At 39.4% G+C, this 107,868-nt stretch carries 94 protein-coding genes, 2 pseudogenes and 1 riboswitch; of the genes and pseudogenes, 22 read left to right on the top strand and 74 right to left on the bottom strand.

The annotated features are described in order from the left end of the window. Positions 1–136: 136 nt before the first annotated feature. Positions 137–622, bottom strand: coding sequence for a nitroreductase family protein (locus tag IE222_RS12715; RefSeq protein WP_191273330.1), 486 nt, complete (start codon positions 620–622; stop codon positions 137–139). A gap of 124 nt (positions 623–746) precedes the next feature. After that, the gene (locus IE222_RS12710) at positions 747–1,139 is read right to left on the bottom strand and encodes a hypothetical protein (protein ID WP_191273328.1); all 393 of its coding nucleotides are present in this window, start codon (positions 1,137–1,139) and stop codon (positions 747–749) included. A 178-nt stretch (positions 1,140–1,317) separates the two neighbouring features. Here IE222_RS12710 and IE222_RS12705 point away from each other — a divergent pair, with 178 nt between their 5' ends. Then, positions 1,318–2,904 carry an acetolactate synthase large subunit gene (locus tag IE222_RS12705; protein ID WP_191273326.1) on the top strand — a complete coding sequence of 529 codons (1,587 nt, stop codon included), beginning with the start codon at positions 1,318–1,320 and terminating at the stop codon, positions 2,902–2,904. 84 nt (positions 2,905–2,988) lie between these two features. Here the strand turns inward: IE222_RS12705 and IE222_RS12700 are convergent, their stop codons facing one another. Continuing rightward, complete coding sequence (locus IE222_RS12700; RefSeq protein ID WP_191273324.1) at positions 2,989–3,555, bottom strand: hypothetical protein; 567 nt, start codon at positions 3,553–3,555, stop codon at positions 2,989–2,991. Between the two features lie 121 nt (positions 3,556–3,676). On the opposite strand from IE222_RS12700, the gene IE222_RS12695 reads away from it, so the two are divergent. Together IE222_RS12695 and pabB are read left to right on the top strand one after the other, a co-directional pair. Next, the gene (locus IE222_RS12695; RefSeq protein WP_191273351.1) at positions 3,677–4,252 is read left to right on the top strand and encodes an anthranilate synthase component II; all 576 of its coding nucleotides are present in this window, start codon (positions 3,677–3,679) and stop codon (positions 4,250–4,252) included. Position 4,253: 1 nt separating this feature from the next. Beyond that, complete coding sequence (gene pabB, locus IE222_RS12690) at positions 4,254–5,999, top strand: aminodeoxychorismate synthase component I (RefSeq protein ID WP_223282683.1); 1,746 nt, start codon at positions 4,254–4,256, stop codon at positions 5,997–5,999. A 60-nt stretch (positions 6,000–6,059) separates the two neighbouring features. On the opposite strand, the gene IE222_RS12685 is transcribed toward pabB, so the two are convergent. The 4 genes from IE222_RS12685 to IE222_RS12665 form a co-directional block, all read right to left on the bottom strand. Continuing rightward, positions 6,060–7,277 carry a metallophosphoesterase family protein gene (locus tag IE222_RS12685; RefSeq protein WP_191273320.1) on the bottom strand — a complete coding sequence of 406 codons (1,218 nt, stop codon included), beginning with the start codon at positions 7,275–7,277 and terminating at the stop codon, positions 6,060–6,062. Positions 7,278–7,568: 291 nt separating this feature from the next. Then, positions 7,569–7,751: a hypothetical protein gene (locus IE222_RS12680; RefSeq protein WP_191273319.1), complete on the bottom strand. Its 183-nt coding sequence runs from the start codon at positions 7,749–7,751 to the stop codon at positions 7,569–7,571. 17 nt (positions 7,752–7,768) lie between these two features. After that, positions 7,769–8,539 (bottom strand): SDR family NAD(P)-dependent oxidoreductase, encoded by a 771-nt coding sequence (locus IE222_RS12675; RefSeq protein WP_191273317.1) that lies wholly within the window; start codon positions 8,537–8,539, stop codon positions 7,769–7,771. 312 nt (positions 8,540–8,851) lie between these two features. Next, the gene (locus IE222_RS12665; protein WP_191273313.1) at positions 8,852–9,757 is read right to left on the bottom strand and encodes a TIGR01777 family oxidoreductase; all 906 of its coding nucleotides are present in this window, start codon (positions 9,755–9,757) and stop codon (positions 8,852–8,854) included. Between the two features lie 248 nt (positions 9,758–10,005). After that, positions 10,006–10,117, top strand: a riboswitch (TPP riboswitch). Between the two features lie 134 nt (positions 10,118–10,251). Between IE222_RS12665 and thiC the strand changes: the two genes are divergently transcribed. After that, complete coding sequence (gene thiC, locus IE222_RS12660; protein WP_191273311.1) at positions 10,252–12,024, top strand: phosphomethylpyrimidine synthase ThiC; 1,773 nt, start codon at positions 10,252–10,254, stop codon at positions 12,022–12,024. 231 nt (positions 12,025–12,255) lie between these two features. Here the strand turns inward: thiC and IE222_RS12655 are convergent, their stop codons facing one another. Then, entirely contained in the window at positions 12,256–13,209 is a 954-nt protein-coding gene (locus tag IE222_RS12655; RefSeq protein WP_191273309.1) for a carbohydrate kinase family protein, read from the bottom strand. A 182-nt stretch (positions 13,210–13,391) separates the two neighbouring features. Here IE222_RS12655 and IE222_RS12650 point away from each other — a divergent pair, with 182 nt between their 5' ends. From IE222_RS12650 to IE222_RS12640, 3 genes are all read left to right on the top strand, one after another. Next, positions 13,392–14,753, top strand: a complete 1,362-nt coding sequence (locus IE222_RS12650; protein WP_191273307.1) for an NAD(P)/FAD-dependent oxidoreductase — start codon at positions 13,392–13,394, stop codon at positions 14,751–14,753. Positions 14,754–14,940: 187 nt separating this feature from the next. Further along, complete coding sequence (locus IE222_RS12645) at positions 14,941–15,159, top strand: hypothetical protein (RefSeq protein ID WP_191273305.1); 219 nt, start codon at positions 14,941–14,943, stop codon at positions 15,157–15,159. Positions 15,160–15,209: 50 nt separating this feature from the next. Next, the gene (locus IE222_RS12640; protein WP_370465041.1) at positions 15,210–16,328 is read left to right on the top strand and encodes a TDT family transporter; all 1,119 of its coding nucleotides are present in this window, start codon (positions 15,210–15,212) and stop codon (positions 16,326–16,328) included. A 24-nt stretch (positions 16,329–16,352) separates the two neighbouring features. Here IE222_RS12640 and IE222_RS12635 read toward each other — a convergent pair whose 3' ends face one another. Next, positions 16,353–17,780 carry an amidohydrolase family protein gene (locus IE222_RS12635; protein ID WP_191273301.1) on the bottom strand — a complete coding sequence of 476 codons (1,428 nt, stop codon included), beginning with the start codon at positions 17,778–17,780 and terminating at the stop codon, positions 16,353–16,355. Between the two features lie 150 nt (positions 17,781–17,930). Here IE222_RS12635 and IE222_RS12630 point away from each other — a divergent pair, with 150 nt between their 5' ends. The 5 genes from IE222_RS12630 to IE222_RS12610 are packed head-to-tail and all read left to right on the top strand — an operon-like array spanning position 17,931 to position 22,145. Then, positions 17,931–18,875 carry a dimethylarginine dimethylaminohydrolase family protein gene (locus tag IE222_RS12630; protein WP_191273299.1) on the top strand — a complete coding sequence of 315 codons (945 nt, stop codon included), beginning with the start codon at positions 17,931–17,933 and terminating at the stop codon, positions 18,873–18,875. Positions 18,876–18,906: 31 nt separating this feature from the next. Then, positions 18,907–19,728 (top strand): transporter substrate-binding domain-containing protein, encoded by an 822-nt coding sequence (locus IE222_RS12625; protein ID WP_223282681.1) that lies wholly within the window; start codon positions 18,907–18,909, stop codon positions 19,726–19,728. Between the two features lie 25 nt (positions 19,729–19,753). Next, complete coding sequence (locus tag IE222_RS12620; RefSeq protein ID WP_191273297.1) at positions 19,754–20,413, top strand: amino acid ABC transporter permease; 660 nt, start codon at positions 19,754–19,756, stop codon at positions 20,411–20,413. A 40-nt stretch (positions 20,414–20,453) separates the two neighbouring features. Continuing rightward, the gene (locus tag IE222_RS12615; RefSeq protein ID WP_191273295.1) at positions 20,454–21,182 is read left to right on the top strand and encodes an amino acid ABC transporter ATP-binding protein; all 729 of its coding nucleotides are present in this window, start codon (positions 20,454–20,456) and stop codon (positions 21,180–21,182) included. 21 nt (positions 21,183–21,203) lie between these two features. Continuing rightward, on the top strand, positions 21,204–22,145 hold the full coding sequence (locus tag IE222_RS12610; RefSeq protein WP_223282680.1) for a dimethylarginine dimethylaminohydrolase family protein: 942 nt from the start codon (positions 21,204–21,206) through the stop codon (positions 22,143–22,145). A 45-nt stretch (positions 22,146–22,190) separates the two neighbouring features. Here IE222_RS12610 and IE222_RS12605 read toward each other — a convergent pair whose 3' ends face one another. The 6 genes from IE222_RS12605 to IE222_RS12580 form a co-directional block, all read right to left on the bottom strand. After that, positions 22,191–24,371 carry a malate synthase G gene (locus IE222_RS12605; protein ID WP_191273293.1) on the bottom strand — a complete coding sequence of 727 codons (2,181 nt, stop codon included), beginning with the start codon at positions 24,369–24,371 and terminating at the stop codon, positions 22,191–22,193. A gap of 296 nt (positions 24,372–24,667) precedes the next feature. After that, complete coding sequence (locus IE222_RS12600; RefSeq protein ID WP_191273291.1) at positions 24,668–25,408, bottom strand: maleate cis-trans isomerase family protein; 741 nt, start codon at positions 25,406–25,408, stop codon at positions 24,668–24,670. 15 nt (positions 25,409–25,423) lie between these two features. After that, positions 25,424–26,755, bottom strand: a complete 1,332-nt coding sequence (locus tag IE222_RS12595) for an MFS transporter (protein WP_191273289.1) — start codon at positions 26,753–26,755, stop codon at positions 25,424–25,426. 125 nt (positions 26,756–26,880) lie between these two features. After that, entirely contained in the window at positions 26,881–28,284 is a 1,404-nt protein-coding gene (gene hydA / locus IE222_RS12590; protein WP_191273287.1) for a dihydropyrimidinase, read from the bottom strand. A 105-nt stretch (positions 28,285–28,389) separates the two neighbouring features. Beyond that, positions 28,390–29,061 (bottom strand): GntR family transcriptional regulator, encoded by a 672-nt coding sequence (locus tag IE222_RS12585; protein ID WP_191273286.1) that lies wholly within the window; start codon positions 29,059–29,061, stop codon positions 28,390–28,392. Between the two features lie 242 nt (positions 29,062–29,303). Continuing rightward, positions 29,304–29,786, bottom strand: a complete 483-nt coding sequence (locus IE222_RS12580) for a hypothetical protein (protein ID WP_191273284.1) — start codon at positions 29,784–29,786, stop codon at positions 29,304–29,306. A gap of 368 nt (positions 29,787–30,154) precedes the next feature. Here IE222_RS12580 and IE222_RS12575 point away from each other — a divergent pair, with 368 nt between their 5' ends. After that, a complete protein-coding gene (locus IE222_RS12575; protein ID WP_191273282.1) occupies positions 30,155–30,409 on the top strand; it encodes a DUF2533 family protein in 255 nt (84 codons plus the stop codon). Positions 30,410–30,471: 62 nt separating this feature from the next. Here IE222_RS12575 and IE222_RS12570 read toward each other — a convergent pair whose 3' ends face one another. Further along, a complete protein-coding gene (locus IE222_RS12570) occupies positions 30,472–30,753 on the bottom strand; it encodes a hypothetical protein (protein WP_191273280.1) in 282 nt (93 codons plus the stop codon). Positions 30,754–30,810: 57 nt separating this feature from the next. Further along, positions 30,811–31,032 (bottom strand): class I SAM-dependent methyltransferase, encoded by a 222-nt coding sequence (locus IE222_RS12565; protein WP_191273278.1) that lies wholly within the window; start codon positions 31,030–31,032, stop codon positions 30,811–30,813. Positions 31,033–31,280: 248 nt separating this feature from the next. Here IE222_RS12565 and IE222_RS12560 point away from each other — a divergent pair, with 248 nt between their 5' ends. Then, positions 31,281–31,709 (top strand): VOC family protein, encoded by a 429-nt coding sequence (locus IE222_RS12560; RefSeq protein ID WP_191273276.1) that lies wholly within the window; start codon positions 31,281–31,283, stop codon positions 31,707–31,709. Between the two features lie 74 nt (positions 31,710–31,783). Here IE222_RS12560 and IE222_RS12555 read toward each other — a convergent pair whose 3' ends face one another. After that, positions 31,784–32,560, bottom strand: coding sequence for a 3-hydroxybutyrate dehydrogenase (locus IE222_RS12555; protein ID WP_191273274.1), 777 nt, complete (start codon positions 32,558–32,560; stop codon positions 31,784–31,786). 21 nt (positions 32,561–32,581) lie between these two features. Further along, the gene (locus tag IE222_RS12550) at positions 32,582–33,868 is read right to left on the bottom strand and encodes a GntP family permease (RefSeq protein WP_191273272.1); all 1,287 of its coding nucleotides are present in this window, start codon (positions 33,866–33,868) and stop codon (positions 32,582–32,584) included. Between the two features lie 251 nt (positions 33,869–34,119). Here IE222_RS12550 and IE222_RS12545 point away from each other — a divergent pair, with 251 nt between their 5' ends. After that, the gene (locus IE222_RS12545; RefSeq protein WP_191273345.1) at positions 34,120–34,995 is read left to right on the top strand and encodes a LysR family transcriptional regulator; all 876 of its coding nucleotides are present in this window, start codon (positions 34,120–34,122) and stop codon (positions 34,993–34,995) included. Positions 34,996–35,054: 59 nt separating this feature from the next. Here IE222_RS12545 and IE222_RS12540 read toward each other — a convergent pair. From IE222_RS12540 to IE222_RS12375, 35 genes and pseudogenes are all read right to left on the bottom strand, one after another. Next, positions 35,055–36,326: pseudogene (locus tag IE222_RS12540) on the bottom strand (DHA2 family efflux MFS transporter permease subunit); the annotation flags it as partial. A gap of 56 nt (positions 36,327–36,382) precedes the next feature. Then, positions 36,383–37,867: an aldehyde dehydrogenase family protein gene (locus IE222_RS12535; RefSeq protein ID WP_191273268.1), complete on the bottom strand. Its 1,485-nt coding sequence runs from the start codon at positions 37,865–37,867 to the stop codon at positions 36,383–36,385. A gap of 250 nt (positions 37,868–38,117) precedes the next feature. Beyond that, positions 38,118–39,320 (bottom strand): dicarboxylate/amino acid:cation symporter, encoded by a 1,203-nt coding sequence (locus IE222_RS12530; protein ID WP_191273266.1) that lies wholly within the window; start codon positions 39,318–39,320, stop codon positions 38,118–38,120. 33 nt (positions 39,321–39,353) lie between these two features. Further along, positions 39,354–40,574, bottom strand: a complete 1,221-nt coding sequence (locus IE222_RS12525) for a threonine synthase (protein WP_191273264.1) — start codon at positions 40,572–40,574, stop codon at positions 39,354–39,356. A 167-nt stretch (positions 40,575–40,741) separates the two neighbouring features. Next, positions 40,742–40,927: a DUF3896 family protein gene (locus tag IE222_RS12520; RefSeq protein ID WP_191273263.1), complete on the bottom strand. Its 186-nt coding sequence runs from the start codon at positions 40,925–40,927 to the stop codon at positions 40,742–40,744. Between the two features lie 210 nt (positions 40,928–41,137). Further along, the gene (locus IE222_RS12515) at positions 41,138–42,595 is read right to left on the bottom strand and encodes a CoA-acylating methylmalonate-semialdehyde dehydrogenase (protein WP_191273261.1); all 1,458 of its coding nucleotides are present in this window, start codon (positions 42,593–42,595) and stop codon (positions 41,138–41,140) included. 210 nt (positions 42,596–42,805) lie between these two features. Further along, positions 42,806–43,999, bottom strand: a complete 1,194-nt coding sequence (locus IE222_RS12510; protein ID WP_191273259.1) for an iron-containing alcohol dehydrogenase — start codon at positions 43,997–43,999, stop codon at positions 42,806–42,808. A gap of 170 nt (positions 44,000–44,169) precedes the next feature. Next, positions 44,170–45,987 (bottom strand): sigma 54-interacting transcriptional regulator, encoded by a 1,818-nt coding sequence (locus IE222_RS12505; protein ID WP_191273257.1) that lies wholly within the window; start codon positions 45,985–45,987, stop codon positions 44,170–44,172. A gap of 52 nt (positions 45,988–46,039) precedes the next feature. Beyond that, positions 46,040–47,806, bottom strand: a complete 1,767-nt coding sequence (gene ggt, locus IE222_RS12500; RefSeq protein ID WP_191273255.1) for a gamma-glutamyltransferase — start codon at positions 47,804–47,806, stop codon at positions 46,040–46,042. A gap of 198 nt (positions 47,807–48,004) precedes the next feature. Then, positions 48,005–49,273, bottom strand: a complete 1,269-nt coding sequence (locus IE222_RS12495; protein WP_191273253.1) for a S8 family peptidase — start codon at positions 49,271–49,273, stop codon at positions 48,005–48,007. A gap of 222 nt (positions 49,274–49,495) precedes the next feature. Then, positions 49,496–50,089 (bottom strand): class I SAM-dependent methyltransferase, encoded by a 594-nt coding sequence (locus IE222_RS12490; RefSeq protein WP_191273251.1) that lies wholly within the window; start codon positions 50,087–50,089, stop codon positions 49,496–49,498. 60 nt (positions 50,090–50,149) lie between these two features. Beyond that, a complete protein-coding gene (locus tag IE222_RS12485; RefSeq protein WP_191273249.1) occupies positions 50,150–50,506 on the bottom strand; it encodes a hypothetical protein in 357 nt (118 codons plus the stop codon). A 200-nt stretch (positions 50,507–50,706) separates the two neighbouring features. Next, positions 50,707–51,426, bottom strand: a complete 720-nt coding sequence (locus IE222_RS12480; protein ID WP_191273247.1) for an MOSC domain-containing protein — start codon at positions 51,424–51,426, stop codon at positions 50,707–50,709. Positions 51,427–51,574: 148 nt separating this feature from the next. Next, positions 51,575–52,525, bottom strand: coding sequence for a ribose-phosphate diphosphokinase (locus tag IE222_RS12475; RefSeq protein WP_275671464.1), 951 nt, complete (start codon positions 52,523–52,525; stop codon positions 51,575–51,577). Positions 52,526–52,653: 128 nt separating this feature from the next. After that, positions 52,654–53,187, bottom strand: a complete 534-nt coding sequence (locus IE222_RS12470) for an RNA polymerase sigma factor (protein ID WP_223282678.1) — start codon at positions 53,185–53,187, stop codon at positions 52,654–52,656. A 13-nt stretch (positions 53,188–53,200) separates the two neighbouring features. After that, positions 53,201–55,429, bottom strand: a complete 2,229-nt coding sequence (locus tag IE222_RS12465) for a sensor histidine kinase (RefSeq protein ID WP_191273245.1) — start codon at positions 55,427–55,429, stop codon at positions 53,201–53,203. Further along, complete coding sequence (locus IE222_RS12460; protein ID WP_191273243.1) at positions 55,407–56,099, bottom strand: response regulator transcription factor; 693 nt, start codon at positions 56,097–56,099, stop codon at positions 55,407–55,409. The genes IE222_RS12465 and IE222_RS12460 overlap by 23 nt, the downstream gene beginning before the upstream one ends. 243 nt (positions 56,100–56,342) lie before the next feature. After that, positions 56,343–56,936, bottom strand: coding sequence for an RQC domain-containing protein (locus IE222_RS12455; protein WP_191273241.1), 594 nt, complete (start codon positions 56,934–56,936; stop codon positions 56,343–56,345). 60 nt (positions 56,937–56,996) lie between these two features. Continuing rightward, positions 56,997–57,488 (bottom strand): hypothetical protein, encoded by a 492-nt coding sequence (locus IE222_RS12450; protein ID WP_191273239.1) that lies wholly within the window; start codon positions 57,486–57,488, stop codon positions 56,997–56,999. Between the two features lie 214 nt (positions 57,489–57,702). Next, complete coding sequence (locus tag IE222_RS12445; protein ID WP_191273237.1) at positions 57,703–58,473, bottom strand: NAD-dependent protein deacylase; 771 nt, start codon at positions 58,471–58,473, stop codon at positions 57,703–57,705. Between the two features lie 26 nt (positions 58,474–58,499). Then, positions 58,500–58,898, bottom strand: coding sequence for a YkvA family protein (locus IE222_RS12440; protein WP_191273235.1), 399 nt, complete (start codon positions 58,896–58,898; stop codon positions 58,500–58,502). 177 nt (positions 58,899–59,075) lie between these two features. After that, positions 59,076–59,429, bottom strand: a complete 354-nt coding sequence (locus IE222_RS12435) for a truncated hemoglobin (protein ID WP_191273233.1) — start codon at positions 59,427–59,429, stop codon at positions 59,076–59,078. A gap of 156 nt (positions 59,430–59,585) precedes the next feature. Then, on the bottom strand, positions 59,586–60,236 hold the full coding sequence (locus tag IE222_RS12430; RefSeq protein WP_191273231.1) for a vWA domain-containing protein: 651 nt from the start codon (positions 60,234–60,236) through the stop codon (positions 59,586–59,588). 70 nt (positions 60,237–60,306) lie between these two features. Beyond that, positions 60,307–61,293 carry a macro domain-containing protein gene (locus IE222_RS12425; RefSeq protein WP_191273229.1) on the bottom strand — a complete coding sequence of 329 codons (987 nt, stop codon included), beginning with the start codon at positions 61,291–61,293 and terminating at the stop codon, positions 60,307–60,309. Between the two features lie 298 nt (positions 61,294–61,591). Then, complete coding sequence (locus IE222_RS26920) at positions 61,592–61,678, bottom strand: putative holin-like toxin (RefSeq protein ID WP_223282685.1); 87 nt, start codon at positions 61,676–61,678, stop codon at positions 61,592–61,594. A gap of 133 nt (positions 61,679–61,811) precedes the next feature. Beyond that, a complete protein-coding gene (locus IE222_RS12420) occupies positions 61,812–63,032 on the bottom strand; it encodes an SEC-C metal-binding domain-containing protein (protein ID WP_191273227.1) in 1,221 nt (406 codons plus the stop codon). Positions 63,033–63,138: 106 nt separating this feature from the next. Continuing rightward, positions 63,139–64,989, bottom strand: coding sequence for an asparagine synthase (glutamine-hydrolyzing) (gene asnB / locus IE222_RS12415; protein ID WP_191273225.1), 1,851 nt, complete (start codon positions 64,987–64,989; stop codon positions 63,139–63,141). Between the two features lie 47 nt (positions 64,990–65,036). After that, positions 65,037–66,374, bottom strand: coding sequence for a type I glutamate--ammonia ligase (gene glnA / locus IE222_RS12410; protein ID WP_191273223.1), 1,338 nt, complete (start codon positions 66,372–66,374; stop codon positions 65,037–65,039). A 124-nt stretch (positions 66,375–66,498) separates the two neighbouring features. Continuing rightward, positions 66,499–70,998, bottom strand: coding sequence for a glutamate synthase large subunit (gene gltB, locus IE222_RS12405; RefSeq protein WP_191273221.1), 4,500 nt, complete (start codon positions 70,996–70,998; stop codon positions 66,499–66,501). Positions 70,999–71,500: 502 nt separating this feature from the next. Further along, positions 71,501–72,922, bottom strand: coding sequence for an aldehyde dehydrogenase family protein (locus tag IE222_RS12400; RefSeq protein ID WP_191273219.1), 1,422 nt, complete (start codon positions 72,920–72,922; stop codon positions 71,501–71,503). 29 nt (positions 72,923–72,951) lie between these two features. Continuing rightward, a complete protein-coding gene (locus IE222_RS12395; protein WP_191273217.1) occupies positions 72,952–73,704 on the bottom strand; it encodes an SDR family NAD(P)-dependent oxidoreductase in 753 nt (250 codons plus the stop codon). A 21-nt stretch (positions 73,705–73,725) separates the two neighbouring features. Further along, the gene (lpdA, locus tag IE222_RS12390; protein WP_191273215.1) at positions 73,726–75,108 is read right to left on the bottom strand and encodes a dihydrolipoyl dehydrogenase; all 1,383 of its coding nucleotides are present in this window, start codon (positions 75,106–75,108) and stop codon (positions 73,726–73,728) included. A 12-nt stretch (positions 75,109–75,120) separates the two neighbouring features. Continuing rightward, on the bottom strand, positions 75,121–76,437 hold the full coding sequence (locus IE222_RS12385) for a dihydrolipoamide acetyltransferase family protein (RefSeq protein WP_191273213.1): 1,317 nt from the start codon (positions 76,435–76,437) through the stop codon (positions 75,121–75,123). A 12-nt stretch (positions 76,438–76,449) separates the two neighbouring features. Further along, positions 76,450–77,430 carry an alpha-ketoacid dehydrogenase subunit beta gene (locus tag IE222_RS12380; protein ID WP_191273211.1) on the bottom strand — a complete coding sequence of 327 codons (981 nt, stop codon included), beginning with the start codon at positions 77,428–77,430 and terminating at the stop codon, positions 76,450–76,452. 19 nt (positions 77,431–77,449) lie between these two features. Continuing rightward, entirely contained in the window at positions 77,450–78,439 is a 990-nt protein-coding gene (locus IE222_RS12375; protein WP_191273209.1) for a thiamine pyrophosphate-dependent dehydrogenase E1 component subunit alpha, read from the bottom strand. Positions 78,440–78,620: 181 nt separating this feature from the next. On the opposite strand from IE222_RS12375, the gene IE222_RS12370 reads away from it, so the two are divergent. Further along, positions 78,621–80,282 carry a sigma-54 interaction domain-containing protein gene (locus IE222_RS12370; RefSeq protein ID WP_191273207.1) on the top strand — a complete coding sequence of 554 codons (1,662 nt, stop codon included), beginning with the start codon at positions 78,621–78,623 and terminating at the stop codon, positions 80,280–80,282. Positions 80,283–80,325: 43 nt separating this feature from the next. Here IE222_RS12370 and IE222_RS12365 read toward each other — a convergent pair whose 3' ends face one another. From IE222_RS12365 to IE222_RS12335, 7 genes are all read right to left on the bottom strand, one after another. Beyond that, positions 80,326–81,648 carry a TRAP transporter large permease gene (locus tag IE222_RS12365; RefSeq protein WP_191273205.1) on the bottom strand — a complete coding sequence of 441 codons (1,323 nt, stop codon included), beginning with the start codon at positions 81,646–81,648 and terminating at the stop codon, positions 80,326–80,328. Positions 81,649–81,664: 16 nt separating this feature from the next. Then, positions 81,665–82,153, bottom strand: coding sequence for a TRAP transporter small permease (locus tag IE222_RS12360; protein WP_223282677.1), 489 nt, complete (start codon positions 82,151–82,153; stop codon positions 81,665–81,667). A gap of 42 nt (positions 82,154–82,195) precedes the next feature. Further along, the gene (locus tag IE222_RS12355; protein WP_191273201.1) at positions 82,196–83,242 is read right to left on the bottom strand and encodes a TRAP transporter substrate-binding protein; all 1,047 of its coding nucleotides are present in this window, start codon (positions 83,240–83,242) and stop codon (positions 82,196–82,198) included. A 156-nt stretch (positions 83,243–83,398) separates the two neighbouring features. Then, on the bottom strand, positions 83,399–84,151 hold the full coding sequence (locus IE222_RS12350) for an SDR family NAD(P)-dependent oxidoreductase (RefSeq protein ID WP_191273200.1): 753 nt from the start codon (positions 84,149–84,151) through the stop codon (positions 83,399–83,401). 30 nt (positions 84,152–84,181) lie between these two features. Further along, positions 84,182–84,643, bottom strand: a complete 462-nt coding sequence (locus IE222_RS12345; RefSeq protein ID WP_191273198.1) for a VOC family protein — start codon at positions 84,641–84,643, stop codon at positions 84,182–84,184. Between the two features lie 419 nt (positions 84,644–85,062). Next, positions 85,063–86,289, bottom strand: a complete 1,227-nt coding sequence (locus tag IE222_RS12340; RefSeq protein WP_191273196.1) for an NAD(P)/FAD-dependent oxidoreductase — start codon at positions 86,287–86,289, stop codon at positions 85,063–85,065. A 280-nt stretch (positions 86,290–86,569) separates the two neighbouring features. Further along, a complete protein-coding gene (locus IE222_RS12335; protein WP_191273194.1) occupies positions 86,570–87,424 on the bottom strand; it encodes an endonuclease/exonuclease/phosphatase family protein in 855 nt (284 codons plus the stop codon). A gap of 362 nt (positions 87,425–87,786) precedes the next feature. Here IE222_RS12335 and IE222_RS12330 point away from each other — a divergent pair, with 362 nt between their 5' ends. Both IE222_RS12330 and IE222_RS12325 read left to right on the top strand, forming a co-directional pair. Beyond that, a complete protein-coding gene (locus IE222_RS12330) occupies positions 87,787–87,987 on the top strand; it encodes a hypothetical protein (RefSeq protein ID WP_191273192.1) in 201 nt (66 codons plus the stop codon). Positions 87,988–88,259: 272 nt separating this feature from the next. Continuing rightward, the gene (locus IE222_RS12325; protein WP_191273190.1) at positions 88,260–89,276 is read left to right on the top strand and encodes a phosphotransferase enzyme family protein; all 1,017 of its coding nucleotides are present in this window, start codon (positions 88,260–88,262) and stop codon (positions 89,274–89,276) included. 40 nt (positions 89,277–89,316) lie between these two features. Here IE222_RS12325 and IE222_RS12320 read toward each other — a convergent pair whose 3' ends face one another. From IE222_RS12320 to IE222_RS12300, 5 genes are all read right to left on the bottom strand, one after another. After that, positions 89,317–90,606 carry an MFS transporter gene (locus IE222_RS12320; RefSeq protein ID WP_191273188.1) on the bottom strand — a complete coding sequence of 430 codons (1,290 nt, stop codon included), beginning with the start codon at positions 90,604–90,606 and terminating at the stop codon, positions 89,317–89,319. 135 nt (positions 90,607–90,741) lie between these two features. Next, complete coding sequence (gene sucD, locus IE222_RS12315; RefSeq protein WP_191273186.1) at positions 90,742–91,632, bottom strand: succinate--CoA ligase subunit alpha; 891 nt, start codon at positions 91,630–91,632, stop codon at positions 90,742–90,744. Then, positions 91,629–92,756 (bottom strand): succinate--CoA ligase subunit beta, encoded by a 1,128-nt coding sequence (locus IE222_RS12310; protein WP_223282676.1) that lies wholly within the window; start codon positions 92,754–92,756, stop codon positions 91,629–91,631. The genes sucD and IE222_RS12310 overlap by 4 nt, the downstream gene beginning before the upstream one ends. An 11-nt stretch (positions 92,757–92,767) precedes the next feature. Then, positions 92,768–94,192, bottom strand: a complete 1,425-nt coding sequence (gene sauS, locus IE222_RS12305; RefSeq protein WP_191273182.1) for an acylating sulfoacetaldehyde dehydrogenase — start codon at positions 94,190–94,192, stop codon at positions 92,768–92,770. A 216-nt stretch (positions 94,193–94,408) separates the two neighbouring features. Beyond that, a complete protein-coding gene (locus tag IE222_RS12300) occupies positions 94,409–95,308 on the bottom strand; it encodes a selenium metabolism-associated LysR family transcriptional regulator (protein WP_191273180.1) in 900 nt (299 codons plus the stop codon). Between the two features lie 279 nt (positions 95,309–95,587). Here IE222_RS12300 and IE222_RS12295 point away from each other — a divergent pair, with 279 nt between their 5' ends. After that, the gene (locus IE222_RS12295; protein WP_191273178.1) at positions 95,588–96,721 is read left to right on the top strand and encodes a histidine kinase N-terminal domain-containing protein; all 1,134 of its coding nucleotides are present in this window, start codon (positions 95,588–95,590) and stop codon (positions 96,719–96,721) included. Positions 96,722–96,841: 120 nt separating this feature from the next. Here IE222_RS12295 and IE222_RS12290 read toward each other — a convergent pair whose 3' ends face one another. The 4 genes from IE222_RS12290 to IE222_RS12275 all read right to left on the bottom strand — a co-directional run bounded on the left by IE222_RS12290 (position 96,842) and on the right by IE222_RS12275 (position 100,998). After that, positions 96,842–97,177 carry a DUF1904 family protein gene (locus IE222_RS12290; protein ID WP_191273175.1) on the bottom strand — a complete coding sequence of 112 codons (336 nt, stop codon included), beginning with the start codon at positions 97,175–97,177 and terminating at the stop codon, positions 96,842–96,844. 67 nt (positions 97,178–97,244) lie between these two features. Next, on the bottom strand, positions 97,245–98,402 hold the full coding sequence (locus tag IE222_RS12285) for a DUF4317 domain-containing protein (RefSeq protein ID WP_191273174.1): 1,158 nt from the start codon (positions 98,400–98,402) through the stop codon (positions 97,245–97,247). 138 nt (positions 98,403–98,540) lie between these two features. Further along, positions 98,541–99,944 carry a threonine synthase gene (gene thrC, locus IE222_RS12280; RefSeq protein WP_191273172.1) on the bottom strand — a complete coding sequence of 468 codons (1,404 nt, stop codon included), beginning with the start codon at positions 99,942–99,944 and terminating at the stop codon, positions 98,541–98,543. Positions 99,945–100,119: 175 nt separating this feature from the next. Further along, positions 100,120–100,998: a LysR family transcriptional regulator gene (locus IE222_RS12275; RefSeq protein ID WP_191273170.1), complete on the bottom strand. Its 879-nt coding sequence runs from the start codon at positions 100,996–100,998 to the stop codon at positions 100,120–100,122. A gap of 155 nt (positions 100,999–101,153) precedes the next feature. Between IE222_RS12275 and IE222_RS12270 the strand changes: the two genes are divergently transcribed. Further along, a complete protein-coding gene (locus IE222_RS12270; protein WP_191273168.1) occupies positions 101,154–101,312 on the top strand; it encodes a HEPN domain-containing protein in 159 nt (52 codons plus the stop codon). 71 nt (positions 101,313–101,383) lie between these two features. Here the strand turns inward: IE222_RS12270 and IE222_RS12265 are convergent, their stop codons facing one another. From IE222_RS12265 to IE222_RS12250, 4 genes are all read right to left on the bottom strand, one after another. Beyond that, positions 101,384–102,829, bottom strand: a complete 1,446-nt coding sequence (locus tag IE222_RS12265) for a DHA2 family efflux MFS transporter permease subunit (protein WP_191273166.1) — start codon at positions 102,827–102,829, stop codon at positions 101,384–101,386. A 214-nt stretch (positions 102,830–103,043) separates the two neighbouring features. After that, complete coding sequence (locus IE222_RS12260) at positions 103,044–103,547, bottom strand: DinB family protein (protein ID WP_191273164.1); 504 nt, start codon at positions 103,545–103,547, stop codon at positions 103,044–103,046. Positions 103,548–103,638: 91 nt separating this feature from the next. Further along, positions 103,639–105,066: a degradosome RNA helicase CshA gene (gene cshA, locus IE222_RS12255; RefSeq protein WP_191273162.1), complete on the bottom strand. Its 1,428-nt coding sequence runs from the start codon at positions 105,064–105,066 to the stop codon at positions 103,639–103,641. Positions 105,067–105,437: 371 nt separating this feature from the next. Beyond that, positions 105,438–105,707 (bottom strand): HU family DNA-binding protein, encoded by a 270-nt coding sequence (locus tag IE222_RS12250; RefSeq protein WP_191273339.1) that lies wholly within the window; start codon positions 105,705–105,707, stop codon positions 105,438–105,440. A 924-nt stretch (positions 105,708–106,631) separates the two neighbouring features. On the opposite strand from IE222_RS12250, the gene IE222_RS12245 reads away from it, so the two are divergent. Beyond that, positions 106,632–106,925 (top strand): hypothetical protein, encoded by a 294-nt coding sequence (locus IE222_RS12245; RefSeq protein ID WP_191273160.1) that lies wholly within the window; start codon positions 106,632–106,634, stop codon positions 106,923–106,925. Positions 106,926–107,347: 422 nt separating this feature from the next. Then, positions 107,348–107,868, top strand: a pseudogene (locus IE222_RS26375) (transposase); the annotation flags it as partial.

Raw genomic sequence — 107,868 nt, 5'->3', positions numbered from 1 at the left:
TGTTAAGGTCAGTTCTGTCTCATAGGCCCCTTCTATGGGACAGATTTGTAAGTTTAAGGTCAGTTCTATCCCATAGGCCCCTTCTATGAGACAGTTTTTTGCTTACAAAAGAGAAATTTGTCCCATAGAAGTTAAATTACGGCAAATACTTAGTTTTTTCGTTCATCGGCTTACGTCGCTTAACCTCCGGAACTTCTTCGGGGTAACCTACAGCAATTACACCGAGCAGATCATAATTTTCCGGTATCTGCAGCAGCTCGCGGTTGTTTCCGGAGATGCCGATGGAAGACCAAAATGTCCCTACTCCCTCCGACCATGCGGCTATATTAAAGTTCTGAATAAAGCAGGCGGTGGCAGTGGCGTTTTCATCAGTTTCAACCTTTGTTGCGCCATGCCTTGATAATACTGCCATGACCATTGGCGCATTCCCAAAATTCGTTTTATGATTTAACTTTTTTCTTGTTTCCGGTCCAATCACGTATATTTCCCAGGGTTCTGTCATCCTGTGATTAGGTGCCATAGCGGCAGCCTCAAGCCAAAGTTGGATGAAACTTGGATCAACCGCATCGGGTTTAAATATTTTTATATTACGGCGTGATTTAATCAAATCAATTACATTCAACTGCTATTCCTCCCTATTCATATAATGTCCATTGTAATATCATATGGCACGTAAGCCAAATAAGGTGCATCAAAGGCAAAAATAACAAAAAACCGGCACCCTTCAGAATACCGATTTTTATAAATTATTTACTTAATGGCCGCTGCAAAAAAGCGAGCAAACAGAAGAATAAGAAACTAAGAAGTAAGATGGCTCCTCCGCAGATATATAGGGCTGTTTCTAATGCTTGCGGAAGAAATCCCGGACGGAAATTATATAAGGCCATACCCCCTGTTAAGCCGATAGAGCCGATAACCGCTGAGTACACATGAAGCCTCGCCAAAATGCGGTTTGCCGGCTGAAACACCCTATAATAAACAGCCCAAGAAAATAAGGTCAGCCACCCTACCACTAAAATATGTGCGTGAATTGGCCGGACCGCATAAGAACCGGAGCCGGCCATATGCCCTCCTAAAACTGCTCCAATTAAACCAAATATAGCTGATAACTTTAATAAAAGATTACTATAATTCTTCATCAAATATCTTCCCTTTCATTACAATGTTCGTCCTATAAGGCTTATTCCATCTTCTCTTAAAATAATACTAGCCGAATATGAACAAAAGATGAACAACAAGTTACATTTAGAAAGAATGGTACCTACAGCAATAGCTTAAACTAACTGTAAATGGTATCCATTCCTGAAAGGAGAACATATGAAGGTAACTGATGTAATAGTGAAATGTTTGGAGAATGAAGGTGTAGATTATATTTTTGGAATCATTGGCTCGGAGATGCTTGATCTTGCGGATTCTTTATCTAAATCAAGGCAAATTCAGTTTATCAATGTAAGACACGAACAAGGTGCTGCGTTTATGGCTGATGTATACGGTAGGATAGCGAAAAAGCCCGGCGTATGCTTATCAACGCTTGGGCCGGGTGCGTCTAACCTTTTAACAGGCATTGCCAGCGCCCAGCTGGACCATTCCCCGGTGGTTGCCTTTGTCGGTCAAGCTGGAATTGAACGGCAGCATAATGAATCGCATCAATATGTGAACTTGGTAAAATTATTGGAACCAGTAACAAAATGGTGTACGCAAATTAAAGCATCACCAACCGTACCGGCCGTTGTTCGCAATGCCTTTCGGACGGCAAACATGGAGAAACCAGGTGCAACTGCAATTGTATTGCCGGAGAATTTTTCCGCACAAATGATTCCAAATGAGCCTTTAAAAGTAAGCCCGGTGTCGGTCACCGTTCCGGCAATGGAATCTATTAACTCGGCGAAAAGGGTAATTGAAAAATATATGAAACCTTTTTTTATCATTGGCAATGGGGTGATCAGGCAAGAGGCTGCACCAGAGCTTCGAATGCTGGTTGACAATCTTCAATCCCCTGCCATTCACAGTTTTATGGCAAAAGGGGTGCTGCCTGAAGACCACCCTCAAAACTTCTATACCTTTGGGTTTAACGAGAACGACCTGGTTCTTCCTGGTCTTCAAGAAGCGGACCTATTGATTGTCATCGGCTTTGATTTTGTTGAAAAACTTCCGAAGGATTGGAATAAAAAGAAAATCCCAGTTTTACATATTGATTCACTGCCGGCAGAAACAAATGAATATTATCCAGTAGAGGTCGAACTGGTTGGAAACATAAAGCAGACATTGCAGCTGCTTAACCAAACATCACTGCCGCAGAAACCATGGGAACCCTCGGGGAACCTTAAGGAAGAAATAAAAACTGTCTATCAATTAAATTCCGAATCTGGAAACATGACTTTTACAATTGACAATATGCTGCACAGTATCGAAATGCATACAAATGGCGATACGATTGTCATTTCCGATGTCGGGGCTCACAAGGTTTCCATTGCGAGAACCTATCAGCCGAAAAAGCCAAACGGATTGATTATTTCAAATGGTCTTGCCTCCATGGGAATCGCCATTCCAGGCGCAATTGGCGCTAAGTTAGCAGCACCTGAAGCTCCAGTCATTTGTATCACCGGTGACGGCGGCGCCATGATGAATATGGCAGAAATCGAGACAGCTAAGCGGCTCGGGCTTTCTTTCATTATCATTGTATTAAATGATTCCATGTTAAAACTTGAAGTCCAGCAAATGGACAAAAAGTTCGGTGAAAGTTACGGGGCAGCCTTCTTGAATCCGGACTATGTGAAATTAGCGGAAAGCTTTGGCATCCAAGGTCGTAGAGCACAAACACTCGTTGATTTTGATGCTGTTTTAAAAGAAGCACTGGAAAGCAGCAATGAAATTTTTTTAATTGACACTGCCCTTGAAGAATGAGCGTTTACGTTCCCTGGAATAAGGCTGTATAAGCGGAAAATGCAGATGAAAAGTCTTATTCTAGGGGGACAATTGCAGTGTAATTTACGACCGAATTATAAACCTTTTTAACCTGTTAAAAATAAATAATCCAAGTTCTACCCAAATCCATGCATAAATGAAGGAAAATAACAAAATGCCGCCGCTGGCGAGAACTGAAAAGGAACTTGAAACTGCAGGTCCTAAAACTGGAAATTTTATCCCATATAATAAAATTAATATTCCAGCTGCAAGGGAAATCGTGCCACACCCTATGACCGTCATTCTTTTTTTAAAGAAATAAAACCCGGCGCCGATTCCTAGTCCTAACAATCCAGTAGTAAAAGGAAAGACGATGAGTTCACTTGGCACCAGAATCAATAATAATAAAATCGTAAGGAGATAGGTTACTCCCCCGAGTGGTACTGAAAGCATCGAGCAGAAGAGAATCGGCGCTGTTGAGAAAGGACTGATGAAATACCCTATTCCCGGCAAAAATCCTCCCGCGGATTGAAGAACCTCGGCAATACTAGCGAACAAAGCGGCTATTACCAGCCGTTTTGTTTTGGACTTTTTTTGAAATTGCAGCTGTGCAGGCTTAACATTTTCTGAAATTGATTTTAAAAAATGCATTTATTACTCTCCTCCCTAGTTTTCTAACCTCCATTTAGTCATTGACATGAAACGGTTTTAATTTTATTGTAAATTGAGGTTTAATCGTAAAATTATGCATAGAAATGGAGCCGTTATAAAAGTGATTTTAGTAATTGACAACTATGACTCTTTTACATTTAATCTAGTCCAATACATTCGTACGATTGGCGAAGAAGTGTTGGTTCGGCGAAACGACCAATTGACGATAAAGAATATTGAAGAAATACACCCGGGTTATATTTTGATCTCCCCAGGACCCGGGAATCCAGATACAGCCGGACTTTGTCTAGAAATTCTCAAAAGGTTTTATCAGGAAATCCCCATATTAGGTGTATGCCTGGGACAGCAAATTATTGCCCAAGTATTTGGGGGTACCGTAATGAAGGCGCAGAAACCGATGCATGGAAAAATTTCAATGATTACCCATGACCAAAAAGGCGTCTTTCAAGGGATTCCAACCCCATTACAAGTTACAAGGTACCATTCGTTGATTGCTGATGAAGCCTCTCTTCCCTCCTGCCTTGAAATTAGTGCAAGAAGTGAGGACGGGGAAATTATGGCCCTTCGTCATAAGCAATTCAAAGTTGAAGGCGTCCAGTTCCATCCAGAGTCCATCATGACCAATCATGGCATACAAATGCTTAAGAATTTTTTCAAAAAGGATGAAAACCAATAAAATGCAAAAACAACAACCACTCTTATCTTTTGAATTTGCAGAGGCAAACGGAAAAATAAGACCGTTTACATTTCAAAAGCCAATAAAGGTCATTACGGCTCATACAATTAACGAAGTGCTGCCCTCTTTTCAGCTTGTTCAGGAAGCTATCGATCAGGGCTATTATGCTGCAGGCTTTTTATCCTACGAAAGCGCTCCTGCCTTTGATCCAGCTTTTCGGGTTAAGGATGGTACGGATATACCGCTTCTATGGTTTGGAATTTTTTCAGAACCTTTGGAGCAGCCTCTCAGCAGTAAAGGCACGTATAAGCTAACTGAGTGGAAACCATCCATTCCAATGGGCGAATACAACCGGGCCATTGCCTTTATTAAAGAGGCGATCGAAAGTGGAGATACGTATCAGACCAATTATACGATTCGTTTACATTCCCACTTTCAAGGCGATGATATTGCTTTTTTTGAAAAATTAAAACGAGCCCAGTCTTCCAATTATTGTGCCTATATCAACACGGGTGATCATAGTATTTTATCGGCCTCTCCGGAACTATTTTTCCGTCTGGAAGGTGAGAAAATTACCACAAGACCGATGAAAGGAACAGTAGCGAGAGGCAAATCATTTACAGAAGATGTAGAAAATGCTGAATGGCTTTATCATTCGGAGAAAAATCGTGCCGAGAATTTAATGATTGTTGATTTGCTGCGAAATGATTTAGGGATGATTGCAGAGCCAGGAACGGTTACCGTCCCTAAATTATTCGAAGTTGAACAATACCCTACTGTTCACCAAATGACGTCGACTATTACTGCAAAAATTTCTGAAAACGCGAAGTTGGTAGATATCTTTAAGGCCCTTTTTCCATGCGGTTCTATAACCGGGGCTCCGAAGATTAGTACAATGAGCATTATTTCAGACCTGGAGTCTGCACCACGCGAGGCTTATTGCGGTGCAATTGGCTTTATTACTCCTGAGAGGGAAGCGGTTTTTAACGTCCCGATTCGAACGGTGATAATTAAACAACAATCTGGCCGCGCAACTTATGGAGTTGGCGGTGGCATTACTTGGGATTCCACATCTGAGGGTGAATATGAAGAAATTTTGACGAAAGCTAAATTACTGGAAGAAGATAGACCGGAATTTCAACTGCTGGAAAGCTTGTTATTGGAAAATGGTGAGTATTTTGTATTGGAAGAGCACCTCGTCCGTCTGAATGATTCTGCTCATTATTTTGGCTTTAAGTGTGACCTGGACGCAGTTAAAAAGACTTTAATGGAGTTTGCTATGAAGCATTCCACAGGTATGTTTAAAGTTCGGGTTTTAGTTACTCTGACTGGAGAAATTATGGCGGAGGGATCCCCCATTTCCCAAATGGAGAGACCATTAAAGGTTATTTTAGCAGAGCAGCCGCTTGAAAAAAATAATCCATTCATCTATCATAAAACGACAAATCGAGAGGTTTATTCGCAGTTTCAAAGGAAAAAGCCAGCAGATGTATTTGATGTCCTCCTTTGGAATGAGGACGGTGAGTTGACGGAATTTACGAATGGAAATGTTGTTCTGGAGATCGACGGGGAGTATTGGACACCTCCAATAAACAGTGGATTGTTAGCGGGAACTTTCCGTGAAGTGTTACTGAAAAATGGAGAAATTCAGGAAAAAACCTTAAACCTAATAGACCTTCAAACATGCACAAGAATTTGGTTTATTAATAGTGTGAGGAAATGGGTCGAGGTTCAATTAATAAACTAACATGCTAGCAGGGTCAGAATGGAATTTTCTGACCCTGTCTATTATTTTTATTAAACTAGTCTAGTTTTTTACCTTCTCTTCTTTCTTTTTGTTCTCATCTAATGGTACAGGTGGAATGCTTTGGTCATTGGCTGTCAAATCAATTCCATAGTCCTTGGCAAATACCATATGGGTTTCTACAAGTACATCATTAGTGTTTTCATCTAAATTGAACACCCTCGCGCCACGCAAACGATTTTTTTCCGCACCTGGTAAACCGTATGTACCAAAACCTGCGCTGCCAGCATAACCAAGCAAAATTCCATAATAATTTCCCACATAGGTGTTTATATGATCATGTCCGCAAAAAACTCCCTTTACATCTCCTCTCTCCAGCATCGCCGAAAACATTCCGCTATTGACAGGGCCTGGACATTCATTTTCGTTTCGTTCTCCCACAATATTGTGTTTTTTAAGCGCTTTAGCATGATGGTCATCTGTTCTTCCATCAACGCTTCCAAACCACATAAATCTATGTTCCCAGAGTGGAATATGTATAAAAACAAGTGATGGAACCTTATGCCCCCATTGCTTCTCCAATTTTTTAGAAGTTTCAGAATACCAGTTTACTTGATTAAAACGGAGCCAATCCCATGTTGGGTAACCAGCAAAATCTTGACCGGCAATGGTTTTCGGTGCATATCTTCCACTATCGAGCAGCCAAAGGTTGAAAGCCGCATCAGTACCCTTTGAATTTTTAATCAGCATGTTCATATTTCCAGTTCCTGTAATACCCTTAATACTAGGTTCGTTCATATTATATTTATAGCTCTTATAAATTTCGAGCATATCCTCTTCATTTAGACCGTTATTCGGCGTGGAATCCTCATCGTGATTTCCAAATGTTACTGCCCATTTAATCCCGCGTTGCTCCATCGGCTGAGCGACATTATTGATGGCTTGTTTCACTTCAGTCGGCGTGTCACATCCGCCAGAGATATTATCTCCGTTAAGAACAACAAAGTCTGGTTTTTCTGAGTCTAGCACTTTTTCCATCAGTTGAACGGTTCGTCGATCAATGTTCTCATCGTCTTGTGTATCGTTAAACTGCACGATTTTGAACTTTCCATCCCGATTAAATTGGAGCGAATTGCTTTCAGGTGCCTCGGCGTTTACTATTCCGGTGAACAAGTCACTAGGAATACCAGCTGATCCAAGTGTAAGGGCAAGCGTACTCATTCCGCCTATTTTGATAAACTTTCTTCTATCCAGGCCCTTTTGTAAATCGTCATAACTCATAAAAAATGCCTCCCCATCGATTTATCGATTATTATTAATAATGAATCTATTAATAGAATAGCAAGGCATTTTTAATTCTTTATGAACCTAATGTAAAAAATTGATGTGGAAATGGTAAATTGGATTATAAGATTTCATTATTGGTTTACCAATATAGATTGATCCTAAGAAAAATAAGATCATACTGTAATCAGCAGACCCTGTGATCTATTTTCTAAGCAAAAATCAATTGACCGGCCATATGAATTAAAGGGAGGGATAAATCACCATTTAGGAATTGGTTGAAATCGATTAAGCCCGCGGGTCACCATAAATATAACCGGCATAGGGTTGGTTCACATCGGTTAAGGTAATCCCTGCATCTTCGAGATCATTTTTAATCGCTTTTGATGCCAAAATGTCATAAGGGTCATTTCTGCCAGGCTTCTCGAACATTACCATGTTAACGCCAATTACATTTGCTTGCTTTATCATTTATTATCCACCTCCTATTATCTTGGTGACATCCTGATTCCGCCATCTAAACGAATAACTTCCCCGTTTATATATTCATGTTCCATAATAAATGCTGCCAGGTCAGCAAATTCAGATGGACGTCCTAATCGCTTTGGAAACTCAACACTTTCTGATAGTTTCTTGATGACCTTTTCAGATAAAGCATCTGCCATTGGGGTCATAAATAAGCCTGGTGCAATTGTATTCACGCGGATACCGAACTCTGATAAATCCCGGGAAACAGGGAGCGTCATACCAGCCACTCCGGCTTTACTTGCACCATATGCCGCCTGCCCCATTTGGCCGTCAAATGCGGCAACCGAAGCGGTATTGATAATGACTCCTCTTTCACCAGATTTTGTGAGAGGTTCATTATTTTTCATTTCATTCGCTGCTAATCTTAAAACATTAAATGTTCCGATTAGGTTAATTCCAATTACTTTATTAAAGTCTTCCAGCGGCAATACACCCTTCCTCCCAATTGTTTTCCCAGGGGTACCAACACCCGCACAGTTTACACAAATATGAATCGCTCCATAGCTCTCAATTGCTTGATTAATGCCTTTTTGAACTGATACATCATCCGCAACATTCACAAGTGCATATTGTACTTGCTCACCTAATTGCAGCGCGGCCTCTTTTGCCTTAGATTCATTTAGATCAAAAATAACCACCTTGGCCCCCTTTTCAACAAGCTTTGTGACAGTTGCTAAACCTAAACCTGAAGCGCCTCCCGTTACTACCGCTACTTTATCTTTTAAATTCATATTCTATCATCTCCTCAACCTTTTACTTGATTTCCTAAAATTCCCTTATCCGCTATTACTTGTATGGTTTCTTTGTTGAAGCCAACCAGTTCCTTTAATATTTCCTCGGAGTGTTCCCCCGTTTGGACACCTGCGAAACGATACTCAGCAGACATTATTCAAGCCGTTGTTAACCATTTAAATCAAAATGGCTTTTACATCAAAAGGTTAAACATTAAGCGCTAACAAATGCTTTTTTCCTTGCATCCTCTAAATAGAGTATCCGAGGTCTATTAAATATTTTTCCCAAAATTACTGATGATTCCCCTGTTATTACTTACTTGTTAATAGATCCTCCAAGGCTTTATGAAGTGATGGGAACTTAAACTCAAAACCTTGATCCAAAAGAACTTTTGGGATAACGTGCTGTCCTTCAAGTACAAGCGCACTTTTTTGCCCAAGTGCCAGTTTCATAGCAAATGCGGGTACAGGCAGCCAGTGCGGACGATGTAAAACAGAACCAATGGTTTTTCCAAAGTCCTTCATTCGGCTAGGCGATGGTGCTGTGACATTGACAGGTCCGTTTATTTTATCATTTTCAATGGCGAATGCGATGCTACGCACAACATCAGTAACATGGACCCACGACACCCATTGTTCCCCTGAACCAACCGTTCCGCCAGCAAACAATTTATATGGAAGTACCATCAAAGGAAGCGCTCCTCCTTCATTTCCTAATACTACGCCAAACCTCATCATAGCCGTACGAATGGATAGTGATTTAACCTGTTCAGCTTTGTTTTCCCAGTCTGATACCGTTTTCCCAAGAAAATCATTTGCCTTTTCCAGTGATTTTTCTGTGTATATTTTTTTAACGGATGCCGGATAAATACCGATTGCACTAGCATTAATCAAGACTGACGGTTTTTCGGACAGTGCTTTAATCATTCTAATCAACTCATCCGTTGCCTTCATCCGACTCTCATAAATTTGCTTTTGGTGTTTTTGTGTCCATCTACCATCGTTAATCGAGACACCTGCTAGATTAATAAAAACATCGGCAGATTTTATTTCCTGTTCAGGAGAAGCTCCTTCCACAAGCCACTTAATAAACGTTATCTTTTCTGAAGGGTGCTTATCCTTCCTTGTTAAAATTACTATTTCGTGTCCTTTATTTATTAGAAATTGAGTCAATTTCTGCCCGATAAATCCCGAACCACCAGCAATAACAATTCTCATTTTCTCTCCCCTTTTATTAAAACTTCCTTTTATTCCTTATTTTACTAATAGTATAATTCAAACAATCTCTAATTCAAATCCATTTAAGTTATATATTAATTTAGGAAAGCTTAGTTTGATTTTTTAAGCCATTTAGTTATTAAGACATAGGTAAAAAAGAATATTTTCATTTTATTCTGAAAAATAACTTCCTCTTTGGTAAATAGTATGTTATCTTTATAGCAGTAATTCACAAATGAATATTTTAACAGCTCTACTAGGGGAGTCTGATAGCTCGGACTGAGAGAAGAACGCATAATTCTTTGACCCTTTGAACCTGATCTGGATCATACCAGCGTAGGGAAGTAGTTATAATAGGCGGTAAACAAATTCTTGCGCCACTACTTTTTTGACGAACAATCAGGTTCTGTGTTTAGACACAGGACCTTTTTTTAATGTCCCCCTATGCTGCCACCTCCGGATCAAAACCAAATTTTAAAAGGAGGAAAACACAAATGCAGCAAAAAGAAATGAGTATTGAGTTGAAGTCACAATTTACTGGGAGCAAGAAAGTTTATATCGAGGGATCACGATCAGATATCCAGGTTCCAATGAGAGAGATCCAATTAAACCGGACAGTTACATCCTTTGGCGAGGAAGAAAACGCACCAGTTCGAGTATATGATACAAGCGGCCCTTACACGGATTCTGATTACAAAGTTAACATACGAATGGGTCTACCCCCATTACGAAAAAAGTGGATTCTCGAACGAGAAGATGTTGAGGCGTATCTAGGAAGAGAAATTAAGCCTAGAGATAACGGCTTTGCTGACGGCGATCAACGTGCAAATTTAGAGTGGTTCCCACATACCAACAAAACGCCTTTGCGTGCGAAAAAAGGGAGCAATGTGACGCAGATGCATTATGCGAAAAATGGAATCATCACACCCGAAATGGAATACATCGCCATCCGTGAAAATCTTGATCCTGAATTTGTCCGCAGCGAGGTGGCTTTGGGACGAGCAATCATCCCTGCTAACATCAATCATCCTGAAAACGAACCAATGATTATCGGAAGAAACTTTCATGTGAAAATTAACGCGAATATTGGTAACTCTGCAGTAACCTCATCAATTGAGCAGGAAGTTGAAAAAATGACGTGGGCGACACGCTGGGGTGCGGATACCATCATGGACTTATCGACCGGAAAAAATATTCATACTACTAGAGAATGGATCATTCGCAACTCCCCTGTTCCTGTTGGGACCGTGCCGATTTATCAAGCACTGGAAAAAGTCAATGGCATTGCCGAAAACTTAACATGGGAAGTATACCGGGATACGCTCATTGAACAGGCAGAGCAAGGAGTCGATTATTTTACCATCCATGCAGGTGTTCTGCTGCGTTATATCCCATTAACGATTAAGCGCACAACCGGGATTGTATCTCGCGGCGGTTCGATTCTAGCGCAGTGGTGTTTGGCACATCATCAAGAAAACTTCTTATATACTCATTTTGAAGAAATTTGTGAAATTCTAAAACAATACGATATCTCGGTGTCACTTGGTGATGGCTTACGGCCGGGAAGTATTGCCGATGCCAATGATGAAGCCCAGTTTGCTGAGCTTGAAACATTGGGGGAATTAACGGAAATTGCTTGGAAGCATGATGTTCAAGTAATGATTGAAGGTCCAGGACATGTTCCAATACATATGATCAAGGAAAATGTCGACAAGCAAATGGATATTTGTAAAGAAGCTCCTTTTTATACATTAGGACCGTTAACGACTGACATTGCTCCGGGCTATGATCATATTACCTCGGCAATTGGCGCGGCTATGATCGGCTGGTTCGGGACAGCTATGCTTTGCTATGTTACACCTAAAGAACATCTCGGCTTGCCGAACAAAGACGATGTCCGTGAAGGCGTTATTGCGTATAAAATTGCTGCACATGCTGCTGATTTAGCAAAGGGTCATCCAGGTGCACAAATTAGGGACAACGCTTTATCCAAGGCGCGTTTTGAATTCCGATGGGAGGACCAATTTAATTTATCGTTGGATCCAGAGCGGGCACGGGACTACCATGACGAAACCCTGCCGGCGGAAGGGGCAAAAACAGCCCACTTCTGTTCAATGTGCGGGCCTAAGTTTTGCTCTATGAGGATTTCACATGATATTCGTGGAATGGCAAATGAGGATGGTTCTGGTGAAGAATGGTCCATTAAAGAAGGCATGAGGAAAAAAGCGGAGGAATTCGTTCATGATGGTTCAAAAATATATAGCTAACAATAATGCTCATGACATCAAGAAGTTAACAGCTGAAATTGTTTTCCTCCAGGAACAGATTCATCAATTGAAAAATAGAATTGATTCCATCCAACAGCACTGCAAACATATTTTTTTAGAAACATCAGTAATGAGGAAATGTCAAAAGTGTGGTTATACAGAAAGTACGTATTATTAAGTTTTCAGTTACATTATTTACAAATAAATCCCCAATTTGGGGATTTATTTGTTTTATTGTTTTTGTTTCTTTTGAAACTGTTCCTTAAGTTCTTCTATATCAATAGTAGATGTCAATGCTCCAATTTCTGTTGTCACTGCTGCTCCAACAAGATTTGCAAATTCCAAGTATTCTACTATTTGTGATTTATTAACTGGCAATCCATAATCATGAAAACAATATAAAACAGCAGCCATAAATGCATCCCCTGCCCCTGTCGTATCGATGGCCTTTACTGGAGACGCTGGAACAAACACTTTGTTCCCATTCATTACGGCGCATCCACCTTCACTTCCCAATGTAACGAAAAGATAGGGAATGTTTTCTCTTGCTAATTTCTCTAGTCCTGTATCAAGTGAATCTGTTTCTGTTAAAAAATGCAGTTCATCTTCGGCAAGTTTTACAATATCGGCCTTTTTCATGAATGAAAGGACAGTTTGACGACAGTGATCTTCACTCTCCCACCGTTTTAGTCGAATATTGGCGTCAAAGGCTACTATATGATTAGCGTCCTTCGCATAGTTTAATGCCCGTTCAGTGGTCTCTTTTTCTTTTTCATGGAAAAGGGTTCCCGAAGCAAAATAGAACATTTTGGCATATTGGAATACTTCCGGTTTTAATTCGTCCGCTGTTAGTACCTCATCTGCTGTGGGGTTTAAATAAGAATGAAAATAACGATCACCCTCTTCATTCAAATGAACATACACGCCGCAGATTTTTTTCGATGTAGATTGAACAGAATATTCCAGACTAACCTTTTCTTTCTTTAATTCCTGTTCCGCAAATTCGCTGAGTTTATCGGTACCTAATTTACATAAATAATAGACTGGGACCCCAAGTCTCCTCGCACCAACAGCAAGGTTAATCGTAGCTCCACCTAAATATTGATTATATTTTGTATTTGAACGATCAATGGAGATAAAATCGACAAATGCTTCTCCTAATGAAATGATTCCTTGTTGTACCACAATGGTCCTCCTTAAATTTGATACTTTACTATTATATACAAGCTACAAATAAGGATAAAGTCCTTTTTAATGATGTGAAGGAACGGTTCGTCTGCTTCGTTTGTAGGAATTTCTTCATATAAATTTTGCAAAATTGTATAATAAATTATGTTTTTAAACTGTAAGATGGAGGTTGTTGATTCTTGACCAACTACCAAAAAGCAATTATCATCGGCGGCGGAATCGCTGGTAAACTGGCAGCTCGGGTGCTGTCTGATCTTTTTCAAGAAGTTATTATTCTAGAACGTGACTTGAAAACAGAGGAGCCAATTCCAAGAAAAGGAGCTCCCCAAGGGGCACATTTACATGCCCTTCTCCTCGCTGGCCAATCCGGACTCGAAGAATTGTTCCCTGGGATCACCGAGAAATTTCATTCCAGCGGAGCTGTTAAAATTAATTCAACCAGAGATTTGGCTTGGTTTCATCATGGAGTTTGGAAGCTCCGCTTTGACGGCGGCTACACTACCACGCTGCAAACCCGACCGAATTTGGAATGGCTTGTGGAACAATATATTTATAGAATACCGAACGTTACTGTAATGTATGGCCAAACCGTACAAAACTATCATTTTGATGAGAAACAAAATCGCGTTCTTGGTGTTGTGGTCCAAGACGGAAGCGGATCCCTACAAACATTAGGGGCTGATTTGTTTGTGGATGCCAGTGGTGCAAGCAGTTTTTCACAAAGCTGGTTAAATAAACGAGGGGTCCATATTCCACAAGAAAAGGTAAAAATCGGATTAAGTTATATTACTAGAATGTTTGAATTAAATGAGAACTGTGATCGGGATTGGGCAATTAAACTGCTCTACCCTAACCCGCCTCATGAAAAAATTGGTGGTACGATCTCGAAAGTAGAAGGAAATCGCCATATTGTGACCATCATCGGCTACCATAATGAAATCGACGAAAAATCTGTATTGAAAAATGATCAAGGCTTTATTGACATAGCGAAGAAACTTCCAAAACTTGATATCTATCAAGAAATTAAAGATGCAAAGCCCCTATCGAAAACTACGATTTACCGTGTTCCCCATATTACATGGAGACGGTTTGATAAGGTTAAGAACTTACCTGAGGGGCTTTTATTGATTGGTGATGCCATTTGCCGGATTGATCCCGTCTTTGGCCAAGGCATGAGCATTTCCGTGTTAGAAGTATTAGCACTACAAAAACTGTTGAGGAGTACTAATCAATCGAGGCAATTGCCTGTCTCGTTTCAAAAGCAGGCTGCAAAAATAATTGCCCCGATTTGGAATATGGTGATCACAGAAGACTACCGATACCCCGAAACAATCGGGAAAAAACCATTAGGATTACCTTTCCTGCAATGGTACGCCAAAAAAATCTTTCTCCTCTCCACAAAGGACAAAGAAATATACAACACATTCATCAAAGTCATGAACCTGTTAAAACCCATGACCATACTAATGCACCCCAAACTCATCGGAAAAGTAATGATGCATAGGGACGGATCTTCTGTTTCATCACGAAAAAACAGTTAAAAAAATTACGGAATCAAACGAATAAGAATAATACAAGCCTAGCACCATTCAATAAAAGAATGGTGCTGTTTCATGGTCTAAATCTGCCAATTATTCAATATTTTAGACATATAGGATGAGTTCTTTAAAAGAAACGCCTCATCCTTCAGGAATAATTAATATTTGAATAATAAGGGGAGAATCAAAGATGTTGGTCATTCACTTTCTCGAAAATAAAACAGTTGTTTTAAGCCAGCTGGTTAAACAAATTCCATCCGTCGATGAAAATATCAAAATTAAAGGTCGCAAAGGAAAAGTGACAAATATTGAGGAAGTGAAGGAAAATGTCTACCATGCATCTGTCATTTTTGAACAGGTCAAAAAGGTGCAGCCAGCCGCAAAAGATAACAAAAGCAAAAAAAGATAAGAAACAAACCTGAAACGGTGTCTGGGACCATGATATAATATTTTCAGGTGATGATTGTGTTATATATTTGGATTATGACGGTCTTGTTTATTGGGGTAGGTTTGTTGATTTTTTGTAAAAAAATCTATTTTCAAACATCGACAATGGCTGCTGTGATGGCTTTCGGTATTTTTACGGAGGGTGTTTTGTTAAACCACTTTGGGACTCGTTTTTTCCATAGCAATGTCGGAAAAATTCTTAGTATATGTAATTTATCCTTTTGGTTTGCCTGTATTTCATCTTTCTTCATTGCTTTGTTTCATGGGAAATTTAAGAAGCTTCATTATACAAACCAGATCAATCGTTTCGGTATTGGAACATGGGTTGCGAGTACATCGATATGCGGGATTATTATGTACAATCAATTTACGGAATGGAGAATGGTTTCAGAAATAATCAGTTTTCTAAATATCATTTTATGGTCTATTTATATTGGATTTTGTTTAAAAACGATAATTGAAATTCGTCGGTCCAAATTATACGGGAAGGTGCATGGTATAATCCTTTTAACGACCGTCAGCACCCAATCGATTGTCCTTTTAATGAACACCGTTTTCAAAGACTTACCTGTTGGCGTATCCCTTCCATTTCTTTTAATCGGATTAAGTTTTTATGGTATATCTGCATTTTTGCTTTTTTATCGATATGGAACTACTTCCTGGTCAATTGAAGCCGACTGGAACAACACAAATTGTATTGTGCACGGAGCATTATCCATTTCAGGGATCGCCTGTTTAGTTTCAGGGATAGTTCCTTTTGGGATGATACGCTTGATTTGGTGGCTGGCCGCGATAATGTTCTTAGCAGTGGAATCTATGGAAATTTACAGAATTATTAGGCGTATTCAATTGTTTGGTGTTAAAAAAGGACTATTTGTTTACAATGTAACCCAATGGAGCAGAATATTTACGTTTGCCATGTTTTATACCTTTACATCCTTTTTCCATCCACAATTTCTTATTATCCAAAATGTTAAGAACGCTGTCTTAACTGAAGGGGTATGGATTATCATTCTTTTATTAACAATTGAATTAATCTTATCTGCTGGTTACATCCTAAAATTATTCAAAAAATCATCAATAGACCTCAGCAGCGACCAAAACATTGGAAAGGTGTCAGGCACCATGTGAAATTTTCACATAGTGCCTGACACCCTATAAAAGTCCCTCCTCCATCATTTGCAGCATTTCACTTTTGGCATGGAGAATATCTTTCTTTGCTCGTATACTGACTTCTTTTGCTGCCTGCTGTGCTTCTAAAATAACATTTCTTGTATTAATTGTGGTTATTTGGCGGTTTTCCATAATAATTTCCCCATCTATTATACTTGTTTCAACTTCATGACCTCTAGCAGAATATACTAGATTCGGAATAATGTTACGAATTGGATCGATGAAAAGTGGTGAAAGCGTTGGTTCAAGCATGTTAATAATAATGATGTCTGCTTTCTTTCCCTTTCTTAAAGACCCTACTTCATGATCAATCCCCATTACCTTTGCGGCATCAATGGTTGCTAACCGAAGGGATAGAGCTGCCGGAAAGACAGTCGGGTTTGACCGCTTTATCTTATTCAAAATAGCAGCAAATTTCATTTCATTAAACATATTGTTGCAATTATTTCCCGGTGCTTGGTCTGAACCTAACCCTGCAATTCCCCCGCTTTCAATAAATTTTAATACAGGCGGAACTAATCCATCTATGATGCCGATGCTTCCTGAACAATAAACCATTCCTGCACCGCTCTTGGCTACAATCTCCGTTTCCTTATCGGTTGCCTCCGTTAAATGGACTGCTATTAAGCGATCATTTAAGTAGCCCATTTCTTCTAAAAATGCTATACTTCTTTTTCCGTAACGTTTTACCATTTGATCGATTTCCCGGTCTCCTTGGGCAACATGCATATGGAGCTTAGTATCGTATTTTTCCGCTAATGCTTTCATCTCTTTAAGCAATTCTACACTCAACATATCCGGACCATGCGGACCAAGAATACAGGTAATTCTCCCATCTGCACTTTCATGATACTTTTCAATCAGCGTAAGATTATTCGCCAGCTTCTGTTCACCTATTTCTGGGTAAAAAGGATATAATTCTCCTACTGGAACATCGCCAATATTATCAGGAATTTCATTCACAAGTTCGGCAACACGCGCACGAGCCCCAATCTTTATAAAATTATCTACTAAATTAATCATCGATCGATCGTAATCACAAAATGTGGTAGTCCCTGCTTGGATCCCTTCAATGATATTCACCATCGATCCTTTTTTACTATCATCTGTTGTCACATGCTTCATAAACGGCCAAAGCCCTTTTTGCATCCAATGAGAAATATCTTGAGCAACACCGCGGAGCAGAGCCAAACCAGTATGGATATGAGCATCTATTAATCCAGGCATAACTAGCTTATCTTTTGCGTCAATTTCCCTCTCCGTTTTATAATCTCTAGTAATTTCGAATGTCGAGCCCACTGCCTGTATCGTATTACCCTTGATGGCAATAGCTCCGTCCTCAATTAAGCCAACCCCTTTCCCTTCCATTGTCATCACAAGCCCATTTTTAATAATTAAATCAACTTTCATACTAGCAATACCTCCTGATTTTTTGGAACAATTTCCAATTTCTAACTGTAAACCTCTGAAAACAAATATTTTTGCAACGATAATAATTGAAACTATTTAAAATATTTAGAATTTTGTGCTAATATATTTATAATACAAGGAGGTGGGTCAATGAGTCTAGTAAAAATACAAGGAGAACGTTGGTTTCCATTAGAAAATTCTTTTCAGTCAGAAATGCCTTCCCTCTGGGGAGATTGGTACTGTGACTCAGAAATCGGAAAATTACGAGCCGTTCTATTAAGAAGGCCCGGAAAAGAAGTTGAAGTTGTAACGCATGCGAACTTCTCTCAGTATCGGTGGAAAGCACCAATGAATGTGGAAAAAGCAAGAGAAGAACATGACAAATTAGCTGATGTCTACCGTTCATATGGTGTGGATGTTCATTATGTGGAGGATGTGCACCCAGAGCGTCCGAACTCTCTATTTATGAGAGATCAAGTGTTTATGACTCCAGAAGGGGCGATTGTTTGCCGACTGGGTATTTCGGCTCGCCGTGGTGAAGAGCGATATGCAGCCAAAGCATTAGGGGAAATTGGTGTTCCAATCATTAAAACCATTAACGGTGATGGCATTTTTGATGGTGCCTGTGGAATGTGGGTCGACCGGGAAACAGTTCTAATTGGTACAGGATCTCGGGCTAATAAGAGTGGCATCGAACAGGTCGAGGCGGAATTGCGCAATATTGGTGTCAAGTACATAGTTCCGTTTGAAATTCCATATGGACATGCCCACTTAGATGGCTTGATCAATATTGCTGACCGAAAGATTGCAGCACTATTCCCTTGGCAGGTTCCTTACGATGTAGTCAAAGTTTTCCTTGAAAGAGATTTTACGATTATCGAAGCTACTAACACCGATGAAATCAAGACAAACGCCTGCGTCAACTTTGTAGCATTAGAACCTGGTAAGGTTGTGATGCCTGCAAATTGTCCAGATATGAAGGCGAAATTAGAGGACGCTGGAATCACTGTTCTTGAAGTTGATGTAACAGAAATTCTAAAGGGCTGGGGAGCCATTCATTGCATGACAGCCTTCCTGAATCGGGATCCAATATAAACCAGCAAACACTTGAAGGGTGGAATGGCAGTTGAAAAAAATATTAACGATACTTTTAGTTTTAATCATGGTCATCATTACTGGATGTACACAATCGACCTCAGGCGGTGAAAAGCAACCGTCCACCATTGATAAAGTCTTAAAAGCCAAAAAGCTTGTTGTCGGGACTGCACCTGGATATTTCCCGTTTGAAATGAAAAACACAAAAGGTGAATTTATTGGTTACGACATTGATACTGCTAAAGCAATCGGTGAATCGTTAGGTGTGAAGGTTGAATTTAAACAATTTGGATTTGACGGTTTGATCCCTGCCCTTAAAACGGGAGAAATCGATATGATAATTGCAGGTATGACTATCCGCGGTGACCGTGCATTATCGGTTAGCTTTGCTGACCCTTACTTTGCTACAGGACAAGTATTAATGCTTCCTAAGAAAGATACAACAACAAAATCATGGGAAGAACTTGATAAGCCAGGTAAGAAAATTGCTGTTTCTTTGGGTACAACTGGTGCTTTGTTAGCAAAACAAATTTTCAAAAATGCTGAAGTTGCGGATTTTGAGGACTTCCCTGCTGCTTCCATGGCACTCGTTCAGGGACAAGCTGATGGTGTAATTTATGATGAACCAGGAATCCGTTCATACGAAGGAATGAATCCTGGGAGCGTTCGCGGCGTCTATGACCTTATTTCGAAAGAAAATTTAGGAATTGCCGTGCGTAAAGATGATTTAGAAACTGTTCAATGGTTAAATTCATTCGTAGCTTCATATAAAGGCGGACCTAAAGAATTAGAATCTTTTGCAAAATGGTTTGAAAATATTGATTGGATGAAAGAAGTGGAACAAAAGAAATAAGAAAACATCTTAGGGGGCCTATTCAATGCTATATTCAACAGATTGGAGTGTTATTCCAAATAACATGGGGCTTTTCCTAAAGGGAGTATTGCTAACGCTTGAAATATCAGTGTTAGCTCTACTTTTCAGTATCCCTATAGGAATAATAGTAGGTTTATTAAGAATTTCTCGGAATAAAATTGTATCATTTGTAGCCACAGCCTATGTTGAGGTTATGAGGGGAATACCGCTGCTGGTTCTATTGTTTTGGATTTTTTTCGTAATGGGTCAATTTTTACGCCTCGGGCCATATTGGTCCGCTGTATTAGGTCTGGCTACGTTTTCAGGTGCTTTCGTGGCTGAAATTGTCAGGGCTGGTATTCAATCGGTTCCGAAAGGGCAAATGGAAGCAGCACGCTCCTCAGGCATGACATACACGCAAGCTATGAGATTGATCATTCTGCCTCAGGCGTTCCGTAAAGTATTACCGCCTTTAGCTTCGCAATTTATTATTTTAATTAAAGACTCATCACTTGTATCCGTAATCTCAGTAGTAGATTTAACACTTATTGCGAAAAACTTAGTAGCTACCTCCTTCCGCTCTCTTGAAGTATGGACTTTTGTTGCCTTGCTCTATTTTTTAATAACTTTTACATTATCGCAAATCATTCGCTATTTCGAAAAGAAATATCAAGTTTCAGAATAAAACACTCTCCCCTTCATGAGATGTAAAAGGAGTGACATGTATGATATCAATAAAAAACGTACAAAAGACTTTTGGAAACCATAAAGTTTTAGAAGATATTAATCTTGAAGTTTCTCAATCACAAATTTTCGCACTCATCGGGCCGAGCGGAGCAGGTAAAAGTACTCTAATCCGAACGATTAATGCATTAGAGCCAATTGATGAAGGAGACATTATCGTCGACGGTATTTCGATTCATGATAAAAAGACTAATATTAATGCCGCTCGTACTGAAATTGGCTTTGTATTCCAATCGTTTAACCTCTACCCTTTCCTGACAGCTTTGGAGAATGTTACGATTGCCCCTATTAATGTTAAAAAAATGAATAACTCAGAGGCTGAAGAAAAGGGAAAGAAATTGCTTTCAATGCTTGGGCTTGAATCTAAGTTTCAATCATACCCTTCACAGCTATCCGGCGGTCAGCAGCAAAGGGTGGCGATTGCCCGTGCACTTGCAATGGACCCAAAGGTCATGCTTTTTGATGAGCCAACATCTGCACTTGACCCGGAAATGATCAATGAAGTTCTAGACTCTATTCGCAGCCTTGCCAAAACGGGGATGACAATGATTGTTGTTACTCATGAAATGGGATTTGCAAAAGAGATTTGTGACCAAATTGTCTTTATGGCAGATGGGAAAATCGTTGAAGTTGCACCACCAGAGAAGTTCTTCTCAAATCCATCAACAGAACGTGCTAAAGGATTTCTTTCAAAAGTACTTAATCATTAAAAATTTGGGAGGTACATAATAATGGAAGTTAAAGTACAAGGTGAACGATGGTTCCCTGCTGAAACGAACTTTTCTGAGGAATTAAAGGATTTATGGGGAAATTGGTATTGTGATTCCGAAGTAGGGACCCTAAGATCCGTCCTTTTACACCGTCCCGGATTAGAAATTGAAGGCATTAATGAGGAGAATTTCGCTGATTTTCGCTTTCGTGCACCAATGAATCCAGTTCGAGCACGAAGGCAGCAAGATGCCTTAGCTGATCTTTTCCGTTCGCATGGTGTTGAAGTTCATTATGTCGAACGACAGCGGACAGATCGGCCAAATGCTCTATATATGAGAGATTTAATGTTCATGACACCAGAAGGAGCAATTATTTGCCGCCCAGCCATTCCAGCTAGACGCGGAGAAGAAAAAGCTGTAGCCAGAACTCTTACATCCTTAGGTGTTCCTATTATCAAAACGATTAATGGTGATGGCTACTTTGAAGGTGCTTGTGTCATGTGGGTGAATCGCGAAACAGTAATCATTGGGACTGGCAGCCGCTCAAACGAGTCTGGTGCTTTACAGGTTCAACGGGAGCTTAGAAACATTGGTGTAAAAAATATCATTAGGACACAAATCCCTTATGGTTCCATCCATTTAGATGGTTATATGAATATGATCGATGTTAATAAACTTGTCATTTTCCCTTGGCATACAACCTATGATTGTATGAAACAATTACTGGATCTTGGTATCGAATTAATTGAACTGCCATATATTGATGAGCTAAAACATGGAATGAGTCTGAATTTTATTGCTTTAGCCCCCGGAAAGATTGTCATGCCATCAGGTAACGAGAAATCAAAGCAATTATTTAAGGAACATGGTATTGAAGTGATTGAGCTTGAGATGGACGAAATTATTAATGGATGGGGTGCTATCCACTGTATGACAGCCTTCTTGAATAGGGATCCAGTATAAAAGGACCGGGCTTTTGCCCGATCCTTTTTTTGCTTATCCTACTCGTTATATTATATTCTCCGCTAATCTCGCTTTTGCTTCCAGACGGCGTTTATGCAAGATTGGTTCTGTGTAGCCGTTAGGCTGGTCATATCCTAAAAATACTAGATCGCAGGCAGCTTGAAAGGCAACTGACTGTTCATACCTGTCCGCCATAGGCTGATAATCAGGGTCTCCTGCATTTTGCTCGTCTACCACTTTGGCCATCCTTTTTAACGTTTCCAGCACTTGTGATTTTGTACAAACACCATGGTGCAGCCAGTTAGCAATATGCTGACTGGAAATGCGCAACGTAGCGCGGTCTTCCATGAGACCGATGTTATTAATGTCAGGCACCTTGGAGCATCCAATCCCCTGATCCACCCAGCGAACGACATAACCGAGTATTCCTTGAGCATTATTATCAAGTTCCTGCTGAACCTCCTCCGGTGTCCAAGCAGGTGTAACAGCTGCCGGTATATCTAAAATGTCATCACATAAATCTTTTATTTCCTTCAATAATTGAGACTGTCTTTCGGCAACATCTACTTGATGGTAATGAAGTGCATGCAGAACTGCTGCGGTTGGTGACGGAACCCATGCAGTATTAGCTCCTGCTTGCGGGTGGCCGATCTTCTGTTTCAGCATTTCAGCCATTAAATCGGGCATTGCCCACATCCCTTTGCCAATTTGAGCACGGCCTTGCAGACCAGCAGCCAGTCCATTAAAAACATTGGATTTTTCATAGCTTTGCAGCCAGCGGGATGCTTTCATCTCATTTTTACGAATCATTGGCCCGATTTCCATCGAGGTATGAATTTCGTCGCCGGTTCTGTCTAAGAAACCGGTATTGATAAAGACGATCCGCTCTTTTACTTCACGAATACACGCCTTCAGGTTCAATGAAGTACGCCGTTCTTCATCCATTACTCCGATTTTTAATGTATTTCTTTCAAGCCCAAGCATGTCTTCCACACGGTCAAATAATTCATTGGCAAATGCAACTTCTTTTGAACCATGCATTTTTGGTTTAACAATATATACGGAACCTTTATCGGAATTTTGGTAGGTTCCATTCCCTAATAGAGAATGTTTGGCAATCATACTTGTAAGAACCGCATCCAAAATGCCTTCAGGAATCTCTTCGCCATCCTTGTCTAAAATCGCATTGCTAGTCATTAGATGCCCTACATTTCGGACGAACATCAGCGAACGGCCTTTAAGGGAGAACTCATCACCAAGCGGAGATGTATAAACACGGTCAGGATTTAATTTCCGTTCCACGGTCTTTTGCCCCTTTTTAAAACTTACGGTTAAATCTCCTTTCATTAAGCCAAGCCAATTCCGGTACACATTAACTTTATCCTGAGCATCAACAGCAGCAACAGAATCTTCACAATCCATAATTGTCGAAAGAGCGGCTTCTAAAAGAATATCTTTGATCCCAGCTTGATCTGCTTGCCCAATTGGATGAGTACGATCCACTTGAATTTCAAAATAAAGACCATTATTTTTCAGTAAAATTTCGGATGGATCTGTTGGATTACCTTGATATCCTACAAATTTCGAAGTATCTTTTAAACCAACTGCTTCTCCAGTTGCTAATGAAACCGAAAGTTCACCATTTACAATTGCATATTGAACCGCATCCTTATGCGAGCCTAGTCTTAATGGTGCAGTCTGGTCAAGAAAGTCCTTTGCAAAAGCAATGACTTTATTACCTCGAATAGGATTGTAACCACCAGTATGCTCGGCACCATCTTCTTCACTGATGGCATCAGTTCCATACAACGCATCGTATAGGCTACCCCATCTTGCATTAGCAGCATTAAGGGCATACCGTGCATTATCTACCGGGACTACTAGCTGTGGTCCCGCTTTAATGGCCACTTCCTCATCCACATTTTCTGTCATAATTTGAAAATCTTCTACTTCTGGCTCTATGTAGCCAATCTCTTGTAAAAATTGCTTATAGTCGGCAGCATTAAACTGTGTATTCTCTCTATGCCAACTATTAATCTTGTTTTGCATTTCATCACGTTGGGCTAACAGGTGTTTATTTTTTGATGCAAGTTCCTCTACCACTTTTTCAAAATCATACCAAAATTTCTCCTGATTAAGCTCGGTCCCCGGAAGAGCCTCATTGTTAATAAATTGATAAAGGACTTCAGCTACTTGGAGATTTCCTGCCTTAACATAATTTGACATGGTCGCAACTCCTTTAATTAAAAAATTTATATCATAGTTTATTTTCGGTATCATATATAGGAATTCCTGCAAGAAATTTTCTTAGGACTTATATTATGCTATAATTAAACTGGTACTCCAGATGGAAATTCGCTTACATTTCGGGGGTTTTAGCAGTGAATCTTCTGCTCTATAAAATGTAGGGAGTCGTCAGATAAGACGCAAAAACCACCATCTAGATACCTTTCCTTTTCAAAACGGAAATGAAAGAGCATTGCAACCCCGCCAGGTTGAATGCTCCATAATGGGTTACTCCATTAGTTGTTTACGGTTACTCTAGAAAATAAATTCCCCCAGCCTTTTACTTTACGCGGGTCTACATCGACCATTTTTAAGCACTCCCAAATAAGGACATTAATCGTGTCATACATAGGAATGTTAAATTTGTCTTCATAATACTCCACTCGGCCTACTGCAGGAAAGTTCGTACAGACAACACTTAAAGCGTCTGCAGGTGAAGCGGTTACAGCTTTAATCTGTTCTTCAATTCTTTCTTGAGATACTTGACTAAATGAACGGTTTACTGTTTGAGCTAAGCCGGAAATATTGACTGTATCTACATTACAATGTATTTTGTACTGCTCGGCAATAAGTTTATTAATTTCTGGGATGTATGGTGTAACTAGGTGCACCGATTGAATATTGTGCTCTTTAAATGCTCTAACTTGCGACAGCATAGACGTCGTTGCAGGGATCCCGGTTCTATTCGTAATTGCCTCGCATAATTCATGATCTACGTCAAAGCCGAGCCATCCCCCAGATGTTCCATTCCAAGCAATGACATCCACTTCTGCATGTGCCAGCAGCTCTGCAGCCTGAAGCATCGGTTCAAAATTAAATTGGCTTAAAGCATCCTGATCAAGTGAGATTTTTGTTACTTCAAAACGGCCGTAGTGACAAGTTACTTCTGGTACATCATGTAACATTCTAGAGCAAATTGGTTCTAATACAGTATTAGAGGACGGTGTAAGCATCCCGATTTTCTTTGGTTCAGACATTTAAATACCTCCAAATTAATTAATGGCACTGCCAATTTTTTTATTGTAATTAATTAAACTTGAAACGGTTGCCAACAGTAATCCAGCTACAACAAACACCATAAGTGCTAAGAAATAGGAGCCAGTGACAGAGACAATAATTCCGATGTAAATAGGTGTTATTACACCGGCAATATTTCCGGCAAAGTTCATACACCCGCCAACAGTTCCTACATGCTCCCGTTGTGAAATTGCTGCAGGAACACTCCAGTACAGCCCTCCCCAGCGCAGGAAGAACAGTGCAAAGGAAAGTGTTGTGATCGCCATCGTGACAGAAGTTGACTTTGATAATAAGAAGATAGAAATTGCAGTCATGATGCCTGCGATGGATAACATCGTTCTCATAACCGTGTTATCATTTCCGCCTTTTTCACGCCACTTATCCGTAATTAACCCCCCAATGATTTCACCAACAAATCCAGCACCAAAGATAATCAATACGGAGCTTCCAATGGCCTTAATATCAAGGTTTTGAGTTTGCGCAAGATAGGAAGGTCCCCATGTCATTAACCCATAAAACACAGTATTAAACGAAAACCAGCCTAAGCACATACACCAGAAATTACGTGCTTTCAAGTAATCCTTGGCACCGATTTTAATGCCAGTTGAATTGCGTTTATGCTCCTCGTATTCTTCTTCCAGCGCTTGACGAATGTATTCACGCTCTGCTTCGTTAACCTTTGGGTTTCCGTTTGGTCCGCCCTTAATGACTCTCCAAGCCAAGTAAGCAACTACAATCGTGAGAATGCCCGCCCCGATTAACGCTCCGCGCCAGCCGCCGAACCAGGCCATAAACGCAATGATAATCGGCCCGCCAACGGCAGTTCCAAGCGGTGCACCGCTGTCGATGATGGTTGCCCCGCGGCCTCTCTCTTTTTTACTCAGCCAAACCGCTTGTAATTTCGAACAGCCTGGCATGACTGGTGCTTCTGTAATACCAAGTAAAACACGCAGAAACATCAATGACTTGGCACCAATGATAAAGCCAGTCATCGTTTGGACAATCCCCCAGCCTAGGGCAGCGCCGTAAACTACTTTGTCAGGACGAAATTTGTCCGCCAGCCACCCTGAAGGAATTTGCATTAGTGCATAACCCCAAAAGAAGGAACTAAGGATGAGACCAACAATTGCGGGATCTAGGGATAAATCCTTTTGAATTGCCGGCATGGCAATCGATAGAACAGCACGATCAACGTAATTGATAGTGACGAGCATAAGAAGCATGATGAACACGCGCCAACGTACATTTGTTGGCTTTGCAGCCAGAGCCGCGCTTTGGTCAGCTTTCAAACCCGGAATATTTTGCATAAAAATCCCCCTTTTTTAATCATTAAGATGTGTTTCAAACTTCATGGACTGCCCTAATTGGATTCATCACCTCCTTAAATAGCAATGCAAACACATCTTTCGGGGATTATACTTAATGGGTCTTACTAACAAGAAACACTTGATTGACCAGCCGGTATTTTCTTTCTAAAAAGATACTGCCCGCGTCCTTCGTGGCCAACAACATATCCATCTTGAACAATCACTTCTCCGCGTGAAAGAACTTGAGTGATGGCACCTTGAACTTCAATACCTTCATAAAGGTTATAATCAACATTTTGATACTGTTTTTTATGCGTGATAACTCTTGAAGTATTTGGATTGAAAATGACAAGGTCAGCATCAAATCCTATGGCTATACTGCCTTTTTTCGGATAAAGTCCAAAGGTTTTCGCTGGACCAGTGGATATGACGTCAACAAATTTTTGCAAAGAAATCCTTCCTTCATGAACGCCAAAGTGATAAACAATGGAGAAAATATCTTCTAGACCCGGAACACCATTAGGAATCTTTGCAAAATTATCTCTTCCTAATGTCTTCTGTCCATTAAATAAAAATGGGCAATGATCCGACCCAACCGTTGTAATCAACCCAGAGGAAATCCCTTTCCAAAGATATTCTTGGTTCCACTTTTCGCGCAGCGGCGGGGAACAAATGTATTTACCACTTTCAAAATCAGGTAAAGATAAATAACTTTCATCCAGAACAAGATAATGTGGGCATGTTTCAGCAACAACCTGAACATCGCGTTTTTTAGCTTGTTCTATCTTTTCCAGTGCATCTGCGCAGCTGACATGAACAATGTAAATCGGGGCATTGGCTGCTTCTGCTATCGCCAGCGCTCTTGCTGTTGCCTCCGCTTCCGTTAATGGCGGGCGGGTGTATGCGTGATGGATTGGATCAGTATTTCCCTTGGATATGGCTTCTGCAATCAATTCATCGATGATGTCGCCGTTCTCGGCATGAACATTTGTTATAATGCCAGCTTCGCCAGCCTTTTTCATAATTTTATACATTTCACGATCATTGACCATTAATTCTCCCTTGTAAGCCATAAATAGTTTTATAGAAGTAACACCTTCTTGTTCTGCAAGCAAGGGAAGTTCTTCTAAGACGTGGTCATTATACTCACTAATGATGGAATGAAAGCCGTAATCTATTAAAGAGGGTTCTCCTTTTTTCTTCCATTCTTGTAAATTATCAAGAAGCGTCTGTCCTCTTTTCGGATTTGTAAAGTTGATTATACTAGTAATTCCTCCTGCAGCGGCTGCTCTGGTACCGCTTACAAAGTCATCAGCAGTTCCAGTGCTTTGAAATGGCCACGCAAGATGCGTATGTACATCTATCCCGCCCGGGAAAATATATTGACCGCTGGCATCAATAACCTTTTCATCTGTTTCGGGAAGAATCTGATCTGAAATACGTTTAATGATTCCCTTCTCAATTAATAGGTCAGCCTTATACGTATCAGTAGAAGTCACAACAATGCCATTTTTAATAATTGTCTTCAATTTAAGGTCCATCCTTTCATAAGGTTTTTAATTTGCGTCGTCTGTCGACAGCATAATGGTTAAATGTTAAAACTGCATACTAATGACAACTTAGAGGGGGCTTGCTTACATTTCCGCAAAAATTTCTTTTAAATGGTTTAAGTCAGTTTCAAGGTGTTTTTTCATCATAAATGCAGCCTTATCCTCATCTCTTCGCTTCATTTGTTCTAAAATTTCTTGATGTTCAGTATAAACAACCCATTCTCTGTTCTCCCCTTTAAAGTTTAGAACACGATAATAATGACTTAGAGAATGTAAATCTCTTAACTGTTTCTTTAACCTTCTATTTTGACTGTATTTTATAATTAGCTCGTGAAAACGGCTGTTTTCAGTAATAAGTGCCTGCCGGTTATGTTCCCCTTCTTTGACTAGATATTGCTTTGAAATGTGTACAGTGTTTTCAATGTTTTGTAATTCTTGAGTCGTAGCGAGTCTAGTTGTCAGCCTCGCTGCTAATGATTCAAGTGCCATCCGGCATTCATAAATATCTACAATGTCCTTCATGGTTGGTTTATAGACAGTGATTCTGGATTTATCATCAATAACCAACAGACCTTCTTTTTCTAATGCACGGACTGCCTCCCTGACAGGACTGCGGCTGATATTTAGCTGCCTTGCAATTCGCGCTTCAAAAATACTGTCTCCGGGTTTTAATATTCCTTCTACAATCATTTCTCTTATAGAATTATAAACTTGATCATAATATCTAATTGGTTTTTCTATCGAAAAAGAATCCATCCTACTCTCCATCCTTGTCGCCTGTCGACACTTTGTTTTGAAGACTTTTAAAATCATAGTAGTCTTTCATCTGTTATAGCACACGTATTTTTACTAATCAAAGAGTAACACAGACTTATGGCAAATTCAATATATTTAATTAAATTTTCCCATAATTCAATAAATAATAAATATATATGCCTATTTGTCAAAAAAAATTAGCCTGCTATTCATTAGCAGGCCAATTTTTTTAATATAATCATTTATGCTCTTCTAAATCCCTCATCCACTAAAAACATTTCCGCTTCTTCACGGGTGTCAAAGGTTTCTTCGAGATTTAGTCCAAAATAAATATTCCATATCTCCAATTCACACACTAAAAGAAGAACTTCATTGTTTTCATTTACCCAGCGTTCTTCTTGATTGTCTCCTACAATAGCTGCCTCAATGGTTGAGTTTATAGTTTCTGCAGCCGACAAACTGTTAATGGACTCTCTTAGGATTTTTTTTAACTCGTCAGCTGAATAATCCCGGATATTGACCATTCCTTTTTGATCGGTCTGATAATTTGTCAAACGTCCACCATAGACGAAGCCATTTCCGTTTGGATGCAGGTGATAAACGACATTTTTTTTATCAAAAACACTTTCATTAAACTGGAAATTGACCCTTCCAAGTGATACATTCACTCTTTCCAATTCAGGGAATTGTTCAATAATAGCAAGTTTTTCTTCAAAAGTTAACATATTTTCCTCCAAATAATTTACCAAGTACCTAGAAATTTTTTATGAATAAAATAAACAGCAATCCAAATGCTTAAAACCATTGACTTTCCAGGAATGAACACGAATTCACTAAATATCAGACAAACGATAATGGCTAGAGCGTTAGAACCTATGCCAGCATATACAAGCGATCGAATAAAGACAGGGCTAAATATCTTTATTCACTCCTTTCAACCATATGGTTAAAACAATTTGTTTGAAAAATTATAACATATACTCATTCATTATTTCCTATTTAACTAAAAAATGCCCTGCTCCACAATTTTTTCACAGTCCTTTTTAATTTCATGATATGATTACGTTATATTCATATTCTTAGGAGTGATATCATGAGCGTACATAAAGAGTTAATCCAGCATGCAGCCAATCAAAATAAAGAATATCAATTTTTTCTACAACTGGACCAACAGCGGGAAAGCTATATTGAAGAAGCAATAAATTTATGTAAAGAAGGCAAACCCTTTACAACAGATAAAATAAATGCAGTTACCAAACAAATAAATAACATTAACCTCCGCTTTATACCAGAACGAAAAATTGTCACCATTGACATGGTTCGTGAATATGTATCAAGAAAAGCTTAGCACTTATGGGGAAGGTTCTTCTGTTTCATCAAATCGGATGAAACCAAGGGAACTTCCCCATTTCATTTTTTCTGGCATAGGATTGTTTGACGGCCCTCTCTTTCGTTTTCTTCGAAGTAATGAATTGTCCAATCGGCGAATTCGTTTAATAATTCTTTTGGCTGAAGTTTGAACTGCTTAGAAATCTCCTGTTCTTTAGTATTAGGTGAATCGTAGAAGGTTTCCATAAAAAAATAACCTTTTTCTTTTACGATTTTTTTTACTATTGGAAAAAGCATTCGATCTAAATAATAGGTTACATTCACCAAATCGAAAGTACCATCTTCCCATATTAGGTTATTCAATTTTGTTACATCATAAATCCTTGCATCGATTTTGAGCTGTTTCTTTGCCGCTTGTTCTTAAACAAATTTGATGGCAACGTCCGATATATCGATCGCTTGGACAAGATAGTTATGTTCTGCTAAAAGGATACTGTTACCACCAAGACCGCAAGCGATATCAAGTGCCGTTCCCCCGCTGAAATATGTGGTCAAGCTCTTTAATCTACTGTTTGGTTTCGGTTCCTCCGGTTCATTCAATCGTTCTTTATATTTCGCATTCCATTTAGTTTTATCATCCATCCACAAGCTCTCCAGTCAAAATCTTTTCTTCTAATTATTTTAAGCGTAAACAAATCCCTCTTCCAATTCAACTTTTCTGGTATTAATGCGCAAAATTAATCAACTTCTATATTGCGAACAAATGTTCTTTGGTTTATAATTAAAATAGCGGTAATAATAGGAAATGCTGTTGTTTTTAGTAATATCGAGCGATTAACATGATTATCGCATTAATTAGAAATATAATTTATACATAAGGAGCGATTTTAATGACTGTACGTTTGATCCCCTATTTTGTAATGGATGGAAATGCTAATGAGGCAATTGAATTTTATGAAAAAGCTTTAGACGCTCAAGTTCTCTTCAAACAATCCTTCGGAGAAATGCCAGAAAACCCAGAATTCCCGCTTCCTGAGAATACAAAAAACTTGATCAGCCATGCAACAATAAAAGTTGGTGAATCAGATATAATGTTTTCTGATGCTTTCCCTGGCCAGGCTCATCAAATGGGTACAAACGTAACGATCTGTATTTCTACAAACGACGAAGAAAAGGCTCGAAAATATTTCAATGCATTAAAAGACGGTGGTAAAGTAGAGATGCCGCTCCAAGAAACCTTCTTCAGCCCTGCCTATGGCAGTGTAATTGATAAATTTGGTGTGTTTTTTCAGATTTTCACGGAAGGAAATTCACACTAAAAAAAGGCTCTAGCCGATTCATTAACGGCGGAGCCTTCTTTAACTTTATTATAATTTAGAAACATAGAACAAAATTATTGCGCTGTGTACCCGCCATCAATTACAACGGCCTGCCCTGTTACGCTTTTTGCTTTATCACTTGCTAGGAAAAGAGCATAATCTGCAATTTCACTAACATCCAGTAATCTTTTTTGTGGAACTAATGGAAGCAGAACTTCTGCTAAGACATCTTCAACAGGAACGTTGCGAGTCTTCGCTAAATCTGCCATTTGTCCGCGGACAAGCGGTGTATCTACATAGCCTGGACATAAGGCATTAACGGTAATACCATGTTCTGCCCCTTCTAAGGCTGCCACTTTTGTTAAGCCAATGACACCATGTTTGGCGCTATTGTAGGCTGCTTTGCCAGCAAAGCCGATTAATCCATTAATCGAAGCAATATTAATAATTCGACCATACCCTTGTTCCTTCATAATTGGGAAAACAGCCTTCGTTAGAATAAAAGGAGCGACCAGCATAATTTTGTGCATTAATACAAACTTTTCTGTTGGAAAATCTTCAATCGGTGATACATATTGTAAACCTGCATTATTTATCACAATATCGACGGTACCGTAAGTTTCTTTCGCCACTTTTACTAGGTTTTGAAGATCTTCTTCTGAAGTTACATCGGCTTTAATCCCGATTGACTCAAACCCTAATTTTTTCAAGGATTCAGCAGATTCTTTTACCATTTCTTCGTTGATATCGGAAAGAACTACTTTTGCTCCATTTTCAGCAAAATGCTTTCCAATTTCAAACCCAATACCCCGACCAGAACCAGTAATAATGACAACTTTGTTTTCAACCATGATAAATTTCCTCCCTCAAAATTATACTAAACCTATTGCACCTAAGATAACACCGATAATCAATGCGATAGTTGGAATAAGAAATGCAACGACAAATACGTCTTTGTACGTTTCTTTATGACTTAAACCAGTTACCGCTAAAAGCGTTAATAATGCACCGTTATTTGGAAATATTGAAGCGCCTGAAGCAACGGCAGCAATTCTATGAAGTACATCAGGACTTAATCCTGTAACCTGTGCTATATGGTAAAAAGTTTTACCAAGGGTAGTGAGTGCAATCCCCATCCCTCCGGATGCTGATCCTGTAATGATAGCCATGATTTGTACCGAAAGAGCTTCAGCAACTAACGGATTGCTAGAAACATGAAGCAGCCATGAAGTAATATGATCAAATGCAGGTACTGCAGCAATAACCGCGCCGAATCCAACAGCGGCACTGGTATTTAAGATTGCCATGACGGAACCTTTTCCACCTTCGTTAATAGAAGAAATGAATTTCTTGTAATACTTGAAGTGGATGACCATGATACTAATTATACCCAGCAATAATGCATAGATGGCTTGCAATTTTACAATATTCAACAATACTACAACAACCAAAAGAGGAATTAAGGAAAGCAGCCAATTTGGCGATTTTTCCTCTCCTTTTTTATTTGTAATAGCTGCATGAGTTGGTTCTGTATAGACTTCATTTCTTTCGGCAAACTTCTTTGCTCTTAATGCCAGCCATAAATATCCGCCGACAGCCATGATAATGGTAGTTATAATACCAACGATTACTCCCGATGTCGGTGATGTGTGAAAATATTGCATTGGAATCAAGTTCTGAATTTGCGGTGTTCCTGGCATGGACGTCATGGTAAACGTAAAGGCACCAAGTGCAAAGGTTGGCACAAGCAGCTTTCTAGTGACATTTGCTTCTCTGAATAATTCAAGTGCAATTGGATAGATGGCAAACACAACGACAAATAAGCTGACACCGCCATAAGTTAATAAAGCAGAAGCAATTAATACTCCTAAAATAGCACGTTTTTTTCCAATTAATTGTGTGACCTTTTTCGCAACGGACCGAGCTGATCCGGTATCTTCCATCAGTTTACCAAAAACAGCGCCTAATAAGAAAATAGGGAACCAGTTCTTAACAAATCCTACTAAACCATCCATATAGGTCCCGGTATACGTGTCAAAAACATTCAAACCACTTAATATGGCAACAATTCCAGCAGCAAGAGGCGCCACCCATATGATCGACCAGCCCAGATAAGCTAACCCCATTAATAATACTAAACCTACAATTATACTAAACACTATCATTCACCTCTTTTCATATGTAAAAGTTTTAATCTTCTTTGAACGCCTTGATAAATTATTTTTGTAAAATACTTAAAATAACATCAATCATAGAATCGAACAAAAAAACGTAATGATTTTCGCCGCTCCTTGATTAGTTATTAGCGCCTCAATTGTTTTCCTATAATAGTTTACATCGCGTTAATTTATATGTAAAATGAATAAAAATAATCAATAATATGCCCAGAAGGAATAAATAGGTGATCAAGATGGAATTAAGGGACTTAAAATCATTTATGGAAGTAGCAGATTTTAAAAGCTTTACTAATGCTGCTGCACATTCATTTTTAACACAGCCTTCATTAAGTAAAGCCGTTAAAAAGTTAGAGGAAGAGCTTGATGTTGAACTATTTGATCGTTCGACAAGACACCTGCGATTAACTGATGCCGGCAGAATCGTATATCAGCAGAGTCAAAAAGCATTCGCTGCATTATCGGAGTTAAATATTTTACTGGATGAACTGAGGGACATTGCTGCGGGAGAAATAAAATTTGGCATTCCACCGCTTATAGGAACTTTATTTTTCCCGATGATTGCCCAACAATTTAATGAAAGATATCCGAAAGTCACACTAGAGTTGGTTGAATTAGGAGCGAAGGTAATCGGCCGGCTTATTGATGAGGCGAAGATTGATGTTGGGATAGTGGTCTTACCTGCTGATGAGGCAATGTTTCATACTTTTCCATTTTTTCAAGACGAATTCGTATTATTTATTCATGAGCACCACGAACTGGCTCAAAAAACGACGGTCACTTTAAAAGATTTACAACATGAAAGCTTTATTTTATTCTCAGAAGACTTTGCCCTGCATGATTATATTATCGATGCTTGTAAGAGCGAAGGATTCACTCCCCAGGTCTCTTACCAAAGTTCGCAATGGGACCTAATCCTAGAACTTGTCTCGGCAAAGCTTGGCATCGCTCTCCTGCCCAAATTAATTTACCAAAAACAAACCAACAAAAACGTCAAAATCGTGCCATTACAAAACCCAACCCTATACTGGAATCTGGGTATCATCACAAAAAAAGACGCCTACCATTCCTTCGCCTTAAGAGAATTATTAAAAATGCTGAATAATCAATGAAGTAAAGGGACGGTCCTTCTGTTTCCTAAAAAGGAAACATGAGAGCCGTCCCCATGTTTTTATTCAGCTGTTGGTTTTGCTCTTTTGATAAAAAAGGCAAGAATTAAGGCAACTGTGGCGATGCCTGTAGCTACCACGAAGGCGTCGTTGATGCCGCTGATGGTTGCCTCTTTTACAGCTTGGCCATAAATTGTTGTTGTGGCAAGCATTTGGCCTTTTTGGACAGGAATTCCTGCCATTGCCGCAATTCCGTGACCAAGTTCAGCTAGTTTGTTTGCCAAATACGGATTGGCACTTGTGATGACATTAGAAAAATTAGCCGAATGATAATCACTTCTTGTTGTCATAACGGTAACAAGAAAGGCTGTTCCAAGACTCCCAGCAACAGTTCTCGCCGTATTCGAAGCAGATGTCCCGTGGCCGGCCAGACGTAATGGCAGCTGGTTCATCCCTTCTGTTTGTACCGTCATGGATAAAAACGACATACCAAACATCCGCATCACATATAGCAGCATGATATACCCATAGGATGTTGACGTTGTCAGTTTTGTAAATTGCCATGTTGTGATTACAGTAATAATTAGGCCAATAACAGCAAGCCATCGTGCCCCCATCCTGTCGAACAGCCTTCCGGAAATCGGCATCATAATGGCCATGACAATTGCTCCTGGCAGCATTAATAGTCCTGAATCTAGGGCGGGGAAGCCGCGAATATTTTGCAGGTAGATTGGCAGTAAGATCATGGCAGCAAACATAGCCATGTTTATAATCATCCCAATGACAGTAGTTAAGGCAAAAATATCATATTTAAACACACGCAATTCCAGCATCGGCTGGTCTGTTGTTAATTCACGCCAGATGAAGGCTATTAATCCAATGGCACCTACAATAAGTGAAACCAGCACTTCTGTACTATCCCAGCCATTATTACCTGCTTCACTAAAGCCGTATAGTAAAAATCCTAATCCAACGGTTGAAAAAATAAACCCAGGTGTATCAAATTTTGGTTTAGTGATTTCTGTAACATCAATCATCCAAGCAAATGACATGAGGATGGACAATATTCCAAACGGGATGACAATATCAAATAATATCCGCCAAGAATAATGTCCAATAATCCAGCCTGAAAGAGTCGGACCTATGGCAGGTGCAAAAAGAATGGCGACACCCATAAGCCCCATTGCTGCTCCCCGTTTTTCAGGAGGAAAGATGGTTAAAAATACGGTCATTAACAGCGGCATGATTACCCCTGCGCCGGCCGCCTGAACAACCCTTCCCAACATTAAAAGCGAGAAGGTAGTCGAAATGGAACAGATTACGGAGCCCACTGTAAAAGAAAAAACCTAAAAAAGCTCCTCTCATGTGAGAAGAGCTTTTTTGCAGAACTTTATTTCATTGAAATCCAGACACTCTTGACTTCTGTATAGTTATTTAATGCGTAGGAGCCCATTTCACGGCCGATACCGGATTGTTTATATCCACCAAACGGCGAAGCGGCATCAAAGGCATTGTAGCAGTTGACCCAAACCGTTCCAGCACGAAGGCGGCTTGAAATATAATGTGCTTTCGCTACATCTTGAGTCCATACGCCAGCTGCTAAGCCGTATTCACTATTGTTGGCACGATTAATCAGCTCGTCAAGGTCTTCATATGGCAGCGCAGAAATAACCGGTCCAAATATTTCCTCTTTCGCAATAGTCATTTCATCACGAACATCGGCAAAAATAGTTGGTGAGACAAAATATCCCTGTTCAAATGGCTTGTCTCCGCCAACCAACAATTCGGCACCTTCGTTAATTCCTTTTTCAATATAGCCAAGAACGCGGTTTTGCTGTTCAATTGAAACTAGTGGACCAATTTGGGTATCAGCGTTCAATCCAGAACCTTGCTTGATTTTTTGCGCGTGGCTGACCATATCAGATACCACGTTGTCAAATTGCTTTTTCTGGATAAACACTCTTGAACCAGCACAGCAAACTTGTCCTTGGTTAAACATAACACCATTTAAAGCACCAGGAATCGCCCGAGTCAGATCAGCATCAGGAAGAATGATGTTCGGTGATTTACCGCCAAGCTCAAGAGTTACACGCTTTAATGTTTTAGCTGCTCTTTCCATGATCATCTTTCCGACTTCAGTTGAGCCGGTGAAAGCAATTTTATCTACTAGCGGATGGTCCACCAGCGGCTGTCCAGCTGTTTCGCCGAAACCAGGGACAATATTGACGACCCCAGGGGGGAATCCTGCTTCTTCAATTAATTCAGCTAAGTATAAGGCAGACAACGGTGTTTGTTCTGCCGGCTTCAATACTACCGTACAGCCTGTCGCCAATGCAGCACCTAACTTCCACATCGCCATTAATAACGGGAAGTTCCACGGAATAATCTGGCCGACAACCCCTACCGCTTCATGCCGAGTAAAGTTAAAGAATGGCCCATTAACAGGTATCGTTTGTCCAACAATTTTTGTAGACCAACCGGCATAGTAGCGCATATGTTCAATTGCGAGAGGTACATCCGCAGCGGTTGTTTCGCGAATCGGCTTTCCGTTATCCAGCGTTTCTAATTGGGCCAGCTCCGCTTGGTGCTCCTCCATTAAATCGGCTAATTTATACATGAGACGGCTGCGTTTGGCAGATCCCATTTTTGACCAAGGCCCCTCATCAAATGCCTTTCGAGCTGCCTTTACAGCACGGTCAATGTCCTCAGGTCCGGCTTCATACACAGCTGACAGCACTTCACCGGTTGCCGGGTTATACGTATCAAATGTTTTTTGAGAGAGACTTTCAACAAATTGACCATCAATGTACAGTTTCTTTTTTCCTAGTAAAAACTTTTCTACCTTCTCTTTTAAACCGACTGTTACTTGACTCAAATGTTATTCCTCCCTTAACAAATATCTCTTTAAGGAATTGATAGCGCTTTCAATTCCAAATCCAATTCTACCATTGTTAAAAACTAGCAATCAAGCAATAGCTGTAAAAATTTGAAAAAAACTTACGACAGCATTTTTAGACAAATTCTTCTTTTTTGGTGTCTGGCACTACTCTAAGAAAAAGTCAGTCCTTTGGTAAAGTAAATCTTTCACAGATACCATAGGGCTGACTTTATAGTTAGAATCTAATCTATGAAACAGCAGAACTGTCCCCATTCTTTCTTGGTTCTACGACGACACAGCAGGATGTGTCACCAATGACGTTGACGGAGGTGCGGAACATATCAAGAATCCGGTCGATTCCAGCTACTAAGGCGATGCCTTCGAGCGGCAGGTTAACGGCAGCAAGTGTCATTGTCAGCATAACTAGCCCTGCTCCAGGTACACCTGCTGCTCCTATCGATGCCAAAGTACCAACTAAAACAACCATAAGAATTTGTGAGAAGGTTAGATCGATACCAAAATATTGGGCAACAAACATTACAGCAATCCCTTGATATATAGCGGTGCCATCCATATTAACAGTGGCACCTAAAGGTAATACAAAGCTGCTCGTTTTATTGGAAATCCCAAGATTTTCTTGAACGTTTTTCATTGTAATTGGCAAGGTTCCGGAACTGCTGCAAGTAGAAAAAGCAACCGAGGCGGCAGGGAAAATCCCTTTGAAGAACTTAATCGGGCTCATTTTACCTAACGTCTTAACAGCTATTGTGTAAGTAACCCCAACATGCACGATACAAGCGACAACCATGGCAATGATGACCTTCATCAGCGGCAGCAGGACAGATGCCCCATAATTTCCAACAACTGGCGCTAATAATCCAAAAACCCCGATTGGTACTAATACCATGACCATTGCGGTGATTTTATACATAACTTCTGCAAATCCTTCGAAAAATTGCTGAACAGGCTTTGCTTTATCACCGACAACTGTGATTCCAATACCAAGGAAAATAGCAAAGAAGATAATTTGCAGTACAGCCCCATTCGTCATCGCTTCGACTGGATTGGTAGGAATAATATTTAATAATGTAGCAATAACGCCCTCTGTTTCTTTCGCTTCAACCTTCGCACCATCAAGGGTTAGCCCTGTTCCAGTTCCGGGTTGAAAAATATATCCCGCAAGTAAACCAATGATAATAGCGATTAAAGTAGTAACCAGGTAATAGGAAATTGTTTTTCCGCCTAAACGACCAAGCTGATTGATATCACCGGCACTTGTTACGCCAACCACAAGCGATGAGAGAATCAATGGCACGATGATGAATTTAATCAGTCTTAAAAATAGATCTCCGAGCGGCTGGACAACTGAGGCTTTTTCGCCAAAAATAACTCCCACGATAACGGCAAGGATAAAGGCTGCAATAATTTGAACCACCAAATTTTTCTTCACTCGATATCCCCCTTTTTTAAATCGTACATACGATTATCCGGGTCTATGAATCTTTTCTCCTCGGTTTAAAATAGGTACGTTTACTTGGATAGTATCCGGATATTTAATTCCAGCTCCCGTATTTAAAACGACAACCCGCTCATTTGTACTGATCCAGCCCTTCTCATGCAGATGTCTGGCGGCTGCAAAGGCCGCAGCACCCTCTGGACAAATGAAAGCCCCTTCCATACATGCTGCTGTTTTTAATTCTTGTAAAATCATTTCATCACTTACTGCAACAGCACAGCCATTTGTTTGTTTAATGGCATCCAAAATTAGAAAATCTCCTAAGGCTTTTGCAACATTAATCCCGAACGCAATGGTTGAAGCATCTTCCCACGCTTCGGCATTTGATTTGCCCTCTTCCCAAGCTTTCACAATTGGTGCACAGCCCTCTGACTGGACAGCTACTAATCTAGGCATTTTTTCTGCATCAATCCAGCCAAGTGTCTGCAGTTCCCGTAAAGCTTTATAAATTCCGATTAACCCAACTCCTCCGCCCGTTGGGTAGAGAATGACATCTGGAACCTCCCAATCGAATTGTTCGGCAATTTCCAGACCCATTGTTTTCTTGCCTTCAATGCGGTAAGGTTCTTTTAAAGTCGAAGCATCAAAAAAACCATGCTCTGCTACTGCCTGGCCAACAATTTTTCCAGCGTCGCCAATTAATCCATCAACAAGATACAAATCAGCACCCGCTGCGATAACTTCTTTTCTGGTTATTTCTGGAGCATCAACAGGCATGACAATTGTGGAATGAATTCCTGCCCTGGCACAATATAACGACCATGCCGCTCCGGCATTGCCATTTGTAGGCATGGCAATTCGCTCAATCCCCAGCTCCTTTGCTTTTGAAACGCCAACAGCAGCCCCGCGCGATTTAAAGGATCCCGATGGAATCATGCCTTCATCTTTCATATAGAGCTGCTGAATGCCCATGTTCTCCCCTAGAGCGTTTAATTTGAGCATCGGGGTCATTCCTTCTCCCAGGGACACAACGTTTTTCTCATCAAAGACAGGAAGCAGCTCATGGTAGCGCCACAAATCCGGCTTTCTTTCCCTTAATTGATTACGATGAAATACATTCTTTAATTCTCCCAGGTTATAAGCAACCAGCAGTGGTGAACCGCACGAACATAATTGATGCCTTTCTTGAACACCATAGGTTTGGTCACATTTTGGGCAGTACAAGTGCGATAGATAACTATACTTCACGTCTACACCTCCTTGCCAAAAAATAAAACACGGGGACGATTCACGTATTGGATTGACAATACATAGACCGCCCCTGTGTTTGATTATATGAATCTATCTTGTATTTTAGAACGATTTGAAAAAGCCAGGCACCTCCATGATGGAAGGATTCCCTGGCCCCAATTTATCTATTTATCATAATCAAAACCGCGTTCATAATGATTCATATCCGTTAATTCAATGATATATTCAAAATTAATAATGGAATGTTGAATGTTCTCTTTCTCTTCTAATGATAGTTTGGGATTCTCTGCTTTTTTCATTAATTTAAGTTTCGTTTCCTCCAATTGGTTCTTTACTTCTCGGTAGTCCATGTCAAAATCCCCTTTCTATTTTGAAGTTTTTAACTAAATACCAAGGCTTTGTGTAAGGATTGAAATCGTTTTCCTTTATACTTTTATTATAATAAAAAAACGACAACATTCCCGAGGAATATGTGATAATATTATGAATTTAACTTCCAGTTTATAAAAATGAGGCCGGTACTTATGCAATAAGCATAAATACCGGCCTCGCGCCTCATTTTACCAGCGTGCCGTAAGCATTTTTCGTCTTGTGTAAAATTCTACTCCGTCTGGGCCGTTTGCGTGGAGGTCGCCGTAGAAGGAGTTTTTCCAGCCTGAGAATGGGAAGAAGGCCATTGGGGCTGGGACACCGATGTTGACGCCTAGCATGCCGACTTCTATGTTTTCTCTGAAATAGCGGACAGCACTGCCGCTTTGTGTAAATAAGCAGGAACCATTACCGAAGTCAGATTGGTTTGTCAGCTCAACTGCCTCTTCAAGACTGTCAACACGAACGATGGAAAGAACTGGTGCAAAAATCTCTTCCTTCCAAATTCTCATTGACGGCTGAACATGGTCAAAGATTGTTGGTCCGATAAAATAGCCGTTTTCATGATAGGCTTGGTCTTTTCGGCCGTCGCGGATCAATGTCGCTCCCTCTTGTTCACCAATTTCAATATAATTGGCTGTTCTTTTTTTATTTTCCTCGCGAATAACCGGACCTAAAAAGACATTCTCATCCAAGCCATTACCGATAATAATTTCATCTGCTTTGGCATTTAATTTTTGAATCAGCGGTTCTGCCACATCACCAACAGCCACAACCACAGAGCAAGCCATGCATCTTTCACCAGCAGAACCGTAAGCTGCACCGATGATTTCTTTCACAGCTGTTTCTAAATCGGCATCCGGCATTACAATCGTATGATTTTTGGCACCGGCTAAAGCCTGAACCCTCTTACCGTTTGCGGCAGCTGTTTTATAAATATATTCCGCGACCGGCTGGGAACCAACAAAAGAAATCGCTTGCACATCTTTATGTTCTAATAAACCGTTTACAACATCGTGAGCACCATGAACAACATTTAGGACGCCGTCTGGGAGACCGGCTTCTTTAAACAATTCTGCCAATCGGTTGGCAAGAATCGGTGTTCTTTCAGATGGTTTTAAAATAAACGTGTTTCCACAGGCAATGGCCAGCGGGAACATCCAGCATGGCACCATCATTGGGAAGTTAAATGGCGTGATCCCGCCGACAACACCTACTGGATAGCGGTACATCCCTGACTCCATATCTGTCGCAATATCGGGAAGCTGACGACCCATCATTAACGATGGCGCCCCAGCGGCAAACTCTACACATTCAATCCCGCGTTGAACTTCACCATAGGCCTCTTTAAAGCTCTTCCCATTTTCTTGTGTGATCAGCTTTGCCAGTTCATCCCAGTGTTCTACTAATAATTGCTGATATTTAAAGAGAATTCGCGACCGCTTTGGCACCGGCGTTTTGCTCCAGGTTTTATAGGCTTCCTTGGCCACTCGAACTGCGCTAACAAGGTCTTCGCGGGTGGACAATGGAACACGGGCAAGCGCTTCCCCTGTAGCCGGATTCGGAACGGTTTCAAATTTTTCCGTCTTTGCCTCCACCCACGCCCCTTTAATAAAATTTTTTAATACTGTAGTAGTTGTTGCTGTCATGAAAATTCCCCTTTCTACTAGTTTTATAAAATAGAATATTATTATCGCTAAAAATCATCTGTTGAAAGTCTACACTAAACATTACTGACCGAGAAGCTCGTTTATGCTTCTGACCGCAAATTGCTTACAATATAATTGTTTAATAGCCCAATATAATTCGTTGGAACCTAACACAGACTTCATTGTATTGGCAGTTCTAAGTTTACAAATTTACACTTTTGTTTGAGTTGAAAACTGATAATGATAGCAAGTATGATATAACTCTACCAATTCACTATGGGTCGGAATGCGTGGATTGTTGCCAGGACTGCCGCTGTCAATAGCATCAACTGCCATTTTTTCTAGAACACTTTCAAATACCTTTTGGTCAATCCCCCAACCTTTCAGATTAGGAATGTTCAATTTTCGGCATAGTTCTTTAACCGAGATAACCGCCATTTCAGCTGCTTCTTCATTGGAAAGGGTTTTATGTTTCTGGTCAAAAATCCTTCCGATGTCGGCCAATCGATCGATACAGGCATCTTTGCTAAACTCTAACACTGCCGGCAGCAGCATTGCATTGGAAATGCCGTGCGGAACATGAAACAGGGCGCCAATTGGCCGGGACATCCCATGAACCAGGCAGACAGAAGCATTGGAAAAAGCCATTCCCGCCTGCAGCGAGCCTAACGACATCGCTTCACGGGCATCGATATTTTCCCCATCATTGTAAGCTGTAAGTAAATTATTGACAATTAGTTTCATTGCAGACAATGCCAATGTATCACTCATAGGATGTGCTTTTCTCGAAAGATATGCCTCAATCGCATGACTTAAGGCATCCACTCCGGTAGCTGATGTCACACTTTTTGGCGAAGAGATTGTTAATAATGGGTCGACAATCGCGACATCCGGCATAAATGCGGGCTGCTTGATCATCATTTTAACATCATTTGATGTATTCGTAATTACGGTCGCATCGGTTGCTTCCGAACCAGTGCCAGCAGTTGTTGGAATCGATATATGAGGGATTGGCGGGATATGTGCAATTTTCTTTTCTCCCATATAATCTCCTACATAACCTCCATTAGTGGCAACAACGGCAATGGATTTTGCTGTATCGATACAACTGCCACCTCCCAACGAAATGACGAGATCACAATTTTCTGCTTTAAAAAGATTAAGGGCTTCAGCGACATAAATGTCAGTTGGCTCCGATTTAACTCCGAGATAAACTGCAGATTCCACTCCCCTATTTTGCAAAAGATTCCGGCAATTCTCGACGTAACCAAGGCTGTCCATGATTTTGTCACTTACAATAAGAGCTTTCTTTCCTCGTGATGCCGCTTCCTTGCCTACATTTTCAAACGCGTTTCTTCCGTAAAATATCGATTTTGGCATTCGAAACACAGCGAAATTTTCCACTATCAGCTACACCCCTTTTTCATACCTCTTACGTATTTGTTTGCAAGAAGCGTGCCAAATGGAATTACTTTAAGATGAACCTATCATCATAAAAAAAATGTAGGTAACTCACTACAAGTGTAGAAAATATGTAGTGAAACAACTACACTATGCGCAGACTGATGGTCATTCTACTGAATTTCATGTTTTTTAAGTTTCTGATATAATGTCGTTCGATGAATTCCAAGGATTTCTGCAGCCTTCGATTTGTTCCCGCCAGCATTTTTTAGCGCCTTTAGAATCATTTCAAGTTCTTTCTTATTTCCTTCCAGTTTAGCTTCTTCAATTAAAGTAGTTGTTGAATTCCGCGGTATTTGCTGGTTTAATTTTTCCTCGGCAGCATTCTTCAATGATATGGATAGGTGCTTTAAATCTATGACAGGTCCATCGACAAGAGTTACTAATCTTTCAATCGAATTGACCAGCTCCCTTATATTCCCCCGCCAAGGGTAGTCAATAAATGCTGTAACTGCCTCTTGTGTTAACCTTTTGGCAGGCATCTGATAGCGCCTGCAAATATCCTTCATATAATAAGCGATTAAATCAGGGATATCCTTTTTACGTTCTCTTAATGGCGGCAGTATTAGCTGAATAATATTTAAACGGTAATATAAATCTTCACGAAATTGGCCTTTACCAACCATCTCCTTCAGGTCCCGGTTCGTGGCCCCAATGATTCTGACATTGATGGGAAATTTCTTTACTCCTCCGAGACGCTCGACCTCTTTTTCCTGCAGGACGCGCAACAGCTTTGTTTGCATAATGAGCGGCAAATCTCCAATTTCATCTAAAAACAAGGTACCGTTATTGGCTAATTCAAACTTACCTGGTTTTCCGCCTTTTTTAGCACCGGTAAACGCTCCATCATCATAACCAAAAAGCTCTGATTCAAATAAATTATCCGGGATTGCACCGCAATTTACGCTTATAAACGGCCCTCTGGAAAAAGGACTTAAGTTGTGAATGCTTTTGGCAAACATCTCTTTACCTGTTCCGCTTTCGCCCGTGATTAAAACGGTAGCAGCCGTCCTTGCTGCTTTTCTGGCCATTCGTTTGACGTGTAAAATCTCTTCGCTCGTCCCAATAATTTGATCGAGAGTTACCAGGCTGTCCCTTTCTTGTTTAACGGAAAAAGGTTCTTTTTCTGAGTGTTTCTTCTGGTTATTTTCCAACAATTTTTCATAAATTTTATAAACCTCGGTAACGCCTTCAAAAATAAGCATGCCAATCGCCCCTACCACCCTGTCATCCCGCCAAATAGGTATCCGGTGCACGACCATATCTTCACCGTGTATGGTTTGCAGAACCCCCCGCGCTGGAATGCCGGTTTTTACGGTCACGTGGAGCTGAGTATTTTCAATTACCTCTGTTACATGCCTGCCGATTGCATCCTCCCTTTTAATTCCGATAAAACGGCAATAGGCTTCATTAAATTCCTGAAGAATTCCATTTTCATCGACAACGGCAATGCCTTCATAGGCACTCTCAAGGATTGCTTCAAGGGCTTCAGCAGAGTTTTGCGTTTGCTCCAATTGGTGAATATATTTTGAAAACCCATCAAGAATATCACGTCTTGTTAAAACTCCCACAAGTCTGCCATTATCGTCAATAACGGGCAAATGGTCAAACGGCAGTGAATAAACATCTAAAATAGAATCAGTTGGACGAACCCTTACACTGTCCTGAAGCAAAATACTGCTCGCCAATTCATCCTCCTTCATACCGTACAGAAAACCGCGGAGTAATTTACGTGACGTTATCATCCCTATAAACCTGCTGTTCCGATCAATCATCGGCAAACAATCCACACGCAGCTTTTCCAATTTCTCGACTGTTTCCCTAATTGTCTCCCCCTCCAAAACACAAAAAGGACTAGGAGTCATCCAAGTCTTTACCTGCAGTAAATCACTATAACACGCTCCCAATTTAATCCTCCTTTCTTGAAGCATAAGGACGGTTCCTCCTTTTCTTATCATGATACAGAAGAACCGTCCTTACGTATTATCGACTCCCTTTAAAATTAACCCCAATGGCAGCACCGTTACGGCTGGAGTCGGCTACTCCTTTAAAGATGCCATTGTCGTGATCAATTAAGATGCTTTGTACGTTTCCGATTGTTGTCGGGCTAGTACCAAATTTGTGCCCTAAGTCATTTAGCTTTTTGATCACTTCAGCTGGTATACCTGATTCATATCGATAAGAGCTTAGATTATTTGTATAAATTCTTGGCTCTTCAACCGCTGCCTTTAGCTCCATATCGTATTCAATCGCATATAGAATTGTTTGTAATACTGAAGTGATTATTGTTGGTCCGCCTGGTGAGCCAACCGTTAATACTGGTTTGTCATCTTTGAAGACAATTGTCGGTGTCATACTGCTTAATGGACGTTTATTTGGCTGAACCTCGTTAGCACCGCCGGGAACAGCATCAAAGTCGGTTAATTCGTTATTCAACATAAAACCATATCCTGGAACCATAATGCCTGTTCCAAATAATTGTTCAATTGTTGTTGTATTGGAAACCACATTTCCCCAGCGATCCGTCACGGTGAAGTGCGTCGTTTCGCCGTATTTGCGATCACTTGGCTGCTTCGTAATCTGGTAATTTGCTGTGTCTGTTTCATATTTCCAAGGATCGCCCGCTGTTGGATTCGGGTTTACACGATCTAAACTAATAAGCTTTTGACGTTCCTTAATATAATCTGGGTGTAACAGACCTTTTAACGGCACATTAACAAATTCTGGGTCCCCTGCATAAGCAGCACGGTCTGCGTAAGCTAGATGCATCGTCTCTGCTAAAAGGTGATATTTTTCCCATGATTTAACATCATATTGTGATAGATTGTAATCATCCAAAATCTTTAACATTTGTAAAAGGAACACGCCGCCTGAGCTTGGCGGTGGCATACTCGCAATCTGGTAACCTTGATAATCGCCCCAGATTGGCTCGTCAATTGTCACCTCATACTTGTTTAAATCAGCAGTTGTCATTGAACCGCCAAATTCCTGAACCGTATTTGCAAGGGCTTTGGCAATTGGCCCTTTATAAAATGCATCCGTACCGTTTGAGCGAATCAATTTAAATGTGTTAGCTAAATCCTTTTGTACAAGAATATCCCCATCCTCAAGTGGCTTTCCATTAGGCAGAAAGACGTCCTTTGCTGCTGTTCTTGACAGCATCTCCTGGTTATCAGCAATCGCATCTGCCAGTACTGATTCAATCGGGAAGCCTTTGTCAGCAAGCTCAATGGCGGGACTAATCAGCTGCTGCATCGGGCGGGTGCCCCATTTTTCCAGCGCTGTTTCCAATCCTTTTAATGTTCCCGGAACGCCGACCGCTGTACCTCCTGTTGATCTTTCCGCAAATGGAATGGGTTTGCCATCCTTATCTAAGAACATATTGGGTGTTGCACCCTCTGGAGCTCGCTCCCTGCTGTTAATAATGGTCGTTTCCTTTGTTTTTCCATCATAAACCATCATAAATCCGCCGCCGCCAATTCCTGACATCATTGGCTCGACAACGTTCAGAGCGAATTGAATCGCCACTGCCGCGTCAATCGCATTTCCGCCGGTTCGTAAGACCTCAGCGCCAATTTCAGAAGCTAAAGGATGAGCCGTCGCAACCATTCCATCTTTTCCAACCGCAACTTGGCTGTACTTTCCGTAATCGACTTCTTTCCCTTTAGCCTGCGCGCTAAAAGGAAGTGTTCCTACAATTAGGAGAACACTAAACAAAACCGCAAAACAAGCTTTCCATGAACCTCTCAACCTTTTCTCCTCCTCACATATACTAGTACAATTCTATTCTACCAAAGAGACGGAAAACTTAGAAAATTATTACTCTAATTCCTAATTTTTGGTTCAAAATGACTATTTTGGGAATCTGAAGAAAGGTTTTTCGCTTCTTTTTTCCTATAAATAGGGAGGGACAGTTCTCGTAAAACCAAGAACCGTCCCATTGTTTTCCTATTTTACTCTCGCAAAGCCGAATCCTGAGGCATAGTCGTCTCCGGTTGCTGCACCGTATCCGCCTTTGATGTCATATAGTTTCGCTCTTCTTTGTAGTTCAGTACGAAGCTGGGTATTGGTCCAAGATAGGTTGGATGACCAGATTTTAGCGGCTAGGCCTGACACATGTGGAGTCGCCATTGATGTCCCGCTGATAGTGTTATAGTTACCATCATACCATGTGGATTGGATATTGCTGCCTGGTGCAGAAATCTCTATATCTCTTTCTTGAATAATATAATCACCATCTGTTGCAGAGTTACCGCGGGAAGAGTAATTAGCCACTCGATAGGTTCCGTTTTGTTGAACATTTTCTAACGCAGCAACGGCAACGGCATTTTTCAGGGCACCTGGATATCCGATCGTATTGTTAGCATAGCCGCTATTGCCAGCAGCAGCGACGATAAGGGTTCCTTTACTATAGGCATAATCTACGGCACTAGCAATCAAACTGTCTTTTGCACTTGATCCAAGTGACATCGAAATAATTACTTTAGATCCTGTTCTTACAGCTTCATCTGCAGCATGACGAATTGCCCCAGCAATATCATCAGAATATCCTGATCCGCTGTCAGTTAGAACCTTATACGCCCAAAGCTTTGCTTGTGGTGCGACTCCATAAATCCCTAACCCATCAGATGCACCATGAGCAAGTGCGGTCCCTGCGACATGTGTACCATGTCCGTTACGATCAGTACATGTACCATTTACCATAGAGGAAGAAGATTGAGTGAAGTCTTTACATTGTTCACCACTTCCAACTAAATCATAATGATTGATATAAACCCCAGTATCTAAAACAGCAATTTTAATTCCTGCGCCTCCAGATGTACTTGAAATGTATGGGTCATTGTAGATGGCTTGAATTCCCCATGGAGTACGGTCATCAGGAAGAGAGGTAATGGCAGCATTTCCGATTTTTTGTTTCGTTCTCGTTTCAATTTTATCCAACTGAACTTCTGGAACTCTTTCAATCTTTAAATTTTTGTTTTTCAATAATGCTTGATATTGTTTAGAATTAACAGTGGTTGTAAACCCTTCATTCCCGAAATCCCAGCGCATCCCAAAGGTTTGTTTGGCTTTTGCCCTTTCTCCACTTGGCCCTTTAATAATGACACGAAAGGTTTCCTTTGAATCTATTCCTTGCGCGAAGGCCCCGGTCGCAAACAAAGACACGACCATTAAAACTCCAAGTAAAGCTGAACCTAATCTTTTAACCTTTTTCATACCTCTTCCCCTCTCTGTAATATGTAGCAGCTCATTTGACTGCACTTATGAAGTTATTTAGGGAATGACGTAGTTATGAATCCGTTTTCATAAACGGGGGTTGGGAAAATTTTAGAAAAGGTTTGGGAAATAACTGTACAAAAAAAGAGACAAATAGGACTGCGCCCTGTTCTGTCTCTTTTATTTTTGGACATCTTCCCTGATGAGACAAAGGATCCGTCCCTATGATTGATTTTGACATTCCACATAAACAAATAAATCACCATAGTATTTTTGCACTTTGGTTATCTTTAATTGATGGGATTCTAATAGTTCCAATGTTTTTCGATTTAAACAGCAGCCATCGCAGATTTTTTTCCAAATTGGGGTTAATAGATCCTGGAGTGATGCTAGAATCCGATTTTCCATTTTCACATGTTCAAAAAGGAGAATTTTTCCTCCTGGCTTACATACTCGTTTCATTTCCATCACCGCTTTTTCCGGATTGGGAATGGTACAAAAAACAAGTGTTGCGACCACTGTATCAAAGCTGCTGTCTTCATATGGGAGCTCTTCGGCGCTTGCTTGAACAACTTCTATTGGAACGAATGCTTGTTTTATTTTAGATAAAGAATGCTTAATCATATGCTCGCTCGGTTCTACAGCTGTTACTTTTTCTGCAGCCTTATAAAAAGGAAAATTCACCCCCGTCCCCGATCCCAATTCTAGGACATTACCTGTTGCATTAGCTAAAAGTTCCTTTCGTATCATGTTAAATTTTCTTTTTTCCAACGGATTCATTAAAAAATCATACCAATTCGAAAAATTCCGCCCCATCTTCATTCCATCCCCTAGCCTTTTATGGACTAATTTTACCATAAAGACATAGAAATGGTTCTACTGTGTCATCCGTTTAAATGGATGACATAGCTCATCTAGGGTGTAAATCCTTCCTATAAATATGAATAAATCACTATAATTATTTTTTACGAACTCTTCAATAATACGAAAGCCTTCAAGAAACTGGTCTACTAAATAATGAGTATACTTTGGATCCCAATCAAACTGATTGATTCTGCGGAGCTCATCGGCAATAATTTGAAATTTAAAATCTTCCATTATTAATTTTATTTGATATACCTTATCCGGATTGGAGCAAAGGCTGTTTTTATTTTCATGCCTTTTATGGACGAACTTTATAAAAGCATCAATATTTTCCGCAAGCAAATTTGCTTTTTGCATCTCAAAATTCATGTTTCTCTCTCCCTTTGTAAAGAATGCGAAGGTATCCTTATGGAGAGTGTATGTGTTAAAACAATCTGGTAAAACCCTCAGCAATGATACAATTGACGAAAAAACAATGAACGGCGAAGTGATTACATTATTATGGGATGCAGGACAAGCGCTGCTCAAAAAATATCTGTGTCCTTATCTTTTAATAGTTGCCGACAAAATCATGTATCTAATAAAATTACTTTATTACCGACTCGTACATCCCCAGTTTTTGTAACAGAAGCATAAACACCAAAGTGCAAATTCATTTCATCGTATACTTTTTTTAACAAGGATGGCTCACGGACAAGTGTGTCAGGATCAATAGTAATCATTGAACAACGTTCGCAGTATTGATCTACTTGAAGTTCAGCGCTTCCAATTGATAGCCGCCTTCCCATCCAGTCGCTTTCATTCATAGCTTCTCCATCTATGGATACGATGAAATTTGCTCTAAAACGGCGTGGATCTAATTTTTCACCACAAAGCGCTTCAAGTTTTCTTAAGGTAACGTCTGTTGCAATCAGGATACTAGCCGAGTCAACGGACAAAAGCTCAGGATTTACTGGGTTTGGTGCTTGGAACTTCGTCATTGATACTTTTTGAGGAGAATATTTTTGAATTTCCGCTAATAATTCTTCATTCCAGCCAAAAACCTGACCATTCGGTGCTACTACTTTTAATTCTTTGCCGTAAAGGCTAGTCTTAAAGGCTAGCATAGTCGGAATCTGTCGGGCTGTTATAAAACTTTCCCATCCTTCTTTCGACGCATCATAAAAAGCATAAACACGGTCTCCATCCAATCCGTATTTCTCAATTTTACACGTTTCCAATTGCTCTCCAGCGAACGATTTCACCGGATATCGTGTTATGCTGCTAATTTTCCCAACTTGTTGTACCAAAAGTCCTCTCCTCCAAAAAAATAAAACACAACACGCGTCCTTGTGTTTTACTTTGAATTTTATCTCTATTTTAACACATACTTCCAAAATAAAAGCCAGTTCCAAGGGAAGATTGGTTGTTTTACTTCCCATGAACTGGCCTAAATGTTTATTCAAATAATGGACTTACTGCTTTTTCATTATGAATTCGTTCAATTGCTTCTGATAATAACGGTGCAACGGATAAAAGCGAAATTTTATCAATCAGCTTTTCTTCCGGCAGTTTAATGGTGTTTGTTACTACAAGTTCTTTAATGGATGATGATTGTATTCTCTCAATTGCAGGCCCGGAGAATACGGAATGTGTGCAGCAAGCATATACCGCTTTTGCCCCTTCTTCCACTAAAGCATTGGCTCCAGAGGTAATCGTACGGGCTGTATCAATTAAATCATCGATAATTATGGCATTTTTTCCTTGAATATTTCCGATGATATGCATGATTTCAGACACATCATGTGTAGGCTGCCGACGGTCAATTAAGGCAATTGGCGCATTTAATAGACTAGCCAGCTTTCTTGCTCGCACCACTCCGCCGTTATGCGGAGCAACAATCACGATGTCTTCCAAAGCTTTTTCCTTAAAATAATCAGCAAGGATTGGAATCCCTGTAAGATGATCCACGGGGATATCGAAAAACCCTTGTGCTTGCGGCGCATGGAAGTCTACTGTCAGGATCCTGGTTACCCCTGCTGTTTCTAAAAGATTAGCAATCAGCTTTGCTGTAATTGGCTCCCGAGATCTGGCTTTACGGTCTTGGCGTGCATAGCTATAATATGGCATAACAACGGTTATTTCTTTTGCTGAAGCTCTTTTCAAAGCATCAACCATAATTAAAAGCTCCATAATATGTTCATTCGCAGGGTCGGAAGTGGATTGCACGACAAATACTTCGCTTCCTCGTACGCTTTCTTCAATATTAATTTGAATTTCCCCGTCGCTAAATTGTGTCACAGAGCACTTTCCCAGGTCGCAGCCCAAAAGCTCTGCCATTTCTGTGGCCAGTTCACTATTTGAGTTTAATGTAAACATTTTAAAGTTCTTTTTTAATTTGTAAGACACCGTATTTCCTCCATGCTAATTTTTTATCTATTATTTATTTTACATGAATTGAAGGAAATTCGACATCTTTTAACATAAAATTTTAAAAATGTTTCAATCAAACGTGTGCTATGAATAAAAATTCAACATCAAATGGTCCAGGTGCTTGGCTGTTCCTGTAATAATTGCTTTAATTTCCTCCTTGCCCGGAAAAGTCTAGTTTTTACAGTGCTTGGTTTAAGGCTTAGAAAATAGGCTATTTCATTTTCCTTTAAACCGTTTCCCGCCTTTAGTTTTATCACATTTTGATACTCCTGCTTCATCTTACCAATCGCACGGTTCACTTGTTCCGTCAGCAATCCTGTTGTTACTTCTCCCTCAACGTTATGCTTCATTTCCTGCCCCAAATATTCAAGCATTGCCTGCTCCATCGGAATCGCTTTCTTATATTTATCCCTCCGGACAAAATCAATCGCGGTCCTGGTGGTAATCACTGATAGCCAGGATGCCACCTTGCTTTTCTCCTCTATTGTTTCAACCTTGCTCATTGCCTTAATAAACGTTTCATGCACAATATCTTCTGCCAAATGCATGTCTCTTGTAATGGAATTAGCAATATGAAATAGTCTATTATAATGCATTTTATATACTTCTGAAAAATCAATACTGTTGTTAACCACCACCGTCCACTCCCCTTCACTCCTCCAGCCTCAAAGAAATTGTCACCTTAAACAAGTCGCCATCGGTTTCGATATCCAAAATGCCCTCATGTAGCTCCACAATGGATTTTGCAATTGCTAGTCCTAAGCCCGACCCATCTGTATGCCTTGAAGTATCTCCGCGTTTGAAACGTTCAACCAATTCCTCACTGTATTGGTTTAGCTCGTACTTTGAGACATTTTTAAATGAAATGACAGCTCGGCCATTTTCCTTTGATACATGAATATATACCCGTGAGTTCTCAAGCGAATATTTAAGAATATTGCCAATCAGGTTGTCAAACACACGCCATAACTTTTGTCCGTCGACATAGGAAAAAATAGGCTTCTCGGTATTAGTGACCCGAAATTGCAGGTTCGATTCCGTAATCGTGTCATCGTGCTCGGCAAGAGCCTGTTGCAGCAGCTGAACAAGATCTACTTTTTCCTTGTTCAGCTTAATATTGCCGCTAGCCATTTTCGACACCTCGAATAAATCTTCAATTAATACTTTTAGCCGCTGTGATTTCCGGTCGATAATAGCCAAGTATGCTGCTCTGTCTTCCAGTGATAAATCCTCTGTTGTTTTTAACAGCTCCGTATACGTAATAATGGAGGTTAGCGGCGTCCTTAAATCATGACTGACGTTGGTAATCAGTTCAGTTTTCAGCCGTTCACTTTTTGCCTGTTCGTTTTGTGAAGTTTTTACCCCCTGTTTTAGTACATTGATGTTACCAGCAAGGTCTGCCAAAATAGTATTTCCTGACACCTCGAGATCCTGCCCTAGGTTCCCTGCTGCCAGCTCGCTTGTCTTTTCAACGATTTTGTTGAAATATCCAATTTTTTTAACTAAAAGCATAATAATTGGGATCCCTACCACCCCTAGAATTAGCACGTACAAAAATAAAAAGATAGGATGAATGGCAATCAGGATGACAGCTAGCCCAAGACTAAATATGACTCCCAGCAGGATAAAAATCTGCGTCCCTATGCTTTGATCCAAAAATGCTTCATTTACCCCTTTTGCCGTTTTCTTACCAAGCATCAGAGTTCTCTGCCATACTTTAATAAACAGGCACTTGGCCCACTCATTTTTCACAGTTTGCCAATCTTTCATTGCTGGAAAAAGGATTTTCCACTGGACATATGTAAGTCCTACCAAAAATGATGAAACTACTAAAAAGATGGATAACTCAAAGCCATAAATATATGGATTTTCATATAGATATGGGAATTGGTTATTGGTGGCTACCATTAAAGAAAAAATGACCCCATAACCCGTTACGATGAAACACACTGCCCTTATATCAATCGGAAGTTTGTTATAATAAGGTGCCCAACCGGCAATTTCTGCCGGAATCGCCTTTGATTTTTTAATATAAATTACACTTATTAGTAATGAAACTAATGCAGACAGAACATAAATCAAGGTGATTAACTGCGAACGTTTGTATGTTTCGTTTTGGTGAATGAACAAATTGGATGAAGCTAAGGTTTTTGGGACGGCGATTACGCCTGAAAATGTTTCATTTGCGAGAGGGAAATTATCATCAGCGTCTAGAATTCCATAAAAACCCATAATATAATCTCGAGTAATTGTCATATTTTTTATAAATAACGTATTGTTTTTGTTCAATTCTTTGCTATCGGTATTGGTATTGGTATACACCTTACCTGTACGATCATTTTTAAAATAATATTGTAATGATTTCTTGTATCGTAAATAATTCGAACGAGAATTTTCAATTTCCTTATAATATTTCTCTAGCTTCTGTTCTTTTTCTTTTATTACCTTAGGTTTGACATACTCTTCACTTTCAAAATTCTTGGTTATATCCTCAATTTTTCTATCCCGTTCAGACGTTAGGGACTTTTCAACTACATCATTGCCGGCATCAGCTGCTTCACGAATCTTTTGCTCATATTGGCCCTTTATGTTGTCAATCTGCTCTGGTAAAGTTCCATAGCGGTAGCGATGTTCATCGATTTCCTCCTTGGATACGGTAATTGATTTCTTTGCTTCCTCCAATGGAACTCTATTAAGCTCAAATAAATTTAAATAGCTTGCAAATTCACCCAGCTCATCCTGAAATTGAGTAGTGTGGAAATAGTCGCGGTGAACATATTGGAGGCCGTAATTAAAAAAAAATAAGATGCCGCTAATGCCAAACGTGAAAAGAAAGCTCCACACCACGATTTTTATTCTATTTTTCCATTTTATAGCCAATCCCCCACACCACTTTCAAATATCTTGGATTTTTTGCATCAATTTCAATTTTTTCGCGAATTTTACGGACATGGACTGCCACTGTATTTTCTGCGTTAAAACCTGGTTCCTTCCACACCCGTTCATAGATTTCGTCAATTGAAAACACTCGTCCGGCGTTTGTCATCAGCAGCTCGACTATTTTATATTCAATTGGCGTTAGCTTTACAGGTTCACCATTCACTGCCACTGTTTTTGCCGATGGGTCCAAGGTAAGCCCATTTAGGTCAATGACCCTTTGAATGCCTTCAAATGTACCTAATGTCACATAACGTCTTAACTGTGATTTCACCCTGGCCACCAGCTCCATTGGGTTGAACGGCTTTGTGACATAATCATCCGCCCCTACCTGCAGCCCTAGGATTTTATCGGTATCTTCACTTTTCGCGCTTAAAATGATAATCGGAATATTTTTCTTTTCCCGAATTTTATATGTAGCGGAAATCCCGTCGAGTTTAGGCATCATAACATCTAAGATAATGAGATGAACTTGGTGTTCATTCAGGATTTCCAACGCTTCCACCCCATCCTTTGCCTTTAACACGGTAATCCCTTCGTTTTTCAAATAGATTTCAATCGCGTCGCGGATTTCCTTTTCATCATCGACAACGAGCACATAATATTGGTTCATTTACGTCCCTACCTTCTCAGCACCTTTTCACTATCACTATAATAACCGGCAAATCTTAACATTTATTTAGGAAAATTATGAAGAAATTCTTAATATTTAGTATAAAGGATTTATAGAGTTGATTTCCAAGGTTGTTTTTATGTGGGGGTGCAGTAGTCAAAAGCTCGGGATGAGATGTATGATGGAATGAATAGGAAAAGGCTAAATCGTTTTTACAGATTTAGCCCTTGTGAATGAAGTATGTTAGTCAATAACCCTTGCAACTTCATGTCCGCATTTTTTACAAGTACCATGAAGCACGATTCCATGCTTTGATTCATCAACAGTATAATTTTGAATTTGGACGACATCTACACAGTTGGAACACCAAACATTCCGCTCAAGTTGTCTCCGGAATTCTTCAGGAATGGACATCCATTGTTTATATGCGGAAAAAGAAATTGTCTCGTGATTGGTTTTTTTATTGGAATCTTCTTCTTGTTTTTCGGCAAAGGTTTCATGTAAAATTTCCATGCCTTTATCAGTTATTTCAAGCAAAGGGATTCCAAAACCCTTATTAATCGATAAAAAATCATTAATAATCATCCAGTCAACCATCGCAAGAACCTCTTTTTGGGAGGTGCCCTTAAATGCCCCATATACAGGACACTGATCCCATCCATCTTCCAACAATTTTTTATCTTTTGATCCTGTAAGAATTTTTACCAGCATCGTACGGCCGCCGTACATTTCCAAATCAGCCGCGCCCTCAAGAATGGTTATAATTTCAATATCCGACAATTGTTCAATTCCCATTGAATCAAGTTCAAGACCGGCCTTCTCCACTTTTTTACTCAAATTTGCACCTTCTTAGAAACTTTTCTGTCTTAATTAATAGTCAGTATGGACTTAAAGGATTTATTTCTTCCAATAATCATAAATAAATTCTTTAAACAATTCATTTAATGCAGCCTTTTTTTGTTTCATAAGCCATTCTGCCTGATCAATCGGCAGCTTAAGTTTTAATTTTACTTCTACATCCGGCATCTCGACTTTCCTAATCTCCTCAAGCGTAATGCCTTCTTCAATGTTTGGAAACGATGCATCATTTTCATTAACAATAGGAAACTCTCCATATTCCAGCATGTCCTCCAGCTCAACGTATAAATTCAGCTGCGGCAAGCCCCCTGACAGACTGTTTACATGCATGATCGAGTTGACCAATCTCCCATCCTCTAATTCTATTTCAACAATCAGATTATCCAATCCCCTATATCTATTCACTGTCACTTCACTTACTACAACATCTAATTGTAAAGAAATACTTTCGATCGTTTCATAAATATAAATTGCACTATTAAAAATGCGTATACTTTCTCCATCTATTTTCACCGATTTAACTTCAACCATAAAACCGTCCCCATGTTTCATTCTAACTACCATAATACTATAATTATACTAATTTTTCTAAAATGAAAGGAGACCTCCTTTAAATGGTTTTTATGATCCATTAAGAGATCTGCTAATTTGTTTTTATAAAAAGAATACACCAAAGTCAAATCTGGTTCTGCTGCTTTTTGTAGTAGGAAATAGAAAGAAGCATGAGAAACCTCCCCATGCATCTTCAACGTCTTAAATTTCTATCGATTTGTTCTAAAATTTTTCCGATGGATTCTTGAATGACATATGTTCCAGCTTGATGGTCGTAAGGAGTATCTCCCTTATTAATAATAATCAGCGGGACATCCCGCTTTCTGTATCGAGGAAAACTTGAAAATGGTGTCACCTTAAGACTTGTTCCTAACACTAATATACAATCGGCTTGATCGATGTATTGAAGAATGGTATGAAATCCCTGTGCAGTGAACCACTCACCAGCATCTCCAAACAAAACAACATCCGGCTTTATATAGCGGTCTTTTTCCCGTTTGGATTGACAATGATTGCAAATATAAAAATCCTCCATCGTTTGCATTCGTGAAACCATTTCCTCCGTCGGATAGATTTTTCTACAATTTAAACATGAGGCGGTTTTCATCGTTCCGTGGAACTCGATGACCTGTTGACTTCCTGCTTTTTGATGAAGGCCATCAATGTTTTGGGTAATAATATGCCGAACTTTACCCTGACCCTCCCATTTTGCTAGAATTTCATGTCCTTTATTCGAAATGGCATCGGGATGGTAAAGATGCTCTACGGCAAACTGATAAAAGTCTACCGGATTGTAATAAAAATAATCCAATGAAAGAATGTACTCCGGCGCGTGCTGATATACTCCTGTTTTCGACCGAAAATCCTTGATCCCCGACTCCGTGCTGATTCCGGCGCCCGTCAGTACAACGATGTTCTCCGCGTCTCTAATCAGATTGGTACATGTTTCGATAGTGCTAATCATTATAAAAACACCCCAAGTTCTTCCTTCTATTCCTGATGGTTCATCTTCCAAGCCTTAAATTTATCAAGGTCACTGACAACCTGTTTGATGGCGAAACCAATTACAGCTGCGTCATCAAAAAGTCCTAATCCTACAATAAAATCGGGGATTAAATCCACAGGTGAAACAAAATAAATGATGGTAGCAATGATTGTAATGATTGATTTTGCGGGGATTTCCCGATAATCTCCTTTAATCCATGCTTTAAATGCTTCAAATAAAAGCTGCAGTTTTTCCCAAACCTCTGTCAGCCTGCCTTTTCTGTCATTCGCTTTGTTTATTGCTTTATATAAAAGGTTCTCAGCTTTTTCTTTATCGTGCATGTATTCTTTCGCTTTTGATTCATATTTTTGATAGCCATTTTCATAATCCTTCTTGTTTGGCATAGCTCGTACCTCCTTGGTTTCTATTGGCTGCCGCACTAACTCTTAGCCTAGGCTTTTTGTTCCCAATTACTGAATTAACTTTTTTTTCCGGACTTGCAGTCGCCAATCTAATTACAATTTATCATTAAAATACCACAAAAGCGCAGGAAACAATCGTTTCAGCTGCGCTTTTATAAATTAAACTATTTTTTTTAACAAAAACTCAACTTTCTCTTTAAGACGTTCTTTTACACTTGGGTCCATTTCCATTTCGTCCATCGTTTCTTTCAATTTGCCAAACCATATGGCTGCTCTCTCGGGTGAAATTTGGAATGGATGTCGTTCTTTTACTTGATTTGCTTGCTTGCCTTGCTCCTGAGCAGAATCCTCTGAAACGAGACGACTAATAAAAACTCTTTGCCGTTCTTTTAGTATTTCAACATCGACGTTTCTTTCTTTAAACATGGATACATAGTAGGAGTCTTGTAAAAGCTTGTCATAAAAGCGCTCTACCATTTCATTTACTTTTTCTTGTTCTAATAATACTGGCATATTTACCCTCTTTATCTATAATGGAATAATTTCTACTATCATTATAGTGTAAACTGAATTCAAAAAAAGTGACTTACATCACGATCATGTCTTTGACGAAAAAAAGAACCCTTTCTTTCCTTTTTAACAGGGTTCCCAACGCTTGATTTCAAGTTATTAATTTCTCGATCGTCGATTAAAGTCGCGCTCAATACCTTTTTTCCAACTTGAATCAATCCTATTTCCGCTTCGAAGGTTTGTCACAGCCTCGCTAACTGCCTCATAATTCAGCTGAGTTCCAATTTCATCCGCATGATAATCAACGGCGAAGTCCTCTTCAATTCCAAATTGGGCAGCGGTAGAGATAGCATCAATATTCGCGCCAAGGAATAAGAATTCCCAGCCAAACTTCTCTTTTTGGAACTGAACCATCTTTTTGATTTTCATCTGTGTGAATTCTCGGCTGGCATTTTCCATTCCATCCGTAGTTATAACAAATAAAACCTTTTCTGCTCGTTCTTCCGTGCTCGTTTTCTTTTGTACATTTATGATTTTTTGAATGGTAAACCCAATCGCATCTAATAATGCCGTTGTTCCTCCTACTTGATAGTCCTCTTCAGTAATAGAAGAAATGCCTCTCACATTAATGCGGTCGTGCAATAATTCGTATCCGTGATCGAATAATACAGTTGTCACGACGGCCTCTCCTTCTGCTTTCTTCTGCTTTTCAAGCATGGCATTATATCCGCCGATCGTATCCGACTCAAGGCCTGCCATCGAGCCGCTTTTATCTAAAATAAATACTAATTCCGTTTTCATACTAATCATCCTCCGTTTAGTTGATAAACAAAGGATAACAATAATTCAAAAAGAATTGGTCGCTTCGAAAGCGACATTTTTAAGCACCAAGGAGCGGCTGGTCAAATGTAAATAACACCTGATTGATTTCATGTATATCGTATTGCCCATGTTGAATAAAGAATTCAATGATGACATCAAATTTACTGCTGCGTGATAATGTATAGCCTGCTGATGTCAGCAGGTCAATCGTTTCGTCCATATTTAATCGTAAGGCAATGGCAAAAGCGACGGCAGTTTTCTTTTTTGGAGTATAATCCACCCCATTCCGAATTTTTGAGAATAGCCGCCTGTCAATATTCGCCCTTTTATATGTCTCCACATCGGTCATACCTTTTTCATCGATAATCCGAAGGAGTCTTTCGGAAAACGATTCATCGAGCTGGTCTAATAGGTCAACCAATGAATATTCCGCTTCATGATAAACATCTTGCTGAAGAATTTCAACTTCCCGTATTTCCTCAATTCTATTACGTTGAAAGAACGTTTCTACTTCATTAACATAATGATCATCAATATATTGATGAATGGATGTAAATAACTTCTGGCTGAATCCGAAAGCTTTCTTGTCAAAAACAACAAGATAAACCTGCATATCATGCTTCATTAAAAATGAACTGATAGTGGATATGGCAATTTGTAAAGCTTCCTCTTTTGGATAGCCATAAATACCAGTTGAAATTAATGGAAAAGCAATTGATTCGCATTGATAATTTTTTGCCAGTTCCAATGAACTCCAATAAGAAGACCTAAGCATTGCCGCTTCTTGATAGGAACCTCCTTGCCAAATCGGTCCCGGGGTATGGATGATATATTTAGCATCCAAATTAAATCCGTCCGTTATAATAGCTTCACCCGTCTTACATTCCCCAATTTGATCACATGCCTCTTGCAGCTGGCCGGCTCCCGCTGATTGAAAAATCGCACCGCAAACACCGCCGCCCATTTTCAATTTGGTATTGGCAGCATTAACAATTGCGTCCACCTTCATCTTCGTAAGATCATGACGAACAATTTCTAACGGCATAAGCTCTTCCCTTCCCTATAAACGTTCTTTTTTCTTATTTTACCAATCAGTTTAGATGAAGGAAATCAAAAAGGCGAGTTGAACCTTGGTTATAGGTCTTTCGTATGAGAAATAACAACAAAATTTTTTTAAAAAATAGTCTTTGTGAAGAACATCAGTTATAATGGAAGTAAGATATTCATACATTAAAAAAAGACCGAACATGGCTGGAAACATGTCCGGTCCAGCAATAGGCGGTTCCCTCTAAGGGGGCGGCTAAGGACAGAATAATCCACCAGAGCGCTAACTCAAGGGTGGATTATTTTTTATGGTTATGAAATGACAGAATCGCCATGACTAAGCTGGCAAATGATAGTGCTAGCATCAAAGCTTCGAAAACTGTCAAGCGGCATCACCCCCTTTCTAATTGGGAGCGGGCCGACCACCCTTGAGAAATCCAATTCTATTGCTTTTTTATTTTAGCACATTATTCATAAAAATAGAACATATGTTTTGTGTTCGTCGAACGATTTATTCTATTATTTGCCACAGCACTTCTTAAACTTCTTCCCGCTTCCACACGGACATGGGTCATTTCTGCCAATTTTCTTCTTGGCTGCGAAATCATAGACTTTGCTCTCGTGTTCTGGAAGGTGCAGCAAGGACTTCCTCTCCTGTGCTAATAACTCTTCAGGTGTATAGCCTTTAAGGAACCATTGTCTCGTGCCATTTATAAGATTAACGACTTTTTCCATGCATGCCTGAACTGTTTCCATATTTGGGAATTCAAGCCGCGTTTCCAACAACTCAAAAATTAAAGCCGGTTTCTCCCCGAATTGAGTCGCATATATGCATTCCTCTACAATCTCTTCCGCTTCTTTCTTACTAATTTGATAGTTTAGGGTTAGAAAGTGGACAAACTGAAGGTAGCTTTCATTACGGTCGTTGAATTCTGGTTCACCAGCTTTCAGCAAATCTTCTTTCGAGAATGGGAAAAACGGGAGATCTTTGCGGATTTGATGTTCCTGTTTTACTCTTTTAGGATCTAATACTCTGAAATAGGAATAGCCGGATTGATCCTTTTTAATTTGTTTATAGTAGGATTTAGCTTCCTCTATCACACGCAGATAATCTACGAGTCTGATCCCTTCATTCGAATATTTTTCTAGCAAATCGCTAATTTCACTAAGATTCAAAGTTCCGTAATAATAGAGAAATCCTTGCGTAAGCTTAATCCATTCCGTATTCCGACGGCAAATGGACATGATTTGCTCATTATTGTCTTGGAAAAAAAGACTTTGGATAACCTCCTGCGGTATGACAGCAACCTTTATCCCATTTAACGTACCGGTAAAAAGAATACCGCTGTCACGAAAAAAGCCATACTGATGTGGTTCTAATGATGGATTTTCAATGACTCCGCCTTTGCGAATGATTTTTTGAATCAGCTTATAGCGCTCTTGATCTAGGTACTGGCAAGTTCTATTTAACGAAAGCGGAATCTCTTTACTTAATAATTCGATGAGATCCGCTTTTTTTAATTGGCTTGCGCCACTGATTTCCAAACGTTTTCTAATATTACTCAATTCATCTTTTGTAAGCCTTTCGAGCGCATCCTTCATTGTCAGAGGAACAGAAATCTCGCTCCACCTCTTCATTTCTTGTTTCTCTTCCATTTTCCGAGACATTTCCTTCATTCTCCCTAATGCATTAAGTAATTGTTTAGAAACTGCCTCATCTATGTTGTTATTATTACTCAAAATTATCACCTCGGAAAAATTTCATAGTGTCTATTATAACAGAAAAACAAGACATGGGGACGTACTTGTTTTTCCAAGGTAAAACACAAGTACCGTCCCCATATTATTAGCTGTCAAGAATATTAATTTGATAGTGTTCCAGCCAAGTATTGATTTGAATAAAATAAGCCAGAAGCTGCGGGCCGGTCATCAACTGCCCGAACCAAGGAGTTTTGAAGGAGTTCCCATCAGTGTCGATAATCTCTTTCATCTTTTGCTTTGAAACTATTTCGAGTAATGGAGAGGTTTTGTTATCTAGGATAGAGGAAAGCTGTTTTTTGACGAGTTTCATATATTCTGGGTGATGGGTTTTTGGGTAAGGGCTTTTTTTCCGGTAAAGAACATCATGAGGGAGATCCCCTTCCAACGCTTTACGTAAAATGCCTTTCTCCCTCCCATCTAACATTTTCATTTCCCACGGAACGTTCCAAACATATTCCACAAGACGATGATCCGCAAATGGGACCCGCACTTCCAAGCTGGCACCCATGCTCATGCGATCCTTTCTTTCTAACAAGGTCGTCATAAACCAGACCATATTCACGTAAAACATTTCCCGGCGCCGTGCTTCTAATGGACTTTCCCCTTCAAGCGTCGGCACCTCCAGAATGGTCTCTTGGTAACGCTCATACGCATATTCTTTTAGATGAAGTTTCTTCTGCCAATGCGGATTCAGAAGCTGCTGCCGCTCATCCAGCGATTTCATCCAAGGGAACCCGCCTTCAAGCAGCAATTCATCCCGGTAAAACCATGGATAGCCTCCAAAAATTTCGTCGGCGCATTCGCCAGATAAGGCAACCGTATAATGCTGCTTAATCCGTTCGCAAAACCACAACAACGAAGAATCCACGTCAGCCATCCCAGGTAAATCCCGCACTATAACTGCATTTGTTAACTGTTTCGCAAGCTCTCCATTATCAATAATTTCCGAATGATGGACGGACCCTAAATACTGCTGCATTTTTTGAATCCATGGTGTATCTTGATCAGGCTGAAAAGAATTTGCTTTAAAAAATTCATGATTTCGATCATAATCAATCGAATACGTATGAAGCGCTCCCCTGCCTTCCTTTTTAAAATAAGCGCTGGCATATGCACTGATCGCACTGGAATCAACCCCTCCTGATAAAAATGTACAAACAGGAACATCTGCCACCAATTGCCGTTCAACCGCATCTTTTAAAAGGTATCTTACCTGTTCAACCGTTTCTGCTAATGAATGGGGATGCTGATTGCTTTTTACATTCCAATATCTACTTATCTTTAAGCCGTTTTGATCATAACGTAAGACGTGTGCAGGCCTAAGTTCTTTGATGCCGCGAAAGACGCCACACCCTGGAGTACGGGAGGGGCCGAGTCCTAACACCTCAAGGAGCCCTTCCCGATCAACCTCACATTTCACATCTGGGTGTGCGAGGATTGCCTTCAATTCAGAAGCGAATAGCAATCTTCCATTCTCTTCTTTGTAAAATAGAGGTTTGACACCAAGGCGATCCCTTGCCATAAATAACTTTTTCGCTCGATGATCCCAAATCGCAAATGCGAAAATTCCATTTAAATGATCGACGCATTGCTCTCCCCATTCTATATAGGCTGTTAATAATACTTCCGTATCAGAATGAGATCCAAATTGGTGTCCTGCTTTCAGCAATTCCTGCCTAATTTCTTCGGTATTATACAATTCTCCGTTATACACCATTGTAAAGGTACGCCCGTTCCCCGCCTTGGTCATCGGCTGTGCTCCCCCAGAAGGATCCACGACAATTAGCCGTGTATGACCTAGTAATGCTTGCGGTGCGCTCCAGACATTGGAGGTATCGGGACCGCGCTTGTTCAATGTTTCCGCCATTTTTTTCACGATGAATACCTGCTTCGTTAAGTCTTGATGCCAATCAACCCATCCTGTAATTCCACACATGATTCATCACTCTTTTCTATGAAATAATTTTCCGAAAAACAGTCAGCTTAAAATTGTTTCATATATTGCTCACGTTCCCACGGATGGACAACAGTACGGAAAATATCCCATTCAATTTCTTTTGCTTCCAAAAAGTGCTGAAATAAATGGTGGCCTAAAGCGGCGGTGATTACTTCATCACCTTTAAGATTTTCCAGGGCATTTGATAAGTTTGCTGGTAAATCAATGATGCCATGTTCTACTCGTTCTTCTTTAGACATCTCATAAATGTTCAAGTCTACAGGAGCTGGCGGAGTTAACTTCCTCTTAATTCCATCCAATCCTGCAGCAAGCAGAACAGCCATGGCTAAATAGGGATTGGCAGCTGGATCGACACTGCGAACTTCTACGCGAGTACTTAGACCGCGTGAAGCTGGGATGCGAATTAACGGGCTTCTGTTTCTGGCAGACCATGCTACATAGCAAGGAGCCTCATATCCTGGCACTAATCGTTTGTAAGAATTCACCGTCGGGTTCGTGATTGCCGTGAAATTAGGGGCATGTGCCAAAATCCCGGCAATAAAATGTCTGGCGGTTTCACTAAGCTCAAGGTCGCCATTCTTTTCAAAAAACACATTTTCCCCATTTTTGAATAAAGACAGGTTACAATGCATTCCCGAACCATTGATTCCAAACAATGGCTTTGGCATAAAGGTGGCATGAAGCCCATGCTTTCTGGCAATCGTTTTGACAATCAATTTAAATGTTTGAATATCATCACAAGATTTCACGGCATTTTGATATTTAAAATCTATTTCATGCTGTCCCGGAGCGACTTCGTGGTGTGATGCCTCAATTTCAAAGCCCATTTCTTCAAGCTCCAGCACAATATCACGTCGGCAATTCTCCCCGAGATCGGTTGGTGCCAAATCAAAGTAACCGCCATGATCATTCAATTCCATCGTTGGTTCATTTTTATCATTTAATTTAAATAAGAAGAATTCAGGCTCTGGTCCTACATTAAACTCGGAAAAGCCCAGTTCATTCATTTCTTTTAACAGTCGTTTTAAATTACTGCGCGGATCTCCTTCAAACGGTGTTCCATCTGGATGGTAAATATCACAAATGAAGCGGGCAACTTTTCCTTTTTCCGCTGTCCATGGAAATATCACGAAGGTGTCAAGATCGGGGTATAAATACATATCCGATTCTTCAATGCGGACAAACCCCTCTATGGAGGAACCGTCAAACATCATTTTATTATCCAGTGCTTTTGGCAGCTGACTTATCGGAATTTCCACATTTTTAATCGTTCCAAATAAGTCCGTAAATTGTAAGCGTATGAATCGAACGTTTTGTTCTCTAGTAATCTCTAATATTTGTTCTTTTGAATTAGAATTTGTCATTTGTGAATCCTCCTTTATTTATCGGCGAATTTTAATCATTTATCGGCGATTTTAGATAACTTTTCGGCGAATCGAAGTGATATAACGGCGAATTTATCGTTTTATCGGCGAATTACTTTTTTCATTAATGACTCATTCCTCCTGCCTGCATGATTCGTTTGTATTCTTTTGGTATGATTTTCACGCAGTTACTGATCGTATGATCCCATTGCCGAAGTATTTTCAATGCTTTTAGGCTCCCTGTATGTTGGAAGTGTTTCATTAGCAGTTGTTTTACTTCGTTTCTTTCATGGGAATCATCTACAATCTCAAAGTCGATAAATTCCTGATTACACTGTGTTTTCAATGTTTTTTCATCCTCTGTAAATACGTAAGCCGTTCCACCGGACATTCCAGCTGCAAAATTTTTGCCTACAGGACCAAGTACGACAACACGACCGCCCGTCATATATTCACAGCCGTGGTCGCCAATTCCCTCTACAACCGCATGAATGCCGCTATTCCTGACACAAAACCGTTCTCCGGCCTGCCCTCTAATATAAGCCTCACCTGAAGTTGCCCCATAAAAAGCAACGTTACCGATGTAACTATTTTCTACAAATCCAAAAGTATACTTATCAGATGGACTTACTATGATTTTTCCGCCGGATAAACCCTTACCAACATAATCGTTGGCGTCGCCTTTCAGCATGAGTGTAATTCCTTTTGGAAGAAAAGAACCGAAGCTTTGGCCCGCTGTTCCAGTGAATTCCAATTGAATGGTATCTTCCGGAAGACCTTCACGACCATATCGTTTAGTGACCTCACTGCCTAATATCGTGCCGACAGTCCGGTGAATGTTTTGAATTGAAAAACTAGCTTTTACCGGTTTTTTCTTAGTTAGAGCAGGCTGACAAACCTCTAAAAGCTTCTTGCAATCAAGTGATTTTTCAAGTCCATGGTCCTGTGTACGCTGGTTAAACATTTGACCTTTTATTGCATTCTCAGGCTGATAAAGAAGCGGCGATAGATCTAGGTCCTTTGCTTTCCAATGGCTGAGTGCTTGCTTACTTTGCTTTAACAAGTCTGATCTGCCGACCATTTCATCAATTGTTCTAAAGCCAAGTTCCGCCATTAATTCACGAACATCTTGGGCAATAAATCGCATAAAATTCACGACATGCTCAGGATCGCCAAGGAACTTTTTACGAAGTTCCGGATCTTGAGTTGCTATACCGACTGGACATGTGTTAAGGTGACAGGCACGGATAAGCACACATCCTAAAACCACAAGTGCCGCTGTTGCAAAGCCGTATTCTTCAGCCCCTAACAGTGAGGCCAATACCACATCACGGCCAGTCATCAATTTTCCATCGGCCTCCAAAACCACTCGGTCACGCAAACCGTTTAGCATTAATGTTTGATGTGTTTCTGCTAACCCCAACTCCCATGGCAGGCCGGCATGCTTGATACTTGTTCTTGGTGCAGCACCTGTTCCGCCATCTGCACCACTAATTAAAATGACATCTGCCAGCCCTTTGGCTACCCCGGCTGCTATGGTGCCAACACCTGATTTCGCAACAAGTTTGACACTAATTCTGGCTTTTGGATTAGCATTTTTTAAATCATAAATAAGCTGGGCTAAATCCTCGATAGAATAAATATCATGATGCGGCGGCGGTGAGATTAAACTAACTCCAGGCGTTGAGCCGCGTACCTCAGCAATCCACGGATATACCTTACTGCCCGGTATTTGCCCGCCTTCACCGGGTTTCGCACCTTGGGCCATTTTGATTTGAATTTCATCGGCATTTACTAAATAATGACTGGATACACCGAAGCGTCCGGAAGCAACCTGCTTGATGGCACTACGGCGCAGATCGCCATTCTCATCAGGGATATATCGGTCAGGATGTTCTCCGCCTTCACCACTATTGCTTTTTCCACCAATTCGGTTCATCGCGATTGCTAACGTTTCATGTGCTTCTTGACTAAGAGATCCGTACGACATCGCCCCTGTTTTAAAACGGCGGCAAATGGATTCGACTGATTCTACTTCCTCAAGCGGTATAGGTGTAGTTTCCCTAAAATCGAACATGTTGCGAATAAAAATGAGCTGTTCCTTATTTGCTTTTTCAGCATATTTCTTATACATTTGATAATCATTTTTCCTGCAGGCTTGCTTCAACAAATGGATCGTCTGTGGTTGAAATGCATGCACTTCCCCGCCCTTACGCCATTGGAACTCACTTCCTGCTTCAAGACCTTCCTCCGTTTGAAACGCTTGTTGGTGACGCAGCAGCGTTTCATCGGCAATCGTATCTAGGCGGATCCCTTCTAATTGGGATGTTGTCCCTGTGAAGTATTGATCAATAACAGTAGAATGGATACCGACTGCTTCGAAAATTTGTGCTCCCCGGTAACTTTGTACAGTGGAGATCCCCATTTTGGAGAGAACTTTCACAACACCGCCAGTTACAGCTTGAATATAAGTTTGAATGGCTTCTGGAGAAGTCATTTCTTTTATTTGACCATCCATTACAAGTTCTTCAATTGTCGAAAAAGCGAGATAGGGATTAATCGCATCCGCACCGTATCCAAGGAGGGTACAAATTTGGTGAACATCCCGTGCTTCCCCCGTTTCTACAATAATACTGACCTGCGTTCTTGTGCCATTGCGGACAAGAGAATGGTGAAGACCGCTTATGGCAAGTAAGACTGGGATTGGCGCAAATTCCTTGTTCACCTGCTGATCAGATAAAATAATGATGGAAACACCATTGGCAATCGCTGCTTCCACTTTTTGAAACAATTCCTGCATCGCGTCCTCAAGATTTCCTTTTTCTTTGTCGGCTGGAAAAACAATAGGAAATGTTTTGGACTGGAAGAATTTCATATTAGAGTTTCGTATTTTTGCAAGTTCTTGATTTGTCAAAATTGGAGTCTCTAGTCTGATTCGCCGGCAGCTTTCAGCATCAGGGTGTAGGAAGTTCCCTTCTGCGCCAAGGTAGCTGAAAGTTGAGGTAACAAATGGTTCTCTGATCGCATCGATAGGCGGATTGGTAACCTGGGCAAATAATTGTTTGAAATAGTTGTATAAGAGCTGCGGCCGGTTAGAGAGCACGGCTAATGGGGTATCACTTCCCATGGACCCAATTGGATCCTTACCATCCACAGCCATGGGCATAATTTGGTTCATTACTTCTTCTGTTGTGTAACCAAATGCCCGCTGGAATTGGGATAATGAAATATCATTAATATCTTCAATGTTTGTAACGTCTGGTAAATCATGAATTGAAATACTTTGTTCATTTAACCATTTGCGATATGGAAGACGACTTGCCAATTGTTGTTTTACTTCTTTATCTTTAATGATTCGGCCTTTCTGTAAATCAACAAGAAGAATGGTCCCTGGACTTAATCGTCCTTTTTCAATAATTGTTTCAGAATCAATATCCAAAACACCCGCTTCAGACGATAAAATAATCGTATCATCATCGGTGATATAATAACGTGCTGGGCGAAGTCCGTTTCGATCGAGCATGGCGCCAATCTGTTTTCCATCTGTGAAGGCCAATGCTGCTGGACCATCCCATGGCTCCATAAGATGACTATGGAATTCATAAAACGCTTTTACGTCATCAGCCATTGTTTCGTCATGTTCCCACGCTGCTGGTACCATCATCATCGCTGTGTGTGCTAACGGCCTGCCAGTTAAAGTTAAAAATTCTAGAACATTATCAAAAGAGGCAGAATCACTTCCCGTCTTTTCAATTATCGGTAAAAGTTCTGCGGAACCTGCGCCCAAATCTGAATATTCAATCATTTTTTCGCGTGCAGACATCCAGTTTACATTGCCTTGTAGCGTATTGATTTCTCCGTTATGGACTAGATAGCGATTAGGATGTGCTCTTTCCCAGCTTGGAAACGTATTGGTGCTATAGCGAGAGTGAACCATCGCGAAAGCAGACTCGGCTGTTTCATCTTGCAGGTCAAGATAATACTCCCCTAATTGTTTTGGAGTTAACAATCCTTTGTACACAATGGTTTTGGAGGATAAACTTACGACATAAAAGGTTTCGTTTTGTGCAAGCTGTTGTTCTCGAATGACCTTTTCTGCCCGTTTCCGGATTCGAAACAGCTTCCGCTCAAATTCAAGTCCATCTGCTTCGTTTTTTGATTTGGCAATAAAAACCTGTCGGATGAATGGCTGGGTCTGTTTTGCTGCTGCACCAATCGTGGTATCATCAGTCGGAACGGTCCGCCAACCGAGTATTGTTTGCCCTTCTTCCTCGATAAATTGCTGTAATACTTCTTCACAGCACGAGCGAAGTTCTGAGTTTTGAGGAAGAAAAATCATGCCTACAGCATAGGTCCCCTCTTTAAGTTTGTTCAACTGTGAACATTCTCGCTGGAAAAATTTATGTGGAATCTGAATCATAACCCCTGCACCATCGCCAGTATCAGGGTCACTGCCATTTCCCCCCCGATGTTCTAGGCGACAAAGCATCGATAAGCCTTGTTGGATCATTTGATGTGATATTTCCCCTCTAAAATTGGCAATAAATCCAATCCCACATGCATCATGTTCATGTTTCGGGTCGTATAACCCTTGTTTTATTGGCAGATTAAATGATGGTTTCATCTGTTTTCACCCTTTCTTATGGATTATTGAGAACATGTAACTCATCCAAATTGAGTTTGTTTTTTGGAGTATTGTTCTTGGTTTTTATAATATGCGAAAAATTCCATCTGAACAATATACGTTTTATATAGATTCAATCTAATTTTGAGATTAATTAAAGGTTTACGCTAAATAATGATAAGTTCATATTGTCTGCGGATTTAGAATGTAGTTAGGGCAACTAGGAGGGCCAACGTGGCTGCTGTTAGCAGGAAAATTGTATTACCGTCACGTAGAAGCGGCCTACGCGACCGAAATGGGAAAAAAACCTGTGTTACGGTCACATAGAAATGGTCTACGTGACCGTACATAGCGAGAAAACAGGTTTAGCTTCCCGAAGAGGAAGTCTGCATGCGTAAGCTTAGGATACAAACAATCTACATGCGCTTATTAATAGTTTCCCAGATTCCCCTTTTCTTTAAACAACAAAGGGACGAGGTTTAACCCCCTGTCCCCTTGATACTTAATCTTGATTCCAAACAACTAGTTTCATTTCAGTCATTTCTTCAATTGTATATTTTAAACCTTCACGGGCATTGCCGCTTTCTTTTACACCGCCATATGGCATTTGATCTACCCGATACGTCGGGATATCATTAATCATCACGCCGCCCACATGTAATCGCTTAGAAGCTTTGAATGCAGTGTTAATATTATTTGTAAAAATACCTGCCTGTAATCCATATCTCGAATCATTTACATGATCAATACCTTCATCTACATCTTTAATTGAATTTATCGTTACGATTGGGGCAAATACCTCTTGGCAAGAAACTTTTAAATGGGCTGCGGCATTAACGATAATGGTTGGCAATAATACATTATTTTCAATCCGGCCGCCTGTAATAAGATTGCCGCCTTCATTAACTGCCTCATCAATCCATGCCTTAGCTCTTTCAAGATCTTTCAGAGAGATGAGCGATGATAGATCGGTGTTTGCATCCATTGGATCACCTATTACTAGCTTTTCAGTTGCCTCTTTGAATTTCGCTACAAAAGCATCCAAAATATTTTCATGAACATAAATTCTTTGTAGGGAAATACATACTTGACCTTGGTTTGAAAAAGCCCCAATGACACACTTTGGAATAATTTTATCTAAATTTACCTTGTCATCTAAGATGAGGCCTGCATTAGAACCGAGTTCTAATGCTACTTTCTTCAAACCCGCTTTGTTTCTAATCCCAATTCCTACTTCCGGGCTGCCGGTAAAAGTGACCATACTGACTTTATCACTATTGACAAGTCTGTCACCGACAATCCGACCGCTTCCCGTCACCACATTGAAAGCACCCTTTGGTACACCAGATTCCTCCAAAAGTTCCGCTAAGAAAAAGGCAGACAACGGTGTTTGTGACGCAGGCTTTAAAACGATTGTATTACCCGCCGCAATCGCGGGTCCTACTTTATGCGCCACCAGATTCATCGGAAAATTAAATGGAGTAATAGCAGCAACAACACCAATTGGCTCTCTTAAAGTGTAGCCCAATCTATTGGCTCCGTTTTTCGCCGCATCCATGGGAATCATTTCACCATGAATCCGTTTCGCTTCTTCTGCTGCAAACTTATACGTTTCAATGGTTCGATCTACTTCTGCCATAGAGAATTTTAACGGCTTAGAAGATTCCAAAGAAATAATTTGAGCCGCTTGTATTCTTTTTTCATGGAATAAACGAACTAATTTTTCAAGAATTTCAGCTCTCTCATAAGAAGTTAACTGAGCCATTGCTTCTCGTGCATTGTAAGCAGCATTAATTGCTTCATCCACTTGATTTTCTGAAGCTTGAGGTATTTCTGCAATCTTTTCCTCGCTATAAGGTGAAAATAGATTTGCATATTGTTCAGCCGCTATCCATTCCCCATTAATATATAATTTCTTTTTCATGCCAGTCTTCACTCCCTTTTATACAATTTCTATCTTGCTAGTACACCGCCATCTACCGGAATTAACGTGCCTGTTACATAGTCGGATGCCGGAGATGCTAAAAATAATGCAACACCTGCTACATCTTCGGCCGTTCCCCATCTTTTCGCCGGAATTCTAGCCTCAACTTGCGGTGCTCTCACTGGATCGTTCATGAGGTCATCATTCATCGTTGTTAACATATACCCCGGTGCAATCGCATTCACTTGAATTCCAAACTCAGCCCATTCATTCGATAAAGACTTCGTTAATTGTAAAATGGCGCCCTTGCTCGTTGAATAAGCAGCCGCATTATAGCCGCCTAATACAGAAAGAATGGAACCCATATTAATGATTTTTCCTGAGCCTTGTTTTTTCATTTCAACAGCCGCTAATCTAGATAATTCAAAAACAGAAGTCACATTCAATCCAAGGATTCGATTCCAAGTCTCAATTGAAAATTCAAGGGCAGGTTTTCTTTGTATCATTCCTGCATTATTGATTAAAATATCAACTTTGCCTCCTAGCTTTTCTAAAGCCTCACTAAAGGAATCTTTTAATTGATCTAGGTCTAGTAAATTCCCTTTAACAGCGTGTACCAAAACGTTAGTTTCATTTAATTTAGCAGGGACATTATAGACCTCATCTGAAATATCAATAACCGCAACTTCAGCACCCATTTTCTGAAAGGTCTCCGCCATGGTAAGCCCTAATCCTTGGGCACCGCCTGTAATAATTGCTTTTTTACCAGTAATATCAAACATCTTTACACCTTCTTATAAAATTTAAGAATGTATCCCTTTGCCAATAAGCGAATTGGCAGATTCCATAATTACTTCCGAGAGTGATGGATGCGGCTGGACCATGCTGGCAAGTTCATCGACTGTACCTTCCAAAACCATATAAGCAGCCGATTGACTAATCATTTCCGTAACGTGGGCACCGACCATTACCACACCAAGTATTTCTCCATAATTTTCATCAATTATCACTTTTGAAAATCCATCAGTTTCGCCTGCTGTTAAAGCCTTGCCATTTCCTGAAAAAGAGAATTTGTTCACCTTAAATTTAACCCCTTTTTCCTTCAACTCTGGTTCACTCATCCCTACACTAGCAACCTGCGGATTTGTGTAAATACAGCGCGGCATTACCTTGTAATTCATTTTTTCCTTTTTACCATCTAAATTTTCGACAGCTGTTAATCCTTCTGCACTGGCGACATGGGCCAGCTGTAATCCTCCAATAACATCACCAATCGCGAAATAATCTTTTTTGCTTGTTTCTAAATACTCATCTACCGCAATATGTCTGCCGTTCATATTTAAATCTAGTTCTGTAACAGCAGAGAGATTCGGTTTACGGCCAACCGCTAATAGTATTTCTTCAGCAGCAATACTATCTGTTTGCCCTCTCTCAGATGTAATATGGACCGTCTTCTTCTGTTTGCTTTCTTCAATTGATGTTACTTGACAATTTGTTAAAACCTTTACGCCTTTTTTCTTCAGACTTTTTAGTAAGGCTTTCGAGGCGTCCTCATCTTCAGTTGGAATGATTCTGTTACCAAGTTCAACAATAGTTACCTCGGTTTTTAAACTTGAAAAAATATTGGCAAACTCTACGCCAATAACCCCTCCACCAACAATAACGATCGATTGAGGAATCTCAGTGATGTTAAAAATGGTGTCAGTCGTGTGAAACTGAACCGAATCTAATCCATTTATGGGCGGCACAGCAGGTTGACTGCCTGTTGCAATAATAATTTTTTCACCACGAATGGAATAGCTCTCATTCCCATTTACCACCGTAATAGATTTATCATTGTGAATTGTGCCGAAACCGTTATGGACATCAATTTTTCCGGCATTCAATAAATGTTCGATACCGCTTCTCAAGGTAGCAATCACCTGGTCTTTTCGGGCAAACATCTCTTTTAATGAAAAGCTCAAGTTTTCGGTTTTTATTCCCCAGCTTTTTGCTTTCTCGATACTTTCGATAATTTCCGAATGTTTTAAGAGAGTTTTAGAAGGGATACATCCTCTATTTAGACATGTCCCACCTAAATAATCCACTTCTACAATCGCTGTTTTTTTACCATTCTTTGCTGCTCTTAAGGCGGCAACATATCCGCCGGGTCCGCCGCCGACAACTACTACATCATAAGACGTCATTCTGTTACCACCTTATACTATTAATTTAAATGGATTTTCTAAAGTCTCTTTTAAGTCCGTTATGAAAGCAGCTGCAGGAGCACCATCAATAATACGGTGATCAAATGATAGACTTAATACCATCATCGATCGAATGGAGATTTCTCCATTGATCACAACTGGTTTTTCTTTAATGGTTCCAACACCAAGAATAGCTGATTCGGGTTGATTAATAATTGGGGTGAATCCATCCACCGCATACATACCCAGGTTACTGATGGTGAAAGTGCCATTTTGCATCTGTTCAGGCAATAATTTTCCTTCTCTTGCACGTTTGCCCAAGGCCTTACACTCTTCGGTCAAGGCCGCAAGCCCCATTTGATTAGCATTTTTAACTACTGGAACAACTAAACCATTCGGTACCGCTACTGCCATCCCAACATTGACATTTGTATGATAAACTATTTCATTTTTATCCAATGAAACATTGATATCAGGATGACGCTGCAATGTGTGAGCTGTTGCTTTAAAAATGATTTCGTTGAACGAAAGTCGACAGCCACTGATTTTTTCAATAACCGGCAGCAGTTCTTTACGCAGACGGACACAATTTGTCATATCCACTTCACTCGTTAATGTCACGTGTGGAGCTGTGTTGGCGCTTTGCACCATACGATCCGCAATAACTTTGCGAATTCCTTTAAACGGCACCCGTTTCTCGCCCTGCTGAATGGCTGGTTGAACATGTGATTCATTTGTAGGATTCGACGTAAGAAGATCCGCTTTCACGATTTTCCCATTTGAACCTGTTCCCGTTACATTCTTATAATCAATGCCTAGATCAACAGCAATTTTCTCGGCTAATGGCGTAATTTTCTTTGTATTCTCCACTAAGTAGTTTTCCACATCGTTTTTTTGAATACGCCCTTTTGGTCCGGAACCTGATATCCTACGTAAGTCAATATGATTAGCTTCAGCCAATTTTCTGGCCGCCGGTGTTCTTCTCTTTTTGTTTGGGTTTTCAAAAGGTCTCTCTTGTATAGCACTATCTTCAGCTGCTGCTGCCTGAGAAGCACTAAATGATTTATGGTCAATGCCATCTACACTTTCGCCTTCCTCACCAAGGTAAGCGATCACTTCCTGTACCTTTACAGTCGAACCTTCATCATATAACGTTTTTAATAATACACCTGTCGTTTCTGCTTCAACCTCTAAGACAATCTTATCTGTCTGAACTTCTGCAATCGCGTCGCCTTCTTCAACTACTTCGCCCACTTGGGCTAACCAAGAAACGATCGTTCCTTCTTCCATTGTGGCGCCAAGTTTAGGCATAACTACTTCTGTTGCCATGATGCCACCTCCTTACTTGTTCATTAACTTTCGGCATTCTTTGATAATATCATTTACTTGCGGGACGGCAGCTTTCTCTAATTCCGGATTATACGGAATAGGGGCAGCGACACCACCTAAACGTCTAATCGGAGCATCTAAGTAATCAAAGGCATCACTTTCTGCAATCATACTAGCAATTTCTGCACCATATCCGCCTCTTTTAACAGCTTCATAAACTACTAATACACGGCTGGTTTTCTTAACCGATTCTAAAATCGTTTCTGTATCTAATGGCACTAATGTACGTGGGTCAATGACTTCCACGTTTATTCCTTCGTTTTCAAGTTCTGCTGCTGCTTCCATGGCTCTATTCACCATGATTCCAGTTGCAACAATACTGATATCTGTTCCTGATTTTTTGATATCTGCTTTTCCAAGAGGAATTTCATACTCCTCTTCAGGTACTTCACCTTTCACAGGGTAAAGCATCTTATGCTCATAAAATAAAACCGGGTTATCATCTTTAATGGCTGCTTTCATTAAGCCTTTGGCATCATATGCATTTGAAGGCTGCACCACTTTCAAGCCAGGAACATGTGTCATCCAAGCTTCTAAACTTTGCGAATGCTGTGCGGCAAATCCGGCACCGGAACCGCCCGGGAGTCTCACAACAACTGGAACTTTCGCCTTACCGCCAAACATATAGCGGTTCTTTGCTGCTTGGTTGACAATGTTATCCATCGCAATCATAATGAAATCCGAAAACTGAATTTCTAAAATAGGCCGCATTCCTGTCATTGCCGCACCAACTGCACAACCACTAATTGCCGCTTCAGAAATTGGAGTGATTCTTACCCGCTCCGGTCCGAATTCTTCTATCATCCCGTTTGTTAAGCCGAATGCTCCTCCATAAACGCCAATATCTTCACCCATAATAAAAACATCTTGATTATTACGCATCTCTTGACTCATTGCTTCTCTAATTGCTTCTGAATATGTTATCTCTCTCATTTTAGTCATCACCTTTCGCTTAAGCATAAATATCTGTCATTAAAGTGTCTAAATCTGGAGCTTTGCTATTTACGGCAAATTCAACTGCATTATCCATCAAGGTCTGGACTTTTTTCTCCATTTCGCCATATTCTTCTTCTGTAAGAATGTTCTCTTCGATTAATTTTTGCTTAAATAACGCAATTGGATCTCTATGTTTCTTCCAATCTTTTTCTTCTTCTCTCGTTCTATATTTTCTGGCGTCACTGCGAGAATGACCTTCCCATCTGTAAGTATGTGCCTCAATAAGTGTTGGACCTTCACCATTTCTAGCTCTTTCCACCGCTCTTTCAACAGCTTCAACAACGGTTAAAATATCATTTCCACTAATTGTTTCACTTGGAATACCGTATGCTGCCCCCCGTTCTGCAATATTTTCAATATTGGTCATTTCTTTAATTGAACCTGACATTCCGTATAAATTATTTTCACAGAAGAAAATGACAGGTAACTTCCAAACTGATGCTAGGTTAAGTGATTCGTGGAAAGCCCCCTCATTGGTAGCACCGTCACCGAAGAAACATAAGACAACATACCCTAAGTTCTTCATTTTCGATGTTAGTGCTGCCCCTGTTCCTAAAGGAAGACCTGCACATACGATACCGTTTGCACCAAGATTACCAACATCAAGGTCAGCAATATGCATGGAGCCCCCTTTACCCTTACAAGTACCAGTCTCTTTTCCAAGTAATTCGGCCATCATTTTCATGACATCGGTTCCTTTGGCAATACTGTGACCATGTCCCCGGTGAGTACTGGTAATTTTATCTTCCTTCGTTAATGGTACACATGCTCCAACTGCAGTTGCCTCTTGCCCAATACATAAATGCATGGTCCCGTGAATTTTTCCTTGTTGATATAACTTTTTCAAAGTTTCTTCAAAATTTCTAATCACCATCATGTCGTATAACATGGATTTTAATTTTTCAGGTGTTATTGATGAGCTTTTCAAAGTTGCTGCATTTGACATATATTTACCTCCTAGATTGTTTTGGTAGTATTTACAAGAATAATTATGCAATTTTTGTGCCAACTGCAAAAACACACAATCTCCAATGAATTCATACTTTTATACAAACAAAATGATGTACAATTGATTAGTTTGATGTAAAATATCATCATTAAAGGAATAATGATGCAAGGAGGTACCAATGGAAAACCTGTTGTCTAAAATTAACATCATAGGTGTTCTTATTTTAAATAAACAAGGAGATATCCTATATACCAATTCAATTGCAAAAAAATATAGTTATTATTTTGATGAAATGATGGAGGCGGTCATGAATCATGCGGGGTGCTTCTGCACAATAAAATATCCCGCAGAAATCAGCGCTTTTTCGCAAGATGACCAAATTATCGTTTTAATCAATCCTACAAACGAATTAGTACGATTAAAAAAAGAAAAAGAATCACTGCAAAATTTACAAAATGAATTAAACGGTGTTATTAATTCTTCATTTGACGGCATTGTTATTTCCGATCATGAAGGGATCATCATTCACCAAAACCCGGCTTACGAACAAATTACCGGTTTATCTGCAAAAGATTGTATTGGACGAAGTTTAAAAGAACTGGAAGAAGAAGGTATAATTGATGCTTCGGCTACATTAAAAGCCTTGGAAGAAAAGAAAGCCGTCACGATTATCCAAAAAATAAACACGGGATCAACCGTTCTTGTTTCAGCTGTACCTATACGAAATAAAAATGGAGAAATTGTAAAGGTTGTAAATAATGTCAGAGATTTAACCCAGCTGAACACCCTTGAAGGAGAAATACAGCAGCTCGAAAAACAAAACAAACAGATACATGATGAATTAGAGCTGTTAAAAGAACAAAACGATCCAAAGCTTTCTTTTATCGCTAATTCCGACATCATGAAGGATGTTTTAGACCGGGCTTTACGTGTATCACAAATTGATTCGGGAGTTCTAATTCAAGGACCATCTGGAGTAGGTAAAGAAATGATTGTAGAATTAGTGCATCGTCACAGTTTCAGAAAAGATCATCCTTTAATTAAGATTAACTGTGGTGCCCTTCCAGAGTCATTATTAGAATCGGAGCTATTCGGTTATGAATCCGGCTCCTTTACGGGTGCAAATCAGAAAGGAAAAGCGGGTTTATTTGAAGCGGCTAATCGCGGAACCATTTTCTTAGATGAAATTGGTGAAATGCCGCTGCCATTACAGGTAAAATTGTTGCGGGTCCTGCAAGAACGTGAAATTACTCGTGTTGGCGGCACGCGGCCAATCCCCGTTGATATTCGAATAATAGCTGCAACTCATCGTGATTTAGCAGAAATGATAAAAAGCGGGAAGTTTAGGGAAGACCTGTATTATCGTTTAAATGTAATCCCAATCAGAATACCTTCTTTGAAGGACCGAAAAGATGACATAATACCGCTCATCTATCATTTCCTAAACCGTATTAATCATAAATATGGGATTAATCGAAAATTTTCAAATGATGCTTTACAAGCCTTTTTATATTATGATTGGCCAGGGAATGTACGTGAATTGCAAAATATCGTCGAAAGAGTTGCCTTAATGAGTATGAATCCTGAAATTGATATACACGAATTACAAAAGGAATTACAATTCACTGATGACATAAAATTTAACGATAAAATACCACAAACGGATATAGCCATGGATTCTAATATGGAACCATTAAAAGATCAACTCGAATCCTTTGAAGCCGAACTGATCCGCGAAGCGATTAACCACTTCCCTAGCATTAGAAAAGCGGCAACTGCATTAAAAGTTGATCAGTCAACTTTAGTGCGGAAAATGCAAAAATATAAAATTGAAAAATAACAAAAGAACATCGTCTATCATAAGACGATGTTCTTTTGCATCATTAGCCACCTATTAAATTTGGAAGAAATAATGTAATCGATGGTACATACGTAATAATCAATAATACAACCAACAATGCACCAAAGATTGGCGCAACATATCTAAAGGTCTTTTCAAATGGAATATTCGCAATATTACTTCCTATGAATAAATTGATACCTAACGGAGGCGTAATTAGTCCCAAACTTAAATTTAAGCAGATAATCATTCCAAAATGAACCGGATCAATCCCTAATGGAAGAACAATTGGGAGCAATAATGGCACGAAAATTAATACTGCTGCTACCGTTTCCATAAACATACCAACAATTAATAGGAATAAATTGATGATTAACAAGATAATAATTGGATTCGTTGTAATGCTTTGGATTGTTTCGGCTAAGAATTGCGGAATTCTTTCAATTGATAATACTTGTCCGAAAAATGTCGCCGCACTAACAAAGATTAAAACAGAACCGGTTGTACGGGCCGATTGTAAAAAGGTTTCCAATAATTCTTTCATGGTTATTTCGCGATAAATAAAAAGACAAATAATTAAGCTATACACCACGGCAACAACAGCTGCTTCTGTAGGTGTTACCACTCCGCCATAAATTCCACCAAGAATTAAAATTGGCGCTAACAATGCCCATTTTGCTTCATTTAAGGCTTTCCAAAAGCTGGCCTTATTTTTTTCAGCTGCCGCCGCGGCTGTTTCTAAAACAGTTCTTTTGTCTAGCAAGCCGAAGCCTTCTTTTTTAGAAATGAAATAATTGACGATTAATAACGCTACAGCAACTAAAACTCCTGGAAAAATCCCGGCTATAAACAAATCACTAATAGATGAATTAGACATTACCCCATATAGGATAAATACAATACTAGGGGGCACAATTGGTCCCAATGCCCCGGCACTAGCAGATATCGATGCTGCATAACCCGGAGCATAGCCGTTCTTTAGCATGTATGGAATCAGAATAGCCCCAATACTAGCAACCGTCGCCGCACCAGACCCTGAAATCGCTGCAAAAATAAAACTAGCAATAATAGTAATAATACCTAAACTCCCTGTTAACGAACCAACAAAGCTTTGAATAAATTCAACTAATCGTCTAGCCATACCGCCCCTGCTCATAATGTCACCCGCCAAGATGAAAAACGGGATTGCCACTAACGGGAATGAATCCATTGAACTAAACGATGTTTGAATAAACAATGTTAATGGAACGGTTCCTTCAATTAATACAACCAATAGACTTGCAGTTGCTAAGGCAATGGCGATTGGAACCTGCAGAATAACCAAAATAGCTAAAAAACCAAATAGCATTAAAGTGACTGTACCCATGAATCCTTCCCTCCCCTTACAACATGATCTCTTGATTTGATGTATTTGTAACTTTTTTGAACATCTGAAAAATTAAACGGACCGACATAGCTAGATAGCCTAGTGGAATACCGAGATAAATGATTCCTTTTGCTAATCCTAATCCTGGTGAATCCCCACCGTATTGAATCATGGTGAAAGAATAGTTAAATCCTATAAAAGTTATAACGATTGAAAAAACTAACCAAATAACTAAGCCGATTTTCAAAATTACTGGTTGTATTTTTTTCGGAAATATTGCAATTGCTGCATCTACCTTGATGTGTGAATGTGTTGCCGTTACGTATGCGGCACTGATAAATGTTAGCCAAATAAATAAATATCTAGTTAACTCCTCAATCCAAATAAAGGAAGTACCAAAAATATATCTAGCAACAACTTCCGTAAACATAAGAACCGTCATAATCAGCATTAATAGAACACAAAATAAACCTTCGATTCTGATATTTGTCTTCTCCTCTTTCAAATTGCTCACCTCTAATATCTAGTATGAATATGAATTCCTGCCTTACTCGGTTTTCCCAAGGAGCTTTAAAGCTATTTCATAATTTTTCTTACCTACTCTATCAATGTTTTTATCAATTGCTGGCTGTACAGATTTTTTAAATAATTCTAACTCTTCAGCAGTTGGCTCAACTACCTTAACACCTTTCTTTTCCATGCCTTCTATAGCTTCCTTTTCTGCTTTAACAGCTAGTTCCCTGGCATATTTAATTTGTTCATTTGCTGCTTTATCTACGACTTGTTTCAGTTCATCGGTTAAGCCGTCATAAAAATCTTTATTGACCATCAAAATATGAGGGAGCGGAAAATGTCGTGTAAGCGTCAAATTATCCGCCACTTCATAAAATCTGTCTGCATGTATTAGTGGCGTCGTAGTTTGGACCCCGTCGATTGTCCCTTGCTGTAGTGAGGTGAAAATTTCCCCATATGAAATTGGCGTCGGATTTGCTCCCATTGCAGCAATGGTCCCTGCTTGAAGCGGTGTAGTTGTACTTCTGATTTTTAAACCTTTTAAATCAGATGGTTCTCGTACTTCGTGTTTATTGTTAGCGATTGCAAATGAGCCAATACTAAACGTTCCTAAAAAATAGGCATTCGATTTTTCTTCTAAATCCTTCTTAAGGATTTCTCCGTATTCCCCATCTGTTAATTTGTACATTTCCTCTTCATTTGAAAATAAGAAAGGAACATCAAAAATGCTATAGGAAGGGGCATGTGCGTTACTTGCTACAACAAACCCTGCATTTGTTACAACATCTAAAACACCAGTTTGAAGCATTTCATATTCCATATCTTCAGAAGGAGTTAGAGTTCCGTTGTTATAAATTTGCACTTCAATTTGACCATTACTCTCTTTTTCAGCTACTTCCTTAAATTTTTTATAACCAGTATGGAGAAAGTTGTTGTCAGAAACTAAATTAGCCATTCTAATGACAACTTTCTTACCATCTGCCCCAACTGTTCCAGCTTCCTTTCCAGCCCTGCACCCTGAAAGGATTAAAACGATAGAAGCGATTGTGAATAAGATGACCGAAAGCCTTAATTTCCCCAAAGTAAGTCCCCCTTTAATGTTTACTATTTTTATTTCTTGCAAGCTTTGTGCCAATTTATTTTGTTGAGAAAACACTTATAATTACCATAATAGTCTGTAATTTCGATGCATTTTTACATTTCGTGATGCAATACTACAATCATTGACGATAAATTACTATCTGCCTAGAAATCCACCATCAACTGGAATGATTGCTCCGTTAATATAATCTGACTTAGTAGAAGATAAAAATTCTACGGTCCCTGATAGTTCTTCCGGATTGCCTAAGCGGCCTGCAGGTATTCGAGAAACTAATGACTCCAATCTTTCTTGATCGTTTAGAATGTGCTGATTTAATTCCGTAATATAATAACCCGGAGCAATCGCATTGACATTAATCCCTTCACTTGCCCATTCATTCGATAATGATTTCGTTAATTGTGCAACAGCACCTTTACTAGCAGAATAAGCCGCGGCATTAAATCCACCCATAAAACTTAAGACGGATGCAATATTAATAATTTTTCCCTTCCCTTTCTTTTTCATTTCCTCTGCTGCGAGTCTGCATAATTGGAAAACCGTCGTTACATTTATATCCAAAATTCTTTGAAAATCTTTGACAGGCAGTTCTAAAGCCGGCATTGGTTTATGGATACCAGCATTGTTAATTAAAATATCTAGCTCGCAGCCTAGCAATTCAACAGCTGTATGAAATAAATTAGGAAGCTGTTCTTGATTCGATAAATCTGCATGTAGTCCAACAACATCAAAATCTTTTTTTCTTAACTCCTCTACTACTTGGTCCAAATTTGGTGAAATGTCTAAAATACAAACTTTGACACCATTAGAACAGAGCCCTTCAGCCATTGCTAAGCCTAGACCCTGCGCAGCACCTGTTACAATTGCTTTTTTACCTTTTAAATCGTTCATTTATTTACACCTCTCAATGTTTCCGATACTTTAAGACAATTTCTTTTCCATTAACTCGATAATATAGCCATCAGGATCAAGCATATAAACAGCTTTGGATCCTTTATTTGCACCAGCTGAAATATTCGCTACTTTTTTCGACTTAAATTGAACCCCTTTGGCTTTTAATTCCTTAAACATTTCTTCCAAATTTTCAACCATTAAACAAATATGACCAGTACCGTAATCGCACGAACGTGAACTTGCTGAATACGTATCAATACCGACATATTCTAATAATTCAAGCACATGACCGCCAGGAATTTGAACAAAAGCAATTTTTATTTCTTTTAAACCAGGAATTTCTACAATGTCAAAAATATAGTCACTATTTGCTACTTGTGTAGATAAAAGTTCAAAACCTAGAATATTTACATAAAAATCAAGTGCACTTTCTAAATTTTTTACAGTTATACCACTATGAATAAATCCAACAACCCTACCTTCAGCCATGTTAATCCTCCTCATTTATTTTTCTATTTAAATCATTATGCAATAATCATGCCAGAATTTTAACTTATTTCATACTTGTTGTGACGATTTTTCTACAAAATTTGATGCAATTCTACAATACTGATGCAAAATTAATGCAAAAGGTGTATAAGGCTGATTATTCACTCTTCGAAAACATCATAAAGAATAGAGTTCTTTTTTCTCTTTATAAGAATTTTGAACAAATAAAAAATAGCTGATGGATATCCATCAGCTATTTTTTATTTGGCATTAACCCTTTAGGAGTCCTATTACTTTTTTCACTTATTAATGAAATATATTTCTACAATTCGCTTAACTGAAAATATTTTTATAATGATTTAATCGTTGATTGCTTTAAGTTTTTCAGGCTTTTTAAACGCCATTGACATAAACATATGCTACGGATGAATGATGTTTTTCATTTCCGTTTCTAAATCCGCTGGTTCATTTGCATAATTGTAAATTCCTAAGAACTTTTGTATCGCTCCTGGGTGTGAACGAATGATGTTGTACATCGCTGCTTGTTGCTCGGATATCGGTTCATTCTTTGAGATTTGACACCCCATTTGAAATCGAATCATAAACTCGTTTTCCATTAGTTGTTGATATTCATCAGCCATGGTTTCCCACTGCAGGTTCCAATCACGATGATTTGATAAAACTGTCGATAAAATTCTAGCCCCATAAATAGCATCATGCATTCCTTGAGCCATGCCCGGATCTTTAAAGCTTATCGCATCTCCTACCAATGCCCAGCCTTTTCCCATTCCTTGATACCAATAATTATCATACCCAACGATTCCTTTGATTGCACCCATTAATTGTGCAGACTGCAAACGCTCTGGAATCGGTGTATTTTTAAAATTATCCATTAAAAAGTCATAAAGACCACTTTTCGGGTTTGTTTTGATCCTCTCAATCCATGCTTTGTTTTGCAATGGAAGAATACCGACTACAACATATAAATCATCACATGTCGGAAAAAGAATCGCAGTATGTTCTTTTATTTTATATACTTCAAATTTTGGTACATCCTCTTTTTGAAAGTTTGCGTAATAACCATAAAAAATAGCAGCATTTGCTTTTTCCGCTACTTTCAATTTACTTTTTGCAGATGTGCGAATAACTGAAGAACGGCCATCTGCTCCAACGACAATTTTCGCCCGGAACTGTCTTTCGATATTGTGAGCATCTATCCCTTTAACACCGATAATGGTATCGCCTTCATAAAGCACATCCATCACACGAAACTTCTCCAAAATCGTTACGTTTTGCTCAGACCTGGCCTTCTCAATCATTACGTGATCAAAATATGTACGTCTGATACAGTGACAGTTATCCTCACCATGAACCATTGGAATGACTCCTTCGATAACGGTCTCATCAAACTGAAACTTTATATCCCGTACTGATGGTGTATTGGTTTTTAATAATTGATCCATTACTCCGAGTTCGCGAAGAATCGCTGTAGTATTGTTAAAAAAAGTATGAGTAGATAACGTATCACTAGGAAAGGCTGTACGATCAATTAATAACACGCGAAAACCTGCTCTCGAAAGATAGATCGCTAGAGTGGTACCTGCACACCTGGCACCGGTAATAATTACATCATATATCTTAGACATAATGTCACCTCAATTTATTTATTATAGTACTTCCAGAGCCTTTGGGAGCTTATGTAGGGAAGCTAAAGGCTTTTATTTATACTAAACTTTTCAAATTCTAACCTTACGATTACAGAAAGCTAGTAAAAAAACAAAACTTGTATAAATATAATATGAAAATAGAAAATAAATAATTACATTCAATTCAAGTTGATAATTTCTTCCAGGCTCATTCAGCTTGGTGATTCCCCTTGGAGGCGGGAAAAATAAAAAACCTCCGCAAAATGCGGAGGGATCCAAATTACTTATTTCCGTTGTTAAAAGGCTCGTTGCGTTCCAATACAAGCTCGGTCAATATTGGTAGATGATCCGATGCTAGTGTATTAATGACTTTGGCCTCTTTTATTTCTAAATTAGTGGAGCAGAAAATATAATCGATTCTTTTTGCAGGGTTTGCTGCAGGGTACGTATTTGCTTTGTTTTCACCTGCAAATGTATCTTGATAATTAGAATACAACAACTGCATTTCGTTGCTTTCGGGTGTTGCGTTTAGATCACCTAAAATGACTTTTGGCCCTTCAGACTTAGCCGCAATATTAATTATTTCCTCAATTTGGATATGGCGTTCTGCTGAGGTTAATGCTAAATGCGTATTGTAAACATGAAGGTGATTTCCTTTCACGTTAATAACCGCTTCCAGTAGTCCCCTCTGCTCGGTATTGCCAATTTTCGTAAGGGGATGGTTTTCTGACTTCAAAATTGGATATTTACTTAAAATCGCTGTACCGTACTGACGGCGGGGTTCCCCTGGCTTTATCGGCTCCAAGTCAAGATTTGCGGCATATGTATAGAACATTCCAAGCCGGTCTGCCAGCCTTTTAGCCTGATCCTGCAAATCACTGCGGCTTGACCAGTGATTATCCACTTCCTGCAGTCCAATAATTTCTGCATTTGCTCCCTCAATCATTTGTGCAATTCGTTCTAAATCCAAAACTCCGTCTTCCCCAACACCGTGATGAATGTTATAAGACATAACCTTTACATCAACCGTTTCTCCACGTGGGAATTCCTGTTCTTCTGCGAAAGCACTGTTTCCCAAAGAAGTAAGTGTAAAAATCAATAACATCACCGCCAATATAATAGGTCCTTTTCTCATCTTATCCACACCTTCCTTTAATAACAACACCTATTTTATAGGTAGAATTTATAGAATCTATTACATTATCGTAAAAGGAAGATTTGATTTTTGTTAATATTATGTAAATTTTAATGACTTACTAGGGTACTTCAAACTAATGATTATGGAAAAAAGGTGTCAAGGGTTATCTGGATAACTAAAATGAAAGGAAAAAGTGACCCAAAAGCGCATCAAATTTGTTCTTATACCTTTTTCAAGCAGGTTTAAACAGTAGTACATAACTGCCCAAACTCCATTTTCAAAAATCTTTTAAAAAGCGGGATCTTTTTACTGGATTGGGCAAAATACAATCAACTTGTTATCAAAGAGGTGTATACACGATGAAAAAAGAGAATGAAGCGATTGAAGCCAATCAACAAATGGATGAAATATTTAATGACAATGATTCCAGGCATTTTCGAGGGGATTCTGAGGCAGAAACGGCTAATCATCAAATTAATGAGCAGTTTTATGAAAATAAGAAAGAAATCAATTCTCTGCCATTCCAAATAGAAAGTAACATTCCGCCGATCAAAAAATAAGAACTATGGTGTCTGCTAAATGATAGTCCACCTAATGACAATTCTAGGTGGATTTTTTATATCTTGCTGTTAGATTAAAAAGTCTTTTTTATCTCCACACTAAATCCATTTAAGATCGAATAATTTTGTTCATACATTTCTTCCTGATATATAAAAGTATTATATAAAACTATTCTTAGTGAATGAAAGTGGTTTATAGGATTTAAATATTGACCATTTATTTATATTTTTGTAGAATTTTCTTACAACACTGGAAAGATGAGGATGAAATAATGGAAGAATCAGTTTCAAAATTGTTTACTGAAGAGATTTTTCAACAGGCATTAACTTTATTTGACGCTGTAGAAAAAGAACCTAAAGAGCTGGGGGATTTCGAAAATTATGCATTTGAGGTTTATCGAAATGGAACCCCTTTCATCCTTCGTTTAACTCACAGCTCCCATAGGACTAAGGACCAAATCGAATCAGAGCTCGATTGGTTGAACTTTTTAGCAGATCAAAAGATAAATGTGTGCCGCTCACTTCCATCTATAAATGGAAGTTATGTAGAAGCTTTAGCTGCAGAAGACACATTCTTTTTTGCCTGCCTGTTTAAAAAGGCAAATGGAAAAAATGTCAGAACTGAAGATTTCAACGATGCCTTGTTTTATGAGTGGGGTAAGTTAGTGGGTAAAATGAATCATGCAACTAAAAACTATCAAATACCAGAACAGATTACCAAACGGCCTGAATGGGATGAAGAAGATTTAATTGTATTTGAACAATATGTTCCCGCGGAAGATAAAGACCTGATTGAAAAAGGAAATGCCTTACTGCAGCAAATTCAAAAGCTTGAAAAAACACCTGACTCCTATGGCTTAATCCACTCGGACGTCCATTCAGGGAATTTCTTTGTAGAAAACGGCAACATTGAAGTATTTGATTTTGATGATTGCTCATATCATTGGTTTGCCAGTGATATTGCCATCCCGATTTATTATGCAGTTTGGTTTCAAACAGATTTAAAAACCAAGCAAGAACGCTCACAATTTGCCCAAAACTTCGCTGCCCATTTTTTAAAAGGATATTATGAGGAGAACGATCTTGACGTCTATTGGCTTAAACAACTGCCATTGTTTTTCAAACTGCGGGATCTCACTTTATATTCAGTCTTTCATAAAAAAGAAGATTTATCAAAGGCTAATGATAGATTGCTAAAATTAGTGAGTGATATTAGATATCGGCTCCTTTTGGATGAAGCGATTGTCGAGATTGATGTTGAATATATTTTAAATGAATTAAAAAAATAGACACGAAGCACCTTAGTCGTGTCTATTTTTTATCTAAATCTTAGATTTGACTCGAGATATCTGTCCCAGGCTGGTCAGGTTCAACTTCTAATTTTTTTGATGGATCAATGGTAAATGTTACAAAAACACCGATTAACAATAACAAGACCGACATGATAAATGGAACCTGCCAGTTACCGGAAAATGAAATTAAAAATCCGAAGGCAACTGGTGATATCATGCCGGCTACCCCAAATCCGGTATTCATCATACCGCTAGCGGTTCCTGAATAATTCGGTGCAATATCCATTGGAATGGCCCATAAATTGGCATTACAAAGCTCAAGGAAAAAGAATGCTAAACTCATGGAAATGGCAATCCAGGTTAGGTTATGCACAAATAATGTCGGTAATAAAAAGATTAAGGAACCTGTTAAACCTACAACAAGAATAGAACGGCGAGCAAGCTTCAAGTTATTTGTCTTCACATAAATTTTATCTGATAAAACTCCGCCAAGTGTATCGCCGATGACCCCAGACAAAAGAATTCCTGCAGCAAATAATGCCGATTTCTTAATATCCAAATTATAAGCAGTAAATAAAAACGAAGGAAGCCAGGTTAAATATACCCATAATGTCCATCCATAGCAAAAATCGACAAAGGTAACAGGGAGAATTCTTTTAAATAGCTTTTTCCAAGGAACAACTTTTTTGCTTTGTTGACTCTTCTCTTCAAAAACAGGTAATTTCTCTAATTCCTCCTGAGTAATTTTGGGATGATCTTTAGGGTTTTCTTTAAAATACCAATGCCATGCAATAATCCAAAGTACACTAATCGCTCCCATGATGAAAAATGACTCTCTCCAGCCGAAAGCAACGATCAGTAAAGCAATAACTGGTGGTGCAACTGCATTTCCTAGCCTTGAAGCAGAATGGACAATCCCCTGTGCAAATCCGAATTTTTCCTTTGGAAGCCATTGTGCCATCGCTTTTGTAGCCGTAGGAAACGCAGCCCCTTCTCCAAAACCAAGACCGATTCTTACTAAAATGGCACTTACTAATCCCGTGACCATGCCTGTTAACGCGGTGGTGGCAGCCCAAATTATTCCTACAAATGTAAGAGTCTTTTTAGCGCCTGCTTTATCGCCGATCCAGCCGCCAAATATTTGAAGAAGCGCATATGGATAAGCAAAGGCAGATAAAATAAAACCCATTTCCGTTGTGGATAAACCCAAATCTTCCTTTATAAATGGAGCTGCTGTGGCAATATTAACCCGATCAATGTAGGTGATGAAGTACATAGCACATAGAAGAAATAACACTTTATTTCCAACCGTGATTTTTTTCTTCATACCCTTCCCCCTATAATTTGGATTTGCCTTCCTTAATAGCAAATAATTAAAACGCTTACATTTGTATGATGAAAAGGAAGGTAATATTCCGATTATTTAGAGTTGGAATATTACCTTTTAAGCGCTTACAATTCATTAAATCTTCGATGCTAAGATACTTTCTAATAACGTACCAACCTGTCTAGGTCGTTCTGCCACAAGTGCCCCTGCATTTTTTAAGGCGATCATTTTATCTTTAACAGTCCCTTTTCCAGCAGTGATAATGGCACCGGCATGCCCCATCTTTTTCCCTTTTGGTGCCGTTCTGCCCCCTAAAAAGGCTACAAGAGGTTTCGTAAATATTTTATTTTCGATTGCTTCGGCAACCTCTTCTTCCATCGTCCCTCCTAATTCGCCAATCAAAACGACTGCGTCTGTATTCGGATCCTCTTCAAATAATGGAAGTACCTCGGCAAACCTAGTTAGCGGCACGGGATCCCCGCCAATTCCGATTAGTGAAGAAGCTCCAAAACCGGCTCTTACCACTTCTGCAGTGATTTCATTTGTCAGTGAGCCGCTTCGGGTCATGATACCAATCCGACCGGGCTTGTAAACACGTTCCAGCCAATACGGAAAAAATCCCATCATGGCCTGCCCCATAGAAATGATCCCCGACGTATTCCCGCCAATTACCATAGCACCAGCGCTGATGGCTGCCTTTCTCATTTGAATGGCATCATGGAGAGGAATGCCGTCACACAAAATCACTACTTTCTTGATCCCTGCCTCTAGCGCCTCAAATAATGCTTCCTTTGCAAAACGGGGTGGTACAAACAGAAGAGATGCCTCTACAGGAATATTTCTTACAGCTCTTTTTACTGTATGAAAAACAGGTACACCTGCAACGTTTTGACCTTCTCTGCCTGGCGTTACACCTGCTACAACATTTGTCCCGTAATCGATCATATGTTTTGTCCAGAAGCTGCCTTCCTTCCCGGTAATGCCCTGCACTAATACACGGGTGGACTGATCTAAAATAATACTCATTGTTTAACACCTCCTGATAGTGCAATGGCCTTAATGACCGCTTGTTCAGTATCAATTAATGGATCAATGTTCACACTTCGCAGGAGCTCATGCGCTTTTTCTTCCCCTGTGCCGCGAACGGCTGCCACAATTGGAAATGGAGGGTTTAGTTCTTTCATAGCTTCAACGATTCCTTCCGCCATGACATCCGCTCTGGCAATTGTCCCAAACGTAACAATAAGTAATACCTTAATATCATTTTTCATCATGATTTCCATCGCTTTTTTGGCTTTATGATAATTGGGACCGCCAAACTCCAGATAGTTCGCTACATTTCCTCCATAATCATTAACGAGATCAAATACGGTATTCGTTAAGCCAGCACCCGCACACATCAGTCCAATATCCCCGTCAAACTGGATATAAGGTATCCCTTCTTCAGCAGCTTCAAATTCTGCATCGTTTTCATAATAAGCTCTAGTCACTTGAAACTGTGGATGTCTAAATAAAGCATTATCATCGATACTAATTTTTCCGTCGCCCGCCATTAATTTCCCATCTTTTGTGACAATCAATGGATTGATTTCAACCAATTCTGCTTCATGGTTTCTAAAAACATGGTATAAATCCATTAATAATTTAGTTCCGGTGCCAATTAATCTATCATCAAGCCCCATCTCATAAAGGAGCCCGCGTACCTGATAGGTCTGGATGCCCTGTGAAAGATCAATAGTAATTTTATGAATTTTTTCAGGGATGTTTTTGGCGATTTCTTCAATATCGATCCCGCCTTCTGAACAGGCCATCATCATCGCGGTGCCTGACACCGGATCCGCAGTAATGGAAACGTACAGCTCTTTATCGATTTGGAGAGCCTCTTCAATCAAAAGTCCTGACATGTTTTGAGCTTTAGAAAAAATAGCTTCTGCTTGGAGGTGTGCTTCATCAATAGTTGAAACTAGCTTTATAAGCCCTGCTTTCCCCCTTCCTCCTTGCAGTACCTGAGCTTTTAGAACACAAGGGAATCCGATTTCATCAGTTGCTTTTGCCATTTCCTCAGGATTTTCGATCAATACACGATTTGGGACTGGAATTTGAATTTGTTCAAAAAGTTCTTTTGCCTGATATTCAAATAATTTCATCATCACACCTCGCTTTATTTGCCGTATTTATTCCAATAATTTCCCCACAATTCTTCTTCTGTCGGAACAACCTCCGGAATGACCCGAGATACTCTAGTGATATTAAGAAAATGTTTATAGGATAAGTTTTCTCCGATGTTATTGCCGCCCCATGTGCCGCCTCCCATGGAAAGCGTAAAGTTTAGCCCATTATTAAAATTACCGCCATTACCAAACACTTGAACTTGGTTAATGAGCAGCCTGCACACATCCATTTCATATCCAATTTGCTCAATATTTTTTTCATCGGTAGAATGGAGTCCGCACGAATGGCCTCTTCCTTGGTAATTTAGAATATCCTTTGATATTTTAATAGCTTCTTGGAAGTCATCAGCTTTATAAACGGTTAAGACAACAGCTAATTTTTCCCCGGAGAAAGGATAGTCCTTTCCAATTCCACTTTCTTCTACCATGAAAAAGTTGGCTGCTTGAGCATCCGGATGAATTAAACCTGCCTCCTGCGCTATTACTATTGGATCTTTTGCCAGGGTACGTGAATTTCTTTTCCCATCAACCCACATGGCTTCTTGCAGCTGTCGTTTTTCCTCCGCATTACAAAGGTATCCGCCTTGTTTTTTCAATGCCTCTATCATTTCTTCATAGATGGCTGCTTCAATGACAACGGAGTTATCGTTTGAGCAGCTTGTAGCATTATCGAAGGTTTTACTTAAGAAAATTTTACGTGCGGTCTCTTCAATACTGGCAGTCCTATCTACAATGGAAACGACATTGCCTGCCCCAACACAGGCATTGGGCTTGCCGCTTGTCTGGCCGTTATGAACATTGTTGGCAGACCCAGTTACTGTGATAAAATCAGCCTGACTCATTAATTCTTTTGTAATCGCTTTATTGACAGGGGCGGGTAGTATTTGGAATAGATCTTTTGGTGCACCGATTTTTTCGAATTCTTCGTGTATATAATTGAGAAGTAATTGACTTGTGGAATGTCCTTTTGGTGAAGGCGCGATGATAATGGCATTTCGCCCTTTTAAAGCCATCATGGCGATATTCGCAGGTGTGGCTCCTGGGTTTGTAGATGGTACGACAGCTGCTACGACTCCGACTGGTTTGGCAATTTCCGTGATTCCTTTTGCTACGTCTATATTTATTACACCGACAGATTTTACTCCTTTAAGGTCGCGTAATGTTCCCATTGTTTTGCGGCGCTTTTTAAGGACTTTATCTTCGTAACGTCCTACGCCTGTATCCTTTAAGGCAAGTTCGGCCAGACTTTCTGCATGGCCCGGCTTATAGATCGCCCAAGCAACAGCTTGCACGACTTCGTCGACCTGTTCCTGGCTGTAGCTATAGAAGATTTTCATAGCCTCTCTTGCTTTTTTGACCATTTCTGTAACTGTTTCTTGAACATTTACCTCGACCAGGTTTTTTACTTCTTCCATGGATTCCCCTCCATTAAGTTCATGGTTTACTAACTCAGCTTTAAAGGTTGAGCTTGTAGTCTTTATATTACCGGATGGAGTCCAAGTAATTCAATATATTTTGAATATTTAATATATTCAGATATAATATTAGATTTATCTGAAATATTTATGAATCTTATCGGGACAGCCAATAAGTTTAAAAAAGACCACCTCTATTATAAGAGGAAGTCGTGATTAAAGTTCCTTGTGGATAAAGGTTAAAAAGGATTCACTTGCCGGTGTTAATTTTTTTTCATCATAAACGGAATAAAAGTATCTCTTTAAATTTAGACCTTGAATCGATAACTGACGGAGTGTTTTTAATGACAATTCATGCTGGACAGAGGCTTTTGACATGATTGAAATACCAATTCCCGCTTCTACTGCTGATTTTATAGACTGGGTATTATCAAGTTCAAGAATAATATTCATTTTGCTTGGATCAATATTATTTTTAATTAGCTGCTCTTCAAATAATTGTCTCGTACCAGAACGTGCTTCGCGAAAGATAAACGGTAATTTGTAAAGATCATCAAGATACAGGCTGCTACTAGGATCTAGCGAATCCCTCAGAACAAAGTCATTCGCCGCTATAATGATTAACTCATCCTCAAAAAAAATACGTTGGCGATATTCCGGGTAATGGATCATAGATTGTACAAATCCGATATGAATTTTCTCGTTTACTAGTTTTTCAATTATTTGTTCTGAATTGTTGATTTCTAATACAATTTGAACATGAGGAAATTCTTTTTTATAATTTCCTATAACCTGTGGAAGGATATGCTCTCCCATCGTTAGACTGGCACCTATATGTAATACACCATGAGTGGAATTAGATAAAAGAGTAATATCTTTTTGGGTTTGATGAATAATATAAAATATTTTTTCGGCCGATTGAAATAAAATCTCACCGGTTTGAGTTAAATCTACCTTCCTAGTCGTTCTTTTAAATAGTTTCGTATGAAGAGATTCTTCAAGCTGGCGGATTTGAAGACTGATATTGGGTTGAGACATATGTAGAGTTTTTGCTGCTTTTGAAAAGCTTTTTTCTCGTGCTACAGTATGGAAAACTTTCAGATGTTCAAAATTCATCCTTTGAATTCCTTTCTATTGTCGTATTATGATTAAATGAAGTTCATATGGTAATTTTAACAATAGTATTTTTATTATTCAATATTTTCGGATTATTAGACAAATACTTGTCTTTTACAAAAAAGACAAGCTAAACAGCTTTCGACAACAATTGCTGTATGAAGATTCAAATTTTTATGATATATTTTCTTTAAGAAAGCTGGTTTAGAATGAGTCAACCAGAGGAGCAAACTCTTACTCATAAATCTTATTTTTCACCAAACAGAAAGCAGGCTTGTTATGGAGATAAATTTACGAATGGACAGCGGATATAAGAAATTAGTTCATATACTTAAAACTAATGAACAAGTATTTTTAGATTTATGGGAAGAACAAATCATTGTTAATAAAAATCAAGATAATATTGAATTGATTAGAAGAAACGGCCGTTTAATGTATGAGGTAATAACTAATTCAATTATAAATAAAATGTCAAAGAATGATCTTAAAATATTGGCTTTCAAAGTGGCTAAGGAACGAGTGGAAGCCGATATCAACATTGGGGAATTTGTTTATAATGTGAATCTTGGCAGGAGTATTATTGTAAGATGTGTAAATCATTCTGGAATTGCGTTGAAAGAGTTACAATCAATCGTCGACTTAATAAACAACCAGTTTGATTTATTCTGTTATTATGCTGTTTCAAAATACACTGAATTAAAAGATATGAAACTACAAGAAAAAAACGTATTTATTTCACAAACCCATAAGGACCGATTGTCTATTCTTGGACAAATGTCATCCAGCTTTGTTCATGAATTCCGAAACCCTCTTACTTCTGTGATTGGATTTATCAAGCTATTAAAAAACGATCATCCACGATTACCCTATTTAGATGTTATTAGTAAAGAGCTTGACCAGCTAAAATTTAGAATAACTCAATTCCTTCACACCTCAAAAATGAATACCGTAAATGAAAGTAAAAACGAAGAGATTAAGATTAAATTTTTAATAGAAGAAGTAATTGATTTCTTATATCCAAGTATTGTTAATGGTAATATACAAGTGACTTCCAATATAGATGCCAATACCAAGGTAACCGGTGATAGAAATGAATTAAAGCAAGTTTTTCTAAACCTATTAATGAATGCTGTTGATGCGGTAAGTGAGGCAGAAAACCAGAGAAAAATTAGCATCTATACAGATGTTGAGGATAATCAAATCAAGATCAGTATTTCTAACAACGGTCCTACTATAAATCCAGATGCTGTCAAATTTATTTTTGAACCGTTTTATACCACAAAGAAATTAGGTACAGGAATCGGGTTATTCGTCGTTAAAAATATTGTAGAAAGGCATAATGGTAAAATTACATGCACATCTAATGATGATTTAACAACGTTTCAAATCATTTTACCAATTTATAATAACTAAGAAGGAACGGTCTGTTACATACACATCTTGACCTTGATTGACTAACTGTACATCAGCCGTTTAGAAAAAAAGACAGTTTCCGGCTCTTCGGAACTGTCTTTTGCCTTTTCAAAAACCAAATTATTCAGTTGCAAAACTCTTTCCATTAAAATAATACTCAGACTCCTTGAAAGTACTAAAGGCTATTTCCACCTCTGGGACCTCAAGTGAATGAACATACTTCGTGATAATGTTGGCAAATTGATCTCGTACAGCCTGTCCGCGTTCAAACCATTTTACTTCAATAAATGGATACCCCGGGACCTCTTTCCCATCAAAAACAAACGTAGAATTAACCACTTCAAGTGTAAAATTGTCTGTTCCACATTCGCATAGCTCGGCCAATTCTTGTACTAATGGTCTGCTAATGGTTTTAACCTGTTCAACTGAAATTCCTCTAATAAATAAATGCGGCACTTCCATGCACTCCTTTGCGTAGAATCAAACTGTAATAGTCTTTACCGACATTTTGCTATCCTAGTCCTTAGAGGGACTTCGATTCCAGACGAAATCCTTCGACGACGACCTCTTCATCAACCTCGAGCAGCAGGCACCGTTTTCCCTCGTATGTAATATATTTTAGATTTTTCAGGTCTTTCGGGTCGATGGTTACATTCGCCACTTTAGTGCTAATTTTTATATTTTTAGGGATTAAACTAGTTGCTTTGAACTCATGTTTTTCATCAGAGACAACCTTTTTAAAGGCATGCTCCACTTTTGCGGGTTCAACATTTTCAACTCCGCTAACAGTTAAAATTCGTTCGATGTCGCGATGATCCAAGGTTGGGATTTCACTTTCTTCTTTTTCCTGGCTTTCCTGTACCACTCGATCGATTTCCTCATAAACATTTGAAATGACCGCGGAGTCCACTTCGTCACCAATTACCTCTTTTAAAATAAAGTCAAAGCAGTCCTTATCATCCTGTGCCGTAAAAATATCTTCACAATCAAGAACCTTTTCAATAAAGGTGAAATCTGGTTGATTCACTTTCCCAGCACAATAAAGAATATGGTTTACATCTGCGGCGTTGTCGTTAAAAGCCGGGAACAGAAAGCCTGACATAGGAGAGTCTAAATTAATAATCGGATCAACGAGATGAGAGGGTTTAAATTCCTTTTCGATATAATCAAACAGCAAGGCTTTTTTCGGCAGGTCCGTTTTATTAAGGCTGCAAAGTGTAAACTGATTGGAATAAACTTCATCATCGCCGCCTTCTTCGGATTCCTGATTCCGTTTCCTAGTCGGTTTTCGATATTCTCCACGGATAAATGTCACCACCGTATCAAATTCATAAACGGCATGAGCAAACATTTTCCCAACTATGTCCAGCATGTTATCCTGCCAATCTGCCGAGTCCGCCTGTAACCCTTCAAATAGAATCATTTGTGTACTATAATCCACATCACGCATAAATTTCAGTTCAAAAAGCTTGGCATCAAGATGGCCTGTCAAAACCTTTTTAAAGTTTGCCAAAAATAATTCCTGTGTTTCTTGATCTAACATTTGAAAAGGGCGGCTGACTTGATGGTAAATTTCGCCGGATTCTTTTTTCACATAAACATTGAAGATTTCTCGGATATTCATTCGATGATTGTCTAATTTAAATTCCTTGCGGATATTAGCAATGTCTTTTTTATTCATTTGCTTCAACTCCCATTCCTGATTATACAGGTTAATCAGGAGAATCTCTATTTTTGACCCCTGCCTACTGAAGTTAAATGGTCAAAAATAGGGTCAGTCCTCCCACTGCCGAGGACTGACCCTAAATTTCTAGAAGTATTATTTAGCTGAAAAACTAAAAAGCTTTTCTACATGATAAACGATTTCCTCGTTTTCCGCTTCCACAACCTCAAGATGCTGTTGTTTATTGAACAATTGGCTGATTTGTTCAGGGAATGTCTGCTGGATCTCACAACGCTCAATCGATTCATTAAATTTTGCCGGGTGAGCTGTTGCAAGAGTAACACAAACCTCATCAGGCTCATTGCAAGATTCGTAAGCAGCAACCCCGCATGCGGTATGAGGATCTAATAAATAACCTGTTTGAGCATGGTACTTACGGATGGTTTGGAGGCATTCTCCCCCTTCGACTCCATATGCCGCAAAGTCTAGCTGCACTTGACGGAGCTGCTCCTCACTCACGACAATTTTGCCTTCTGTCTTGAATTTCTCCATTAAGGTTGTCACTTCGCTTGGATTTTCATCAAGCAAGTAATAGAGATAGCGCTCAAAATTGCTGGCTACCTGGATATCCATCGAAGGGCTGTAGGTACTTTGGAACACACCTGGCATGTATACCCCAGTTTGAATAAATTGTTCTAAAATATTGTTCTCGTTCGTCGCAACGATCAGCTTTCCAACCGGAAGTCCCATTTTCTTTGCAAGATACCCAGCAAAGACGTCTCCAAAGTTTCCTGTCGGTACACTAAAGTTAATGCTCCGTAAATCCCTTTCTTTTTTCACATGGAAATACGCATAGAAATAATATACCGTTTGCGCCAATATACGGACAAAGTTAATGGAATTAATAGCACGTAAATGGTATTTGTTTTTTAAATCTAAATCTGCAAACAATTCCTTAATAATTCTTTGACCATCATCAAACGTTCCTTGGATGGCTAAATTTAATACACTAGGATCATCAACAGTTGTCATTTGCAGTTCTTGTACTTTACTTACTTTTCCATGTGGATGTAAGATACAAATTCGAATGCCTTCTTTTCCTCTTACACCCTCAATGGCAGATGCACCGGTATCGCCTGACGTGGCGCCAAGAATATGGATAGGTTCCCCTGTCTTTTTAGATACATAGGAATATAAGTTACCTAAGAATTGCAGGGCAATATCTTTAAACGCAAAGGTTGGACCATGGAAAAGCTCCAGTACATACATGTTATCTTTTACCTTTTGAACAGGCGTGACTTCAGGAGATCGGAAGGTTGCATAGCTTTTCTCAATTAATGTTTTTAGCTCTGCTTCTGGAATTTCCCCATTAACATAGTAGGAAAAAATTTCGAATGCTAATTCCTGATAAGAAAGCTTTGACATAGATTCCAATTTCTCTGCAGAAATCTGTGGGATTTTCTCTGGTACTAAAAGTCCCCCGTCATTTGCCAGTCCCATTAAGACTGTATCAATAAATCCGATTTTACTAACATTTCCGCGTGTACTAACAAAGTTCATAGCTGCCTCCAAAATCTATTAAAAGTTTTACTCCGTCGTTGTATAAATATTACTATCATATTTTGTGGAGCAATAATATATAAATTTTAAACATTATTGAGCGAATAGTCTATAAATTTTCCTAATTCTTAAAAATTTTGCTTCATGGAGAAGGAAGGTACTAACCGCAACTTCTTCAATCTGTCGCCATTGTCTCAATAAAATTTACAAAAGCCTTTACGACATTCCATTCCAAGGATTCCATATGGTAATACATCCAGGTTCTGCGTAATATTGGGTTTCCATCTTGGTCCATTAAATCAATTTTATATAAATCCTCTGTATCTATGAGCATTCGGCTCGGTATTATGCCATAGCCCAACCCATTTAAAACCATTTTCTTACAAGTATCTACCTGGTCCACTTCAATACTAATAAAAGGAGGTTGTATATAGTTCTCGGCCCACCAATTATCAATTAATGTTTTTAATAAGAAATCTCCGCTATAGTCAATTCTAGGGAGATTAGGTAATTCCACAAGATCAATCACTTCTTTGGATGTTACAGACACCGTTTCTTCTAATAATAAATATTTCTTAAGTCCTCGTGGGCTATAATCACCACGAACAAAGCCAATATGAACATCCTTGTTGTGTATTAGTTTTGTTACATCCTTACTCCAGCCCGTAATGACTTTAAAATCCACATGGGGGTACTGGCCTTTAAATAATTTCAAAATATGCGGCAGTTCATAATTCGCAAAAAAGTTAGAGACACCCAATTTCAGTGTTCCAGCAATTTCATTCCCTGCCTGATTACTCATATTCCTGACATGTTCTTTTATTTTGTTATAATGAGCTAGGATATCATCAGCGCATCGAACAAGATATTCCCCCTCTGGGGTAAAATGGACTCCCCTGCTTTCACGGGTTACTATTTTGACCCCTAATTCTTCCTGCATTTGCTTTAATCGGTTGGTTAATGCGGGTTGGGTTATAAACAAAAGGCGCGCTGCTTTCGTTAGATTCTTCTGACTATACAGGACCTTTAGTATTTCCCAATCACGATAATCCACTATCCTCACCCTAATTCTTCCATATAAATTTTTTTTATATCACATTATAATCTTTTAGAATTTTATTTATTTCCATTATTACATTATCATTACTTCATAGCAATTAATAACGTATTGACGGAATAAACCTTAAATAACCTGGAGGGATTTTTTTAATGTGGATTATTACTCGTTATGTAGATTCGAATATTTCTCAATTTGAATTTGATACGGAAGAAGAAGCAAGAGAAGCTCTCAATACCATGGAAGGATGTAAAATCCTTTCTGAAGTTATCTATTTCAATGATCCTTGTTTTCAGCAGGAAATAGCTTAAGAAGTCTCAAAAAAGGGTCAGTCCCCCGGTACTTTAAACCATTAGTAACCTGGGGACTGACCCTAATTTTTTTATTCTTGAAGTTTCATCTGAACATTCCTTTGTTTTTTTCTATCCGCCGCTTCATCGTCGGCCTGTCGGCTATACTTTATGAAAAATGATAGAATCAGCCCGAGTAAAGAAAGTATGGAAACCACTATAAAAGCGATATTAGCGCCATGAATATCCGGATAGGCAATGTCAGGGTTTTGTTTTGCTGCTTCAGATGTTGTCGTCATAACTGTTACAAGAATAGCGGTTCCTACTGAGGCCGCAATCATTTTCATGGTATTATCCATCGCAGCCCCATGGGGAATTAATCTCTTCGGCAGCTGGTTTAAAGCAGCTGTTGCCACCGGCATCATGACCATTGAAAGACCGAACATCCGAATCCCATACAGAATTGTAATATAGGTTAATGTGGTCGACGGACTTAAATGAGTAAACGCAAATGATGCTGCAGTCATTACTGTTAAACCAATCATTACAAGCCATCTCGCCCCAATTTTATCAAATATTCTTCCGACAATCGGGGACATGAACCCGCTGATTAGAGCACCAGGCAGTAAAGCAAGCCCCGCTTCAAAGGCAGAAAACCCTGCCATCCGCTGCATAAACAGCGGGATAATGGTTTCAGCCCCTATTAAGCCCATAAACCCAATCATTCCAATTCCAACAGCAAATGGAAAAATGGTAAACGTAAAAACACGGAATTCCAGCATGGGATGACTTAGTCGTATCTGGCGGAATATAAATAGCAGCAATGATATACTTCCAATTGTAAGTGATCCACTAGTTGCAGTATGTGACCATCCGTAATTCCCTGCAGATGTAAACCCATATAGAAGCCCGCCGAAACCTAATGAGGATAGGAGGATTGAAAGTACATCCACTTTTGGTTTAGAAATCTCGGTGACATTTTTCAAGGTAAGGTATGCAACAAAAATATCAATTATAGCAATAGGCAAAATGATTAAAAATAACACCCTCCATGAATAATGTGATGTTACCCATCCGGACAAGGCTGGCCCAATGGCGGGTGCAAAGGAAATAACAAGCCCTACAAGCCCCATTGCGGCACCGCGCTTATTAACTGGAAAAATCAATAAAAATACCGTTGTCATTAACGGCAGCATTACCCCCGCTCCAATCGACTGAATCACTCTGCCTAATAGGAGGATTTCAAAATTAGGAGCAATTCCGCCGACAACTGTTCCTACGGCGAAAATACTCATTGCTGAAAGAAATAATTGCCGCGTCGTAAATCGTTCTAATAAAAAAGCACTGATTGGAATCATAATCCCATTTACAAGCATAAAGACTGTCGTCAGCCATTGTGCACTATTTGCAGTAATGTTCATTTCATCCATGATCGGGGGTATTGCTGTTATCATCAGTGTTTGATTTAAAATGGCAATAAATGTTCCTGCGAGCAAAAGTCCCACAATCATCGATTGCTTATTGCCTGAACTCTCCATTTATCCAACTCCCCTGCTTCAATGTAAAATACACTGTTACAGATTACCTTGTTTTCCTTTCTAATTCCATTAAATTGCTTAATAAAGTTTGGAGTGCTCTATTGGCATTGATAACCGCGCTGTTGAAGTTTACTATCAAAGCTTTCAAATAAATAAGAGGGAATGTTTCAATAAAAAAGGTACTATAATTTAATAGTACCTTAGCGATTTTTCTCTATATGGTTGGAGCATCCATTCCTATCTGCGCCCATCCTTCTCTAGCTGGCCCATAAATATCGGGAACCCTTACTCCGGCCTGACGCATGAGAATCGTCATTTGACCGCGATGATGAATCATGTGCTTAATTAGTAATAAGAGGGTTGTCCCCTTCGTCATTGTCCTTCCAAACACATTCACCTCTTCAGTAAGAGAAGCGCCGGTCCATTGTTCCTTTACAGCGTGAGCAGTGTCGGTGGTGACTCTCCGAAATACTCCTGCAATTTCTTTCGCCGATTGTGGAACGGTTTCAGCGTTTTCGACTTGCGGAACATGAATGCCAAACTCGTTTAACATTCCGGGTGTGCTTGTCACAATATGCCAGGCTATTCTCCCTAATGTCCGGTCGTCTGTTGAAACTTGCTGCTGCAAGGAACTATTCTGCAAGGCATCCAATACGTTTTGAGTTAAAGCAGCTTCTTGAGTCCAATCGTCGATAAATTCTGCTATTGAAGAATACATGCAATAAATCCCTCCGCTATTTGAAAAAAATATTACTTCCTCGTCCTGCTTTAGATAGCAGGCTCGAATTCAAGTATTTGCGTTTATCCTATTATAAAGATTTAGGGCGTTTGCTATTTTCACCTTTTCTTCCAAATTGCTTATTCCCTTTATAGTTAACCCGTCGTTTTTCTTTTACCTTTATTTTAGGCTTATTGGCATATCTCGGTGTTTCGGAAGTTAGCTGAACAGGAACATCCCTCTGTTCCTTCGACAATAATTTCAAGGCAATTGAAACCAACGCGATCGCATCGTATTGCTCAAGCAATTCGCCTGCTGATTGTTTAAATTCTTTGTACTCTTCCTCTTCAACCAAATGAACCATCTTTTCTAAAGCGACTCTCTGGATTGATTCTTTTGCCTCTGCAACAGTTGGTATTGGTTTTCGCTGAATCTTTCCTTTCGAGGCTTTCTCGATACTGCGAATTTGTCCAATTTCCCTTGGTGTAGCAAACGTAATGGCTAAGCCCGTCTTACCTGCTCGCCCCGTTCTGCCAATTCGATGAACATAGCTTTCTGGGTCTTGAGGAATGTCAAAATTGTAGACATGGGTAACCCCTGAAACATCTATTCCCCTCGCAGCCACATCGGTGGCAACCAAAATATCGATGTTTCCGTCACGGAATTTATTCATGACAACATCTCTCTGTCGTTGATTTAAATCACCGTGCAATCCTTCAGCAAGATACCCTCTTTTATTCAACGCATCACTTAATTCATCTACGCGTCTTTTAGTTCTCCCAAAAATAACGGCTAAATCTGGGTTATACACATCTAATAGACGACAAAGCACTTCAAATTTATCTCGTTCATTAACCTCATAATAAACTTGCTTTACAGTTGGAGAGGTAACTTCCTTCGCTTTCATCTTTACTAACTCAGGATCTCTCATAAACTTTTCAGCAAGATTTTGAATTGGTTTAGGCATGGTTGCTGAGAACAACAAGGTTTGTTTATCTTCAGGGGTCTCTTTGAGGATTCGTTCGATATCCTCCAGAAAGCCCATATCTAACATTTCATCCGCTTCATCCAAAACCACAACGGAGATGCGGTCTAACTTTAGCGTTTTACGTTTAATGTGGTCCAAAAGTCTTCCCGGTGTTCCCGTAATGATGTGAGGGCCTTTTTTTAATGCCTTGATTTGGCGATCAATAGACTGCCCTCCATAAATAGGAAGAGAAGTTATGCCGGTGTATTTAGCCAGCCGATTGATCTCTTCGGAAACCTGAATAGCCAATTCTCTTGTTGGGGCAATTGCAATCGCCTGAACATATTTTTTACTCGTATCCACTTTTTCCAAGATGGGTATGGCGAAAGCGGCTGTCTTTCCTGTACCTGTCTGTGCTTGACCAATAATATCCTTCCCGGTTAATGCTACGGGAATGGCTTTCTCTTGAATAGGGGATGCTTCTTCAAATCCCATATCCGTAATTGCTCTTTGAATAGGCTCACTAATGCCTATTTCCTGAAATGTTGTCATACCTAAAAACCCCTTCATCTGTTTACTATTTTTTATTTTAGACTAAATTTCTTGATTGAATGCATCTCTGTATTCGCTCTTTTAATAATGAATCTTTTTGAACGTTTGAAGCTTGGAGTACACGTTTATGCCGCATCCTATTTTAAACATAAGTAAATGAAGTATACTGAACCGTTTGATCAACAAAAAAACAAGACCACCGTGCAGATCCGGTGTTCATATCTCTTTCGTCCCTTACACGCATCCTTAAAAAAATCCCCATGATAAAATCATGGAGATGACTTTATAGATATGAAGTGTACTGTTTAACGCAGAAATACTTATTTCATAACGTTCGCACATCTTAATTTAGAAAAGGATATGCCTTTAACTTACATTAGTTGTATCAATGACTTGCTCACCCGGAAAACAGGGACTTTACCCGCTTTGGTGAGGAATTCTTCCCCCGTTTTAGGGTGGATTCGAGTACGAGCTTCCCGTTGGCAAACCTCAAATTTGCCAAACCCTATAAGTGAAAAAGATTTTCCGCTAACTAGTGATTGTGTGATGACATCGATTACAGTCTCTACAGCTAATTCTGCCTCTTTTTTAGTTATCCCCGATTTTACTGAAACTGCATTTATTAGTTTTGATTTGTCCAAAAGTAATACCTCCAATTTATTTATTCCTTCAAAAACTTTTTCCTTATCGTAGGATTTCATCCTTAAAATAAGAACAAATACCAAAGTATTAAAAAAAGTGAGACGGCGATCCAGTAATCACATAAAACGTTTCATATAGCAAAGAAGGAACATGGTTGTTTATACTAACTATTTGCCATTTGTCTTCTTAAAAAGATGGAAAGGAAATGAAAAGTACTAATGCTGCAATATCCCGTCCATAAATCAAAATTCGAAAATTCTCGATAATAAAAAATTGATATACCTAAAACAACGAAAGCCCTGCCTCTCTTTCATCCTTACGGCTCCGTGACCGTGCCAGTGTGAATCAGGGATGTAAAACCAAATTATTACTTTTACTAACTCATTCGGGAAAATATCGTTTTTGTGAAGAAGAAATAAGAAAAATACCTAATATTGTGATGAAATAAAGAAGTTCTTGATATCTTTTGAGTTGAAGAGGATCCCATTTTTCAAATAAATCCATATTGAGGTAAAACTTTTACACATTCCTAAATTTCTTGTGGATTACTAATTACTCCATATTAGTAATCTTATTAAGGATACCACAGTCATATCCGATAATCAAATTTTATATTTTATCATTGATTATATTTTAATGTCAATGACTTTAATAGTACTTTTTATTTATTTTTTTAACTTTGCTGCACTTGGACTTACTAGCGCTTTTTTCCACTAAATAAACAGTTACTTTCCCTTAATCCATTGAATAAAAAAACTCGCCTTACTATTAATCTCTCCCACCGAGAATAATCTACACTAATTCAATAAATCTAATTAGATATGCTTCCCTCCTAATCTTTAACCACTTCTTTTTATTTATCATTTTTCAGTACTTTAATTAGCTTTTTTCCATATGCTGAATATATAAGGAGAGGAAAAATTATGGAAAATGGTCAGTTTGATGTCGAAACGCTTGAACGAATTAGAAATAAACTTACTTATATTAACTCCATTGCTAAAAGTAATTACAGTGACCACCCTGAATTAATGGATACAATTGAAAGTTTAGCCCAGGTAGCAAACATGTTTACAAACATTAGAATTCAAGAGTTAAACAATCATGTAAAAACCACGAGCCCTCAAGGATTTATAGTATTTAAACTAGGCAACGCGTACTCCAGAATGAAAAATTTTGAAGAACAAAAAAATAGTGACTTTCCTCCTTGGAAGCTATAATACTTTTTTGACAATATTAATGAAACGGAATGTTACAGTTTACTTTTACTGTTTTCATGACCCCTGCTTCAATTAGGAGAGGGGTTTTTATTTTTAAGTAAAAAAAAACAGACTCTTATTTAAGAGTCTCTGGCTGTCGAGAAACTTTCGATGGCCTTTTATTTTTGTATAATTCCTTTAAGATTTCACCGCATTGATTAGATCTAATATTATTAATATATAGGCTTTTCAATAGGTCTGTTGATTTCCGCTCCAGGCGGCTTCGCTTTCCGCGGGCGTGCCGGGGAGCCTCCTTGGCGCTAAGCGCCTGCGGGGTCTCCCCAGCCCCGTACTCCCGCAGGAGTCTACGCCGCCTTCCGCTCCAATCAACAGTCTGTTATTTAATAAAGAGCTTCCATTCAACTAATATAAAATTAATATAAATGGTGAAAAATCAATGTTTAAGGCCAAAAAAGTTTAGCCAAAATGAATACGAATTTGTATCTATTGATGAATTAGTTCCAGATGATCACCTCCTTCGCTTGATGTACAAATATATAGATTTTTCATTTCTTCAAAAAAAGTTCGTCCTTATTAAAGTGAAGATAACGGACGCCCTACTGATCCCCTTATTCTTATTAAAATGATGTTTATTGGCTACATTTATGGCATTCGTTCAGAACTTCAATTAGAAAGGGAAGTAAAAACAAACGTCGCCTATTCCTGGTTTTTAGGGTTAAAATTCAAGGATTCAGTTCCACATCACTTCACGATTAGCTGGAATCGTCAACATCGTTTTAAGGATACCAATATTTTTCAGGAGATTTTTGATGAGATAGTGCTTTTAGCAATGAATCATAAGAGGGTTGGCGGACGTGTTTTATTTACGGATTCAAGCCGGTTACGGGGATTGAATAATGCAAGTGAACAAGCTCTCCTTACCGCGGCTTGCCAAAATATAAAA

Origin of the sequence: Neobacillus kokaensis, from assembly GCF_014656545.1 — a bacterium.
Lineage (GTDB): Bacteria > Bacillota > Bacilli > Bacillales > Cytobacillaceae > Neobacillus > Neobacillus kokaensis.
Note: the sequence above shows the minus strand (reverse complement) of the source record. Positions and strands in the feature narration are given on the sequence as shown.

Excerpts from the sequence above, each read along its gene's own strand:
- IE222_RS12710 (WP_191273328.1), bottom strand. The coding sequence starts at position 1,139 with ATGAAGAATTATAGTAATCTTTTATTAAAGTTATCAGCTATATTTGGT.
- IE222_RS12705 (WP_191273326.1), top strand. The coding sequence starts at position 1,318 with ATGAAGGTAACTGATGTAATAGTGAAATGTTTGGAGAATGAAGGTGTA.
- IE222_RS12700 (WP_191273324.1), bottom strand. The coding sequence starts at position 3,555 with ATGCATTTTTTAAAATCAATTTCAGAAAATGTTAAGCCTGCACAGCTG.
- pabB (WP_223282683.1), top strand. The coding sequence starts at position 4,254 with ATGCAAAAACAACAACCACTCTTATCTTTTGAATTTGCAGAGGCAAAC.
- IE222_RS12685 (WP_191273320.1), bottom strand. The coding sequence starts at position 7,277 with ATGAGTTATGACGATTTACAAAAGGGCCTGGATAGAAGAAAGTTTATC.
- IE222_RS12680 (WP_191273319.1), bottom strand. The coding sequence starts at position 7,751 with ATGATAAAGCAAGCAAATGTAATTGGCGTTAACATGGTAATGTTCGAG.
- IE222_RS12675 (WP_191273317.1), bottom strand. The coding sequence starts at position 8,539 with ATGAATTTAAAAGATAAAGTAGCGGTAGTAACGGGAGGCGCTTCAGGT.
- IE222_RS12665 (WP_191273313.1), bottom strand. The coding sequence starts at position 9,757 with ATGAGAATTGTTATTGCTGGTGGTTCGGGATTTATCGGGCAGAAATTG.
- thiC (WP_191273311.1), top strand. The coding sequence starts at position 10,252 with ATGCAGCAAAAAGAAATGAGTATTGAGTTGAAGTCACAATTTACTGGG.
- IE222_RS12645 (WP_191273305.1), top strand. The coding sequence starts at position 14,941 with ATGTTGGTCATTCACTTTCTCGAAAATAAAACAGTTGTTTTAAGCCAG.
- IE222_RS12640 (WP_370465041.1), top strand. The coding sequence starts at position 15,210 with ATGATTGTGTTATATATTTGGATTATGACGGTCTTGTTTATTGGGGTA.
- IE222_RS12635 (WP_191273301.1), bottom strand. The coding sequence starts at position 17,780 with ATGAAAGTTGATTTAATTATTAAAAATGGGCTTGTGATGACAATGGAA.
- IE222_RS12630 (WP_191273299.1), top strand. The coding sequence starts at position 17,931 with ATGAGTCTAGTAAAAATACAAGGAGAACGTTGGTTTCCATTAGAAAAT.
- IE222_RS12620 (WP_191273297.1), top strand. The coding sequence starts at position 19,754 with ATGCTATATTCAACAGATTGGAGTGTTATTCCAAATAACATGGGGCTT.
- IE222_RS12615 (WP_191273295.1), top strand. The coding sequence starts at position 20,454 with ATGATATCAATAAAAAACGTACAAAAGACTTTTGGAAACCATAAAGTT.
- IE222_RS12610 (WP_223282680.1), top strand. The coding sequence starts at position 21,204 with ATGGAAGTTAAAGTACAAGGTGAACGATGGTTCCCTGCTGAAACGAAC.
- IE222_RS12605 (WP_191273293.1), bottom strand. The coding sequence starts at position 24,371 with ATGTCAAATTATGTTAAGGCAGGAAATCTCCAAGTAGCTGAAGTCCTT.
- IE222_RS12600 (WP_191273291.1), bottom strand. The coding sequence starts at position 25,408 with ATGTCTGAACCAAAGAAAATCGGGATGCTTACACCGTCCTCTAATACT.
- IE222_RS12595 (WP_191273289.1), bottom strand. The coding sequence starts at position 26,755 with ATGCAAAATATTCCGGGTTTGAAAGCTGACCAAAGCGCGGCTCTGGCT.
- IE222_RS12585 (WP_191273286.1), bottom strand. The coding sequence starts at position 29,061 with ATGGATTCTTTTTCGATAGAAAAACCAATTAGATATTATGATCAAGTT.
- IE222_RS12580 (WP_191273284.1), bottom strand. The coding sequence starts at position 29,786 with ATGTTAACTTTTGAAGAAAAACTTGCTATTATTGAACAATTCCCTGAA.
- IE222_RS12575 (WP_191273282.1), top strand. The coding sequence starts at position 30,155 with ATGAGCGTACATAAAGAGTTAATCCAGCATGCAGCCAATCAAAATAAA.
- IE222_RS12565 (WP_191273278.1), bottom strand. The coding sequence starts at position 31,032 with ATGGATGATAAAACTAAATGGAATGCGAAATATAAAGAACGATTGAAT.
- IE222_RS12560 (WP_191273276.1), top strand. The coding sequence starts at position 31,281 with ATGACTGTACGTTTGATCCCCTATTTTGTAATGGATGGAAATGCTAAT.
- IE222_RS12555 (WP_191273274.1), bottom strand. The coding sequence starts at position 32,560 with ATGGTTGAAAACAAAGTTGTCATTATTACTGGTTCTGGTCGGGGTATT.
- IE222_RS12545 (WP_191273345.1), top strand. The coding sequence starts at position 34,120 with ATGGAATTAAGGGACTTAAAATCATTTATGGAAGTAGCAGATTTTAAA.
- IE222_RS12520 (WP_191273263.1), bottom strand. The coding sequence starts at position 40,927 with ATGGACTACCGAGAAGTAAAGAACCAATTGGAGGAAACGAAACTTAAA.
- IE222_RS12515 (WP_191273261.1), bottom strand. The coding sequence starts at position 42,595 with ATGACAGCAACAACTACTACAGTATTAAAAAATTTTATTAAAGGGGCG.
- IE222_RS12505 (WP_191273257.1), bottom strand. The coding sequence starts at position 45,987 with ATGCTTCAAGAAAGGAGGATTAAATTGGGAGCGTGTTATAGTGATTTA.
- IE222_RS12495 (WP_191273253.1), bottom strand. The coding sequence starts at position 49,273 with ATGAAAAAGGTTAAAAGATTAGGTTCAGCTTTACTTGGAGTTTTAATG.
- IE222_RS12490 (WP_191273251.1), bottom strand. The coding sequence starts at position 50,089 with ATGGGGCGGAATTTTTCGAATTGGTATGATTTTTTAATGAATCCGTTG.
- IE222_RS12485 (WP_191273249.1), bottom strand. The coding sequence starts at position 50,506 with ATGAATTTTGAGATGCAAAAAGCAAATTTGCTTGCGGAAAATATTGAT.
- IE222_RS12460 (WP_191273243.1), bottom strand. The coding sequence starts at position 56,099 with ATGAACCAATATTATGTGCTCGTTGTCGATGATGAAAAGGAAATCCGC.
- IE222_RS12450 (WP_191273239.1), bottom strand. The coding sequence starts at position 57,488 with ATGGTTGAAGTTAAATCGGTGAAAATAGATGGAGAAAGTATACGCATT.
- IE222_RS12445 (WP_191273237.1), bottom strand. The coding sequence starts at position 58,473 with ATGATTAGCACTATCGAAACATGTACCAATCTGATTAGAGACGCGGAG.
- IE222_RS12440 (WP_191273235.1), bottom strand. The coding sequence starts at position 58,898 with ATGCCAAACAAGAAGGATTATGAAAATGGCTATCAAAAATATGAATCA.
- IE222_RS12435 (WP_191273233.1), bottom strand. The coding sequence starts at position 59,429 with ATGCCAGTATTATTAGAACAAGAAAAAGTAAATGAAATGGTAGAGCGC.
- IE222_RS12430 (WP_191273231.1), bottom strand. The coding sequence starts at position 60,236 with ATGATTAGTATGAAAACGGAATTAGTATTTATTTTAGATAAAAGCGGC.
- IE222_RS12425 (WP_191273229.1), bottom strand. The coding sequence starts at position 61,293 with ATGCCGTTAGAAATTGTTCGTCATGATCTTACGAAGATGAAGGTGGAC.
- asnB (WP_191273225.1), bottom strand. The coding sequence starts at position 64,989 with ATGTGTGGAATTACAGGATGGGTTGATTGGCATCAAGACTTAACGAAG.
- glnA (WP_191273223.1), bottom strand. The coding sequence starts at position 66,374 with ATGACAAATTCTAATTCAAAAGAACAAATATTAGAGATTACTAGAGAA.
- gltB (WP_191273221.1), bottom strand. The coding sequence starts at position 70,998 with ATGAAACCATCATTTAATCTGCCAATAAAACAAGGGTTATACGACCCG.
- IE222_RS12400 (WP_191273219.1), bottom strand. The coding sequence starts at position 72,922 with ATGAAAAAGAAATTATATATTAATGGGGAATGGATAGCGGCTGAACAA.
- IE222_RS12395 (WP_191273217.1), bottom strand. The coding sequence starts at position 73,704 with ATGTTTGATATTACTGGTAAAAAAGCAATTATTACAGGCGGTGCCCAA.
- lpdA (WP_191273215.1), bottom strand. The coding sequence starts at position 75,108 with ATGACGTCTTATGATGTAGTAGTTGTCGGCGGCGGACCCGGCGGATAT.
- IE222_RS12385 (WP_191273213.1), bottom strand. The coding sequence starts at position 76,437 with ATGGCAACAGAAGTAGTTATGCCTAAACTTGGCGCCACAATGGAAGAA.
- IE222_RS12380 (WP_191273211.1), bottom strand. The coding sequence starts at position 77,430 with ATGAGAGAGATAACATATTCAGAAGCAATTAGAGAAGCAATGAGTCAA.
- IE222_RS12375 (WP_191273209.1), bottom strand. The coding sequence starts at position 78,439 with ATGTCAAATGCAGCAACTTTGAAAAGCTCATCAATAACACCTGAAAAA.
- IE222_RS12370 (WP_191273207.1), top strand. The coding sequence starts at position 78,621 with ATGGAAAACCTGTTGTCTAAAATTAACATCATAGGTGTTCTTATTTTA.
- IE222_RS12365 (WP_191273205.1), bottom strand. The coding sequence starts at position 81,648 with ATGGGTACAGTCACTTTAATGCTATTTGGTTTTTTAGCTATTTTGGTT.
- IE222_RS12350 (WP_191273200.1), bottom strand. The coding sequence starts at position 84,151 with ATGAACGATTTAAAAGGTAAAAAAGCAATTGTAACAGGTGCTGCGCAG.
- IE222_RS12345 (WP_191273198.1), bottom strand. The coding sequence starts at position 84,643 with ATGGCTGAAGGTAGGGTTGTTGGATTTATTCATAGTGGTATAACTGTA.
- IE222_RS12340 (WP_191273196.1), bottom strand. The coding sequence starts at position 86,289 with ATGTCTAAGATATATGATGTAATTATTACCGGTGCCAGGTGTGCAGGT.
- IE222_RS12335 (WP_191273194.1), bottom strand. The coding sequence starts at position 87,424 with ATGAGAAAAGGACCTATTATATTGGCGGTGATGTTATTGATTTTTACA.
- IE222_RS12330 (WP_191273192.1), top strand. The coding sequence starts at position 87,787 with ATGAAAAAAGAGAATGAAGCGATTGAAGCCAATCAACAAATGGATGAA.
- IE222_RS12325 (WP_191273190.1), top strand. The coding sequence starts at position 88,260 with ATGGAAGAATCAGTTTCAAAATTGTTTACTGAAGAGATTTTTCAACAG.
- IE222_RS12320 (WP_191273188.1), bottom strand. The coding sequence starts at position 90,606 with ATGAAGAAAAAAATCACGGTTGGAAATAAAGTGTTATTTCTTCTATGT.
- sucD (WP_191273186.1), bottom strand. The coding sequence starts at position 91,632 with ATGAGTATTATTTTAGATCAGTCCACCCGTGTATTAGTGCAGGGCATT.
- IE222_RS12310 (WP_223282676.1), bottom strand. The coding sequence starts at position 92,756 with ATGATGAAATTATTTGAATATCAGGCAAAAGAACTTTTTGAACAAATT.
- sauS (WP_191273182.1), bottom strand. The coding sequence starts at position 94,192 with ATGGAAGAAGTAAAAAACCTGGTCGAGGTAAATGTTCAAGAAACAGTT.
- IE222_RS12300 (WP_191273180.1), bottom strand. The coding sequence starts at position 95,308 with ATGAATTTTGAACATCTGAAAGTTTTCCATACTGTAGCACGAGAAAAA.
- IE222_RS12295 (WP_191273178.1), top strand. The coding sequence starts at position 95,588 with ATGGAGATAAATTTACGAATGGACAGCGGATATAAGAAATTAGTTCAT.
- IE222_RS12285 (WP_191273174.1), bottom strand. The coding sequence starts at position 98,402 with ATGAATAAAAAAGACATTGCTAATATCCGCAAGGAATTTAAATTAGAC.
- thrC (WP_191273172.1), bottom strand. The coding sequence starts at position 99,944 with ATGAACTTTGTTAGTACACGCGGAAATGTTAGTAAAATCGGATTTATT.
- IE222_RS12270 (WP_191273168.1), top strand. The coding sequence starts at position 101,154 with ATGTGGATTATTACTCGTTATGTAGATTCGAATATTTCTCAATTTGAA.
- IE222_RS12265 (WP_191273166.1), bottom strand. The coding sequence starts at position 102,829 with ATGGAGAGTTCAGGCAATAAGCAATCGATGATTGTGGGACTTTTGCTC.
- IE222_RS12260 (WP_191273164.1), bottom strand. The coding sequence starts at position 103,547 with ATGTATTCTTCAATAGCAGAATTTATCGACGATTGGACTCAAGAAGCT.
- cshA (WP_191273162.1), bottom strand. The coding sequence starts at position 105,066 with ATGACAACATTTCAGGAAATAGGCATTAGTGAGCCTATTCAAAGAGCA.
- IE222_RS12245 (WP_191273160.1), top strand. The coding sequence starts at position 106,632 with ATGGAAAATGGTCAGTTTGATGTCGAAACGCTTGAACGAATTAGAAAT.